The sequence below is a fragment of the Nitrosomonas sp. Is35 genome, from assembly GCF_033063295.1.
GTDB lineage: Bacteria > Pseudomonadota > Gammaproteobacteria > Burkholderiales > Nitrosomonadaceae > Nitrosomonas.
Genome location: NZ_JAWJZH010000001.1, coordinates 57,672 through 173,014, shown reverse-complemented (window position 1 = coordinate 173,014; position 115,343 = coordinate 57,672). Strand labels below are relative to the sequence as shown.

Annotated in this window: 111 protein-coding genes and 1 pseudogene (2 of these 112 cut by a window edge); 43 read left to right on the top strand and 69 right to left on the bottom strand. The window is 49.1% G+C overall.

Going from position 1 to position 115,343, the window contains the following annotated elements:
- The 3 genes in view from R2083_RS00805 to R2083_RS00795 are tightly spaced (each overlapping or abutting the next) and all read right to left on the bottom strand, a layout consistent with a single transcriptional unit that may run on beyond the window.
- Nucleotides 1-741, bottom strand: the 5' portion of a protein-coding gene (locus R2083_RS00805) for a PilW family protein (RefSeq protein WP_317537192.1). The gene continues 336 nt to the left of window position 1, outside the view; 741 of the gene's 1,077 nt are visible here — the first part of the coding sequence; it begins with the start codon at nucleotides 739-741; the stop codon falls past the left edge of the window.
- Nucleotides 738-1,367: a type IV pilus modification protein PilV gene (gene pilV, locus R2083_RS00800; protein WP_317529681.1), complete on the bottom strand. Its 630-nt coding sequence runs from the start codon at nucleotides 1,365-1,367 to the stop codon at nucleotides 738-740. Before pilV ends, R2083_RS00805 begins: the two co-directional genes overlap by 4 nt.
- Nucleotides 1,333-1,737, bottom strand: coding sequence for a type IV pilin protein (locus R2083_RS00795; RefSeq protein ID WP_317529680.1), 405 nt, complete (start codon nucleotides 1,735-1,737; stop codon nucleotides 1,333-1,335). Before R2083_RS00795 ends, pilV begins: the two co-directional genes overlap by 35 nt.
- Nucleotides 1,738-1,963: 226 nt before the next feature.
- On the opposite strand from R2083_RS00795, the gene R2083_RS00790 reads away from it, so the two are divergent.
- Together R2083_RS00790 and thiO are read left to right on the top strand one after the other, a co-directional pair.
- Nucleotides 1,964-2,617, top strand: a complete 654-nt coding sequence (locus tag R2083_RS00790) for an IS1595 family transposase (protein WP_317537191.1) — start codon at nucleotides 1,964-1,966, stop codon at nucleotides 2,615-2,617.
- Between the two features lie 78 nt (nucleotides 2,618-2,695).
- Nucleotides 2,696-3,802 carry a glycine oxidase ThiO gene (gene thiO / locus R2083_RS00785; RefSeq protein ID WP_411172369.1) on the top strand — a complete coding sequence of 369 codons (1,107 nt, stop codon included), beginning with the start codon at nucleotides 2,696-2,698 and terminating at the stop codon, nucleotides 3,800-3,802.
- Nucleotides 3,803-3,807: 5 nt separating this feature from the next.
- Here the strand turns inward: thiO and ispH are convergent, their stop codons facing one another.
- A complete protein-coding gene (gene ispH, locus R2083_RS00780; protein ID WP_107802038.1) occupies nucleotides 3,808-4,752 on the bottom strand; it encodes a 4-hydroxy-3-methylbut-2-enyl diphosphate reductase in 945 nt (314 codons plus the stop codon).
- Between the two features lie 85 nt (nucleotides 4,753-4,837).
- Entirely contained in the window at nucleotides 4,838-5,008 is a 171-nt protein-coding gene (locus tag R2083_RS00775; protein ID WP_317537190.1) for a hypothetical protein, read from the bottom strand.
- Between the two features lie 502 nt (nucleotides 5,009-5,510).
- Between R2083_RS00775 and R2083_RS00770 the strand changes: the two genes are divergently transcribed.
- Together R2083_RS00770 and R2083_RS00765 are read left to right on the top strand one after the other, a co-directional pair.
- The gene (locus R2083_RS00770) at nucleotides 5,511-6,773 is read left to right on the top strand and encodes an ATP-binding protein (RefSeq protein WP_317537189.1); all 1,263 of its coding nucleotides are present in this window, start codon (nucleotides 5,511-5,513) and stop codon (nucleotides 6,771-6,773) included.
- 5 nt (nucleotides 6,774-6,778) lie between these two features.
- Nucleotides 6,779-7,339 carry a response regulator transcription factor gene (locus tag R2083_RS00765; protein ID WP_317537188.1) on the top strand — a complete coding sequence of 187 codons (561 nt, stop codon included), beginning with the start codon at nucleotides 6,779-6,781 and terminating at the stop codon, nucleotides 7,337-7,339.
- 6 nt (nucleotides 7,340-7,345) lie between these two features.
- Here R2083_RS00765 and ribD read toward each other — a convergent pair whose 3' ends face one another.
- From ribD to clpS, 5 genes are all read right to left on the bottom strand, one after another.
- Complete coding sequence (gene ribD, locus R2083_RS00760; protein WP_317537187.1) at nucleotides 7,346-8,437, bottom strand: bifunctional diaminohydroxyphosphoribosylaminopyrimidine deaminase/5-amino-6-(5-phosphoribosylamino)uracil reductase RibD; 1,092 nt, start codon at nucleotides 8,435-8,437, stop codon at nucleotides 7,346-7,348.
- A 68-nt stretch (nucleotides 8,438-8,505) separates the two neighbouring features.
- The gene (gene nrdR / locus R2083_RS00755) at nucleotides 8,506-8,988 is read right to left on the bottom strand and encodes a transcriptional regulator NrdR (RefSeq protein WP_317537186.1); all 483 of its coding nucleotides are present in this window, start codon (nucleotides 8,986-8,988) and stop codon (nucleotides 8,506-8,508) included.
- A gap of 66 nt (nucleotides 8,989-9,054) precedes the next feature.
- On the bottom strand, nucleotides 9,055-10,302 hold the full coding sequence (gene glyA, locus R2083_RS00750; RefSeq protein ID WP_317537185.1) for a serine hydroxymethyltransferase: 1,248 nt from the start codon (nucleotides 10,300-10,302) through the stop codon (nucleotides 9,055-9,057).
- Between the two features lie 439 nt (nucleotides 10,303-10,741).
- Entirely contained in the window at nucleotides 10,742-12,997 is a 2,256-nt protein-coding gene (gene clpA, locus R2083_RS00745) for an ATP-dependent Clp protease ATP-binding subunit ClpA (RefSeq protein ID WP_317537184.1), read from the bottom strand.
- Nucleotide 12,998: 1 nt separating this feature from the next.
- The gene (clpS, locus tag R2083_RS00740) at nucleotides 12,999-13,307 is read right to left on the bottom strand and encodes an ATP-dependent Clp protease adapter ClpS (RefSeq protein ID WP_317537183.1); all 309 of its coding nucleotides are present in this window, start codon (nucleotides 13,305-13,307) and stop codon (nucleotides 12,999-13,001) included.
- Nucleotides 13,308-13,597: 290 nt separating this feature from the next.
- Here clpS and R2083_RS00735 point away from each other — a divergent pair, with 290 nt between their 5' ends.
- Entirely contained in the window at nucleotides 13,598-13,801 is a 204-nt protein-coding gene (locus R2083_RS00735; RefSeq protein WP_013964362.1) for a cold-shock protein, read from the top strand.
- Nucleotides 13,802-13,923: 122 nt separating this feature from the next.
- Here R2083_RS00735 and icd read toward each other — a convergent pair whose 3' ends face one another.
- Nucleotides 13,924-15,174, bottom strand: a complete 1,251-nt coding sequence (gene icd, locus R2083_RS00730) for an NADP-dependent isocitrate dehydrogenase (protein WP_317537182.1) — start codon at nucleotides 15,172-15,174, stop codon at nucleotides 13,924-13,926.
- A gap of 289 nt (nucleotides 15,175-15,463) precedes the next feature.
- Between icd and R2083_RS00725 the strand changes: the two genes are divergently transcribed.
- On the top strand, nucleotides 15,464-16,507 hold the full coding sequence (locus tag R2083_RS00725) for a phosphoglycerate mutase (RefSeq protein ID WP_317537181.1): 1,044 nt from the start codon (nucleotides 15,464-15,466) through the stop codon (nucleotides 16,505-16,507).
- Nucleotides 16,508-16,592: 85 nt separating this feature from the next.
- On the top strand, nucleotides 16,593-18,107 hold the full coding sequence (locus R2083_RS00720; RefSeq protein ID WP_317537180.1) for an EAL domain-containing protein: 1,515 nt from the start codon (nucleotides 16,593-16,595) through the stop codon (nucleotides 18,105-18,107).
- A gap of 92 nt (nucleotides 18,108-18,199) precedes the next feature.
- Here R2083_RS00720 and R2083_RS00715 read toward each other — a convergent pair whose 3' ends face one another.
- The 11 genes from R2083_RS00715 to R2083_RS00665 all read right to left on the bottom strand — a co-directional run bounded on the left by R2083_RS00715 (nucleotide 18,200) and on the right by R2083_RS00665 (nucleotide 30,611).
- Nucleotides 18,200-19,579 carry an NAD(P)(+) transhydrogenase (Re/Si-specific) subunit beta gene (locus R2083_RS00715; RefSeq protein WP_317537179.1) on the bottom strand — a complete coding sequence of 460 codons (1,380 nt, stop codon included), beginning with the start codon at nucleotides 19,577-19,579 and terminating at the stop codon, nucleotides 18,200-18,202.
- Nucleotides 19,580-19,888, bottom strand: a complete 309-nt coding sequence (locus R2083_RS00710; protein ID WP_090314859.1) for an NAD(P) transhydrogenase subunit alpha — start codon at nucleotides 19,886-19,888, stop codon at nucleotides 19,580-19,582.
- A gap of 15 nt (nucleotides 19,889-19,903) precedes the next feature.
- The gene (locus R2083_RS00705; protein WP_317537178.1) at nucleotides 19,904-21,031 is read right to left on the bottom strand and encodes a Re/Si-specific NAD(P)(+) transhydrogenase subunit alpha; all 1,128 of its coding nucleotides are present in this window, start codon (nucleotides 21,029-21,031) and stop codon (nucleotides 19,904-19,906) included.
- Between the two features lie 283 nt (nucleotides 21,032-21,314).
- Nucleotides 21,315-21,710, bottom strand: coding sequence for an Hpt domain-containing protein (locus tag R2083_RS00700; RefSeq protein ID WP_317537177.1), 396 nt, complete (start codon nucleotides 21,708-21,710; stop codon nucleotides 21,315-21,317).
- A complete protein-coding gene (locus R2083_RS00695) occupies nucleotides 21,707-25,246 on the bottom strand; it encodes an FAD-dependent oxidoreductase (RefSeq protein ID WP_411172534.1) in 3,540 nt (1,179 codons plus the stop codon). The genes R2083_RS00700 and R2083_RS00695 overlap by 4 nt, the downstream gene beginning before the upstream one ends.
- A 96-nt stretch (nucleotides 25,247-25,342) precedes the next feature.
- On the bottom strand, nucleotides 25,343-26,557 hold the full coding sequence (locus R2083_RS00690; protein ID WP_317537175.1) for an EAL domain-containing response regulator: 1,215 nt from the start codon (nucleotides 26,555-26,557) through the stop codon (nucleotides 25,343-25,345).
- Between the two features lie 76 nt (nucleotides 26,558-26,633).
- The gene (locus tag R2083_RS00685) at nucleotides 26,634-27,056 is read right to left on the bottom strand and encodes a response regulator (protein WP_317529666.1); all 423 of its coding nucleotides are present in this window, start codon (nucleotides 27,054-27,056) and stop codon (nucleotides 26,634-26,636) included.
- Between the two features lie 308 nt (nucleotides 27,057-27,364).
- A complete protein-coding gene (locus R2083_RS00680; RefSeq protein WP_317529665.1) occupies nucleotides 27,365-28,063 on the bottom strand; it encodes a phosphoadenylyl-sulfate reductase in 699 nt (232 codons plus the stop codon).
- A complete protein-coding gene (locus R2083_RS00675) occupies nucleotides 28,060-28,587 on the bottom strand; it encodes a DUF934 domain-containing protein (RefSeq protein ID WP_317529664.1) in 528 nt (175 codons plus the stop codon). The genes R2083_RS00680 and R2083_RS00675 overlap by 4 nt, the downstream gene beginning before the upstream one ends.
- Nucleotides 28,588-28,592: 5 nt before the next feature.
- Complete coding sequence (locus R2083_RS00670) at nucleotides 28,593-30,335, bottom strand: nitrite/sulfite reductase (RefSeq protein WP_317529663.1); 1,743 nt, start codon at nucleotides 30,333-30,335, stop codon at nucleotides 28,593-28,595.
- A gap of 48 nt (nucleotides 30,336-30,383) precedes the next feature.
- Nucleotides 30,384-30,611 carry a hypothetical protein gene (locus R2083_RS00665; protein WP_090314841.1) on the bottom strand — a complete coding sequence of 76 codons (228 nt, stop codon included), beginning with the start codon at nucleotides 30,609-30,611 and terminating at the stop codon, nucleotides 30,384-30,386.
- 429 nt (nucleotides 30,612-31,040) lie between these two features.
- Here R2083_RS00665 and cysB point away from each other — a divergent pair, with 429 nt between their 5' ends.
- The 8 genes and pseudogenes from cysB to R2083_RS00625 all read left to right on the top strand — a co-directional run bounded on the left by cysB (nucleotide 31,041) and on the right by R2083_RS00625 (nucleotide 36,322).
- Nucleotides 31,041-31,991 carry an HTH-type transcriptional regulator CysB gene (gene cysB / locus R2083_RS00660; RefSeq protein WP_317529662.1) on the top strand — a complete coding sequence of 317 codons (951 nt, stop codon included), beginning with the start codon at nucleotides 31,041-31,043 and terminating at the stop codon, nucleotides 31,989-31,991.
- Between the two features lie 83 nt (nucleotides 31,992-32,074).
- Nucleotides 32,075-32,629: a cytochrome c gene (locus R2083_RS00655; protein ID WP_317529661.1), complete on the top strand. Its 555-nt coding sequence runs from the start codon at nucleotides 32,075-32,077 to the stop codon at nucleotides 32,627-32,629.
- On the top strand, nucleotides 32,601-32,849 hold the full coding sequence (locus R2083_RS00650) for a hypothetical protein (protein WP_317537174.1): 249 nt from the start codon (nucleotides 32,601-32,603) through the stop codon (nucleotides 32,847-32,849). The genes R2083_RS00655 and R2083_RS00650 overlap by 29 nt, the downstream gene beginning before the upstream one ends.
- A gap of 12 nt (nucleotides 32,850-32,861) precedes the next feature.
- Nucleotides 32,862-33,625 (top strand): IS5 family transposase gene (locus tag R2083_RS00645; protein WP_317529838.1). Its coding sequence is split into 2 segments (ribosomal slippage): nucleotides 32,862-33,177 and nucleotides 33,177-33,625, totalling 765 coding nucleotides; the frame shifts between segments, so codons are not numbered across the junction.
- 21 nt (nucleotides 33,626-33,646) lie between these two features.
- A pseudogene (locus R2083_RS00640) lies at nucleotides 33,647-33,874 on the top strand (DUF3293 domain-containing protein); the annotation flags it as partial.
- A gap of 146 nt (nucleotides 33,875-34,020) precedes the next feature.
- Nucleotides 34,021-34,887: a Tim44 domain-containing protein gene (locus R2083_RS00635; RefSeq protein ID WP_317537173.1), complete on the top strand. Its 867-nt coding sequence runs from the start codon at nucleotides 34,021-34,023 to the stop codon at nucleotides 34,885-34,887.
- A gap of 121 nt (nucleotides 34,888-35,008) precedes the next feature.
- Nucleotides 35,009-35,772 (top strand): IS5 family transposase gene (locus R2083_RS00630; protein ID WP_317530936.1). Its coding sequence is split into 2 segments (ribosomal slippage): nucleotides 35,009-35,324 and nucleotides 35,324-35,772, totalling 765 coding nucleotides; the frame shifts between segments, so codons are not numbered across the junction.
- A 55-nt stretch (nucleotides 35,773-35,827) separates the two neighbouring features.
- Complete coding sequence (locus R2083_RS00625) at nucleotides 35,828-36,322, top strand: DUF2165 domain-containing protein (RefSeq protein WP_317537172.1); 495 nt, start codon at nucleotides 35,828-35,830, stop codon at nucleotides 36,320-36,322.
- A gap of 52 nt (nucleotides 36,323-36,374) precedes the next feature.
- Here R2083_RS00625 and R2083_RS00620 read toward each other — a convergent pair whose 3' ends face one another.
- From R2083_RS00620 to R2083_RS00580, 9 genes are all read right to left on the bottom strand, one after another.
- Complete coding sequence (locus R2083_RS00620) at nucleotides 36,375-36,788, bottom strand: heme-binding protein (protein WP_317537171.1); 414 nt, start codon at nucleotides 36,786-36,788, stop codon at nucleotides 36,375-36,377.
- Nucleotides 36,789-36,821: 33 nt separating this feature from the next.
- Nucleotides 36,822-37,772 carry a serine O-acetyltransferase EpsC gene (gene epsC, locus R2083_RS00615; RefSeq protein ID WP_411172368.1) on the bottom strand — a complete coding sequence of 317 codons (951 nt, stop codon included), beginning with the start codon at nucleotides 37,770-37,772 and terminating at the stop codon, nucleotides 36,822-36,824.
- Entirely contained in the window at nucleotides 37,769-38,749 is a 981-nt protein-coding gene (gene cysK / locus R2083_RS00610) for a cysteine synthase A (RefSeq protein ID WP_317537170.1), read from the bottom strand. Before cysK ends, epsC begins: the two co-directional genes overlap by 4 nt.
- 142 nt (nucleotides 38,750-38,891) lie before the next feature.
- Entirely contained in the window at nucleotides 38,892-40,220 is a 1,329-nt protein-coding gene (locus tag R2083_RS00605) for an OprO/OprP family phosphate-selective porin (RefSeq protein WP_317537169.1), read from the bottom strand.
- Between the two features lie 87 nt (nucleotides 40,221-40,307).
- Nucleotides 40,308-41,126 (bottom strand): hypothetical protein, encoded by an 819-nt coding sequence (locus R2083_RS00600; RefSeq protein ID WP_317537168.1) that lies wholly within the window; start codon nucleotides 41,124-41,126, stop codon nucleotides 40,308-40,310.
- 50 nt (nucleotides 41,127-41,176) lie between these two features.
- The gene (locus R2083_RS00595; protein WP_317537167.1) at nucleotides 41,177-42,883 is read right to left on the bottom strand and encodes an ABC transporter ATP-binding protein; all 1,707 of its coding nucleotides are present in this window, start codon (nucleotides 42,881-42,883) and stop codon (nucleotides 41,177-41,179) included.
- A 47-nt stretch (nucleotides 42,884-42,930) separates the two neighbouring features.
- Nucleotides 42,931-44,004, bottom strand: coding sequence for a DUF1611 domain-containing protein (locus R2083_RS00590; RefSeq protein ID WP_317537166.1), 1,074 nt, complete (start codon nucleotides 44,002-44,004; stop codon nucleotides 42,931-42,933).
- A gap of 167 nt (nucleotides 44,005-44,171) precedes the next feature.
- Nucleotides 44,172-44,816: a hypothetical protein gene (locus R2083_RS00585; RefSeq protein ID WP_317529651.1), complete on the bottom strand. Its 645-nt coding sequence runs from the start codon at nucleotides 44,814-44,816 to the stop codon at nucleotides 44,172-44,174.
- A gap of 91 nt (nucleotides 44,817-44,907) precedes the next feature.
- A complete protein-coding gene (locus R2083_RS00580) occupies nucleotides 44,908-46,740 on the bottom strand; it encodes a copper oxidase (RefSeq protein ID WP_317537165.1) in 1,833 nt (610 codons plus the stop codon).
- Nucleotides 46,741-46,949: 209 nt separating this feature from the next.
- Here R2083_RS00580 and R2083_RS00575 point away from each other — a divergent pair, with 209 nt between their 5' ends.
- The 3 genes from R2083_RS00575 to R2083_RS00565 all read left to right on the top strand — a co-directional run bounded on the left by R2083_RS00575 (nucleotide 46,950) and on the right by R2083_RS00565 (nucleotide 51,084).
- Nucleotides 46,950-47,822: a DUF6502 family protein gene (locus tag R2083_RS00575; protein WP_317537164.1), complete on the top strand. Its 873-nt coding sequence runs from the start codon at nucleotides 46,950-46,952 to the stop codon at nucleotides 47,820-47,822.
- A 23-nt stretch (nucleotides 47,823-47,845) separates the two neighbouring features.
- On the top strand, nucleotides 47,846-49,552 hold the full coding sequence (locus R2083_RS00570) for a DUF5666 domain-containing protein (protein WP_317537163.1): 1,707 nt from the start codon (nucleotides 47,846-47,848) through the stop codon (nucleotides 49,550-49,552).
- 164 nt (nucleotides 49,553-49,716) lie between these two features.
- Complete coding sequence (locus R2083_RS00565) at nucleotides 49,717-51,084, top strand: hypothetical protein (RefSeq protein ID WP_317537162.1); 1,368 nt, start codon at nucleotides 49,717-49,719, stop codon at nucleotides 51,082-51,084.
- Between the two features lie 9 nt (nucleotides 51,085-51,093).
- Here the strand turns inward: R2083_RS00565 and speB are convergent, their stop codons facing one another.
- A complete protein-coding gene (speB, locus tag R2083_RS00560) occupies nucleotides 51,094-52,071 on the bottom strand; it encodes an agmatinase (RefSeq protein WP_317537161.1) in 978 nt (325 codons plus the stop codon).
- Between the two features lie 193 nt (nucleotides 52,072-52,264).
- Here speB and R2083_RS00555 point away from each other — a divergent pair, with 193 nt between their 5' ends.
- Nucleotides 52,265-52,780 carry a septal ring lytic transglycosylase RlpA family protein gene (locus R2083_RS00555; protein WP_317537160.1) on the top strand — a complete coding sequence of 172 codons (516 nt, stop codon included), beginning with the start codon at nucleotides 52,265-52,267 and terminating at the stop codon, nucleotides 52,778-52,780.
- Nucleotides 52,781-52,799: 19 nt separating this feature from the next.
- Here R2083_RS00555 and R2083_RS00550 read toward each other — a convergent pair whose 3' ends face one another.
- The 4 genes from R2083_RS00550 to R2083_RS00535 are packed head-to-tail and all read right to left on the bottom strand — an operon-like array spanning nucleotide 52,800 to nucleotide 60,791.
- Nucleotides 52,800-53,894: a DUF6765 family protein gene (locus R2083_RS00550; protein WP_317537159.1), complete on the bottom strand. Its 1,095-nt coding sequence runs from the start codon at nucleotides 53,892-53,894 to the stop codon at nucleotides 52,800-52,802.
- 23 nt (nucleotides 53,895-53,917) lie between these two features.
- Entirely contained in the window at nucleotides 53,918-54,670 is a 753-nt protein-coding gene (locus tag R2083_RS00545; RefSeq protein ID WP_317537158.1) for a radical SAM protein, read from the bottom strand.
- Complete coding sequence (locus tag R2083_RS00540) at nucleotides 54,667-58,305, bottom strand: pyruvate formate lyase family protein (RefSeq protein WP_317537157.1); 3,639 nt, start codon at nucleotides 58,303-58,305, stop codon at nucleotides 54,667-54,669. The genes R2083_RS00545 and R2083_RS00540 overlap by 4 nt, the downstream gene beginning before the upstream one ends.
- A gap of 20 nt (nucleotides 58,306-58,325) precedes the next feature.
- Complete coding sequence (locus tag R2083_RS00535; RefSeq protein ID WP_317537156.1) at nucleotides 58,326-60,791, bottom strand: hypothetical protein; 2,466 nt, start codon at nucleotides 60,789-60,791, stop codon at nucleotides 58,326-58,328.
- Between the two features lie 342 nt (nucleotides 60,792-61,133).
- On the opposite strand from R2083_RS00535, the gene R2083_RS00530 reads away from it, so the two are divergent.
- From R2083_RS00530 to R2083_RS00515, 4 genes are all read left to right on the top strand, one after another.
- On the top strand, nucleotides 61,134-61,847 hold the full coding sequence (locus R2083_RS00530; protein ID WP_317529639.1) for a Crp/Fnr family transcriptional regulator: 714 nt from the start codon (nucleotides 61,134-61,136) through the stop codon (nucleotides 61,845-61,847).
- Nucleotides 61,848-61,955: 108 nt separating this feature from the next.
- Nucleotides 61,956-63,203, top strand: a complete 1,248-nt coding sequence (locus R2083_RS00525; RefSeq protein ID WP_317529638.1) for a lipoprotein-releasing ABC transporter permease subunit — start codon at nucleotides 61,956-61,958, stop codon at nucleotides 63,201-63,203.
- A complete protein-coding gene (lolD, locus tag R2083_RS00520; protein WP_317529637.1) occupies nucleotides 63,196-63,888 on the top strand; it encodes a lipoprotein-releasing ABC transporter ATP-binding protein LolD in 693 nt (230 codons plus the stop codon). The genes R2083_RS00525 and lolD overlap by 8 nt, the downstream gene beginning before the upstream one ends.
- A gap of 47 nt (nucleotides 63,889-63,935) precedes the next feature.
- Nucleotides 63,936-65,639 carry an ABC transporter ATP-binding protein gene (locus tag R2083_RS00515; RefSeq protein WP_317537155.1) on the top strand — a complete coding sequence of 568 codons (1,704 nt, stop codon included), beginning with the start codon at nucleotides 63,936-63,938 and terminating at the stop codon, nucleotides 65,637-65,639.
- Between the two features lie 28 nt (nucleotides 65,640-65,667).
- Here the strand turns inward: R2083_RS00515 and R2083_RS00510 are convergent, their stop codons facing one another.
- From R2083_RS00510 to R2083_RS00500, 3 genes are all read right to left on the bottom strand, one after another.
- Complete coding sequence (locus R2083_RS00510; RefSeq protein ID WP_317537154.1) at nucleotides 65,668-65,922, bottom strand: hypothetical protein; 255 nt, start codon at nucleotides 65,920-65,922, stop codon at nucleotides 65,668-65,670.
- Entirely contained in the window at nucleotides 65,880-68,510 is a 2,631-nt protein-coding gene (locus R2083_RS00505; protein WP_317537153.1) for an SEFIR domain-containing protein, read from the bottom strand. Before R2083_RS00505 ends, R2083_RS00510 begins: the two co-directional genes overlap by 43 nt.
- Nucleotides 68,511-68,731: 221 nt before the next feature.
- On the bottom strand, nucleotides 68,732-68,926 hold the full coding sequence (locus tag R2083_RS00500) for an entry exclusion lipoprotein TrbK (RefSeq protein ID WP_108698101.1): 195 nt from the start codon (nucleotides 68,924-68,926) through the stop codon (nucleotides 68,732-68,734).
- A 263-nt stretch (nucleotides 68,927-69,189) separates the two neighbouring features.
- On the opposite strand from R2083_RS00500, the gene R2083_RS00495 reads away from it, so the two are divergent.
- Entirely contained in the window at nucleotides 69,190-69,954 is a 765-nt protein-coding gene (locus R2083_RS00495) for a zinc-dependent peptidase (RefSeq protein ID WP_317537152.1), read from the top strand.
- Nucleotides 69,955-69,964: 10 nt separating this feature from the next.
- Here R2083_RS00495 and R2083_RS00490 read toward each other — a convergent pair whose 3' ends face one another.
- Both R2083_RS00490 and R2083_RS00485 read right to left on the bottom strand, forming a co-directional pair.
- A complete protein-coding gene (locus R2083_RS00490) occupies nucleotides 69,965-70,633 on the bottom strand; it encodes an HAD family phosphatase (protein ID WP_317537151.1) in 669 nt (222 codons plus the stop codon).
- Nucleotides 70,634-70,686: 53 nt separating this feature from the next.
- A complete protein-coding gene (locus tag R2083_RS00485; RefSeq protein ID WP_317537150.1) occupies nucleotides 70,687-71,961 on the bottom strand; it encodes a prenyltransferase/squalene oxidase repeat-containing protein in 1,275 nt (424 codons plus the stop codon).
- 215 nt (nucleotides 71,962-72,176) lie between these two features.
- On the opposite strand from R2083_RS00485, the gene R2083_RS00480 reads away from it, so the two are divergent.
- Nucleotides 72,177-73,280 (top strand): SMP-30/gluconolactonase/LRE family protein, encoded by a 1,104-nt coding sequence (locus tag R2083_RS00480; RefSeq protein ID WP_317537149.1) that lies wholly within the window; start codon nucleotides 72,177-72,179, stop codon nucleotides 73,278-73,280.
- A gap of 13 nt (nucleotides 73,281-73,293) precedes the next feature.
- Here R2083_RS00480 and R2083_RS00475 read toward each other — a convergent pair whose 3' ends face one another.
- Nucleotides 73,294-73,818, bottom strand: coding sequence for a histidine phosphatase family protein (locus tag R2083_RS00475; RefSeq protein WP_317537148.1), 525 nt, complete (start codon nucleotides 73,816-73,818; stop codon nucleotides 73,294-73,296).
- A 134-nt stretch (nucleotides 73,819-73,952) separates the two neighbouring features.
- Here R2083_RS00475 and R2083_RS00470 point away from each other — a divergent pair, with 134 nt between their 5' ends.
- Nucleotides 73,953-74,636, top strand: a complete 684-nt coding sequence (locus tag R2083_RS00470) for a PEP-CTERM sorting domain-containing protein (RefSeq protein WP_317537147.1) — start codon at nucleotides 73,953-73,955, stop codon at nucleotides 74,634-74,636.
- Between the two features lie 249 nt (nucleotides 74,637-74,885).
- Here R2083_RS00470 and R2083_RS00465 read toward each other — a convergent pair whose 3' ends face one another.
- The 4 genes from R2083_RS00465 to R2083_RS00450 form a co-directional block, all read right to left on the bottom strand.
- On the bottom strand, nucleotides 74,886-75,203 hold the full coding sequence (locus tag R2083_RS00465) for a nucleotidyltransferase domain-containing protein (RefSeq protein ID WP_317537146.1): 318 nt from the start codon (nucleotides 75,201-75,203) through the stop codon (nucleotides 74,886-74,888).
- Nucleotides 75,200-75,613 carry a nucleotidyltransferase substrate binding protein gene (locus tag R2083_RS00460; RefSeq protein ID WP_317537145.1) on the bottom strand — a complete coding sequence of 138 codons (414 nt, stop codon included), beginning with the start codon at nucleotides 75,611-75,613 and terminating at the stop codon, nucleotides 75,200-75,202. Before R2083_RS00460 ends, R2083_RS00465 begins: the two co-directional genes overlap by 4 nt.
- Before the next feature lie 120 nt (nucleotides 75,614-75,733).
- On the bottom strand, nucleotides 75,734-76,696 hold the full coding sequence (locus tag R2083_RS00455) for a DUF2971 domain-containing protein (protein ID WP_317537144.1): 963 nt from the start codon (nucleotides 76,694-76,696) through the stop codon (nucleotides 75,734-75,736).
- A gap of 80 nt (nucleotides 76,697-76,776) precedes the next feature.
- Entirely contained in the window at nucleotides 76,777-77,994 is a 1,218-nt protein-coding gene (locus R2083_RS00450; RefSeq protein WP_317537143.1) for an NnrS family protein, read from the bottom strand.
- A gap of 133 nt (nucleotides 77,995-78,127) precedes the next feature.
- Between R2083_RS00450 and R2083_RS00445 the strand changes: the two genes are divergently transcribed.
- Genes R2083_RS00445 through scpB form a run of 6 tightly spaced genes read left to right on the top strand, consistent with a single transcriptional unit; the run spans nucleotide 78,128 to nucleotide 82,987 of the window.
- A complete protein-coding gene (locus tag R2083_RS00445) occupies nucleotides 78,128-78,988 on the top strand; it encodes a 3',5'-nucleoside bisphosphate phosphatase (RefSeq protein WP_317537142.1) in 861 nt (286 codons plus the stop codon).
- Nucleotides 78,989-79,030: 42 nt separating this feature from the next.
- Entirely contained in the window at nucleotides 79,031-79,663 is a 633-nt protein-coding gene (locus tag R2083_RS00440; protein ID WP_317529625.1) for an L-threonylcarbamoyladenylate synthase, read from the top strand.
- Nucleotides 79,656-80,321, top strand: a complete 666-nt coding sequence (locus R2083_RS00435) for a site-2 protease family protein (RefSeq protein ID WP_317537141.1) — start codon at nucleotides 79,656-79,658, stop codon at nucleotides 80,319-80,321. Before R2083_RS00440 ends, R2083_RS00435 begins: the two co-directional genes overlap by 8 nt.
- 26 nt (nucleotides 80,322-80,347) lie before the next feature.
- Nucleotides 80,348-81,550: a tryptophan--tRNA ligase gene (locus R2083_RS00430; protein ID WP_132425011.1), complete on the top strand. Its 1,203-nt coding sequence runs from the start codon at nucleotides 80,348-80,350 to the stop codon at nucleotides 81,548-81,550.
- Nucleotides 81,551-81,573: 23 nt separating this feature from the next.
- Nucleotides 81,574-82,377 (top strand): segregation and condensation protein A, encoded by an 804-nt coding sequence (locus tag R2083_RS00425; protein WP_317529622.1) that lies wholly within the window; start codon nucleotides 81,574-81,576, stop codon nucleotides 82,375-82,377.
- Nucleotides 82,352-82,987, top strand: a complete 636-nt coding sequence (gene scpB, locus R2083_RS00420; protein ID WP_317537140.1) for an SMC-Scp complex subunit ScpB — start codon at nucleotides 82,352-82,354, stop codon at nucleotides 82,985-82,987. Before R2083_RS00425 ends, scpB begins: the two co-directional genes overlap by 26 nt.
- On the opposite strand, the gene R2083_RS00415 is transcribed toward scpB, so the two are convergent.
- Nucleotides 82,981-83,811: an inositol monophosphatase family protein gene (locus tag R2083_RS00415; RefSeq protein WP_090315146.1), complete on the bottom strand. Its 831-nt coding sequence runs from the start codon at nucleotides 83,809-83,811 to the stop codon at nucleotides 82,981-82,983. The genes scpB and R2083_RS00415 overlap by 7 nt on opposite strands.
- A gap of 185 nt (nucleotides 83,812-83,996) precedes the next feature.
- Nucleotides 83,997-84,872, bottom strand: coding sequence for a PEP-CTERM sorting domain-containing protein (locus tag R2083_RS00410; protein ID WP_317537139.1), 876 nt, complete (start codon nucleotides 84,870-84,872; stop codon nucleotides 83,997-83,999).
- 516 nt (nucleotides 84,873-85,388) lie between these two features.
- Here R2083_RS00410 and R2083_RS00405 point away from each other — a divergent pair.
- The 4 genes from R2083_RS00405 (at nucleotide 85,389) to R2083_RS00390 (ending at nucleotide 91,092) form a co-directional block, all read left to right on the top strand.
- Nucleotides 85,389-86,069, top strand: a complete 681-nt coding sequence (locus R2083_RS00405; RefSeq protein ID WP_317537138.1) for a response regulator transcription factor — start codon at nucleotides 85,389-85,391, stop codon at nucleotides 86,067-86,069.
- A 263-nt stretch (nucleotides 86,070-86,332) separates the two neighbouring features.
- Entirely contained in the window at nucleotides 86,333-87,058 is a 726-nt protein-coding gene (locus tag R2083_RS00400) for a response regulator transcription factor (RefSeq protein ID WP_317537137.1), read from the top strand.
- A gap of 231 nt (nucleotides 87,059-87,289) precedes the next feature.
- Entirely contained in the window at nucleotides 87,290-88,306 is a 1,017-nt protein-coding gene (locus R2083_RS00395; protein ID WP_317529617.1) for a multicopper oxidase domain-containing protein, read from the top strand.
- Between the two features lie 35 nt (nucleotides 88,307-88,341).
- Entirely contained in the window at nucleotides 88,342-91,092 is a 2,751-nt protein-coding gene (locus tag R2083_RS00390; protein WP_317537136.1) for a multicopper oxidase domain-containing protein, read from the top strand.
- Nucleotides 91,093-91,432: 340 nt separating this feature from the next.
- Here R2083_RS00390 and R2083_RS00385 read toward each other — a convergent pair whose 3' ends face one another.
- The 3 genes from R2083_RS00385 to R2083_RS00375 form a co-directional block, all read right to left on the bottom strand.
- Nucleotides 91,433-91,618 carry a hypothetical protein gene (locus R2083_RS00385; RefSeq protein WP_317537135.1) on the bottom strand — a complete coding sequence of 62 codons (186 nt, stop codon included), beginning with the start codon at nucleotides 91,616-91,618 and terminating at the stop codon, nucleotides 91,433-91,435.
- A 79-nt stretch (nucleotides 91,619-91,697) separates the two neighbouring features.
- Nucleotides 91,698-92,375 (bottom strand): IS1595 family transposase, encoded by a 678-nt coding sequence (locus R2083_RS00380; RefSeq protein ID WP_317537134.1) that lies wholly within the window; start codon nucleotides 92,373-92,375, stop codon nucleotides 91,698-91,700.
- A 30-nt stretch (nucleotides 92,376-92,405) separates the two neighbouring features.
- Entirely contained in the window at nucleotides 92,406-93,116 is a 711-nt protein-coding gene (locus R2083_RS00375) for a porin family protein (RefSeq protein ID WP_317537133.1), read from the bottom strand.
- 298 nt (nucleotides 93,117-93,414) lie between these two features.
- Between R2083_RS00375 and aat the strand changes: the two genes are divergently transcribed.
- The 6 genes from aat to R2083_RS00345 are packed head-to-tail and all read left to right on the top strand — an operon-like array spanning nucleotide 93,415 to nucleotide 97,652.
- Entirely contained in the window at nucleotides 93,415-94,113 is a 699-nt protein-coding gene (aat, locus tag R2083_RS00370; protein WP_317532032.1) for a leucyl/phenylalanyl-tRNA--protein transferase, read from the top strand.
- Between the two features lie 12 nt (nucleotides 94,114-94,125).
- Nucleotides 94,126-94,833 carry an arginyltransferase gene (locus R2083_RS00365; protein ID WP_317529614.1) on the top strand — a complete coding sequence of 236 codons (708 nt, stop codon included), beginning with the start codon at nucleotides 94,126-94,128 and terminating at the stop codon, nucleotides 94,831-94,833.
- 40 nt (nucleotides 94,834-94,873) lie between these two features.
- Complete coding sequence (locus tag R2083_RS00360; protein WP_317537132.1) at nucleotides 94,874-95,905, top strand: quinone-dependent dihydroorotate dehydrogenase; 1,032 nt, start codon at nucleotides 94,874-94,876, stop codon at nucleotides 95,903-95,905.
- 1 nt (nucleotide 95,906) lies between these two features.
- Nucleotides 95,907-96,563 carry an RnfABCDGE type electron transport complex subunit B gene (locus R2083_RS00355; protein WP_317529612.1) on the top strand — a complete coding sequence of 219 codons (657 nt, stop codon included), beginning with the start codon at nucleotides 95,907-95,909 and terminating at the stop codon, nucleotides 96,561-96,563.
- Between the two features lies 1 nt (nucleotide 96,564).
- Entirely contained in the window at nucleotides 96,565-97,203 is a 639-nt protein-coding gene (gene nth, locus R2083_RS00350; protein ID WP_317529611.1) for an endonuclease III, read from the top strand.
- Between the two features lie 11 nt (nucleotides 97,204-97,214).
- The gene (locus R2083_RS00345) at nucleotides 97,215-97,652 is read left to right on the top strand and encodes a DUF1841 family protein (protein WP_317529610.1); all 438 of its coding nucleotides are present in this window, start codon (nucleotides 97,215-97,217) and stop codon (nucleotides 97,650-97,652) included.
- Between the two features lie 71 nt (nucleotides 97,653-97,723).
- Here the strand turns inward: R2083_RS00345 and R2083_RS00340 are convergent, their stop codons facing one another.
- The 18 genes from R2083_RS00340 to fnr form a co-directional block, all read right to left on the bottom strand.
- Nucleotides 97,724-98,053, bottom strand: a complete 330-nt coding sequence (locus tag R2083_RS00340; protein ID WP_317529609.1) for a c-type cytochrome — start codon at nucleotides 98,051-98,053, stop codon at nucleotides 97,724-97,726.
- 27 nt (nucleotides 98,054-98,080) lie between these two features.
- Nucleotides 98,081-98,407 carry a c-type cytochrome gene (locus R2083_RS00335; RefSeq protein ID WP_317529608.1) on the bottom strand — a complete coding sequence of 109 codons (327 nt, stop codon included), beginning with the start codon at nucleotides 98,405-98,407 and terminating at the stop codon, nucleotides 98,081-98,083.
- 107 nt (nucleotides 98,408-98,514) lie between these two features.
- Nucleotides 98,515-100,440, bottom strand: a complete 1,926-nt coding sequence (locus R2083_RS00330) for an ATP-binding cassette domain-containing protein (RefSeq protein ID WP_317529607.1) — start codon at nucleotides 100,438-100,440, stop codon at nucleotides 98,515-98,517.
- Nucleotides 100,441-100,619: 179 nt separating this feature from the next.
- Complete coding sequence (locus R2083_RS00325; RefSeq protein ID WP_317537131.1) at nucleotides 100,620-101,048, bottom strand: Hsp20/alpha crystallin family protein; 429 nt, start codon at nucleotides 101,046-101,048, stop codon at nucleotides 100,620-100,622.
- Between the two features lie 217 nt (nucleotides 101,049-101,265).
- Nucleotides 101,266-101,913: a hypothetical protein gene (locus R2083_RS00320; protein WP_317537130.1), complete on the bottom strand. Its 648-nt coding sequence runs from the start codon at nucleotides 101,911-101,913 to the stop codon at nucleotides 101,266-101,268.
- 342 nt (nucleotides 101,914-102,255) lie between these two features.
- Entirely contained in the window at nucleotides 102,256-102,837 is a 582-nt protein-coding gene (rnhB, locus tag R2083_RS00315) for a ribonuclease HII (protein WP_317538957.1), read from the bottom strand.
- 71 nt (nucleotides 102,838-102,908) lie between these two features.
- Nucleotides 102,909-103,352 (bottom strand): 3-hydroxyacyl-ACP dehydratase FabZ, encoded by a 444-nt coding sequence (fabZ, locus tag R2083_RS00310; protein WP_108699460.1) that lies wholly within the window; start codon nucleotides 103,350-103,352, stop codon nucleotides 102,909-102,911.
- 54 nt (nucleotides 103,353-103,406) lie between these two features.
- On the bottom strand, nucleotides 103,407-103,940 hold the full coding sequence (locus R2083_RS00305) for an OmpH family outer membrane protein (protein ID WP_411172367.1): 534 nt from the start codon (nucleotides 103,938-103,940) through the stop codon (nucleotides 103,407-103,409).
- A 25-nt stretch (nucleotides 103,941-103,965) separates the two neighbouring features.
- On the bottom strand, nucleotides 103,966-106,272 hold the full coding sequence (gene bamA, locus R2083_RS00300; protein ID WP_317529603.1) for an outer membrane protein assembly factor BamA: 2,307 nt from the start codon (nucleotides 106,270-106,272) through the stop codon (nucleotides 103,966-103,968).
- Between the two features lie 3 nt (nucleotides 106,273-106,275).
- Nucleotides 106,276-107,643 carry an RIP metalloprotease RseP gene (gene rseP, locus R2083_RS00295; protein ID WP_317537129.1) on the bottom strand — a complete coding sequence of 456 codons (1,368 nt, stop codon included), beginning with the start codon at nucleotides 107,641-107,643 and terminating at the stop codon, nucleotides 106,276-106,278.
- A 152-nt stretch (nucleotides 107,644-107,795) separates the two neighbouring features.
- Nucleotides 107,796-108,983, bottom strand: coding sequence for a 1-deoxy-D-xylulose-5-phosphate reductoisomerase (gene ispC, locus R2083_RS00290; protein ID WP_317537128.1), 1,188 nt, complete (start codon nucleotides 108,981-108,983; stop codon nucleotides 107,796-107,798).
- Nucleotides 108,980-109,804 carry a phosphatidate cytidylyltransferase gene (locus R2083_RS00285; protein WP_317529600.1) on the bottom strand — a complete coding sequence of 275 codons (825 nt, stop codon included), beginning with the start codon at nucleotides 109,802-109,804 and terminating at the stop codon, nucleotides 108,980-108,982. The genes ispC and R2083_RS00285 overlap by 4 nt, the downstream gene beginning before the upstream one ends.
- A gap of 14 nt (nucleotides 109,805-109,818) precedes the next feature.
- The gene (uppS, locus tag R2083_RS00280) at nucleotides 109,819-110,586 is read right to left on the bottom strand and encodes a polyprenyl diphosphate synthase (RefSeq protein WP_317529599.1); all 768 of its coding nucleotides are present in this window, start codon (nucleotides 110,584-110,586) and stop codon (nucleotides 109,819-109,821) included.
- Nucleotide 110,587: 1 nt separating this feature from the next.
- Nucleotides 110,588-111,145 (bottom strand): ribosome recycling factor, encoded by a 558-nt coding sequence (frr, locus tag R2083_RS00275; RefSeq protein ID WP_317537127.1) that lies wholly within the window; start codon nucleotides 111,143-111,145, stop codon nucleotides 110,588-110,590.
- A 50-nt stretch (nucleotides 111,146-111,195) separates the two neighbouring features.
- A complete protein-coding gene (pyrH, locus tag R2083_RS00270; protein WP_292985704.1) occupies nucleotides 111,196-111,912 on the bottom strand; it encodes a UMP kinase in 717 nt (238 codons plus the stop codon).
- A 31-nt stretch (nucleotides 111,913-111,943) separates the two neighbouring features.
- Nucleotides 111,944-112,828 carry a translation elongation factor Ts gene (tsf, locus tag R2083_RS00265; RefSeq protein ID WP_317537126.1) on the bottom strand — a complete coding sequence of 295 codons (885 nt, stop codon included), beginning with the start codon at nucleotides 112,826-112,828 and terminating at the stop codon, nucleotides 111,944-111,946.
- Nucleotides 112,829-113,035: 207 nt separating this feature from the next.
- Entirely contained in the window at nucleotides 113,036-113,761 is a 726-nt protein-coding gene (gene rpsB / locus R2083_RS00260) for a 30S ribosomal protein S2 (RefSeq protein ID WP_317537125.1), read from the bottom strand.
- A gap of 270 nt (nucleotides 113,762-114,031) precedes the next feature.
- Nucleotides 114,032-114,781, bottom strand: coding sequence for a fumarate/nitrate reduction transcriptional regulator Fnr (fnr, locus tag R2083_RS00255; protein ID WP_317529595.1), 750 nt, complete (start codon nucleotides 114,779-114,781; stop codon nucleotides 114,032-114,034).
- Between the two features lie 223 nt (nucleotides 114,782-115,004).
- Between fnr and hemN the strand changes: the two genes are divergently transcribed.
- On the top strand, nucleotides 115,005-115,343 hold the beginning of the coding sequence (hemN, locus tag R2083_RS00250) for an oxygen-independent coproporphyrinogen III oxidase (protein ID WP_317537124.1). Its footprint extends 1,074 nt past the window's final position; 339 of the gene's 1,413 nt are visible here — the first part of the coding sequence; its start codon is at nucleotides 115,005-115,007; its stop codon lies beyond the right edge, outside the window.

The following is a 115,343-nucleotide window of genomic DNA, read 5'->3' as shown; positions in this document are numbered from 1 at the left end:
ATCAAAATCAGCGCGCATTAGTGTCGGTATTCCATCACTCGATGTCACCGAATAATTTCGCACATAAAAAATTGATATCATTAATTTTCTTCTATCAGCTGAGGTTATGCAGTCTCTTTTATAAACCACATCAGTAGAGGTACTCAATAATGGTGTAGTGGCTGCACTCGAAACATAATTAATATGGCTCGTATTCCCACACGATTGGGTTTGCAAATATAATTTACCCACTGAATAGTTTTCACATCCTGCTCCACCTGCAACACAAGTTGCAGCAGATCGGATCACTACTACATCAGAATCAGATTGCCGGTTTGTAATGATTGAGGAGCATTCAGAAGGTAGGGTTCCTCCAGCCACGTAACCTTGCACAGAAATTAAGTACATGTTGTTAATGTAAGCTGCATCCCAATCTGGAAAGGTCAAACACGGATTGGGAATTGCTGTTGGAGGTGTAATAGACGGTAATGGCGGCACATAGGTATCCCAATAACCTGCATGCCATAATTCTTGTTGTAATAACTGCAGAGTAAATCGACCATTCTCAACCTGTCGGTTCATTTTTGCTAATTCAGCATTACCTCTAGCTAGGTCTAAATATAGCGCCAGCACACCCGTCATGATCAATAATCCCAATGTAATTGAGATCATTAATTCAATCAGAGAAAAACCACTTTGCTTGTCGACTATCCCAAACTCAGGCTTATTTAATATTTCGCAATTTAAAGTGTTTACTCTCATGGCGATGCTAAATTAGCTATACGTACAATTGTGCTCACAGTACGTCGGCACAAATCATTTACACATTTTGTACCCGTCGCACTATCATAAAGTCCCATCCCACAGTTAGAAGAAGGTGCGGAAATCGGAGTCATCCCCTGCCACACTACGGTGATCATGAATTGATCGCCCGTTCCAAGGTCCTCTATACACCCACGCGCTCCGAGCATCGCGCCCACATTTGTCGATATCGATGATTGTTCAGCAGCGCCTTTTAACGCATTGCTCCATTGACAAGCATCATAACTCTGTCCATTACCCGAGCAAGATGTAGGTTGACTATCTCCCACTCCGAGTGGATTGGCTGTTGTCGTAACGTACGCTGCTGCATTTGCACGGTTAGTTGATATTCTGTTTGTCATATCTTCTAACAATATCAATGCCTGTGTCCGTTGGTATGATTCGAGCTCGGAAGACTGCAAACGAATTTGCAAACCAGCCAATCCCAACAACCCTACTGCTAGAATCACCACAGTAACAAGGGCTTCAATAAGTGAAACACCACGCATTGAAAAAACTAAAGTTGAATTGCACAAGATTTGCATTTCTTGTTTACCATTTATCTGCGGGAGTTTTGACACCCTCATTTGTAATCACCAGATTTCCATCACTTGCTTGTGAGCCACTCGGTGTAAATGTGAGAGTATATGAAGGCACGGTCCCAGTTCCGATTACAATTGCATAGCTGTACTTACTATTTACACTCGATGGCAGCGCATAACCACTTGCCTCCAAAGCTGTTTTGCTTGCGTAACTCCGGTTAGTCAACAAATACTGTTGTTGTCGATTTGCAATATCCAGCATTTCTGCCTGAGCTGCAGCACGATTCGCTCTTATCAGATATTGCGTGTATGCTGGGTAAGCAACTGTCGCCAAAATACCGACAATAGCAACTGTGATCATTAATTCAATCAATGTGAAGCCATACTGATTTGTTAAAACTTGTTTCTTTTTCATCCAAAAAATTCCCAAGTAATTTTCTTCTCTACCCGACCTTATCTCATGCACCTGAACGCCTTCAGGTTTAACGGTAATGACGTCGATTAACTTTAGCTTAACCTAGTACAATTCGATATCCTCAATGATTTATTGGAAAATTCAGAACTCACCGTAGATCCACCGACAATAGAACAGGAAAAATTAAGGGGCTGTAGTAGATTAGCTTAACTGATAAGCTAATTTAATGAAGATAAGTCATTGTAGATTATTAAAGAAAACGCAATCAAGGTTGTTGGAATATTTTGTGTTGGAAGTTACAGCGCGATCAGCAGCCGATATATTGGGAATTCAACCTAATAGTGCAGCACTGTTTTATCGCAAAATACGGGAAGTGATTGTTTATCATCTAGAGCAAGAATCTCACGAAATTTTTCATGGTGTAGTGGAATTAGATGAAAGCTACTTTGGTGGTATTCGTAAGGGCAAGCGTGGTCGCGGCGCTGCGGGTAAGGTTGCTGTTTTTGGCATATTGAAGCGCGGTGGCAAGGTTTATACGAGGGTTGTTGGAGATACTAAGACAGAAACGTTGATGCCGCTAATTACTAGAAAGATAGCGCCTGACAGCATAGTTTATACAGACTGCTATCGTAGTTATAATGCGCTCGACGTGAATCATTTTTACCATAAGCGTATCAACCATTCCACACTATTTGCACAAGGTAAGAATCACATCAACGGCATTGAAAACTTTTGGAATCAGGCCAAACGCGTCTTAAGAAAATACAATGGTATTCCTAAAGGATCATTTCCATTGTTTCTCAAGGAATGTGAATTCAGATTCAATTATGGAACTCCTAAACAACAGTTAAAAATTTTGAAATCTTGGACTCATATTTAACCTGATCTACTACAGCCCCAAAATTAATCGTCATAACTGATCCCAGTTTCTATCAACATAAAACAAGCAGAATCCATAATGAAACAGGACATCATCGTCATCGGCGCGGGAATCATAGGGCTTGCAACAGCAGAGCACCTTTTAGTTCAAGGTTTCAAAGTTACGATTCTTGAGCGCAACAAAGCCGGGCAAGAATCATCCTGGGCAGGTGGCGGCATTTTGTCGCCGCTTTTTCCTTGGAGCTATTCCGATGCGGTTACAAGTCTTACCAGCTATAGTGCGTTGCAATTTCCGGAATGGGTTTCCGTATTGCGTGAAACTTCTCGAATTGACCCGGAGTACGAAATATCCGGTATGTTGATTTTGCCGCCCTATGATGAAGAAATTGCGCGACGGTGGTGTTCCATGCGAGGAGTTAAACTAGAGCAGCGCACGGCTTGCGATATTCATTCAATCCATACCGTTACTGCCGATCGGATGAAGAAAGCTCAGAATTGTGCTTTATTCCTGCCGGATGTTGCTCAAGTCCGTAACCCAAGACTTTTACGTGCATTGCGAAGCCGAGTTGAACTTTTGGGCGGAAAGATCGTTGAAAACTGTGCGGTCAATCATCTAAAAATAACAGGCCAGCACATACAATCCGTTTCTACATTGTGTGGAGAATTTTCGGCCGGTAACTACATTGTGTGCGCAGGTGCTTGGAGTAAAGAAATCTTGGCAACTCATGCACTCAAATTGGATATCAAACCGATAAAAGGGCAAATGCTACTATTTAAATTTGATACGCCCCCTATACCAGCCATTATAGTGCAGAATGACTTGTATCTTATCCCACGCCGCGATGGTCATTTGCTCATTGGCAGTACCTTGGAAGATTCTGGATTTGACAAGCAAACGACAATAGCCGCGCGCGATTCTCTGCTTGAACAGGCTCAAATCATTCTGCCTGTCCTTGAGAAAATGCCCATCAAGCAGCACTGGTCAGGATTGCGTCCGGCTTCATTAAAGAATATTCCCATCATTGGACGGCATCCGGTCATTCACAATCTTTTGATTAATAGCGGCCACTTCCGCTATGGTGTCACGATGGCGCCTGCCAGTGCGGAAATTCTGGTAAATGAAATGACTGGAGCAGCACAACCGTTCGATACCGCTCCTTACCAGGCGGGATGGGGTGCTAACTAAAAATATCAAGCTTTGGGCAATGGAAACACCACCGATTCCACCACGCCACTCAATTCTTCTATTGTCACATCTTCACCGATTTGTTCGGCTCCAATTTGCTTAAGCCGGGAAATCACCTGTTGCACCAGAATTTCCGGCGCAGAAGCTCCGGCCGTAATACCGATAATTTTCTTCCCGACAAACCACGCTTCTTGTAATTGCTCGGCACGATCAACCATATACGATTCTACATTGGCATTCCGCGCGACTTCACATAGCCGGTTAGAATTTGAACTATTGGGAGAACCGACCACGATGACCAGATCGCATTGATTAACCATTTTCTTAACGGCATCCTGACGGTTCTGCGTGGCATAGCAAATATCGTCTTTTTTAGGACCGGTAATCATTGGGAAACGTTTCTTTAAAGCATCCACAATGCGTGCAGCATCGTCGACCGACAGTGTCGTCTGCGTCACATACGCCAAATTCGTTTCGTCCTTAACTTTTAAGGTATCAACATCCGCTTCGGTTTCTACCAGATACATCCCTTTATCGTCACCTTCAATCTGCCCCATCGTGCCTTCAACTTCCGGGTGCCCTTGGTGGCCGATCATGATAATTTCCTTGCCTTCCTTGCGCATTTTGGCTACTTCCACATGCACTTTGGTAACCAGCGGGCAAGTTGCGTCAAATACCTTCAGTTTCCGATCCGCCGCCTCACGCCGTACCGCGTGCGATACACCGTGCGCACTGAAAATCAGAATGCTGTCTTGCGGCACTTCATCCAGATTCTCAACAAATACGGCGCCTTTCTTCTCAAGGTTTTCGACCACAAAACGATTGTGAACGACTTCATGGCGCACATAAATCGGCGCTCCGTGCATCGTTAATGCGCGTTCCACAATTTCTATCGCACGGTCAACACCGGCACAAAAACCCCTCGGGTTCGAAAGTAGTACTTTGATCATCTATTTATTCTCCAACAATGGATAGCTTGCCTATACTCATTCTCTGATAAAAACATCAGGCATTAAAATTTGGCACTATTATTTTTTACGCTGCTTGATAGCGTCCCGCCAGTGCGTCACGTTTCTCATAAGCATCCCGGGCAATTTGAATATCTTCCAGAAATTCTGGTAGTTCTTTTAACAACAAAGCTTGCCCGCCAACCAGCACCATATTGGCACCCGCTACGATACCTTGTGCTTGTGCCCCCCAGAACACGATATTCTTCGGAAATCCTGACTACCCGGCCAACACAAGGAAGACTGCTGACTTCCTCAGCGGACAACACTTTGGTATTACCAATCAGGTAGATTTCTATCAGCGTTTGTTCGGTGCCTACTTCAGTATGAATACGCGCCGATATTCACGGGAAGTTGGCCAGTGTGCCATCAACTGTTTATATTCCGAGCTATTAGGCCGGGTATTGGGAACAAGGATTAAAATCATAAAATAATTTCAATAAGATAACGCCAGTTCCCAATCCATCATAAAACCGGTCCACGATTCTAACCGAAAAAACCACCGCTTACCACGATTCCGGCAAATGTTGGTAGCGTCGTGTTTTTCACAATGCGGTTTGCTGCACAGCATGAACACATCCGCTGATTTTTCTATTTTAATTTTGTCGAATTATACCTGAGACAATTTGTCGCATAGCCATACCGAATAATTTAAGCTAATGTTATAAGTTTTCCAAGCAATTAAAGCTGCGCCATCCTAAATGTTCAGTGATCTCAGTCAATCGCCCCTCAGTAAAAATTTGCAACGTTTGTTTCTGTTACGGAACATCGCCATTGCCGCACAGTGCCTGACCTTTGCTTTAGTGTACTGGACCATCGACATCGTCATTCCCTGGACGCAAATGATCGCCGTGGTCACGTTGCTCGCTGTGTTAAATCTACTGACATGGATCCGCTTGCATCGCAATTGGCCGGTGTCTCACCTGGAATTTTTTCTACAACTCCAGATCGATGTCCTGGCACTCAGCACACTACTGTATTTCAGCGGCGGCTCAACCAATCCATTTATTTCATTATTTCTGTTACCGATGACGATAGCCGCGGCCACGCTGCCGTGGCGTTACACCTGGACCATGGCGATCATCACAATCGCCTGCTACACCTTGTTGCTGTTCAATTACGTGCCATTGCCGCATGATCATAACAAGCATCTGATTGAATTTGCATTGCATGTATCGGGGATGTGGCTGGCTTTTGTGTTAAGTACCGTCATCATTGCATGGTTCGTCGTGAGAATGAGCTCCTCCATCCGCGAACGGGATCAGGATCTCGCCAAGGCTCGAGAGCATGCCTTGCGCAATGAACAAATCATCGCGTTGGGGACATTGGCTGCCGGCGCCGCGCATGAACTCGGCACGCCACTCTCGACCATGGCCGTCGTAGCGGGAGAATTACAGCAGGAATACACGCAGGACGCTGAATTCCAGAATAACATCCATATTCTTCGCGATCAGATCGCGCACTGCAAGCAAACTTTAACGCAGCTATTGGCGAAAGCAGGCCAAGCCAGAGCCGAGCATGGCAGCGAATTACCCGTTGACGTCTTTCTTAATCAGATTCTCGATAAATGGAAGCTGATACGCCCCTCGGTTAAGTTCACTTATCAAAGCACAGGTGATCTGCCAGCTCCCAAGATTATGGACAATCAATTATTAAGCCAGTCGCTGTTAAATCTGCTGAATAACGCAGCGGATGCATCGTCCGAATGCATTGAAATTAAAAGTCATTGGGACAATAACCTGGAGCTCAAACTGGAAATTAACGATGACGGCAAAGGTTTATCTGCGGAAGTAATGCAGCGTGCCGGCGAAGCTTTCTTTTCCACCAAGGCGCCGGGGCAAGGCTTTGGCATTGGCTTGTTCCTCGCCAATGCCAATATTGAGCGCTTTGGCGGCAGTGTCCGCTTGTTTAATCTCGAAGGCGGCGGTGCCTGCACACAGGTCGTTTTACCGCTAATTGGATGAATAGCATGATTGAACCTTTATTAACGGATAATAGCGAATACCCGAGCTTACTGATCGTCGACGACGATGAAGTTTTTTGTGATGTATTGTCCAAAGCGCTCACAAAGCGAGGCTTTAGTATCACCTGCGCGCACACGATCGATGATGCGCTGAATCTGGCTGAAACATCCACACCGGAATATGCGATTGTCGATCTGAAATTATCCAGCGAATCGGGTTTAGTATTGGTTGAGAAATTGAGAAACCTGGATCCGGGAACCCGAATCGTGATGTTGACGGGGTATGCCAGCATCGCCACTGCGGTAGAAGCGATCAAACTCGGTGCCACGCATTATCTCGCCAAGCCGGTCGACGCGAATGAAATCATGGCAGCTTTTGAACGCACGGTCGGGGAAGCGAATATTCCGATCAGCGCGCATCCTTTATCCGTGGGCCGGTTGGAATGGGAATACATTCAACGTATCCTCACGGAGAACGACAACAATATCTCGGTCACCGCCAGAATATTAAACATGCATCGCCGCACATTGCAGCGCAAACTCGCCAAACGGCCGCTGCGTGAATGACAAGTCTTATAGAAACCCCGCAATTATCCGGATATCCTGGCCGATCATGCGTACATCCTGAATCGTAAGCTTTTTCTTTTGTTCAAGATTAGTCAGTTCAGGTAATGCAATCATACCTTGCGCATCGTCACCGATTAAGTGCGGAGCAAAATAAATAATTAATTCATCCACTAATCCGGCCTGAACCAAAGCGCCATTGAGCCCGCTACCGGCTTCCACCAGGACTTCATTGATTCCGGATTCAGCCAGCACCGTCATCATTTGCTGCAAATCAACCGCGCCTTTGGCGTCCGGTAACGCAATAACCCGGGCATTCATCTGACTCAGCGCAGCTTCTTTTTCCGGATTCTCTGCATAGGCGGTGAAAATGAATGTTTCTTCCCGGTCTTGCAGCAAGCGAGCCTCCAAAGGTATCGCCAAATGGCTATCGACCACGACTTTCCTGGGTTGACGATCTGTTTTGATATACCGGACGGACAGCTGCGGATCATCGGATTTTACAGTGCCGATACCCGTCATGATAGCACACGAACGAGCCCGCCACCGGTGGCCATCGCGCCGTGCCGCTTCACCGGTAATCCACTGGCTGACACCATTATTTAATGCAGTCTTACCATCCAGGCTCGCGGCTGTTTTTAAACGCACCCAAGGCTTCTTTCGCGTCATGCGGGAAACAAAGCCGACATTCAATGCATGCGCCTCGGCTTGCAACAATCCCGTCTGCACGATAACTCCGGCCTGTTGCAATAACGCCTGCCCACGCCCGGATACCAACGGATTGGGGTCTTCCATTGCCATAACGACCCGTGCGATGCCTGCTGCAATCAACGCATTGGCACAAGGCGGCGTCCGGCCGTGATGGCTGCAAGGCTCCAACGTTACATAGGCGGTCGCGCCACGGGCCGCTGCCCCCGCATCAACCAAAGCATTAATTTCCGCATGCGGCTGCCCGGCTTTTTCATGCCAGCCGCTGCCCGCAATCTGCCCGTTGCGCGCAATCACACAACCGACACGCGGATTGGGTGTGGTGCTATACAATCCTCGCTCGGCTAAGCGCAAGGCATGCGACATAAAGGCATAATCTGCGGCAGAAAACATCGGCACTTTTATTGCTGTGGAGTAATGGACTGTGCTGGCAATAGAACGTCCAGGGCCATTCTATTGATTCAGGATACTTCCTTGGATGACAACGGCTGATGCGGTTTTTGCACTTCTTTGATTGCATCGCGAAAGTCATCCACATCCTGGAAACTTTTATAAACCGATGCAAAGCGGATATAGGCAACTTTATCGAGCTTATACAGCTCTTCCATCACGCTTTCACCGATGCTGCGCGAGGAAACTTCGCGTTCCCCCATCGCCAAAAACTTCTGCACAATGCGATCGATCGCGGCATCGACATAGCTGGTGGGAACCGGGCGTTTATGCAGCGCCCGCTTAAAACCCGTCAGTAATTTATTGCGGTCAAATTCCGTCCGGCTGCCATCGTGTTTGACCACCTGCGGCAAACGGAGCTCGACAGTCTCGTATGTGGTAAAACGCTTATCACAGGCAGGGCAGCGGCGGCGGCGGCGAATCTTGTGACCATCCTCGCTGACCCTCGAATCGATGACATTGGTGTCATCGGCATTACAAAAAGGACATTTCATACGCAGTTAAACCCGCAATAACAACCTGAACGGACGATTATTCACTTCCGTCCAGGTTGATGAGGTTTATCCATAAACCGGAAATTTTGCGCACAATTTTTTTGCTTCAGTAGCCACGCGTGACAAAACCGCCGCATCTTCCGGCGCTGCCAACACATCGGCGATCAGATTAGCCAATTGTTCCGCTTCCAGTTCTTTAAAACCTCTCGTGGTTATCGCCGGTGAACCGACACGAATACCGCTGGTCACGAAAGGTTTCTGCGGATCGTTAGGGATTGCGTTTTTATTCACCGTAATATGCGCGTGTTCCAACGATGCTTCCGCCTGCTTTCCGGTCAGATCCATCGCCCGCAGATCAACCAAGAACATATGACAATCGGTCTGTCCGGATACGATGCGCAAGCCACGATTGGTCAGCACTTTCGCCATGACTCGCGCATTCTCGATAACTTGCTCTTGATAATCCTTGAATTCCTTGCTGGCCGCTTCCTTAAACGCCACCGCTTTGGCAGCAATCACATGCATCAAAGGGCCGCCTTGAGTTTGCGGAAATATAGCGGAATTCAGTGCTTTCTCATGTTCCGGCTTGGCCATGATAATACCGCCGCGCGGACCGCGCAGGGTTTTATGCGTGGTACTTGTCACGAAATCCGCGATACCAACGGGATTAGGATAAAAACCGGCAGCAACCAGTCCGGCATAATGCGCCATATCGACGAACAAGTAGGCGCCTACGGCATCAGCAATTTTGCGGAAACGCCCCCAATCAATGACTCGCGCGTATGAAGAAGCACCCGCAACGATCATTTTCGGTTTATGCTCATGAGCCAACCGTTCAACTTCGTCATAATCCAGCAGCTCAGTATCCGGGTGCAGGCCATATGAAATTGAATTAAAAATCTTTCCACTCATGCTCACGCTGGAACCGTGTGTTAAATGCCCTCCATGCGCGAGCGACATGCCCAGCAGGGTATCGCCAGGCTTCAGCACGGATAAATAAACCGCCGCATTGGCTTGCGATCCTGAGTGCGGTTGCACATTGACATACTCAGCGCCGAAAAGCGCTTTTAAGCGATCAATCGCTAATTGCTCCACCTGATCCGCATACATACAGCCGCCATAATAGCGTTTTGCAGGATAACCTTCGGCGTATTTATTGGTTAAAACAGAACCTTGGGCCTGCATAACTGCGGGGCTTGCATAATTTTCCGAAGCAATTAATTCGATATAGTCTTCTTGACGTTGCATCTCCCCTTTAATCGCCTGCCATAATTCCGGGTCGACATTTTCTATTGTGTGTTTCTGCGAAAACATGGTGATACCAATCCTTTGAAATTTTTTGGAACCGAGAAAATTTGTATATTACCACTACCTGCTGAAACGCTGATAGCTGATCTCATGGCAGCAGCACAAAAAAGACAGGAAATTCTTTGCAAAAGGTTTGAATTTATCTTGATGACCGCTAGTCCGCATCTATAATTTTAGACCATTCTTCGGCTTGGCCGGGAAATTGTTTCTGACTCTCAATAACTTCTCTTGCAAGTGGATTTTCTCAGTAATTTCTATCAAAATCTTTGCTTCGATATGGAACATTAGCGCGCCTTCCAGCCAAGACACGCCAATCGTTATTGATAAATCTGCGCAAACGCCGTCTGAATCAGCGGCAATAAAAATAGGACATAAATAAAAGCGCGTAACAGTATTTCACTCCGGAAAATATCTATATCGCACTTTTATTTAGTTGCGGCGGGACTCAAATAATTGCGGCCTCTTCCTCAAATAGCAGTACCACCTTATCGTTACCGTCGATGTCAACAGTCACTTTACCACCGCTGACTAAACGCCCGAACAATAATTCGTCGGCTAACGCGCTGCGAATGGTGTCTTGTATCAACCGCTCCATCGGACGAGCCCCCATGAGCGGATCGAAGCCGTGTTTTGCAAGATGATTCCGCAATTTATCCGTAAATGTCGCCTCCACTTTCTTCTCATGCAGCTGAGTTTCAAGCTGAATCAAGAATTTATCGGTTACCTGCAAAATAATTTCCTGATTTAGCGGCGCAAACGAAATAATGGCATCGAGCCGATTGCGGAATTCAGGGGTGAAAAGCTTCTTAATATCGACCAATTCATCACCCGCAAACTTCGATTGTGTAAATCCGATGGAGGATTTGGTCAAAGACTCGGCGCCTGCATTGGTGGTCATAATGATAATGACGTTGCGAAAATCAGCTTTACGGCCATTATTGTCCGTCAACGTCCCATAATCCATGACTTGCAGCAGAATATTGAAAACATCCGTATGCGCTTTCTCGATCTCATCAAATAATAGAACCGAATAGGGGTGTTTAATCATCGCTTCAGTCAGCAAACCGCCCTGATCATATCCGACATACCCGGGCGGTGCGCCGATCAAGCGCGACACTGCATGACGTTCCATGTATTCAGACATATCAAAGCGATGCAAATGAATGCCTAATGCATAAGCCAGTTGCCTTGCAACTTCGGTTTTTCCCACCCCAGTTGGACCCGAAAAAAGGAAAGAACCCACCGGTTTCCGTGGATTGCCGAGTCCGCTTCTTGCCATTTTGATCGCGGACGTTAATGCATTGATTGCATTATCCTGTCCAAAAACAACCGCCTTCATATCACGGCCCAGTGTTCTCAGCTTATTGCGATCATTGGTCGAGATATTCTGCGGCGGGATTCGTGCAATTTTCGCGACCACGCTTTCAATTTCACTTTTGCCGATAACTTTACGTTTTTTCGATTTCGGCAATAATCGTTGCGCAGCGCCCGCTTCATCGAGCACATCGATGGCTTTGTCCGGCAAATGCCTATCGTTGATATAGCGTTCCGATAGCTCGGCGGCAGAAACTAATGCGCCAGCAGTATATTTAACCTTGTGGTGCTGCTCATAGCGTGATTTCAGCCCGCGCAAAATAGCCACTGTCTCATCAACACTGGGCTCATTTACTTCTATTTGCTGGAAACGTCTTGATAATGCATGATCTTTCTCGAAGATCCCGCGATACTCACTGAAAGTGGTAGCACCAATGCATCGCAATTGCCCCGAACTTAAAACCGGTTTCAGCAGATTCGATGCATCCAGGACTCCACCGGATGCAGCGCCTGCGCCGATGAGCGTATGAATTTCATCGATGAATAAAATCGCAGCAGGATTATCAGTAAGTTGTTTTAGCAGCGTTTTTAAGCGCTGCTCAAAATCACCGCGATATTTGGTACCGGCCAACAATGCGCCCATATCCAGCGAATAAATCTGATGCTTTAGCAGAAGATCAGGCACATCTTCTTCGACAATACGTTTTGCCAAGCCTTCTGCGATTGCTGTTTTTCCGACACCCGCTTCACCAACCAGCAAAGGGTTATTTTTACGGCGCCGGCATAGCGTTTGAATAACGCGCTCGATTTCCTTTTCACGCCCGATTAATGGATCAATTTTATTAATTAGTGCCAGGTGATTGAGATTCACTGTGTAGCTTTCGAGCAATCCACCGCTATTCGACTCATGCTCTGCCTCTCCTTCGCCCCCGGTTTTAGCGTCATTCTCTTGCGGTACTTTCCGGATATTATGCGAAATGTAATTGACCACATCCAAACGTGTCACACCTCTTTGGTGCAAGAAATATACCGCATGGGAATCTTTTTCACCAAAAATTGACACCAGTACATTAGCACCGGTCACTTCTTTTTTTCCCGATGACTGAACATGCAATATGGCGCGTTGTATCACACGCTGAAAACCCAAAGTCGGTTGCGTGTCAACTTCTTCACTGCCTTTAATGACCGGGGTATGCCGTGAAATATGATCCAGCAATACCAACCGCAATTCTTCAATGTCAACTAAGCAAGCATTTAATACTTCAGCGGCGCTTGCATTATCCAGCATTGCCAACAACAAATGCTCCACTGTAATGAATTCATAGCGTTTTTGCCTGGACTCTACAAACGCCATGTGCAAACTGACTTCCAAATCTGGCGCGATCATTTCAGTTTTCCTCCATTACACATCTCAGTGGATGCTGATTCTTCCTGGCAAATTCAATCACTTGCTTAACCTTCGTACTTGCAATATCACTAGGGTAAATGCCACACACTCCAACTCCCTCCGTATGCACCTTTAACATTATTCGCGTCGCTTGCTCTTGATTCATAGAAAAAAATAGTCTCAACACCTCAATCACAAACTCCATCGGTGTAAAATCATCATTCAATAATAGTATCTTATACAGCGGGGGCTGCTCATGCTTTACCTTATCCTCTGCAAGTTTAACGGCTTCCGTGTTACTTTCCGTCATCACGCTTTTCCCTATCTGACTCCAATTATAAATATAATTAGCATAAAAATACTTCCTTCCAGTGATGACATATTTGACGATTACGACAAAATTTTCAAGTCTCTTAAGATAATTACCAAATCCGCAAACATAAATATCCCGTAACCTCTTGACTTTAACCCTGGATTTGCGTAAAACAGCAAATGGCGTTTGACTTCAAGTTTTCAGCGGTACTGGTTTTATCCGTCAATGGTCTTGAAATTCAAATAGTATTAGGGTTTCCGGCCCAGTTTTTTATATAGGAAGTAGAAATGGCAACAGGTACAGTAAAATGGTTCAACGATTCCAAAGGTTTTGGTTTTATTACTCCAGATGATGGCAGTGAAGATTTATTCGCGCACTTCTCAGCAATCAACATGTCCGGATTTAAAACCCTTAAAGAAGGTCAAAAAGTGAGTTTTGATGTCACTCAAGGACCTAAAGGAAAACAAGCCTCTAATATCCAATCCGCTTAACTTTTATAAAATACTGGTTTAGTACTTATTGACAATAATAAGGTTTTAGCCTGATAGTAAAATGCCTCTTCCTGTAACAGGAAGAGGCATTTTTTTACCTTCTTTTTTAAACCTTAACTTTATTAAGCCAGATATTTAATCATCGCATTTCCAAAAGCCGAGCACGAAACCTGCTGAGCGCCCGGCATTAATCGCGCAAAATCATAAGTAACAATCTTATGCTGAATAGTTGCTTCCATCGCTTTGATAATCATATCGGCCGCTTCCATCCAACCCATATGACGCAGCATCATCTCCGCAGATAATATGATCGAACCGGGATTTACCTGATCTTTCCCAGCATATTTAGGCGCAGTGCCATGCGTCGCCTCAAAGATCGCAACGGAATCACTCAAATTAGCTCCCGGTGCGATGCCAATCCCCCCAACCTGCGCAGCCAATGCGTCAGAAATATAATCACCGTTCAGATTTAAAGTAGCTACCACATCATATTCTTCCGGGCGTAATAAGATTTGCTGCAAAAAAGCATCCGCGATCACATCTTTAACGATAATTCCACCCTTTTCCGGCGGCAATTTCATCCATGGACCGCCATCCAGCAACTCTGCACCGAATTCATTGGCTGCCACTGCATAACTCCATTTCTTAAATGCGCCTTCAGTAAACTTCATGATATTGCCTTTATGCACCAGCGTTAACGATTTACGCTGATTGTCTATGGCATACTGAATGGCTTTGCGTACAAAACGCTCAGTACCTTCTCTTGAAACAGGCTTAATACCGATACCGGAGGTTTGAGGAAAACGTATACTCGTTACCCCCATATCTTTAACCAAGAAATCAATTACTTTCTTAGCAGACTCAGATTCCGCCTCCCATTCAATGCCGGCATAAATATCCTCGGAATTTTCCCGGAAAATGACCATATCCGTTTTTTCCGGACTTTTCACAGGACTGGGTACGCCGCTAAAATAGCGCACAGGCCGCAAACAAATATATAAATCGAGCTGCTGACGCAACGCGACATTAATCGAACGAATACCCCCGCCTACCGGAGTTGTAAGCGGACCTTTGATGGAAACCACAAACTCTTTTGCGGCCTGTAAGGTTTCATCCGGTAACCACACATTCGATCCATACACTTTCGTTGCTTTCTCACCTGCATAGATTTCCATCCATGAAATCTTGCGCTTCCCGCCGTAGGCCTTTTCAACTGCCGAATCAACAACCTTTTTCATTACTGGAGTAATATCAATACCAATCCCATCACCTTCAATAAAAGGAATGATTGGATTATCAGGTACTGTCAAAAAACCATCGGTACTGATCCGAATTTTTTCTCCATCACTGGGTATCTTTACATGCTGATACATAGTATCTCCAAGTATTCAAATACAATTTATAATGAGCCAATTATCAGGGATTTTTATGCAAAACTATATGGCCGTCCTATCCCGACCGCATCGCAAGAAAAATTCTCAATCTCGCACTGGAATGGACTTAAACTCGATGAGCATTATACGTTATAAACAGGATGCCTTTCCATGACAGACAACATCAGCAATGGCCATTATTAATGCTGATCATTCGAATCAGTTTTCAAGCTCAATTCAGCAAAATCAATAAATTATCAAAATCACCTCATGTGATTTATTCTCTATAATGAATTTAAATCTTCTCATACCTGATCTATTTTGGTCCGATGCATTGCAGCAAAACATTTATGATGAATTACCGATGCGTCACTTGGTAACACTGTTATCAAAAAGCATCTCCTCGATAAATCCAATCCATGCAACGGAAGCTTGGCTGTGCCAACAGTTTAATATCGCACGACAACAAAATAACTGGCCTATTGCACCGATCATGTTGCACACCGATGCGCCTGACCTGGCAAAAGCCAGTAAAGATTTTTGGATGCGTGCCGATCCTGTTCACCTTCGCATTGAACAAAATCATATCATGCTCGCTGATAGTCAAGCTTTCCGGATCACCGAAGAAGAAGCCAATGAATTGATACAGGATATCAATCATAATTTCAGTCATGATGGTTTCACTTTGTTGTCATTACGACCGGACCGGTGGTACATCCGCTTACCTGCGATAGCAGACATGCAAACGCACATGCTTAGTCAGGTCACTTGTAAAAACATCAATAATTTCTTGCCATCCGGTACTGACAGCGTGCTATGGCATAAAGTTTTCAATGAAATTCAAATGTTATTGCATGAACATCCGGTTAATCAAGCACGTGAATCGCGTGGTGAGCTCACCATTAATAGCATCTGGTTATGGGGTGGCGGAAGCATGCCGCAATTTGTCCGGTCGCCTTATACGCATGTGTGGAGTAACGATGATTTACCTCGCGCATTAGCACTCGCCAATGGTACAAGCCATTCAAGGCTACCGGCCGATGCAAACGAATGGCTCATGACGCAACCAAACGGGGATCATCTTATAGTATTGGATTCATTGCGAGAGAAAGCTCAATACAGAAATGCTTATGGCTGGCGTGAGACACTTAAAGATATGGAGCACAACTGGTTCTCTCCTTTACATACAGCGCTCAAGGAAGGAAAAATCAATCAATTGACCATTACGGCGTTAAATGAGACTTCATCGCGAGACTTTTCGTTGACAAGTTCCGACTTATGGAAATTTTGGCGCATAACCAAACCACTCTCCATCCACAGTAAAATACACTAGCCGGATTATGAACAAGCATTCTTGCGATATCTATACAGCTAATCCCTTTATCAAGAATTTCAGCTAACAGGAATAAGGAATTACCGTGCAAAAAACTTCTTTATTTAATATTGTTAAGCCTTATTTGGCCACCAGCATTACGTTCACGCTGGCAGTTACGCTAGCAGCTGGCCCATACTTGGTCGCCGAAATTGCACCGCACTGGCAAACTGCATTATGGTTTTCATTAATCTTCATGATCTTGATTACAATCATTCAGATAGCACGCGCAGAGAAAAATACCCGGAATCTTTCCGATCAACTTATTGTAAGCAAGGAAAGATTAGGTAATGAGATCAAGCACCGGTTATGGGCAGAAAAAACCGCTTCCGAGAATAAAGTAAAATCGCAATTTATCGATGAAAACATTCCAGTCATGCTGGCTTATTTTAATAACGATCTGCGCTGCCGCTACCATAACCGGATTTTCCGCCGCTGGTTCGGACTAAAACCGGATCAGATTGATGGCCGGCATTTAAAGGAATTTTCGAATGAAGAATTCTTCTCCGATATTCAAAATCGTATTGAAGAAATCTTAGCCGGGAAAACCATACATAACGAACGCGTTCTCAAATCCACCAAAGGTTTTCCTTATATTTTCACCGAACAGTACCTTCCGCATCTTGACAATAAAGGCAAAACAATCGGCTTCTATACATTGCACACACCTCGGGCGCAAGAAAAAACCCGTGTTTCACCAAAAAATATCAAAGAAGAAAACACAGCAAAAGCAGAACCGAAGAAACCCGATCCAGCACCTATTAAGATCGAAGCAAGCCTTCAGCCAAACACACAGACTTCTAAACAACAGGGTGTAACTGCAGCGCGCATCGCTCAAGCCATTGAAGGCGGCGAATTTAATTTATATTGCCAAAAAATAATTCCCATCAAACCCTCAGTTTCTTCGTCCTCCCATTACGAAATTCTGATCCGTATGCACGAGGAAGAAAATAATCTTATGCCCCCGGGCTCGTTCCTACCGCTTGTCGATCAATTCAAGATGATGCCCAAGCTGGATCGGTGGATCATTAATCACATTATCCATTGGCTGTCGGATCACCCTAATGCCAATTCAGTATTTTATTTGAATGTCGCCAAAGACTCTCTGAATGACCAGGCCTTCCCCGGTTTCATTCAAGATTTATTAAAGAGAACAGGCGTTCCTGCTTCCAGCCTTTGTTTTGAAGTTGAAATTTCCGATGCGGAAATCCTTACCAATGACACGCGCACGTTTACCAATAAAATTCGTGAATTAGGGTGCCTGGTGTCATTATGCAGCTTCAATGAAACTCCAGAATCATTCAGTCTGCTCGATAAGATCAAAGTCGATTATCTGAAAATTGATGGAAGCATTGTTTGCAACATACTGCGCGATGAGGAAGACTTAGCCAGAATAATCAGCATTAACGAATTTGCCACTAAAGCTGGTACTCAAACCATCGCTGAGCTCGTTGAAACCGATGACATCACGGCAAAGCTGCGGGAAATTGGTGTGGACTATGCGCAAGGATTTGGTATTGCTAAGCCCCATCCATTCAATGATCTTGAATCGGTTGCTTAGCGCCATAAGTATTGAAAAAATGTATCGATAAAAACAAAAGGCGCAATTAACTATAATTGCGCCTTTTGTTTTAGACTTTAAAATCCATTACATCATAGAGCTTTGACCATGCTCTCCACAACTTTCTTGGCATCGCCAAAAATCATCATGGTCTTATCCATGTAGAACAGATCATTATCTAGCCCAGCATAACCGACGGCCATACTGCGCTTAACCACCATAACGGTGCGTGCTTTATGCACATCCAATATCGGCATGCCATAAATCGGGCTACCAGCAACATAAGCCGCAGGATTCACCACGTCATTCGCGCCCAATACCAAAACCACATCGGTATTCGAGAAATCACTGTTGATTTCTTCCATTTCCTGTACTTGTTCGTAAGGAATCTCAGCTTCCGCCAGCAACACGTTCATATGACCTGGCATACGTCCGGCTACCGGATGTATGGCAAAGCGCACATTGACGCCTTTTTCATGTAATTTTTCAGCCAGTTCTTTCACCGCATGCTGCGCTCTGGCAACGGCCAAACCGTAACCCGGCACGATAATCACGCTATCGGCATTCCCCATCAGGAAAGCTGCGTCGTCGGCACTACCGCTACGGTGGGTTTTTTGCTCACCGCTATCCGCTGCTGCAGTACCGCCATCGCTGCCAAACCCGCCCAGAATAACGGACAAGAATGGACGATTCATCGCTTTACACATGATGTACGAGAGAATCGCACCCGAGCTGCCCACTAACGATCCGGCAATGATCAGCATTGGATTACCCAACGAGAAGCCGATACCTGCCGCAGCCCAGCCTGAGTAGGAGTTCAACATGGAAATCACCACCGGCATATCCGCGCCACCGATTGGAATGATAATCAGGAATCCTAATACAAATGCAATTGCAGTCATGGCAATAAATGCGGTCCAATTGGTCGTTTCACTGAAGAAGAACCATAAACCGCAGCCAACCATCGCGAGTGCCAACAGCAAATTAACCGCATGCTGACCGCTAAATACGATCGGCGTGCCGCTCATGCGCCCTGACAGTTTTAAGAATGCAATGACGGAGCCCGACCATGTCATGGCGCCGATAAACGTGCCCAAAAACAGTTCCAGCTTACTACCCGCAGGCAATACCGCGGGTAATCCGAACGAAACCGGATTATTGACTGCTGCAATCGCGATAAAAACTGCCGCCAAACCAACCAGTGAATGCATGAATGCAACCAGCTCGGGCATTGCGGTCATTTGCACGCGTTGCGCCACGATTGCACCGATCAGACCGCCCACGGCAATACAACCCAAAATCAAAATCCAGTTTTGCGTCAACGTCAGTGTTGTGGCAACAGCAATGGCCATGCCAATCATGCCAAAAAGATTGCCGCGGCGCGCAGACTCGGGCGAACTCAGCCCCTTTAACGCCAGTATGAAGAATACCGAAGCTACTAAATATGCAAGTGCAACTAGATTTGCTGACATTTAGGCGTTTCCTTTTTTATCTTTTTTCTTGAACATTTCCAACATGCGCTGACTTACCAGAAACCCGCCAAATACATTAATCGCAGCCAACGTAACCGCTGCGGCACCCAGCCAGACACCCCAGTCGGTTTCCGCAGGACCGGCCGCCAGCATGGCACCAACCAAGATGATACCGGAAACGGCGTTGGTTACCGACATGAGCGGGGTATGCAGTGCGGGTGTGACGTTCCACACCACATGGTAGCCGACAAAAATGGCCAGCACAAAGACCGTTAAATTAACAATCACCGGATCGACTTCACCAATCATGATTACTCCTTTAAATTATGATGTAGCGGCGATCTCTCCACCGCCGCACAGTAATGTTCCCGCAATGATCTCATCCGTACGATCTATTTTTAATTCACCGCTTGCCGGATCAAGCATCAGATTCAGAAAATTCATCAGGTTGCGCGCATACAGAGTGCTGGCATCCGCTGCCACCAAACCGGGCAGATTCGCAACACCAATCAGATGCACGCCATGTTTAACTACAGTTTGATTTAATTCCGATAGCGGACAGTTACCGCCAGCTTCCACCGCCATATCGACAATCACCGAACCCGGCTTCATCGCCCGAACAGTTTCTTCCTTGATCAGAACAGGCGCTGGTCGTCCTGGAATGAGCGCGGTGGTGATAATGATATCTGCCGCGATCGCACGTTCATGCACTAATTCACCCTGGCGCCGCTTGTAATCATCCGACATCTCAGTCGCATAACCGCCTGCTGTTTCAGCCTTGGCTTTTTCTTCATCGCTGAGCGGCACTTCCACAAACTTGGCGCCTAAACTTTCCACTTGTTCTTTCACCGCCGGACGCACATCAAAAGCTTCAACCACGGCTCCCAGTCTTTTCGCCGTTGCAATCGCTTGCAAACCAGCAACACCCGCACCCAGAATTAATACCCGCGCTGCTTTGACAGTACCCGCCGCGGTCATCAACATGGGAAAGAATTTTTGATACACATTGGCCGCCATGATCACCGCTTTATAGCCTGCGATGTTTGCTTGCGATGACAAAACATCCATATTCTGCGCGCGCGAAATGCGCGGCAATTTTTCCATCGCAAAGGCGGTCAACCCGTGCTGCGTCAGCGCATCGACACCTTCCTTATGATGCGGCGACAATAATCCCAGCAATACCGAATCTTTGCGCATCATGGCCAGCTCGGCGGATTCCGGGCCACGCACTTTGAGTACAATTTGCGCTTGCGCATACAACTCAGCCACGTCAGTGACAATCGTCGCACCAGCCTCCTGATAGGCCGAATCCGGTATACTCGCTCCCGCTCCAGCGCCTGATTGCACTGAAACCTTATGAACACCCTTGGCAGTATATTTTTTCACGGTCTCCGGTGTAGCTGCTACACGCGTTTCTCCGCCGCGAATCTCTGCTGGTATGCCTATATGCATTGATAATCTCCCTTTTCTTGCCAACCTGCTTGCAAATAAAAACTAAAATTGTGCTTAATTTTTTAATGAATTGCGGATTATAAATCAATTTGCGCGCAATGCCATTAATTGGATCAGGAAAAACTTGATATGACTGGATTCTTTGATAACTGACCCAGTTTATTGTAGTGATAATGACAACACATGAAGCGTACAGAGCAGCGGATGAAACCGGCTGCTCCGCCACTCATCTCAATGCATTTTTCTTAAGCTGCCTGGAAAACTGCGGTTTTTGCCACGAAGTTCACTCATCCATTTTGCTGAATTCGTTTTCCAATTGTCGTGTAATCCGCTCCAGCAAGGGCGGAATCTTTGTTAGCAACGATTCCGCGTCGGACCAGTTATTATTGACACCCGCGGTCTCAAGCGCTTCGCATAAATCGGCAAAACCCGCAGCACCGATTGTTCTGGCCGAAGATTTCAATTTATGTCCTAAGCGGCCAAGCGCAAGCAAATCTTTTTCAGCTTGCGCGGCTTTCATTTCCACTAACGTATCATTGGCCACTTCGATAAATTTGAGGCCGAATTTACGTACCAGCGCTGAGTTATTATGAAACATCTGACTCATCACTGAAATATCAACCGGTAACGGCGCTTCCGGATCCGATCCTGCTTCGACTTGTTTTATCACTTCCGTCATACTCCGGTTTTTAAACAACGATCGATCCAGCGGCTGGTCAGTTTCTCTTGTACCGTATTCTGCCGCAAGCGCGTTGCTAGTCCGGGGAAATCGACCTGATCCAAAGGTTGATCCTGATTAAAGCAGGAGAATACATAGGTAATTTTTCCGGTCTCGGGATCTTCATGAGGTTGCAGGCACTGCGCGCAGATTTCCTTCATCATGCACTGCATCGGCGAATTGATCGAACCGATCGCAAAATGGTCCGCTTTCAAGTAAGGCTTCAACTGATGATGACGCGCAACCCCGACTGCCGCCATCATGCGATCCGAACCGATCGCAATAATATGATCGGCATCGGACAAGGCCACCGGCTGCGCACCCAGCTCACCACTGGCGTAAGCCACCATGGCCTGGACGATATTCCCGACATAGCTTTTATCTTGCGGACGCGTCGCCGTAAAACCCGGCGCTTCATCGCAGCACCATACCACGATGTCAGCCGCAGCTTCAATTTCCGCCACTTTGTAGCGATCGACCAGCTTTTTGTAGCCAGCGAAATACAGCACTTTCGATCCCGCTACGCGTGCCGCTGCGCCAATGGAGAACAACACCGCATTGCCTAAACCGCCTCCCACCAGCACCACGGTTTCATTGGATGGAATTTCTGTCGGTGTTCCCGTTGGCCCCATCAGCACAACCGGCTCACCCGGTTTCAACATTGCGCACAGATCGGAAGATCCGCCCATTTCCAGAACAATGAGCGAAACCAATCCGCGTTCAATGTCCACCGAAGCTCCCGTCAATGCAAGACCTTCCATCGCCAGCCGGGTATTTTCGGCCTGTGCCGCCAGCGTGGCAAAATTCTGGAAGCGGTAAAACTGACCCGGTTGAAAATGTTCCGCCGCCATCGGTGCATGCACAACCACTTCGATAATATTCGGAGCAAGCCTTTCCACTTTGTAAACCATTGCCCGCAGCCGGTTGTTCAAGTTTGCGAAAAATTGCCCGGCGGGTTGATCCAACGACGGTTTGATCCGCTCCAATACCCGGCTTACCACCGGATAACCTTGTTTGGCGCTGGACATCGCTTTCACGACGTTACCCGAATAAGAAGGGTGCAAATCGCCAAAGAAACTGATGAAACGCCCATCTTGCCCATCCTTGTAACGGCTCAGCAATACCGACGGATAGTCCGGTTTGGGATTGGCGTACGTCGGCTTGATCGGATGACCATCTTCATCGCATGCATTGAAGTAGCGGCCATCGAGTTGATAAATTTCTCCATCTTCACGCGCCAATACCGTATTGGGCTGCGTTCCCGCAGCAACGAGCAAAGCGCGCGCCGGTAATTCAACCTTGCCGGCATCCTGCCACTGTCCGGTTTCATCGCGTTTCTGTACGGCAAATTGCACCGACTGGGTATGTCCCCAGGCATCAATGTTAACCCGCGTTGGCGTCATTCCCTCGGCAAACCAGATTCCTTCTTCCAGCGCTTTTTCCACTTCTTCATGGTTCAGCGTATAGGAAGGACTGTCGATCAAACGCTTGCGGTAGGCGATGGTTGCGCCACCCCAGGATTGCAGCAGAGGGATGATACGCGGCGTGCGTTTTTCCTGTTCAGCTACCGCCCGTTCGGCGCGAATGGCGCGGGCATGCACGAGAAATTCATCGGCAATTTGCTGTTCTTCCTCATCCCATACTGCACGGATTGCCGCCTCCCCTTGCACCGCCGTTAGAATTTCATAGCGCTGCAGGAATTTCTCCACCTGTACTGGATAATACGCCAGTGCTTCGGTTGCGGTATCGATCGCGGTCAAACCGCCGCCAATCACCACCACCGGCAAGCGTAGCTGCATATTGGCAATGGAATCGCTCTGCGCGGCTCCTGTCAGTTGCAGCCCCATCAGAAAATCCGATGCCGCACGCACACCGCGCGCCAATCCATTCGGCAAATCCAGCACGGTCGGACGCCCGGCACCGGCAGCCAGTGCTACATGGTCGAATCCCATGGCAAAAGCATCATCGGTCGTCAATGTGCCGCCAAAACGCACGCCGCCAAACAATGCGAATTCTTCCCGGCGTTCCAGTAACAAGCGGATCAGTTTCAGAAAGTTTTTATTCCAGCGCACGGTAATGCCATATTCCGCCACCCCTCCGAAACCGCCCGGCATCCGTTGATCCAGATTTTCTTCCAGCGTACTGGCAAGGCGGATCGCTTGAAATGGCACACGTTCACCCTTCTGGTTAACACCCGAGATGTCTCCCGGCAGAGGTTCGATCTTAAGTCCGTCAATGCCGACGACGGTGTGCCCTTCATTCATTAAATGGTGTGCCAGCGTGTAACCGGCCGGTCCCATGCCCACCACCAGAACCTTGCGTCCGGATGCCGGTTTCGGTACTGGACGGTGCAGATTCAAAGGATTCCAGCGCGTCAGCAGACTATAAATCTCAAATCCCCACGGCAGCGCCAATACGTCCTTCAACGTGCGGGTCTCGGCTTGTGGAATATCAACCGGCTCTTGCTTCTGATAGATGCAGGATTTCATGCAATCGTTGCAGATACGGTGACCGGTACCGGCACACATCGGATTATCCAGTGTAATCATGGCCAAACTGCCCACGGCGACACCCTGCGATTTGAGTTTATGAAACTCCGAAATGCGTTCTTCCAGCGGACAACCTGCCAGCAATGCACCCAGTTCGCTACGTTTGAACGCGGGTGGCTCATCCGAAGATTTGGATTTTTGTATCAATCCCTTGGAGCACGAGTCCTTGCCCTGCTCATGGCACCAGATGCAGTAATTGGTTTCATCAAGCGCACCCATCAGATCGGTGCCGTTATCAGTCAGTGCAAAACCGTTGCGCTCACGCAAATGCCCAAGCTGGTGCATCGTATAACCGGCAGAATCATCCGTTTGCAGCGAGAGCAGATGCTGAAAATCGAGCTTTGCAGGGGATTTGAACAAAATACCCTGATGCGTATGCTGCTGGCCTGCCGGTGTGCGTAACGCCCAAGCTGCATATTGCAGTGCTTTGTTCAAACGGGCTTCATTTTCCGCTTCCGCGTCCATCCACTGCGTGACTTTGGTCGCGAAAATCAGTTCTGAGAAAGCCTCGCCGAATTCAGCTGCCAGTTCTTTTTCCAGCGCCAAGCCATCAATGCCTGCCAGCTCTTCATCGCTCACTTTACTTTTGGCGCGACGCTGAACAAATTGCCGCTTACAAAAATACAGCGGCGCCAATTCGTGATGCCGCACCGCCAATTGCTGCACTTCGGTCTCAATGTTGAACAACCGGGCAATGAAATCTTCTAACCAAGGCGCAATCTCGATCAATAAAGCGGATTCATCTTTAGGCAGTAAATCATCCGGATGCGCGCGCGCAATCTCTAATTTTTTATACAGCGCTTCATCGCCGGTGCGAAGAAAATCCAGAAATACTTGATCCAGCCTGACCAAGCCGCTTCGCCGGTAGAAATCGGCTATGGTAAAGCCAAAGCTAAAATTAGACGTATCAGCGATTGTTCCCGTTTGAGTGTGCAACGTTGCATCCATTTTTGTCATATTCTTAATCAATTAGTCACTTGTTACTTAATTTTATACGAATGTACTTACAGCCGGTGTTTGGTTATTGTCCAAAACCCCGATCGTTTAGAATCGCTCATCCCGTGTTTTTTCATGTTTCGATAACCATTCGGTAAACTCACCGCTGGGCATCGGTTTCGCAATAAAAAATCCTTGAATTTCATCACATCCGAGTTCTACCGCCAGCTGGTAATCTGCTCGGGTCTCAATGCCTTCCACCACGACATTCAAGCCAAGCGCCTTACCTAATTTTATACTCGACTCCAGAATGGCACGAGTTGCCGGATCTTTTGCCGCGCCATGCGCGAAAATACGATCGACTTTGAGCTCGGTAAAGGGCATATGTTTGAGCGTTTCCATCGATGAGTAGCCTATGCCGAAATCGTCGATAGCCAATCCAAACCCCTTCAGCCTAAGCCGCGTCAGAATGTCCAAGGATTGCGCGAAATCCTTTCCCAGCTTGCCCTCGGTAATTTCCAGCGTTATCCGGTCAATCGGCACATAACAATCGCGCACGGCCATTGCATAAATTTCCGGCAAATTAAACCGGTCCAGATTTTCCATGGAAACATTGACTGAAATCTTTAAATCAAACCCTTGTTGCAGCCACAAATCCAATTGCAGAGCGGATTTTCTCAATACATCACGAGTAAAGTCATTGATCAATCCACTTTGCTCAATCACCGGTATGAAGTTATCCGGAGAAACATATCCGTATTGCGCATGACACCACCGTGCCAAGCACTCGACACTGGTAACACGGCGGCTGGAGACGGCGATTTTGGGTTGATAAAATAATTCAATCTGATCCGCCGCCAAGGCCTGCTGAATCTCTTCCATCGTAAAAATCTGCCGTATCCGGGCCGGATTAGCACGTCTCGGGACAGGTATCGATAGCTGATCCAAAATGGCTGCCAGCGAACCGACCGTCACCGGTTTTGCCAATGTGCCAATGACATTCAACCCGCGTACAGAAGCCAAGCGTTCTGTTGCTTTGAGCAAATCGGGATTAACACCGGAAAATAACACGATCTTACCGTTGTAATATTGATCCGCAATATTGCGCAGAAACTCAATACCATCCATACCCGGCATTTCAATATCACAAATCAGCAAGTCAATCGCAGAGACTTGCGCGGACATAACAAACAAGCCAGCCTTGCCATCCTCAGCAACCAGCACTTCGCTGACGCCCAGATCCCTGAGCAAATGACTGACAAATTCAAGCATAAATCTGTCATCATCGAGCACCAGCACACGTATCGGCTTTTCGTTATTCATCCAGAAATGTAATTAATACGCAATCAGAAGCAGCCGATTTAGCAAGAAAAAACCATTCATTTTTATCTTTTAGCGCTCATGAGATCTGTGCATCGGGTTTTGGCATCAGCCACTTCAACAGCGTATTGACCAACCGTTCTGGATCAATTGGTTTTGTCAAAAAATCATTCATACCCGCGCTTTGGCATAAATCTTTGTGATGCTGGTCTGCATTGGCTGTTACTGCAATGATCAAAGTATCCGGGCACTGCGGGTTGGCACGGATTAATTGCGTGGCTTCCAAGCCATCCATCACGGGCATTTGAATATCCATCAATACGCAGTCGAAGGGAGATTTACTCAACATCTCCAATGCTTCTTTTCCATGATTGGCTATCGCTACAGTCGCACCGTTATATTCCAGCAAGCCTTTAGCAACTTGCTGGTTCAATTCGTTATCTTCCACCACCAGGATAGTAAATCCCTTCAGTTTTTTATTCTGTTCTTTTATCAAATTCATACTGTTAGCTTGATTTAATATTTTCCTTACACTGCCAGCCCGATGAATTCCAGCCGATATTCTACCCGTATCTGCGAATTTATCGCATACTTGATTTGATATCACTCAGAAATACACACTACGGCCGCAATGAATTTCCCCCTAATTCACAAGGGAAAGGCACGGCAATATTAAACACAAGTTCAGTTCAGTTTTATTTTTGTTCAGATCACAACACCACAGCCATCAAGCAATCATTCCAACAGTTAAGCAGATTCCAACCCAACTCAAATGATTTACAACAATGACGTACAAACAAATCGCAGGTGTTATTTTATGGGTACAACCTTGCTGCTGTGCAATCCACACTCTTTATTCTCCGGTGCTTCCCACCACCAGCGCCCGGAGCGGATATCCTCTCCCGGTGTAATGGCACGAGTGCAAGGCGCGCAGCCGATGCTGGGATAAAACTTATCGTGCAGCTTGTTATAAGGCACTTCATAGTGCTTGAGATATTCCCAGACTTCCGCATTGGACCAATCCAGTAATGGATTGACTTTCTGCATGCGGTTGTCCATGTCGTAAGCCGATACTTTCAAATTCGACCGGGTCGATGCTTGTTCGCTTCGCATTCCGGTGATCCAGGCGCGCTTACCCTGCAAGGCGCGGCGCAGTGGTTCGACTTTACGGATATGGCAGCATGCCTTGCGCAACTCGATACTGTCATAAAACCCATTGACGCCATGCTCGGCGACATAGGCCTCAACCTGTTTTACATTGGGAAAATAGATACGCAACGGTGTTTTGTACCGCTCCCGCACGACTTGCATCAAATCATAGGTCTCTTGCGGCAAACGGCCGGTATCCAGACTGAACATATCGATATCGAGCTGATAGCGGTCAATGATATCGGTCAAAACCATATCTTCCGCGCCCAGACTGTTGGCAAAGGTAACTGGCGCAAAGTCACAGGTTGTTTCGGTCAGAACCGCAACAACCTGCTCGATTTTTTGTTGCAAATCACTCATTGACCGGATGCCGCTTCGTTTGCTTTGCGCTGTACGCGCCGGAACAACGGCAGTTTTTGATCAAACGAAGTTTGATACACTTCAGAAAAATCGCCCAAACCTTTTATCACATCTTCAATTTTCCGGTCCGGGCGCGGCGCAAACGCGTCAAAACCCACGCGCTGTAAATAAAACAACTGATCGCGCAATACATCGCCAATCGCACGCAACTCTCCGCTATACCCTAAGCGCGCGCGCAGATTAAAGGCGATCGAGTAACCACGGCCATCCGAGAATTTCGGAAAATCAACCGCAATTACGGAAAATTTTTCTATATCGCCTTTCAATTCTTCAGGCCGCTCATCGCTGGCCAGCCATACGCCGATTTCCTTGCGTTGTTGCAATGTTTCACGTTGCGCTTGCCATACTTTCAGCGGCACAATGACTTTACCGGGTGCAACACTAACGTTTTCAGGAGTTTCTTGTTCCTGCAACCGCAACACCATCCAATCATCCGCGACAATAGCTTTATTTTTGATAATCATGTCCATTAAAACCTGGGGGAATAATAAGGCACCTCGTAGTGCGCGGGCAGCACGACGTGTTTGCTGGCAGTTTCATCTTCCTGTGCGACGAAATCGGTCGCATACACATGCTCTTTGAAAGGCGCATGGCCGATGCGGCGTACCGTGCCGATAAAACTTTCGTCTTCGAAGCGTTCACGCAAATAGACATGAATCAACCGCTCAATGACTTCCGGCACTTGATGGAAGGTAAAGGAAGGACCGATAATTTTGCTGATCGAGCTGTCGTTACCTTCCGCGCCACCGATTGATACTTGATACCACTCATCGTGATCTTTCTTCTCCACACCGGTGATACCGATATTGCCGATGTGGTGCTGTCCGCAGGCATTGACGCAGCCTGAAATATTCAGCGTAATTTCACCGATATCGTACAAATAATCCAGATTCTCAAAACGCTCGGCAATCAATTTCGCCAGCGGAATCGAGCGTGCGTTGGCCAGCGTGCAGAATTCCGCGCCCGGGCAACTGATAATATCCGTCAGCATACCGATATTGGGCGTCGTCAACTCCTGAGCGGAAGCCTCTTGCCACAGACTGATCAAATCCTTTTGCCGGACATCCGCCAATACCAGATTTTGTTTATGCGTGATGCGCAATTCACCGAAACTGTAGCGATCCGCTAGATCCGCAACAAAATCCATTTGCTCAGCGGTGGCATCACCGGGTGCATTGCCCGGTTTTTTCAATGACAATACCACAATCGCATAACCGGGAACCCGGTGCGGCTTGACGTTGCGCGATAGCCAATTCGAGAACGAGCGGCTGTCCGCTTTGAATTCATTCAGCTTCGAATCATGATCGGGTAATGTTTCATACGCCGGATCGGTAAAGAATGATGCGACCCGGTCGACTTCCTCGCCGGTTAACGTGCCGGGACCGTCTTTCAGATCCGCCCAGTCTGCTTCAACCTGACGTTTGAATTCATCGATCCCCAGCGCCTTGACCAGAATCTTGATACGCGCTTTATACTTATTGTCGCGGCGGCCATACTGGTTATATATCCGCAGAATGGATTCGACATACGTCAAAATATGCTGCCGTGGCACAAATTCACAGATTTCACTGCCAATAATCGGTGTACGTCCCAATCCGCCACCCACCACAACCCGGAAGCCAACTTCACCTTGCGCATTTTTGATAGCCGCCAATCCGATATCGTGCGCATAAATGGCTGCACGGTCTTCTTTACCACCGCTGATGGCGATCTTGAATTTGCGCGGCAAATAGGCAAATTCCGGATGAAACGTGCTCCATTGGCGCAAAATCTCGGCATACGGACGCGGATCCACCACTTCGTCCTGTGCAACACCGGCAAATTCATCCGAAGTGATATTGCGAACACAATTGCCTGAGGTTTGAATACCATGCATTTGCACCGACGCCAAATCGGCTAGGATATCGGGTGTATCCTGCAATTTGAGCCAATTGAATTGAATGTTCTGACGTGTGGTGAAATGACCATAACCACGGTCATACTTACGCGCAATATGCGCAAACATACGCATCTGCTGCGAAGAAATCAGGCCGTAGGGCACCGCAATCCGTAACATGTACCCATGTATTTGCATGTACAAACCGTTTTGCAACCGCAACGGCAAAAACTCTTGCTCGGTCAATTCACCGGAAAGACGGCGGCGCACCTGATCGCGGTACTGCCTGACACGTTCATCCACTATTTGCTGATCATATTCATCATAGCGATACATCGTTAATTTCCCCGCCTATTCATTCAAAGATACCCAATGGATTTGCCTTTAGGATTCTTGCGTATATCGTTTCGATACCGGCAGCAATAAGGCCGCATCCAATGGAAATTTGGCGCCATACTTCATGATATGGTCCACATCATCGTCTTCATCATGCCGCAATGCCATGCCGATATAGGCATGCTCACCGCTTTCGCCCACCACGATACCGATCCGTCCGCCACACCCATTAAACCATGTTACTTGTTTCGGTTTATTCTCAATATTTGTACTCATTAATTAATCCTAGTTTCATTAATGGGAAATTGCCGAGACCTGCCAATAATCAGCAATCCGCCACCCCAGCCGCTCACCTTATCATCCTGATGCACGGCATCAGCTTTTTCACTTTTATTAAAATTCAACACACTGCAATCGTATTGACAACCGTTACCGCTGCTTAGCCGTCTTTGTTCACATTTTTTTACGGAGCTTAGCGTAATTTGTTATTTTATCAAAAAACCAAGCGGAATCGCCTGTAACTTGTCACGGCAATCAATTCTAGTGTGTATGATAAATGAAACTAATCAGAGAACCTGACAGAATGAATCTTGCAACCGCATTTTTCCACTTTTAGCCGCATGGCATGATACCAATACCTATTTATAAATCAAAATAATATTATATTAGATACATATCACCATTTTTTATTAGCAGGCGTAACCTATGAAACTTCAGCAACTGCGCTATTTATGCGAAACCGCCAATCAGGACATGAACTTATCTAGGGCGGCAAAAAATCTGCACACTTCTCAACCGGCTATCAGCAAGCAAATCCAATTGCTCGAAGAAGAACTCGGCGTCGATATTTTTCTGCGCAATGGCAAACGCATTGTAAAAATAACACCGCCAGGACAATTGATCATACAAACAGCCGTCAAAATGCTGCGTGACGCTGACAACCTGAAGAAAATAGCACAAGAATTTACCAACGAAGCCGGCGGCACGTTAACCATCGCGACCACTCACACTCAGGCGCGTTATTCTTTGCCACCTGTAATCAAGCGTTTTACCGCGCGCTACCCGAAGGTCAAACTCATTTTGCGGCAAGGCAGCCCGGTACAGATTGCCGCTTTGGTCACTTCGGGTGAAGCGGATATTGGAATCGCCACCGAAGCGCTTGAACAATATAAAGAGCTTATCATGCTGCCCTGCTATCAGTGGAACCGCTGCATCATCGTGCCGCCCAAACATCCGTTGCTGAAATTAAAAAAACTCACGCTGGAAGCGATCAATCGCTATCCCATCATCACTTATGATTCGACTTTTACCGGCCGTTCAAAAATCAACCAGGCATTCGCAAGCTGCGGATTAGAACCCAATGTGGTACTCACCGCAATTGACTCTGACGTGATTAAAACCTATGTGGAGCTGGGACTGGGTGTTGGCATTCTTGCCAACATGGCTTTCGATGCCAAGCGCGATAAAACCCTCAGATCCATCGATGCCAGTCATCTATTTGAACCCAGCACCACACGCATCGGTATCAGCCGCAATAGCTATATGCGTGGTTATATTCTTGATTTCATCGAAATGTTTGCGCCTCATCTTGATCACGCCAGTATTCAAAGCAAGCTGGAAAGAGGCAAATCCGCCGATCCCGAGAATGCAAGTTGATTCTCACCGGAATTGAAAGTACGATGATCGCAAAGCTATCCGGCCCAAGCAACCAGCGCTCAATCATCTAATAGAGGTGAAACATGAAAAAGATTCTGAGTTTGTTTTTGGCATTACTCGTTCTGGTCATAACCGCTCTTGGTTCCGGTGCTTACAATATGGCAGCCACCGAGAAGCATTGGGCCATCACTGAAAAAATCATCGAATGGGTGCGTGAAAGCTCCATTGAAGCGCGCGCCAAGGATCTCGAAGTACCGCCTTTGGATGATGAGAAGCTGCTGTTGGCAGGTGCGGTTCACTACGATGCCATGTGCCCGGTCTGCCATCTTGCACCCGGCTTGAAGCCAACCGAACTTTCCATCGGTTTGTACCCCCAGCCGCCGGTATTTCATCAGCGCGAACCGGTCATCGATCAAGCCGGAAAACAGGATCGCGCCAAAGAATATTTCTGGGTAATCAAAAACGGTTTGAAAATGACCGCTATGCCGGCTTGGGGGCTCAGTCACGACGATGATTCGATTTGGGCAATGACCGCCTTCATCCTCAAAATGAGCCATATGACACCCGAGCAATACGATGAGCTCGTCCATTCAGCCAAGGATTCCGCGCATGACCATAGCCATGCGCATGAACATTAGCCGGAAAAATCCCGTTTCTTCAACGATCTCCGGTTCACTGATCGCAAACTACACCCACGCGGATTACCGGATCGGCACTGCAACTGAATGCATTACGCTAAAAATCGATCAATACTCAGAACCGCTCGCGCAATTCTTGGCGACGTCAAATCAATCTTGCGCGGCGATCATCAGCGCCTATAACCCGTGCAGCCAATTAGGGCCTGTTAACGCTATTTGATATAATTTGGTGATGGAAATCACCGAAACTCAATATCAACAGATCGAGCACTGCCTGCCGCGTCAGCGTGGCAACGTCAGCCATTCCAATCTGCAAGTTCTCAATGCCATTCTTTACGTTGCCGAGCATGGCTGCAAGTGGCGAGGACTGCCCAAGCGATTCGGCAACTGGCATACCATCTATACCCGCATGAATCGCTGGGCAAAGAGTGGTGTACTGAGCCATGTATTTGGGCAACTTCAGCATCAGCAAATCATCCGTATCCGTATTGAAACTGTTTCGCTGGACAGCACCAGCATCAAAGTCCATCCCGACGGTACGGGTGCGTTAAAAAAAACGGCCCCCAATCCATCGGAAAATCTCGAGGTGGATGGACCACCAAAATTCATCTGGTTGCCGCAGATTCCAGAACAACCATAGGCTTTGCCCTCTCGCCCGGTCACGCCCACGATGCGCCAGAGGGCAGGCAGCTTTTGCTTTCCCTCGGTCCCGTCAATACGCCCACCTACCTGCTGATGGATCGTGCTTATGAGGGCGACCAAACCCGGCAACTGGCACTAGATTTGGGTTACATCCCGGTTGTTCCGCCCAAAGCAAATCGCTTGTCACCCTGGGAATACAACCGTGCCATGTACAAAAAACGCAACGAGATCGAACGATTGTTCAGAAGGCTCAAGGGATTTCGCCGCATCTTCTCCAGGTTCGATAAGCTCGATGTCGTCTTCATCTCCTTTATCCACTTCGCTCTCATCGTCGAAGCAATCAGATTGTGTTAACAGGCCCTAGTCAGCAATGAGAAAAACGTAGCGGCGCATGAATCACTGAGACATTTTCTGGTCTGTCACGCTTATCCAAGCATTGAAAGTGTGCACACGGATCCGGCTGGCGTATGGCCGGCAGAAAAAAGTTTTTTTATCCCCGGGATCGATATACACAGCGCAAAATCATTGGGGCAGCAATTTAACCAAAATGCGATTGTGTGGATTGATCGTAACGCAATTCCCCGTCTGCACTTGCTGCGTTAGTCGCGTAAGACACTTCATCCATTACCTGCAGTAACAAAATAACTTGAAATTTTTCAGGATATCCAAGGTCGAAAAATTCTGTATAGCTGGTAATACAAGCACGATGCTATACTCAATCTTTTAATAACAGTTTGGGAGACAAAACGATGAAGCAGACACTCACCTTTCTGACTTTGGCTTTTCTTAGTTTTGGATTACTCGCTTTCGATGCGGAAGCAAAACGTATGGGCGGCGGTAAAAATATAGGCACGCAACGCCAATCGGTCAATCCGGCACCCAATACGCAAAAAGCAGCGCCTGCTGCAACACCAGCCGCGGCTCCTTCCGCTGGCAGCAAATGGGGCGGCGCATTAGCGGGTCTGGCAGCAGGCGGCTTATTGGCTGCGCTATTCATGGGCGGTGCGTTTGAAAATATCAACATGATGGATTTTGTGATTATGGCGTTACTGATTGGCGTTGTTTTCTTCGTCATCCGTATGCTGCGAAAACCCAGAGCGGAGCAAGCAGCTTCGATGCAGTATTCCGGCATGGGTGCTGCTGCGGGTACGCAAGACCGTTTCAATACGCCCCCCTTCACTGCACCTGCAGAAACTGCTTCCGGTGAAGACAGCGGAGGCACATATCAGCAATCGAATATTCCTGCGGATTTCAAAGTAGAACCTTTTATCCGCAACGCCAAAGCTTCGTTTATCCGCTTACAGGCCGCGCATGATCGTGGCGATATCAATGAAATCCGTGATTTCACAACCGCGGAAATGCTGGCGGAAATAAGCGCACAGATGAAAGAACAGGGCGATACGCAACAAAAATCGGAAGTCATGTTTATCGATGCCAACTTGCTGGAAGTGGAAACTACCGAGGATATGGCGATTGCCAGCGTGCGCTTCACCGGCCAGCTGCGCGAACTTCCAAACGGCGAACCGGAAGCATTTGATGAAATCTGGCACGTGCAAAAAGATTTGAAAGATCCTAACGCCACTTGGTTATTGTCCGGAATTCAACAAGTTCCGTAACTCTTACGGTAGTAGCTTCACCCCGGCCAGACATGCCTCTGACACTATAATCTGGCCGGGTTTCAACCAAAGCAGAATCTCTTTTCTAGGGCCTGTTAACGCTATTTGATATAATTTGGTGATGGAAATCACCGAAACTCAATATCAACAGATCGAGCACTGCCTGCCGCGTCAGCGTGGCAACGTCAGCCATTCCAATCTGCAAGTTCTCAATGCCATTCTTTACGTTGCCGAGCATGGCTGCAAGTGGCGAGGACTGCCCAAGCGATTCGGCAACTGGCATACCATCTATACCCGCATGAATCGCTGGGCAAAGAGTGGTGTACTGAGCCATGTATTTGGGCAACTTCAGCATCAGCAAATCATCCGTATCCGTATTGAAACTGTTTCGCTGGACAGCACCAGCATCAAAGTCCATCCCGACGGTACGGGTGCGTTAAAAAAAACGGCCCCCAATCCATCGGAAAATCTCGAGGTGGATGGACCACCAAAATTCATCTGGTTGCCGCAGATTCCAGAACAACCATAAGCTTTGCCCTCTCGCCCGGTCACGCCCACGATGCGCCAGAGGGCAGGCAGCTTTTGCTTTCCCTCGGTCCCGTCAATACGCCCACCTACCTGCTGATGGATCGTGCTTATGAGGGCGACCAAACCCGGCAACTGGCACTAGATTTGGGTTACATCCCGGTTGTTCCGCCCAAAGCAAATCGCTTGTCACCCTGGGAATACAACCGTGCCATGTACAAAAAACGCAACGAGATCGAACGATTGTTCAGAAGGCTCAAGGGATTTCGCCGCATCTTCTCCAGGTTCGATAAGCTCGATGTCGTCTTCATCTCCTTTATCCACTTCGCTCTCATCGTCGAAGCAATCAGATTGTGTTAACAGACCCTAATTCTTCATCACATCAATTTTCAGCATTCCCGTTTGAGTCAGAAGCATGTATACGAGATTATCAAAACTTGTCATGGTGTTGGCTTTCGCACTGTATGCTTCGCTGGTGGTGTTCAATAACCTCACCGATTACAACTCGAATTTCACGCTGGTAGCACATGTGCTGATGATGGACACCACGTTTCCCGGTAATCAAGGGTTATGGCGCGCCATTCATTCTCCGGTCATTCATCACACCGTTTACGGCCTCATCATAGGCACCGAAATCGTTATTGCCGTGCTGTGCTGGCTTGGCGGATTGCGTTTATACCGGAGCATCCAAAATCCCGCCGCTTTCAATCAAGCAAAAGGTTTGGCAATTCTCGGACTGACACTGGGCTTGTTACTGTGGTTTACCGGATTCATGGCAGTTGGCGGCGAATGGTTTCTGATGTGGCAATCGGAAACAGCCAATGGACAGCAGGCTGCATTCCGTTTAGTGATGATCATTGCCGCCATTCTCATTTACCTGACCCAAGCGGATGAAGCACAGCAGATTTGAATGGCCGCCGGTTTTTCGGGCGATATAAAAAACAGCTCGCGGATACTACGGTTTACTTATTCGATAACAAAGCATCAATCCCGGCCTGAGCAATCTGCGCATCCTGATGCGACCGCACGCCACTGACACCGACTGCGCCGGTAAATTGATTGTCGACCGTAACCGGCAGGCCGCCTTCGATCGGTAATGTTCCAGGCAAATTCAAATAGCGCAAATGCCCCGCGGCAATATTTTCTTCCCATATTTTAGTCGGACGGCGGAATGCAATCGCCGCACGCGCTTTCTCAATCGCAACTTGGGTACTGCCGTACTGCGCCCCGTCAAGACGTTGCAGATGCAATAAATGCCCGCCATCGTCGACAATGGCGATGACAACCGGCCAGCCGTTCCGTTTGGCTTCCGCTTCCGCTCCGGCGACTATTTTCTTTGCGTCATCCAGCGTCAGTATGAGTTTATGAGCCGTCATAATTTACCCTTGTTTACAATAAAATCGCACAGATCAAATTCCAGCGCCATTTTCGTACACTTCCTGGCGCATCTGCGCTTGGGAAATATTGCTGCCCGGCGGCACACTGCGCGTCAACCAGACGTTGCCGCCGATCGTCGATCCTCGCCCGATGGTAATGCGCCCCAATATCGTAGCGCCGGCATAAATCACCACATCGTCCTCGACAATCGGATGGCGCAGATTCCCTTTCACCAAGGCGCCATTCTCGTCCACCGGGAAACGTTTGGCCCCCAGTGTCACCGCTTGATACAGCCGGACATTCTGGCCGATGATCGCGGTCTCGCCAATCACCACGCCGGTACCGTGATCGATAAAGAAACTGCCGCCGATCTGCGCTCCGGGATGGATTTCGATACCGGTTACCGAATGCGCGATTTCCGAAATCATGCGCGCGATCAACGGCACGCCCAAGCCATGCAAAACATGCGCCAGCCGGTAATGCAAAATCGCCATGATGCCGGGATAACAAACCAGCACTTCATCGAGATTGCGCGCTGCCGGATCGCCCTCATACGCCGCCTTGATATCGCTCTCCAGCAGGGTGCGGATTTGCGGTAAACGTTTGGCAAAGGATTGCGTAATGGCAATCGATTGCGCGCGATCTTCATCGCTGAGCATTTCCAATCCCGAGTTGTAGTGCAATTCATTTTGAATCTGCACCATCAGCTCGCGCAACGTCATATTCAAGGTATGCCCGACATAATGATCGATGCCTTCATCCGCCAGCTCCGATGAACCCAGCCGGTTCGGAAACATGGCCGCGCTCAAGCCTTCCGCAACACTGGCCAGAATCCTGCGCGACGGCAACCTGGGCGGCCGGTCATGCCGGTTGCGGCTTTCCAATGACGCCAGCCGCAGCGTGCGCAGCTCCGCTACGATACTATCCACATCCAGCTGCGCGCTGCGCAGCAAAAGATCCCGTGTCTGCTTGCTATTGTTCACTCTGTTGCCAAGCCTTGCGCATCAAACATACCTTCAAAAAGAATACTGCTCAGATAACGTTCGGCGGAATCCGGCAATATCACCACGATGGTTTTTCCTGCATTCTCAGGGCGCTTGGCGTGGCGCACCGCAGCCGCGACCGCAGCACCGCAGGAAATGCCTGCCAAAATACCCTCTTCGCGCGCCAAACGCCGCGCATACAGTATGGCTTCCTCATTACTGACTTGTTCAATTTCGTCCACCAGCGCAAGATCGAGATTATCCGGTACAAAACCGGCGCCGATCCCTTGAATTTTATGCGGCCCGGGTGCCAGCGACACACCTGCGCGCTTTTGCGATAGTACCGGACTGGCGGTAGGCTCAACTGCCACCGAGGTAATGGCTTTGCCTTTGGTTTGCTTGAGATAACGTGAAACACCGGTAATCGTGCCACCCGTTCCCACGCCTGCGACAAAAATATCGACAGCGCCGTCGGTATCGTCCCAGATTTCCGGACCGGTGGTCTTCTCGTGGATGGCCGGATTGGCCGGATTTCTAAATTGCTGCAACAACACATAGCGCCCGGGATTAGAAGCGACGATTTCTTCCGCCTTAGCCAAAGCGCCGTTCATGCCGCGCGCGCCTTCAGTCAATTCCAGTTTGGCGCCCAGCGCAACCAGTAATTTGCGCCGCTCCACACTCATCGTTTCCGGCATCGTCAAGGTCAGCGGAATTCCCCGTGCCGCAGCGACAAACGCCAATGCAATCCCGGTATTGCCGCTGGTTGGTTCGACAATCTCTTTGCCCGGATCCAGCAAACCTCTGCGTTCAGCGTCGTCGATCATCGCCGCGCCAATGCGGCATTTCACCGAGTATGCCGGATTGCGTCCTTCGATTTTCCCCAGCACCAGCGCTGCCGCACCATCCGTCACCCGATTAAGCCGCACCAGCGGGGTACGCCCAATCGATAATGAATTATTTTCAAACCAATTTGCCATGAGTTTTCCTTTTTGTATGCGATACAATTTTGCCCGCGCATCATAACGAAATTGCGATACCGGAACATAACCGTTTCACTATAGCGCATTCATTCCGAAGCTGAAAGTGAAAACCAGGTGATTTGAACCCGTGAGAAACAACTCAAAACGCAATTTGCATGCGCGAGAACAACACCCTCTCTTCCGCCCTGTTCGCTCCACCACCGGCACCGCCCGTGAAATGGGTCTGATTGTAATCCAATTGGAATTTAATATTGCGATTGAGATACCAATTAATACCGATACCGAAATCCTGCGCTTTTCTAACCGCGTGATCCGAGTCAAACAGACCATGCGCAAATGCTTTGTCATCGAGGCTTAATACCGCATATCGCCCGACCAGTTGCACCGCGCCCAACGAACTGATGTTTTCCAGTGTCAGCGGATTGTGCGGCCGGATCCGGCGAAAGGAAGCATCGCCGTTAAACAGCACCCAGGACAATTGCGCTTGAAAAGCATCATGAGTGACTTTATCGGTCACTGCACCGAGTCTCACATTCTGCTGAGAGACAGTATACTCGCCAAGCACGCCCAATGGACCGTAGGAATAATAGAGCTGCGGACCAATCCGCTCCCGGCTGCCATCGGCAAAAGCACCCCGCACATAGGAAGCGATCGATTGCTGGCCGGGAGAAATAAACACCGGCAAGTGAGACTCGCCACGCTGCGCATTGCCCTGCTGCGTGCCATAACTGTAAGCAATTCCGAGCCCTAGACCTTTTACAAACTCAACATCACTATGCTTGAGCGGATGGGAAAACAGCCGCGCTACGAAATCTACCCCACTGTGGTTTGAATAAATCACGCTATCGCGCAACCCGGTGCTATTGTCGACCATTCCGCTGAAAAGTCCGACTTGATATTCCGTGGTACCCCACAAAATATCGCCGAAAATTTGCCCGCCAATCTCGCGATTGGGTGACAAATTGGTGGGAAAAGCACGCTCATTGAAAGCCAGTGCAGTAGCTGACTGCAAACGCTCTAAGCCAAATGGAGCTTTGAATTTACCGGCTCGAATGTTGAATGGCTTAGAAAAATTACCTTCCCAGTACACATCCAGAATTCCCAACGCCGATGAAAAGCTCGGCATGATAAAAACGCTATGCGTTTTATTAAATTTAACTTCGAGTGAAGGTTGAATCCGCCGCAAGAAAAAATTGTCTTTGCCGGAATCCGCCACATCGTCAAAATAAGTACGGGTATCCGCCTGCATAAACCCAGCCAGCCGTACTTCACTTTTGCCTTTATTCCATCGGAATCCGGTTCCCGCATTGCCATAAAAAAAACCCGGTTTTCTTTTTTTCTTTTTCTTATCCGGGGAGGATTTTTTGCTGATGGCTCGCTGCGATCGATCGGAAGTATCTTCCTGCGCAAAAGTGGCGGTGCTGCCCAGAAAACCGCATAGCACCGCACTCAGTATTAGCCTTAGCAAGATAACTTTCATTGGAATGAGTGATGGGATAAGTTCTGACACCCATTCAATGCATTTGCTTTGCCGGATGGAAGTAACTGCACATGCTCAGCTTTCTGGAAATAAGAAATTAAACGTTTTGTCTCCCATGTCGCCACGCTCCATGCTGATCGCAAACGAATGCGGCGAATCCGGCAGCAGATGAAAAGCATAAGTAGTCGGCAAGCCTAGCAACCGGGCCTGGTAGCTCATTTCCTCCACCCAGTGCCGGCCGCGTTCGATCCGGGTTTTACCTTGCAGTCTGTCAATTATTGTTGATTTGTTCAGTTCTGCGTCGCGCCGGTTATCTTTTTCTCCCACCAGCACGCACACCGGGATGTTCAAGAAACGGGCGGAATTAAATTGTACTTGCGGTATGCTCAGAACTGGCTGTATCCCGATCGGAAATTTAAGCGAGGCATCCGGCAGGGTATACCAGCCCGGTGCTCCCAAAACGATTCTGGCGACTCGTTCCGGGTAGGCAAACATGTAACGGTGCACAAACTGCGCTCCGCCTGAATAACCGAACAGATAAAGCTTATCTGAGCTGGCGCCCGTTAGCTGCGCAACTTCGGCCACAATCGCATTGAGCACGATATCCGCGCGGTTGCCTTTACGCCCTAGCCGCTGATAATCGGGAAAACGATCCGAGGGAAAATAGGGCGCGATCATTACAACGCCATATCTCTCAGCATAAGCCACGAATTCTTTAGCATGCTGGCGCACATTGCGCGAAATGCCATGTACCGTAATAAAAATTTTTGCACCGTTTCCGCCCTGCCGCGGAACGTACAGAAAATACTTCTGGCGAGAATCCGTTTGCAGAGTACGTTGCAACACCACGCCACGCTCCATCGGTTTTGAACGCGGCACAATACTCGTAGCCATAGTGCAAGATAGCGGTAATAGCATCAATATCGCTCCCCAAACAATCTGTTTCAAATCGCAACCGGCTTGCTAATACCGAAAAACCGCGCAACCGGCCCATCACCGGACAACAGCGCAGCGGGTGGACCCGCTTCCAGCAAGCGGCCCGCTTCGAGATACCAGATTTCATCAGCCGCCATGATATGGTCTACATGATGCGTCACCATGAGAACAGTCCCTTGATAGCTAGCCAGTATGCGGTCGATGACTTTACTGGCTTGGCTGTCGAGATTGGCATCCGCTTCATCCAGCAGCAGCAGCGGAGGATTTCCCAGCAAAGCGCGGGCCAATGCGATACGCTGACGCTGGCCTACCGATAAATTCAATCCGCCTTCCGCAACCCGGGTTTTGTCTCCTTCCGGAAACGGCACTAGCATTTCATCAATCCCGCACAGTACACGAACTCTGGCCACTTCCTTATCCGGCGCATTGCGCCAGCGATAACGTAAATTTCTTTCGATTGTGCCGCGTAACAAAGGCAGATCAGGTCCGGCCATGCCGACAGCTTGGCGCACTGAATTCAAGCTATGTTCCGCCAGGTTTTGCCCATCGAGAAACACCTTGCCTTCATGCGGATCGATCAGCCGCGCAGCCAATAGCAACAACGTTGATTTGCCCGCGCCATTGGGCCCAACCACTGCAACCACTTTACCCGGCGCTATGGTACCGCTCAGCTTATTCAATCCACCCGTCACGCTGACTGAGTCAAACTTCAAACCACCTGATCTTACGGTCAAATCGGGCGCATTGGTTGTTTGCGCCACCAGGGATGGGCTATCCAAAAATTCCTTGATTCTTTCCCGTGCTATACCTGCGCCATGCCAATATTCCTGAATACGCCCCAAGTCACGTAAAGGCGGCAGAAGAATACCGACGATGGTAATGGCCGCGATAACCGCACCGACACTCGCGGTACCGGTTGTTACCGCAAAAATACCGGCCAGCAATGTGGTTGCCGATGTCATGGCAGCGGAAAATTCAGTAATACCCAGAATCTGACCCGCTATGCGCGCCCGGGCAACCATCGAATCCTGCAAATATTTTCCTTGACGGATAATGTGCTCACGCTCGCGATCAACCTGGCCGAATACCTGCACAACCGCGATGCTGGTTACTTTTTCATTCACATTGGCTGCCAAATTGGATAAGCGCCGCCGCGATTCTTTTGCCGCAGCGCGCATACGCTTACCGAAAAGATAAGTCAACCATGCGCCCATGGCGAGCGATACGGTTACCGTGACGGTGAGCTGCCAATTGATCATTCCCAACAGCAGCAATGCGGATACGGTTGAGACACCCGCTACGGTGACACGCGCCAATCCCATGCTGATCCAGCGCCGCAACGACGTCATATCGCCAACAAAGCGAAGCGATACACCGCCCCGGCTGCGCTTTTGTAATGTCCGGGGAGTCAAAAAACTCAAGCAGTCGTACAACAAGATCCGCACTTCGGCAGCATAGTGCTGCCCCATTTTTTCAGCATCAATGCGTTCCGCCATGCGCAGCCAGCCAATACACGCCGCTGCCATAATCAATCCTGCGACCAGCCATACCGCACGCGTATCCAACACCGGCTGTTGCACGGTCAGAAAGCCGTCGAATATTTCCTTCACCAGCCACGCCGTGCCAATCGCCAATGCCGCTTGCAATAACCCATTGGAAACCAGGCGGATGAACAGAATACGGCGGTAGCCGTGAAGTATCGGAGGAATTTTCATTGTGCGGACTTAATAATGTTGAGAGTAATGTGCGCTTCGCACGCTGGCTAGCCTGCCAATATTTTCCGCAGCGATGAACCTTGCAGCGGAATATGCAGCGCACTGGCGATAGCTGGAGAACTGAGCGCAGCCTTATCAAACACAGGTAATCCGGTGGCCTTTTCTGTTTCAATGATCGCCAGAGGAGAAGCTGTCAACCGGCCGCTGACCGCGCTTACCGGCAGCTTCTTACGCTTTAAGTGCTCAATACCTGCCACCGCGCCCATGGCATCGCCTGCGGCGAAAATTACGCTATCCACGGCTCGTGCAAAGACTTTGGAGTCCAGCAAAGCAGCTGTCTCGCGCTGCAACAAGCCATCGGCCACTTCCAGCACAATCGCATCCACTCTGGCTGCGCTCAGATGCATAACAAGCGTTTCCACGATATGGTCGACTTGCTCCGGCGTAAGCATATACGTCGAAGGAAAACCGGCGTGCGTGAAATCCAACGTTAATTTGGATCCGGCATCGGTCATGAGCCAAGTATCCCTGCCGGAACCGGTGCCGGTCACTTTTGCTGCGCCTACGGTATAGCCTGCATTGACCAGGCCGCGAATCAAAGTGGCCGCAGTGGTTGTTTTGCCGGCATTCATCGCAGTTCCGGTTACCGCTATTGTGTAGGGGCGTGGAAACAAACTGACCAGTTTAGGCAGTGCGGTATCCCGCAAATTGATGCGCTGATTATGGCTATCCAGCAATAAACCGATGGGTTCGATGCTGGTCGGTGCTTTGACACTGGCGTGACGGTAATTAACACGCGAAGCTATGCCGCCGGATGCCACCAGATCGCATGCCTGCAAATCATCCGACACATGCGCTTCAAACTGATCGGGCGCATAACGATCACCATAGCAGACAATGATTTCGTCACCTGCAAATAGCGCGGAACGCCGTCCGTGAGCCAATTCCAGCCCGCTATGGTGGCCAATCTTGGTAACCTTCGCCAGCACCATATCGCCGGCATCGGGAATTACTTCGTCCCCTTGCAACAACGCCGCTACTGTTTCCAATTTTAAGTTGCGCGGCGTATAAGCAATCTTCGCTTGCAGCAAACGCTCTTGGCTGATAAGTAAAGTGTTCATGGTAAATTCCTTTATCTGTGAATTCCAAAAAATGCCGGGTTAGCCAATTTTTTAGAAAATAATCCCCCTGCTTCCCAAAAAGGCGCGATACGGCCTGTTTTGGGAAGTTCCGCGAGAAGCTGAAATTGATAAACGGGAGGAGTTAAAAACCCCTTGATGCGCGGATGTTAGCTCAGCACGCTAACATCATCCCAGCTGATGTGATCCGGTTGAACGCCAACCAGCGTGATTGATACATCGGAACCGAAGTTCACGATGAAATTGGTGCCTTCCTGATGAATATCGGTAACAAAGCTGGCCAAGTGTTCCTTCGACGTTAAGCCAAGGCCGGTATCAAAAACCAGCGTATCATGCTCCAGCGAGCTGAAATCATCGATGCGCAAATGCGATACATCGCGGATTACAAAATCATCGGAACCACGTCCACCAGAGCAGTCTTCACCGGCGCGCACTGCAATCGCATCATCGCTATCGGTAGGTGAGAATCTCAGTATCCCGGAAAACTTTGGAACCGTGCCGTTAGCACCCGGTGAAACTGTCCATTGCTCCGAAACACGCAAGTAAGTGCCGTCGCCATCGACGTCGGCATAGCGGGTTATTTCCGTGCCGAAAGCTTTGACCTCGGTACGAACGACCTCGGTTCCTTCCACTACGTAGGTTTCACTGCCGTCATCGTCGATCGATTTTGATTCCCACACGCCATCATCCAGCTCAAATGCAGCTGTTACCTTACTATCCACAATCGTGAATTTAAAAGCTTTGTGCTCGTGTCCCGATGAATCATCATCACGTCCGTCATGTCCTGAACTCATTTTTTTCTCCTCATTGATAAAAGTAACAAACACAGTACAACATTTAAATTAACAGCAAATTTCTGAAAGTATCTTCTTATCCAACATTCCGTTACTTAATTGGATCTTGTTGTGCCCCAGTCAATTGATTGCGCCATGCTGCAGGCAAATTCTGAACCCAGCCGTTATAAACCAGCGGAATCGGCAGAATACCTTGTCCTCCCATGCCAGGATTAGCCGTAATCGTGTCATCCTTCACGGTAGAGTTTGCGGCGAACAGTCCGACTTTACCTGCTATCTTGGCATCGGATGGATCGCCATCGCTGTTGGGATCAGGATCAATAACGAGCATTCTGTTCGAGAATTTACTGGTGACATAGGCATAGTAGCCACCGCCTTTCTTGGCGCCATATTGCACGCCATGACAGCCCGGATCGCACGGCAGCATGGCCACCACTTCATCGGTTGTCGCCAGATTGGGGCGTGTATCGACGATAGTGATCGTGCCGGTGAGCGTATTCGCCGTAACCATATTTTTCCCATCCGGCGATACCGGCGTTTGCACCGGTAACGCGCCGACAGGACCGGAAATAACGCCGGATAGCGGGTCGTAATGCTCAATCAGGTTAATGTGCTTGATAACGTTATGCAACTTCATGTCAACCACGGTGATAGTGCTATCCAGCAAATTAGCGACGTAATACTTACTGGCATCCGGCATCATGCCGGTAGCCAGCGGATGGCTGAAATGACCACTCACGGGCAGAATGGCTTCGATGGAATTTGTTTTGAAGTTGTACTGCGTGGTATCACCGCTCAGCACATTCGGCGTCACCATGGTTTTGCCGTCATGGCTCATCCAGTGCGCGTGCGCATTGCCTCGTCCAATATCCACCCGGCGCAACACTTGAGCAGCCAGTGGACTCAATTCCATCACCGAATCCGTGCGGGTATCGCCATTGTTGGTAATATGCAATCTATCAGTATCGGTCAGCGTCATCACATGCGCTGGCGCTTCGCCAACGGATACGTTGCGGATCAGCGCGCCGGTTTTGCGGTCATAAACCGTCAGTTTTTTGTCAAACCATTGCGTTACATAGATAACGTTCTGATCTCTATCAGTCCACATATTATGCGGATTGTTCATTTTGATCGAAGGCAGCGCCACCTTGCGCGTTACTTGCCAATTAGTGCCATCAATTGCAGAAACGGTTCCCGGTTTGGATTTTCCCGCAGTCATTTCAAATTGCGTTGCCGCCCAGATTTCTCCAACCGCCGGAATCGCGGGATTTTGCAACGCGGATAAATTGATGTCATTGCCGTAGCGCGCATTCAATACGGCGGGCAAATTGACGACACCGATGTCCACGCGCACATCCACGTTGGGATAAGTAATATGCCACTTAGCATTACTGGCGTAGTTCTGCCAGTTAGCCGGATTGGTCGCAATGAAGAATGTTCGTAACAACCGCGTAGCGAGATCGCTGCTGCTTGGAACGGTAATACCGTTGATCAGGCTGAGTGAAGAACCCAGGTCCAATCCGGTAGTTGCCGGATCGTCCACAATCACCGCACCGAACATGTACGGGTGAATGCTGCAAGTAAAGACATACAATCCCGGTGTCGTCAGTATCAGACTGTCGCCACCCTTTTTGGGATCGGTATTAAATGGCATGCCCGCCGCGCCAGTTGGGTAAATCAAACTGGTTCTGGTATGCACGGTATTGGAGTTTCCCGAAAAATTGACTCTTGCGCCCGGCGAGGCGATGGCAATCGAGCGGCTGCCCGCGACTGACGATCCGGTATCAAACCAGCGGCCCGGGATATCGGTCAGTGCAAAATTGACTTGGTTATCAGCAGCAACGCTATTTGCCGATAAAGCCAGGATCGCCGCACCGCAGGCAATAACCTTTTTACTCTTTCTTTTTATTGATATTTCAAACATAGTGAATCTCTCATTCAACATTAACTAAAACGGCAGCTCTCGATTCATCATTGATGAAAGCTATTTACGTGTAACATTTTCCCGCACAAGAAATACTATACGTGGGAAAATTTTCCATGTCAACAATTTGTGTGATATTTTCCCACAACATGCTAAAATGTTTTGCAATCATTCGTTAATGGCTTTAATTTCCTCGCGGACAATTTGTTATGCATGGTGTTCATTCAACCAATTCAAGCCTTTCACCGGCACTGATCACAGCAGTGCGCCGGGTATTACGGCCATTCATCAAACTGATGCTGGCCAAAGGAATCACCTATCCTTTTCTGACGGAAATGCTGAAAGATTTATATGTTGAAGTAGCCGCAAACGACTTCAAAATCGGCGAAAAACCTTCGACGGATAGTCATCTCAGTTTGCTGACCGGTATTCACCGCAAAGACATCAAGCGATTACGCCATGGCAGTTATTCCGGCGCCGAAACCACGCCGCAAGCGATTTCACTCGGCGCCCGGCTGGTCAGTCTCTGGAGCAGCGACCCCCGTTATCTGGACGAAAACAATCAACCCAAACGATTGCCAAGATTTGCCCGGGAAGGTGGCGATATTTCTTTTGAGGGATTGGTTGCCAGTGTGAGCTGCGATATCCGTTCACGGGTTGTGCTGGATGAGTGGCTAAGACTTGGCGTTGCTCACTTCGACGAAGAAAACCGTGTTTGTCTTAATACAGCAGCGTTCATTCCCGCACATGGCTTTGATGAAAAAGTTTTTTATTTTGGCCATAACTTGCATGATCACGCGGCGGCCGCAACCAGCAACTTGCTCGGTCACAACCAGCCTTTCCTGGAGCGCAGTGTTTACTACGATGGATTGAGCGCCGACTCAGTCAAACTACTCGCTGAGAAATCCGCGCAACTGGGCATGGAATCCTTGCTTGCAATCAACAAGACCGCTTTGGAGCTGGAAAAAACCGATGCGCAAAAATGCGAGCCGGATTACCGCATGACATTTGGCATTTATTATTACAGCGAACCGGTCGAGCCGAAAAAAACCCCCGGGCACACAAGCGATTCGCATTCCTAGCACAAGAACTTGAATCTATCCGAATGAAAAAAATTTCATTAGCGGCGATATGCCAAGCCAGTTTGCATCAATTCGGCATGATCGCTTTGACATTCTTATGCGCTGTCAGCGCATTCGCAAAAAATAACTGCGATGACAACGCTTCTCTCATTAATCCCGTCATGCTTACCCACTCCGGAATCGGCGGTACCGGTGCGGCTCAATCCGGCGTCGGCGGGACTGGACTGCACGATGGCGGAATGGGCGGCACCGGCAACCCGCAAGGCGGAATCGGTGGAACCGGAAGCATCGCAAACGATGGCGGTATCGGCGGCACAGGAATTGTAGGTGTCATCACCGGATTCGCCAGCATTTGTGTCAACGGCATTGAAATTCATTACAGCTCCGGCACAACCATCTCCATGGATGGCCAGCCAGCCAGCGCAGACGAACTGGCCGTGGGCCAGATCGTTGCCGCCCGGGCACTGGGCACAGGCGATAAACTCACAGCGCGCAACATTGCAGTAATCCATGCCGCGGTCGGGCCGGTCAGCCACTTCGATACCACCAAGGGAGAAATGCAAGTATTGGGTCAAACCGTTCGGATCGGACAAGGCGGAGAACACAGCAGCCTCTCCAATCTCAAAACCGGCGATTGGGTACAAGTCAGCGGTCACCGTCTTTCCAGCGGCACCATTGCCGCTTCACGCGTCGAGACCATTGCACCGCGTGCCGAAGCCAGATTAAACGGCCATATCACGCAAATCGACGAACAGGGCATTGAAGTCAATGGCACCCGCATTCATCACGATGCCAAATTAATGCCGCAAGGTCTCGCGAAAGGCATGGAAATATCCATTGCCGGCCGTTGGGATGGTCTTCAAATGAAGGCGCATCAGGTTCAAGCGGAACCAACCCGGCAGAGTATCGGCAATGTCGATCATGTCGTGATCGAAGGTTATATCCATGCGCTGGAGGGCAAGGAATTAAACCTGAGTAACCGGATTGTCACATTGGATCCGGGCAGCCCGGTATCCGGCAACGTAAGGAGCGATCTCAGACTGGATCAACGCATTCAGATCAGCGGCCGGCCCGGTGCGGATCAGCGGATCAATCCCGAACGGATTGAACTCAAGCAAGAAGTGCCGGTGCAACTGCAAATTCTGGAAAGAATCGGCAACGATGGAATCGACACCAGCGATCGCGGCAAAAAAAATAACTCCGGCACTGAGCCCGAAGCCAAATCGATTCACGGTGACAAGAGCGATCAGAACCAGGGCGGCGGGTCCGGCTCAGGTCATAAAGGGGAATTAAAAAAGGACACTGACAGTAATTCGGGCAAGGATCACACATCCGGGGGCGGCTCTCATGGCAAAGACACTACAATCGCACCCGACAGTGATCAGAAAATAGATCGTCCTAGCTCTTCCGGAAAGGATCATGATGAAAAGCCGCAAGATAGTCGCGAGCAAAATCTTTCCGGTCACGGATCCGCGGATAAACCCGAGAAGCCCTCAGAGGGGGCGGATCGCCTGGAGAAATCAAGCGATCACAAAGACAATCTCCGCGACATCGATACCCCGGATAGAGATCATAACCGCGACAGGGATCATACTCTGGATAAAGATCATGCCCTTGATAGAAGTCATACCTTGGATAGAGATCATGTCTTGGATCGAGATCAAATTCGCGATCATAGCGATCATCGAGACAGGGACTTCAGTCATCGCGACCGGGATTTGGATCGCTAAGCAAGCACGCGCGATTAATGGCTTCTCAAGCCCAAATCAGTAAAATACTTATTTACTTTTCAAATTGTTAGTTTTATCCTATGTAGGATAATTACACTCAACAATGTAGGAAATGATCCCATACATGTCGAGCACGAAACTAACCCCAACAATAGCAAGTCTCCATGCACCGATTCATATCACCGCCGTTCCAGTTCATTCTGCTTCTATCGATTGCCTGTAATTCGCCCGCAGTATTTGCGGATGGATTCAGCTTCAGCACTGCAACCGACTTCACAACGGGCAAATACGGCGGACCATCCGCGACCGATATTTGGTATGTCCCTTTCACGGCACGCTACGACAAGGGCCGGGCATCCTTCCGGATAACCCTTCCATACCTCAATATGACCGGACCGGGCAATGTGCTGGGTCCCGGGATCGGCGGTATCGATGGCCGAGGAACCATCATTAATGGAGGCGGTGTCAGTGGAGGCTCCAGTGGCGGTGGTATCGTTATTTGCGATGAACTAAACATCAATTGTCCGGTGATTATCTCCGAAAATGAAAACAACTCGGGCTCGGGTGGAAATTCCGGCTCCGGTGGTGGCGATGATGGCGGCGGAGGCAGCGATGACGGTGGTGGCGACGACAGCGGCAGTGGTGGCGGGGGCAGCGATGACGGCGGTGACGATAGCGGCAGTGGTGGCGGAGGCAGCGATGACGGCGGTGGTGACGACAGCGGCAGTGGTGGCGGAGGCACCGATGACGGCGGTGGTGACGACAGCGGCAGTGGTGGCGGAGGCACCGATGACGGCGGTGGTGACGACAGCGGCAGTGGTGGCGGAGGCACCGATGACGGCGGCGGCGACGATAGCGGCAGTGGTGGCGGTGGCAGTGGCAGCGGAGGTATTGACGACGGCGGTAGTGTTGACGATGGCAGTGGTGGCGGTGGCATTGACGACGGCAGTGGTGTTGACGATAGCAGCGGCAAATTGAGACAGCGTAAAGTCGGCACACTCGGCCTGGCGGGCGGCATTCCTTTGGGCGGTTCTGCGCTTTCAAGCACAAGCCGCTCCGGGTTGGGCGATATGGTTACCGCCTTCAGCTACAACTTAATCGATCATGCGCCGACCGGTATCGCTTTTGATATCACCACCCGGTTAAAAATCCCCACGGCCAGCACCAGCCAGAATCTGGGTACCGGCCGGGTCGATTACGCAATTCAAGGAGATCTATATAAAACCATCTCGAATTTCACACTCAGCGCCACTTTTGGTTACCGGATACTCGGCAATCCGTCCCATGTAACGTTTCACAATGTATTTTATGGCGGGGCCGGAATCGGTTACCGGCTATCCGGAACCGTCACTGTGGGAACGAGTTACAACATGGGACAATCGCCCGTGCGGCTGCAAGACAGCAGAGACCTCACGCTCTATCTTTCCCAAAGAGTCAGCAACAATATCAGACTCAACATTTATGGCTTGAAAGGTTTCTCGGAACGCAGTCCCGATTGGGGTGGCGGTATTAATTTACGCTATGTTTTTTAAGCCACCCAGTCAAATGTGCAGCAGCCCATCCGCTTTGCGCTTTGCCAGCAAGCAAATCAAATCGCAGGCGATATGCGCCGCGGCGAGCGCCGTGATCTGACTGTGGTCGTAGGGTGGCGACACTTCCACGATATCCATGCCGATCAGATTGATGCCGGTAAAACCGCGAATGATCGCCAGCGCCTGCGCGGTAGTCAATCCGCCACACACCGGCGTGCCGGTACCGGGCGCATACGCCGGATCAAGACAATCGATATCGAAGGTAAAATAAGCCGGGCGATCGCCGGCGATACGTTCAACTTCGGCAATCACCGCATCGGTGCCATGCCGGTGCACCCAAGTGGCATCCAACACATGTATGCCCATGAAGTCATCATTCCAGGTGCGGATACCGATTTGTACCGAGTGTTTGGGATCGATCAATCCGTCCTGTACGGCTTTATAAAACATCGAACCGTGATTCAGCGAACTCGGCGTATCGTCTGACCAGGTATCGCTATGCGCATCGAAATGAATCAACGCGAGCGGCGCGCCAAACTTTTCCGCATGCGCTTTCAGCAGCGGATAACTGATATAGTGATCGCCGCCAAACGTCAGCATGCGCGCGCCCGATGCCAGAATATGCCGGGCATGAGCGGCAATCGTTTCATGGATCGTCATCGGATTATGCACATCGAGATAGCAATCGCCAAAATCGATCACGGCGAGGTTCTCGAACGGATCGAACCCCCACGGATAGGGTTTCATCGACGCGACTTCCGCCGACGCCAAGCGAATGCCCTGCGGCCCGAAACGCGTGCCGGAGCGGTAAGTCACCGCCAGATCAAACGGAATACCGCTGATCACCAGATCGGCCCCGGTAATATCCTTGCTGGAATTGCGCCGCATGAAGGAAAGCACGCCCGAAAATGTCGGCTCGCGCAACATACCGTAGTAACCCTCGCGTGCGATCCCGTCATGGATTTTGATGTGGCTGTTATCGGTCATAGTTCAATCCTTCTTCCTTTGTCGTTGAATGCGCTGGCGCAATCTTGTCATTTCAGCACCGGCTTGCGATGATAATATGATTGATCAATGCAAATTCAAGATTTTGTGATGCGAACAAAAGCTCATGCCACCGATCATAGCTAATGGCAGCCGGATACCGCTATAATCCAGCGCGTTTTGGAAACATTTCTGTATGAAAGATACGATGCAACAGTCAACCTATCGCAAGCATTTGAGCGTCATATTGCTGACCGCCGGTTTGATCAGCGGCTGCGCTTCGATGTTTTCCGGCACTTCGCAGCGTTCACCCGATGCGGGCAGTCAACGCTACCCCAATCTCACCGCACCGTACAACAAACCTTACACGATAAAGGGCGTCACCTACTACCCGATGCGCTCGGCCGCTGGCTACCGCGAAGTCGGCCATGCCTCCTGGTATGGTTCGGAATCGGGCAATCGCACCGCGATGGGAACACGCTTCGTCCCGCACGGCTTAACCGCCGCGCATAAAACATTGCCGTTGCCGTCACGCGTCCGGGTGACCAATTTGCAAAACGGCCGTCATGTCGACGTTCTGGTCAATGACCGCGGACCGTTCAAGAAAGGCAGAATCATCGATTTATCGCATGGTGCGGCCAAAAAGATCGGCTTGCACGGCGTGGCCAAAGTCAAGGTCGAGCATCTCGACGATAAGATCAGTCAGAAATAGAGCGTTCAGCGCATTACCGCTACGCCGCGCAAATGCCATAGCGCGGCAACAGCTCATGAATCACATAAAAGCGGTGTAATTGCAACGCATCGTGGAACAATTTCCAATGGCTGGTCAGAAAGTCAGGTTTGAGTTCAAACCTCTCGCTTTTATCATCGGTAACTCTGATCGTGCCCAGCGCCTTGTGTTTCCACGAGCCGGGCCCTTTTGCGATATACATGAGATTAACCGGCGGAAAATTGAAATAACCGGTTGCGATCCGTTCCAGCCATGCTTTATGCCGGGCATTTTCCTCATCCTGCTTGATATTGCGGAACAACGCCTCGATTCTGGCTTTATCCGTAGCCTGTAGCCCGGGAACATCGGCATTGGCGTCGCCAAGGCGGAAACGCTGCATAGCCATGACCATTTTTTCCGCCGCCTGTAGAAAAATCGCCGCGTTATCTCTAACGACTTTGTTCTTATGGTGATCTTTGTAGCTCCACTTCAAATAGGGGCGATCCGGATAAGAAAGCGCAGCGCCGTGACCCAGCGGCAAGGTATCGCCCACTAGCTTACTGGCGGCATCATCAAACGCATCGCCAAAGAAATCCTTCAGCCGGGCCGCGAGGTAATTGCCGGGATTGTCCTCATCGTTCAATTTACTGATATCGTTGTTTTTGTGATTAACTCCGGCGAAACCTTGGTGCGACCAAGTATCGGCATAGACATGCAGGGTAATGCCGAGCCGCTGCAATGCGTGCGGACTGTTTCTGCTGTTAATGCAGGCCGTCACCATTTCTCTGGCGACAGGGCTATCCGGTTTGCAGACGATTTTGTCCATGAAGGTATCCAGCGGATTCTTCCCGGCATTCGCCTCATTATTGCCGGGAAGAAAGTGAAACGGCAGCCATGCCTGGTGGTTGGCCAGCTCGTCAAAATTTTTGTAATCGAATGTTTTATGCGCCGAGCTGACATGCTCGTACATAGAACCATCGGTAAAACGAATCACCCCGGTATTGGTCGCATCATCGACATATTGCGAAGCATAGGCAATGATATCCGCTTCAGGGTGATCAAAACCGGCTAAGCGTGCCAGGACATAAGTTGTCGCATGATGAAAGTCTTTTTGCATGATCTCCCTCTAACTCGATTGGATTAATTGGATTTTGTGAAGTAGCCGATGCAGGTTTTCTGTTCAGCGGGTGTCATGAAGCCTTTGTGCTCGTAAAGAACTGGTAAGCCCAATTGCTTCAGCTTATCGCTCCACAGCGGGTTGTAGGGCATCAAAGCGCACGATTTGATGCCTTGCTGATCGAGAAATGCGGCGATGGCCCGAAGATTGTCTTCGGTTGCGGTTATTCCCGGAATCAGCGGAATTCTCGGAATCACGGGTATCCGCGCATCCTTGAGCAAGCGGGAAAAATTATCCAGCATGCGCTTGCTCGAATGTCCGCAATATTGTTGGCTGGCGGCTTCATCCATCAGTTTGATATCGTAATAGATCAAATCCAGCCACGGCAGCATTTCATTTTTGAAACGCCCGTAATCGAAAAACCCGCTGGTTTCTATCGCCGTGTGGATGCCTTCGCGTTTCAAGGCTTGCAGTAGGTTACTGGCGAACCCCATTTGCAACGTCGCTTCGCCACCCGATAGCGTGACACCGCCGCCGCTTGTAGTAAAAATTGGCTTGTCTTGCAGCAAGCGGTACATCAGCTCATCCACCGTGTACCACGTGCCAATGTGCGTGCCATGAATATCGGTTTCGGGCTTGACCGCTCTGCCTTCGGGATTCTGGCACCAAACGCAGGACAGCGGACAGCCCTTCAAAAACACCGTCGTGCGGATGCCGGGGCCGTCTTCGCTGCAATCGCGTTTGATGTCGAAAACCAGCCCCTTTTCGCCGTTCATAAAAAATCCTTCATGGCCGCCTGCACGTTCATGCCAATCGCACCGAACTTGAACATATGCCCGAAATTGCCGGTAATTTGCACCAGATTTTCAATCAATAATTGTGCGACATCCACATTCGGGCGCTCAGCCAATCCCAGGATCGCCCGGGTATCCTTGAACCGGATCACCAGATCGACCTCATTTGGATCACGCTCAATCCGGTCCGCTTCCGCCTCGCTGAGCGCTTCGGTGGTTACGATTGCCGCCGGATTCAGTTGCCGTCCAAGAAGTGTCTGAATATAGAGCGCCTCCGGATTGGGACAAAACTTGATCAGCACATTCATGTCATCTTGCGGTTTGCGCGTGCGAATCAGGATTTTTCCCTGATAGTAGCGGATGCCGCCCGCAACATTGGGATCTTTGATGACGAAATTGTTTTCAAAAAAATGCTGCGCTTTTTTCGCTTGGGACTCACTTAAACCCGGATTGATCAAGAAACCAAAACCAAGCTTGATCATTACGGCCATGCCCGCAGCCAGCATCGTGCCTTCCATGCGATTCAACAATCCGCTCAGCGCGCCGTCCGCTTCGCCCAGCTGGATGCCGGATTTCAGAATATAGTGAATACCGCCGGGTAACGCGGGAATAGTGGCATGCATCGTTATGCCCCTATAGGTTTCATGCTGCTCAACACCGCTCTTCATATCGAAATTGGCGCGATCGATGATTTCTTGCCGCATCAACGGACTCAAGGTGACATAGTAAGCGGAATAACCGGCCACGCGAATCATTAAATCTTTGTACGGCGCCAGCGCTTTTTGCTCGGCTTCTCCGGCACCGGCGCGGCTTGCCGCCGTTGCGGCGGCGTTGGCGGCGATAAAATCCTCGATCGAGGTCACGCACAGCTGCACCAGCACGCCGTTCTGATCCATGAACGTTTTCATATGCGTGGCAAAAAGCTCGGAGTCTTCGTTGAAATACGCTTTGCCGCGCGGCGTCAGACTGAGATTGTAGGTATAGCCGTTTTGTACCGTATCCGGATCAACACTGGCAACCGACAGCATATGATCGAGCAACATGACCGCATCTCCGTTGGCTTTGACGATACCGGGACACGGCGTGATGCCGCTGGCAAACGACGCGTTATTCATCCGGCCATTCGGCGTGGCCCGGCTCAGCATGCCGAAACCGGCATGATTGGTCATGCTCCAGTAACCGGTCAGGTAGCGCCCGCCGCGATGCGTGCGGTACTTGAAAAACACTTCCTGGATCATTTTAGTCAGCAGGCGTGTGTATTTCACCGCCATTGCATTGTTGTAGATACCGCCGGGCGTCTGATCGACCCCGGCGCCATATTTCGGTGCCAGCCGGATCAGGCGCATGCACTCTTGCAGCCGTTCTGGTGCCATCGCCACCGGATGCGTGCCGGAACCGCCCGCCAATTGCCGGATCCGATCCAGCCAGTTTTTGACAAAATTGTGCGCTTCCGTCGCATTGACAGGCGATGGGTTACGGCCGAAATTCGCATCCAATAACGCGATCAGTTCCTGCGCCGACATTTTGCCGCCAAACACCAGCGCGTCGATGACACAGAACGAATCGATCACATCGGCCAATCCGATAATAGCCACTCCGGAAGAGTTATATTTGGCGCCGCCGGAGGACACATCGCGAAATTTGGCGCCGCTTTCTCCCGGTTTGTTTGTAGGGCCGTCGAATAATCCCGACAGCAGCGGTGAAGGCCGGACTTTTTCCAGCGTGCGCCCGAGATAATTGTTGAATTGCACGCAATGCCGCGCCATTTCGTCCAACTGAAAGCGGAAGCTGTCGATGAAATCCTGCATCGATGTCATTGCCGTCAACGGCGGAGAGGTATAGTCCGGTTTACCGTAAAACAAATTGGGATCGTTCTTGCCGATGCCGTCGCTGCGGTGCTTGCCGCCGAACATCGCCAGCTCCAGCACCGCCGGGAGCACCAGCAAGGTGGAACCGGTATGACCGTAATGCTTATGGTCGGCATTCTGTTCGATACAACCAATCGATGCGTAGTCGTACGCATCCGCCAACGCTTCGTCCGCCGTGACATGATCGTGCTTGGCATAATAATTCGCCATACTGCGAATCATCGGCACATCGCCGTGCAGCGCAGGCGTGGCGCGTGTAACCAGATTCACCTGGCAAATGCGTTTCAGATACGGGGAAATCTCATCCGCCGCCAAGGGCGTGCCATCCGGCGCACGATGATGAATATCGCTATGATAACGGGCATGCACGTTCGGATCGCGGATGGACAACATCTCCGTCGCTTTCAGGATGATGTAGGTCATGTCGTTGACCGCATCGACCGTCTGACCATTCTCCCAGCGCGTGCCGCCCACGGTCAGGGCCTGGTTTGAGCCGCTGCCAGCAAACAATACTTCCGCGCTTTCCGGCGACAGCGGCACATGATCGGAGCAGCGCAAAAAGAAGTGGCACATCAATTCAACCGCCCGCTTTGTATACGCCGTTTTCGCCGCTTCATCCGGCTGCGATCGCCAATCGCGCAAGTAAAATTCGTTCAGCGTCTGATCCAATCGTCCCAGCGAGAGGCCAAAATTGGTATTTTCCTGCAACAGCAAGTGGTAACAAATCCAGACGACGGCAATCGCTTCCGCCAGTGTGCTGGCAGGCTGCGCCGGAACCTTGCGGCAAATGGCGGCCAGCTCGTTATTCCCAGCTTTCTCAGCAGCCTCGGCCAAATGACCGGCATAGATTTTGGCGCCTTCGTATACTGCGATGACGCTGCGCGCAAACTCGATTTTTTCCGGCGTATCCGCAACACCACTCGCGATGTCCTGCTGCAACTGCGCAATCAAACCATCAAAACCGAACTTGAGCACCCGGCTGAAATCCGGCGCGGTATGCGACACAGCCGTGGCTTTATCGGACAAATAAAAAGCCACTCGTTCAAACAGTTCCTGGCATTTGGGCGTTTCACCGGCGCTTTTTTTCAGCGGCGGGTCGATGGACGGTTTGCCTTCGCACATTCCGCCGTCGACCTCATCGCGCTGATCGTTCTTGTAATCCGCGGTATCGTAATCGCTATAACGCGCCGCCTCCTGTACCGTACGCCGCTCCAGCCAAAAAGGGAAAATCTCCTCGTTCAGCCGCTTGGCCACTTCCGGTTTGATCTTGAACGGATTTTGTGGTCGTTTCGCCAGCGTTTCCAGCTCGGGCCAAATGCAATAGCCGCTCATATCCATATACACAACCGGCCCGACAAAACTGGTGGTGGTTTGCCCCGGCAGCAGATCGGTGCCGCGCACCATCGGCGTTTTGCGGCTGAATACATGTTTCAACGCCTGCGCGCGGCGCGTCACCGGCGGCAGCGCCGCATGATCGGGCTGGCGCAGAAAATCAGTTAACAAACGCGGCAATTCATCGCAAACCTCCGGTATCCATTCCGGATCGAACAGCTGATTGCGCCACGCTTGCACCACCGGAAAATCGCTGAGCTTGATATCGCTCAACGCAAGATCACGCAATGTCTTGATCTTATCGGGTGTGGTATTGGGAATAGGAAAAATAGCGATATTGCCGAGTGCGGAAGTATCGGCCGTTCCATGTTCCAGATCGATCCGGATGCCGCCTCGATTGTGCCTGTCATTACTCATGATTCCATCCTCCGCGTTGATTAACTCAATGTATCCAATCCTATCGCCAGCCTGTGATACTGCCATGCGTCATCGAGCAGCAAAAAATAGCCAAACAGCTGATATCGATACTCGGCAGGATCGACGGACGAATGGAATGGCTTATCCAATGCCGTGGAATAAATCAATTGCCCCAGATAAAGGCCATCGGCGATCTCAACAATTTCATCGAGACAAAAACCGATCGGAACCGGCCCGCCGATCATTGGAAAGCGGTAGTGAAACTGAAATACCTTTTTCTTTTTTCCGCCGCCATTATTCATCGGCAAAATCGATTCCCGGTCGTCCACACCGAGAAAAATGTAGCCTTGCCGCGCAAACGGCGACGGCCCAGCCGCCGATGCGGCTTGCAGTACTGCATCCGGAATCCGGTAATTCATATCGATAATCCGCATCAGCGGATCCGCCGCAATGACACGTTTGTCCTGAATGTTGTGGCCATCCACCCAATGCGCAGCCGCCTCATTTTCCCAAAATGCCTTGTCTTCACCGGACATACCGCGATCCCAAGCGCCGCTTTTCAAATGCTGGGCATACACACCTTCCGCACCCCAAAAGTGCGCTTTATTTTTTTCCACCAGCGTGTAATGCGGGGCGCTGGCAAGATGTGTTTTCAACGCATGCACACGCTCGGGATAGCGCTCGGCCAGATCATCGCTTTCGTCGAGCAACATGCTTAGTTTCCGCCCGGATATTTTTTCGTAGGACTTTCCCGCCCACGGAAAAATATACTTGCCGATACTGTGCCAAATCAGGTTGAGCACGTTGGGTGTACTGTGTCCCAGCGCCAGATCGCTTGCAAGACGGCCGGGGAAAAGATATTCATCGTCCGGCTTGGCGTTGGGATCAGGACAGAAGGTTTCAGCAAAGCCGCAATGCAGGTTGAGCGTTGCGCCGTGGTAATAATCGAAACCGGCCGTGCGTGTTGTTTCACCGTACCAATCCGCCGTTTCATCGCTGTCGATGCGGATGTTGTAGCCACGCGCGCCGTGTCCCTGAAATAAGCCATTTTCCACCGTTGGTGCAACGCCCCGGCGGAACAGGCGATTGAGTTTCTCGAAATGTTTCAGATTATCTTGCGGATTGCTCTGCGCGGAAATTTCAGCACTGACGCGTTGCAGCATTTGCAAAATCGACTCGCCTTCACGCAGCAATTGGGTCACATCACCATCTTCCGCGCCTTTGGGCGACTCTTCCAGAATGAAAGTAGTGAATTTATGCTTGAGCGCTTCATTCTGTTTCCAGCCATCAACCCAATCGGTGATTTCCGGCCAGTGCTGCACTCCCGCTGCGGCGGCTTTCTCACCCTCAGACGCACACGCAATGGATGCCGTCTGCGCATATCCCAGCTCGTTAAAGCCGATTTCGCCTGAGCGCGGGCGCAATTGCGGAAATGCATCGTCCGCATAAAATGCCTTGGCATAGGCTGGATCGACCATCAGAAAAAACCCGTTGTTCTGATAACCGTATGGATCCTTTTCTTCCACCCAGCCCATGGGAAAAATTCGTTTGATATTGTCGATCATCGAGCAGTATGGGTAGTGATCGCCGATCGATACGACATGGCCATTTGGCAAGACCAAGGCTCCCAAACTGTAATGCTGCGTGGCGAACACCAATTGACCCAAATAAATACCGTCGTCGATGCGAACGATTTCATCGATCAAGCGCGTCATGGGGTACACCGGACCGAGGTCAGGCCAGCGGTAATTGAGCTGGTACACAGCTTTACCATTCATTTCCGGAACCACGGAAGTGCCCATATTGCAAAGAAAATAGCCGCCGGTTTTACTGTACGGAATGGCTTTCTCCTTAGCCAGATTTTCCGTCAGCAGCTGGCAGTCAAATCCGCGCACATCGGGACGCATCGGCCGGTCTTTCAACTTCCATAATTGCGTCAGCGCGGGCAATCCGATCGCTTGCAGCGCATTGGGATCGGGCGGTTCACGGAAAAAATTGCGTCCGATGCGCACAGTGGCCGGATCATAACCGCTCATTGTTTTTGCATCGTTGCGGGTTTTTGCCGCCACCGTTTCGCGCGATACCGGCTCAAAGGTTTTTCCCATCCACAAACCGGTGTCGGCATACGTTGCATTCCAGGCGGTGGCCATCCATTCGATGGTGGCCATCATGGATCTTTCCTTGCCGATCAACTGGGCCGATTCCTTGAAATAATCGCTGTCGCGAATGGAAACGGGAATACCGATCATCGGTCCGCTGATAACTTCCGCACTGCCGCACTTAAATAAAGTATCGAGCTTTTTATGGATTTCCGGCCAGCGCTGACGCTGATGGTTATCCGCCAGGATGCGCTGGTACTCAGCCAGCAGCACGAAGAAACTGCCGTGATACTCGTTTTTCAGAATATCGCTTAATGCCTGAGCCAGTGATTGCTGTTCATCACTGGAACCCGTTGTGAAATTGCTACTGTTCAGAAAAGCTGTCATGGATCTTCCCCTTACTATTTGCTAGTTAAGTGAGACTGAACGGCATGCATCTACATTGACAACAAACTCATCAAACTACAATTTCATCTTACCAATCTTTGCAAAAACTTTTGTGATTATGCAAATGAACATTGATCATTATCAACAAATCCTAAGTGTTTTGTCGATAGCAATGATCTTTTTCATTGCTTTCCAAGGCTTTTCTGTTTTTTTTCCAGTCAAATAAGAAGTCTTTTTACCTTATTCTATTTTGATATATCATCACCCCTATCAGGGGATAGAAGAGTTGTTTAAAATCTGAAAATGGACAAAGACTTTTTAGAAAACCGGGAAAGGATGAGCATGCGGAATATACCGATCGACCGCGCTACGGCCATGTTGTCAGTTATTAGAGAGTTTCAACATCTGCCGCCCAAGGACATTGAAATGGTCGCAGCAGCTTGCCAATGGCACCGCTATGACGAAGGAAATGAAATCGTGCGCTATCACGATCACACCAATAGCGCATTTTTCATTGTCCAGGGTGAAATCCGCGTGATGTATCACAGCCTGTCCGGGCAGGAAGTGATCCTGTGCGATTTGCCCACCGGCGAAATGTTTGGCGAGCTGACGGCCATCGACGGCCACCCCCGCTCCGCCACGGCCATCGCCAGAACCAGCACATTGCTGGCATCGATGCCGGCGCTGGATTTCAAAGATCTGGTGTATTCCAACCGGCTGATCGCGGAAACCATATTGAAACGTTTGACCGGACAGGTCCGCCGCCTGACCGAACGTGTGTACGATTACAGCACATTGGCGGTACGTAACCGCATTCAATCGGAATTGCTGCGCCTGGCAAGAAATCACATGACTTCAACGAATGTTGCAGTCATCTCACCGTCGCCGACACAAACCGAAATCGCCAATTTGGTCAGCACTCACCGTGAAGCGGTTTCGCGTGAACTGAACAATCTCGTCAGAAGCAACCTCATCCTGCGCCAAGGACATGATTTACATGTGCTCGATATCGCCAAGCTGACTCAAATGGTCAATGAGGCTCGCGGCAGTTTCTAACTGCCTGCACTGTTGTAACATTCCCGGCGTACGATGCCCGATTATTTGTTAAGTTTTGCTTAAATGTGGCAAACTTCGCAGTTGAACTTATTACGGGTAATTTAATTCGTGTCTCCCTACGAGCTTTTCATTGGATTGCGCTATACGCGCGCCAAAAAACGCAACCATTTCATCTCGTTTATTTCACTGATTTCCCTGATGGGCATTACATTGGGAATGACGGCGCTGATCACCGTCATGTCGGTCATGAACGGCTTTCAGAAAGAAGTGCGCACACGCATTCTGGGTGTCGCGTCGCATGTGCAGATCGGCAGTCCGTATGGCAATTTGAGCCACTGGCAGCAAATCGCGCAAGAAGCAGCAAAACATCCTGCCGTCGAAGCCGCCGCGCCGTATGTCAGCGCACAGGGCATGCTGTCGCATAACCAAGTGGTTCAAGGCGTGATCGTGCGCGGCATTTTGCCTTCGATGGAAGATAAGGTGGCTGATTTCTCCGATTCGATGATCAGCGGCGCACTGGACAATCTGGCGCCGGGAGAATTTGGCATCGTCATCGGCATGGAACTGGCACGCATGATGGGGACATTCGTCGGCGACAAAATTGTTTTGATTTCCCCGCAAGGCCAAGTCACCCCCGCAGGCATTTTACCCAGGCTGAAGCAATTCACCGTCGTCGGTATCTTCGATGTGGGGCATTTTGAATACGATTCAGGTCTGGTCTTGATTCATATGTTCGATGCGCAAAAGCTGTATCGCATGGAAAACGACAATGTATCCGGCGTGCGTTTAAAACTGACCGACCTATTTCTAGCGCCCAAAGTCGTGCAAGAACTGCCCGCGCTGCTGAGCGTCGACAGTCATATCAGCGACTGGACCAAACAACACGCCAATTACTTCCGCGCCATCCAGATCGAGAAACGCATGCTGTCGCTGATTCTGGCGTTGATCATCGCGGTTGCGGCGTTCAATATCGTCTCGACCTTGGTGATGGCCGTGACCGATAAAGAATCCGATATCGCGATTCTGCGCACACTCGGCGCCAGCCCGCGCAGCATCATGAAAATTTTCATCGTGCAGGGAACGTTCATCGGCGTTTTCGGCACGATACTCGGCGTGACCGGCGGCATGCTGCTGGCCTACAATGTCGGTGAAGTGGTGTCATTCATTGAGAGCCTATTCAACGTGCAATTCCTGTCGCGCGAAATTTATTACATCAGCAAGATCCCAACCGATCCGCAAATGGCGGATATCACCACCGTTGCTACAACGTCGTTTATCTTGAGTTTGCTGGCCACGATTTACCCCAGCTACCGCGCGTCCAAAGTAAACCCGGCGGAGGCATTGCGCTATGAATGATGTGGTCATCTCCTGCCGCAACCTGGTTAAGCAGTTTTCGCAAGGCGATCTGGCGGTACCGGTACTGAAAGGTGTCAACCTGGATCTGCACAAGGGCGAGATGCTGGCCATCGTCGGCGCGTCCGGCTCGGGTAAAAGCACGCTGTTGCATGTGCTCGGTGGATTGGATGCGCCGAGTAGCGGCGATATCCGGATTCTCGGGCAAGACATCGCCCACATTGGCGAAGAACAACGCTGCCGCCTGCGTAACGGTTCGCTCGGCTTCATTTATCAGTTTCATCATTTGCTGCCGGAATTCAGCGCACTGGAAAATGTCGCCATGCCGCTGCTGATCCGCCGCCTGCCGAACAAAGAAGCGTATGACCGCGCCGCCGATATGCTGAAACTGGTCGGCTTGAGCCATCGTCTGACACACACTCCCGGTGAGTTGTCCGGCGGTGAACGCCAGCGTGCCGCCGTAGCACGCGCGTTGGTGACGCAACCGGCTTGTATTCTGGCGGATGAACCGACCGGCAATTTGGATCGGCAGACGGCTGAACACGTATTTGATCTGATGCTGGAGCTGAATCATAAAATCAACGCCAGTCTGGTCATCGTCACGCACGACACGCGCCTGGCCAATCGCGCTCAGCGCATCCAGCAATTGATCGACGGCGTTTTATGCGACCTGCCCGATGCATCATAATCACGTAAAAAAACCCATGATTTTCGATTTATTTTTATAACCGGCTTATGCGTACATTATTTACGTACATTATGGTTTTCCCCCAGCGTAGTGCCTTTGTGCTCGTTGCGCTGTTGATCGCCGGTATTGCCGAAGGACTGAGCCTGACTGCATTATTGCCTTTAATATCGATCGCCGTCGGCGATAGTGGATCGAACGATTCCGGCATCGGTAAGTTCATGGAAAAAGCGCTGCAAGATATCGGCATCAATCCGACGCTGGATACCATTCTGATCATCATCGTCGGTGGCATGTTTTTCAAGGGATTGGTGCTGCTGCTGGCCAATCGCCAGGTCGGTTATACCGTTGCGCATGTCGCTACCGCATTGCGCCTGGATCTGATCGAAGCCTTACTGGCCAGCCGCTGGCAATATTATCTGCGCCAGCCGGTTGGTTCGCTCGCCAATTCCATCGCTTCGGAAGCTTACCGCGCCGCGAACGGTTTCGAACACAGCGTCAATGTGCTGTCACTCATGGTGCAGGTGCTGGTGTACGCCGTCGTCGCACTGTTCATTTCATGGGAAGCGACGCTTGCCTCGCTGATTATCGGTTCCTTCCTGTTGTTTGTGCTCAACAGCTTGGTCAGCGCCACGCGCCGCGCCGGTACGAAGCAGACCCATTTGTTGCGCGATTTGCTCGCCTACCTGTCGGATGTGCTGAGTTCGGTAAAATCACTTAAAGCGATGGCGCGCGATAACGTGGCCGACGCCATTTTGCGCGAACAAACGCAGCAACTGGAAAAAGCCACTCGCCGCGAGGTAATGAACCGGGAAGCGTTAAACGCGCTGCAAGAGCCTATTCTGGCCGCTTTGACTGCCAGCGGCTTGTATCTTGCCCTGGTGGTATGGGAGTTGTCGCTGCCGGAAGTCATGCTGATGGTATTTTTGCTGACGCGTATTCTGGGCTTGTTGAACAAAACACAGCGTCGGCACCAGCAACTGGCGGCGCAAGAAAGCGCCTACTGGGCATTGCGCAAAGCCGCCGAGGGCGCGCGCGCAGCCGCCGAGAGAGCGACCGGAACACTGCAACCCACGCTGCAAAAAGGTGTAACGCTGCACCACGTGCGCTTCAACTATGATCGCAAAGTAATATTCCGGGATTTGAACATCGAAATACCGGTCAATACGTTCACCGCCGTCATGGGACCTTCCGGCACCGGCAAAAGTACACTGCTGGATTTACTGTGCGGCTTGACCGAACCGCAATCCGGCGAAGTCCAGATCGATGGAATCCCGCTGCATGACATCAACCTGCGCCAATGGCGCCACATGATCGGTTACGTCTCGCAAGACACTATTTTGTTGCACGACACCATCCTGAATAACATTCTGGTCGGCGAACCCACGCTCACCGCCGACGATGCCGAGCGTGCACTACGCCAGGCCGGTGCCTGGGATTTTGTCAGTGTGCTGCCGGATGGCATGTTGACCGTAGTCGGTGAACGCGGCGGATTGCTCTCCGGTGGTCAACGCCAGCGGATTGCAATTGCCCGGGCGCTGGCGCATAGCCCATCATTCCTGATTCTGGACGAACCCACCAGCGCGCTCGATCCGGAAAGCGAACGCACCATCTGCGAAACACTGCAAAATTTAGCCAAGGATTTAACGATCATCGCGGTCTCACACCAACCGGCCGTCATCAACGCCGCCGACCGCGTGTTCATGCTCTCCAACGGTGAAGCGGAAGCGTTGTCGCAGGAAGCGCACGGGTAACCAGACTCCGCGGTCTTCACACGATACGCTAGGAAAGCTCTGAAATGGCCGATAGCTTATGCTGCAATTCCTGTAGCTCGGGTAAGCGCCGCTTGTAGCCGGTTTCTTCGATCAGCCTGGCTGCTTCTGCCACATGCTGTTGCAATGAAATCCCTTCCGGCTCACCTTTTTCCAAGGGAACTCGAGGAGGACTCTCTCGCTCCGCAATCAGCAACCGCGCCATTTCCAGATGATAATCGGTCAAATGCAGCCGCATGCCGCTCGGTTCGGCGATATCGTACACTTCCTGCAAATCCTGACGGGCTCGGGCGAAATCGTGATTGGGGTTGCGGGCATCGCGATATAGGGCGGCGCGAGCGAGTAGGCCAAGGGGTAAACATCCTGCTGCCCTGCTTTACGCAAACCAACCACGGTACAATCCAACCAAAAAGCAGCTTGGGGAAAATTTCCTTGCTGAAAATTCGCACGACCAAGACTAAGCTGATCAAGAGCAATATCAAGCAGCCCCATCCCATCCTTAGCATCTGGATGTTGGGATAACTCCAAAGCATATTGCGCTCGCTCCAATACTTCAACCATCTTATTCTGTGCTAGCAACAAATCGCAGTAATAAAACCCCCAGAGCGAATATAAATGTGGATACTCTGGCTGCAACTCTCGTTGGAGTTGCTCTGCTTTTTTGAATAATTCAAGTGCCAATACCGCCTGCCCGGCTTGATGTAGAATGTATGCACAAGCAGCACGCCTGGATATGCGGTAGAAATAATTCTTAGATTGATCAGCAAAATTTATGCTACGTTGACTGTCAAGAATTGCAGCTGCAATATTTCCAAGAGTGAGATGCAGATTGCTTAAAGAAAATGCACCATTAGCAGCACTGTTCCAGTCTTCTTGCTTTACTGCCATATCCACTGATACTTGTAATGGCTCTAGTGCTTCATGTAGCCTTCCCAAAGCACGCAAATTAAAACCAACCCAATTCAATACAGCTGCTTGCCAGAACACCGCTATGTCAGTAGTTGGCGTATGCCATGGTATGGTGAAATAGTGCGCCATAGCAGCCAGATCATCGCTGAAAGCACCAAGTCTAGTACAAACAAAGTTATCATTTCTACGATTGATGCGAAGCCAATGAATTTCTTCCAATGTATTTTGATGCAATCCTGCCGCATAGCCATGTGCCACCGCACTAAACAATGGTTGCATTTCTTCCAATGTATCGGGGAATTCCTTTTCAGGTAACGCTTTGTAATATTCGTACAGCCGGGTATGCGCCTGCCGCCAGGCATCGGGTTGCTTTTCCCGCAACTGTTTTCCAAAGTACACTCGAATCAACGGATGGCAGTCGAGCAAATCGGCACGATTTTCGTGCATGGATAGCAAGCGGTGCTTTTCTCGCAGGTCACGAATGGCGACTTTCCAGGCTTTTTCGTTGATGTTTGTCGTCAAATCCGGAATTTGTGACTGCCACAGCACTTGCAGCACTTCAATTTCAATCGGATGATCGAACAGTCCAAGCAGCTGTAACAACTTAAGTTCTGGCGTGCCATTTAGCCAATGGCTATAAGCCTGCATCACTTTGAATGCATGCCGCTCCAAATCATCGTTATCACCAATCAACTCAGTCAATGTGTCACGTTTGCGCACATCGTTATCCAGATAGGTATGTAGTGCGTTGCCGAGCAAGTGAAGCGCAAGCGCATGGCAGCCGTACTCCCTCACCGCTTTTTCCAGTTCTTTGCCGTTGCCCTGCACACCCAGTGATTGCAGCAACTTTACGCCATCGGCAACAGCAAGGTTTTGTAAATCGTGAACTTTAACGTGAGTACGATTGTTCAGTTCATGCACAGCAACGCGTGTAGTAATAATGCACAGGCCGTTGTTGTATCCGGCGAGGCTCATTAGCAATCGCCGCATTGCCCGGTCCTTGAGTTCGTTACGCATGCCTTTACCCGCATGCTGCAGCGGTTCGAGTCCATCCAGTACTAACACGCAACGTTGCTGCCGCAGCAAATCGGCGAGGTGTTCGCCCTTATCTTCTTCAGTAGCAAACGAAGACAAAGAGCGGGTTAAACCGAGCTTATCAAACACATGACTGAAAAACGGTGATGCTGAAACCTGCTTGTCTTCGCTCGATCCTTGCGAATAAAACGACCAGGCAATCAACGCCTCGATGTTATCCGTATGATCCAGCCAATGCCGCAGCAGCTTGGTCTTACCCGTCCCGCCGGGTGCAATAAACTGGATAATATTCGTACCGTTGCCTGCCCAGGCTTCGTCGAGCAGTTTCAGCTCGGCTTCGCGCCCGAAAAATTCTCCTATGACATTTGGAAGGCGATCAGAGTAGATTGGAGTTGATGCTGTCTGAATATTACTGGGCGGCAAGTGCAATTTACTTTTGGGATTAGGTTTAACTACTAGCGGTTGCCCAGTCAGGTAACGGCACATCATTTCGTAGTTACCACTATGGCTCAGATCGTAATGCGTAAATGCTCTCAACGGCTTAGGAATAAATGCAGCATCAGTTACTTTGAAAATAACCGGCACAAACTTACGGTTCAGACTATCGTTATCGTAGATATCCTGATATGTCAGCAAAGACTCCCATTTAACACCTTTGCCCGTGCCCGGTTTTTCTTGACGTTTTACACGGTTCAGATAAGTTTCAGTACAAATGACGAGGACATAAGTGGAGTCTTCTAGCATTCTCTCCATCCACAAAGGCCAACCTTCGGGTGGTGAACCGTTGATGTATTGATCAATCTCACAATCAACATCGTTCTCGCTGTTGTTGAGGCGGTCAGCAAGTTCCAACACCTGCTGACGATGATCATCTGAATCGTGGCTGTAGCTGATGAAAACTTTAGGCATAAATATTCTTCGTACCGGCACTCAAAAAAACAATAATACCGCTTATCCGCCGTATTGGCAGTTTCTCAAATCCACGCAATCACGCCATACCATGAAAACAAAAACGGCGAACGAAGCATATGCTTCCAATTCGCCGTTTGCTGGAAGTGACATCGACTTCCAGTTTTTCCAAAGCGCTAGAAACCATCCCCGGAGCCGGGTTTGAATTTCCAGCTGTATGCTTATTTTGCTTTTTTCAGTTCATCGCATTTAGCGATAAAGGCTTCGCGTGCAGCTTCGTCGTTCTTGAATGCTGTCAGCGATGATTCCATTCCTCTTCCTGAACAATTTTCCGAACTTGCTTCGGGAACTCCGCCGCAACCGATCAGGGCGATACTCAGGCCAATAATACAAACGATGCTAAATTTAAAATTCATTTACAGTCTTCCTCTAAAAATCTAAAAATACACTATGGCTTGATGGTTATATCCGATTTCTCAATCGTTTGGCGTTGGCCCTGCCACACGAACCTAACAGTGCAATTCTACCTGAATTCTCATGGTCTTAGTATTTCTCCGTGTCCATTTCAGGCAAAACGGAACAAAAGAAGGTATTATTTTCATCCTCGCTAGACCGCTTTTATACAACCCGTCCGAAGGCATAAGCACAAGTTCAAGGCAGTTTCCCGGAGATTATTCGCATGTCGTGGAGCTTAACGAATTGGCACCGTAACCGGATCCTTCAGCACGAGGGCATTGCCGATACCGTCTGGCAAAAATTGATTCATCTGCGTTGCCTGAAGGGACTCAGTCTTGAAGAGCTCTTGCGCTTGCGCGAGTGCGCCACGTTATTTCTGCACGATAAGAAATTTTACGGTGCGCATGAATTGGAAATCACCGACGAAATGCGCGCCACGATTGCGTTGCAGGCGTGCATTCTGATTCTCAATCTGGACTTGGATTACTACCGCAACTGGAGCCAGATTATCGTGTATCCCGGCGAATTCATGCTGGATTACGATTACGAGGATGAGTTCGGCATCGTGCACCATGTGCAGCACGCGGCGTCAGGCGAGGCTTGGTCTGACGGGCCGGTGATTCTTTCCTGGCAAGATGCCGCGGAACCGGCTTCGCACGTGGGGGAAAACGTGGTGATCCATGAATTCGCGCACAAGATCGATATGCTGTACGAGGGCCCCAACGGTTGCCCGGAATTGCACGCCAACATGAGCGCGTATACCTGGCATGAGGTATTCAGCGCGGCCTACAAGAAATTCTGCCGCCAGGTTGACCGGCAGCAGGAAACCGTCATCGATCCGTACGCGGCGGAAAGTCCGGCGGAGTTTTTCGCGGTGCTGAGCGAAGTGTTTTTTGAACTGCCGCTCGTGACGCAGGAACATTTTCCTTCCGTTTACGAGCAGCTCGCGCTGTTTTACCGCCAGGATCCGGTCAAACGTTGGCGTTGATGCAGCGCGTTCATTTCATCGGTATCGATGCGTATTGATCCACGGCGGCAAGGTCAATTTCCGCGTAGGCATGGACAACGACATCGGCTTTTCGCAATTTTTCCGGATCGTAGGTCGTGGTGATCGCGATGCAGCACATCCCGGCGCTTTTTGCCGCATCAATCCCATGCGGCGCATCTTCGATGACGACACAATTTTCCGGCGCGGAGCCAAGCTGCTGCGCGGCGTACAAAAAAATATCCGGATTCGGTTTGGAGCGGTAGCCGACTTTGTCGAGCGTATAGATTCTGTTTTCAAACAACGCCGAAAGATTGAGGTGCCGATCGACCAGTTTCAGCAGTTCCTGATCCATCGCCGTTGCGACGCAGGTTTTGTAGCGGCTGCGCACGGACTCGTAGAATGGCAGGAAGCCTTCGATAAAAACCGTTTCATGGATAAAAAGATTGCGCACGATATCCGCGCGCTCATGCGCCAAAGCTTCGGTATCACCCTCAAAATGATACGCTTGCTTCATGACTTCCACGCCTTCGGCCAGCGTACGCCCGGTGAGCAAAGGTTTGATCCGTTCCCGGTCATAAACAAAGCCCCGGCGTTGCAAAAAAATTGCCTGTCCCTTGTCCCAGATCGTTTCGGTATCAATGACAATGCCTTCCGCATCGAAAATGATGGTATCAATCATGGCATCGTTCTCACATTACAATCGTTCATGCAGCGCAGCTCATCGTTGGTTTTCTATTTACCCTTTTTTAATAAACCGCCGACGTTGCCAAACAGCTCGCTAAAAGTCTTCTCGCCGATAGCGCCGTATGCCAGCAGCGCCGCCAGCATCATCACGACAAAGAAGCTGAATTCGAGCAAGCCGAATTTATCGTTGAGCATCAGATAAAAGCCCAACCCTGACAGCAGCGTTACAAACCCGATAATGACAGGACCGGTTTTCCAGCCGCCGGATCCGGCACGGGATTCGGGCATCCGCGCGGGGAGATCGGGATATTCAGCACCGGCGTGTTTCTGCATCACCGCCAAAGCCGACAATGCTTTTGCCGTGGCCCAGGAAAATAACCGCGGCCCGTAAAAAGCGCCGGTGCTTTCATCGATCTTGTCTTTGAGGCTATGCATGGCTTCTTGCGCCAATGCGCTCTTTTTGTCGTCGATGCTTTCCGATCCCAGCAACAGCTTCATCAATAAGGTATCGGCCATCACCATGAATCCATAGCCGCCGGTTTGACCATCCGTAACCTGGTTTTGGTCAATCCCCACCCATTCTTCCCGCAAGCGGATGGCTTTATCGGGATTGCGCAGCAACCATTCGACCGCTTGTTTTTCCTGCTCCGGATACCGGCTCAAGTTATTGGCGCGGGCAATTTGCAATACCAGCGCGGCATGGATGGTATGAATGCCTTGCAACGGCCCCGTCGCGCCGAAGGAGCCGCGCACTTCATCCCCGCCGTCGTGGTAGTAAGCCTCCACCAGATGTTGCAGACTCTCCTGAATCTGTGTCTGATACGCTCCGGGGTAAGCATCGTAGGCATCGAGCAGGGCGTTCAGCGCAAAACACGTGGGCATCAGCGCATCGGGTTTACCCCGGGCATAACTCCAGCCTTTGGTGTTTTCATTTCTGCGGCCAAGCAGCCAAACCAATGCCATGCGTACCGGGTGCTCGTCGATTCCCTTGCCCGCCTTGATCAGCGCCTGAATCGCATAGGCCGTGCGCACCAAATCCGGAATATCGATGGTTTTACCGTCATCCGTGGTTAATTCCCGTGGCCATGAACCGGCATCCGGGCCATCCAATGTCTGATGCTTCAGCAAGAAATCGGCCGCGCCGCGGATCGAGCCAGTACCGGCATGGCAGACACCGCTGTCGATCAGCGCGATCATCGCCTCGGCGGTATTCAGCACATTGACATGACCGCCGCGCCGTTCGCCCCATCCTCTGGATTCTTTATCCTGTTGCTGTTCCAGCCACCGGCCCGCATGATTGATAATTTCAGTGATCCGAGTCATGGAATTCCCCTTTCAATTTCTTAACCCCCGGTATATCCGGGCGCACGCATGAAGTTATTGCCGGAATGATGCCAACCCATCAATTTGCAGTATGGCAGGATGTGCGGATGCTGGGAAGTAGATCACGCGAGCGATAATTTTTACAGAAAATGCTATGAAATGACAAAATAACGGTTTGCGCACGCTCACTGAATCTTCTGGACTCACGGTGGAATATGAAAAAAACCGGTTGGACACTCATCATCGCCATGCTGGCGCTGGCTGCATACCTCAGCTTATGGCCAGTACCGGTAGAACCGGTGAGCTGGCAAGCGCCTGTTGCGCCGGGTTATACCGGAGTACATACGGTAAACAACAAGCTTGCTGGTATCCAATTAATCGATCTGGGCAATGAAACCGGGCCGGAGCATGCCGCGCTGTCGCGTGACGGCAAACTCTACGCCGCGATGGCCAGCGGCAACATTCTGCGCATGAATTCCGATGGCACCGCGCAGGAAATATTCGTCAATACCGGCGGACGCGTGCTCGGCTTCGATTTCGATGCCGCCGGTAACCTGATCGCAGCCGATGCGATCAAAGGTTTGCTATCCATCGGGCCGGATCGTGCCATCACAGCTCTGGCTGATCAAGTAAGCGGTGATCCAATCCGCTATGCCAACGCCGTGACGGTCGCGGCTGACGGCAAAATCTACCTCAGCGATGCCTCAACACGCTTTGCACCCAAAGACTGGGGCGGCACCTTCACCGCCAGCATTCTCGACATCATGGAGCAATCGTCCACCGGACGCATTCTGGAATACGATCCCGCCAACAAAACGGCGCGCATCGTCGCAAAAGGATTCAGTTTCGCCAACGGCATCGCGCTGTCCAAGGACGGACGCTCTTTATTCGTCTGCGAGACCGGCAAGTTCCGGGTGTGGAAGATCAGCGTATCCGCCAATGATCTCGACGTTACGCAAAGTTCGCCGCTGGCCAGTGTATTACTCGACAATCTGCCCGGTTACCCCGACAACCTGATGCGCGGCCTTGACGACAAGCTCTGGCTCGGCTTCGCCAAACCGCGCAACCCGGTCATCGACGCCATGAGCGATAAGCCGTTGCTGCGCAAAATCACGCTGCGTTTGCCGCGCGGGCTATGGCCGGTACCCAAGGCTTATGGTCACGTGATCGCATTTACCGAAGAGGGAAAAGTAGTCGCCGATCTGCAAGACCCGGCGGGCGCTTATCCCGAAACCACCGCAGTCACCGAAACGCACGACCGGCTGTACATCCAAAGCCTGCATGCAAAAGGGCTAGGCTGGCTGGCGCGCGAAGAATAGAAGAAACTTAAAATCAGCGCGCTAAAACATAGCGACGGTACTCGCAGTTACCGATGTGGATGTCGCGCAACTGCGCATCCGCAATGCCGCCTTCAAAATAGGCGGCAAATACCCGCAACGTTTCTTCGTGCGCAACGACCAGCAATGACTCATCCGGCTGCACTTTTAACCAATCGATAAAGCGCAGCACGCGCTGCTTGTGATCCAGCAGCGACTCGCCGCCGTTCACGCGCGCGCCGAGCGGATCGTGACTAATCGCGGCAAAATAATCCGGCACCGGTTGGCTCTCGAACCCCGAACGGATATCCGCAAGATCCGCGTGCACTTCAATTAGCACGGCATGATAGCGATTGACGATTTCCGCCGTCTGGCGCGTACGCGGCAAGGGTGAAACGAGGATGCGCTCAAACACCGCATCGCGCAGCTCATGCCCCACCGACTGCGCTTGCGCGATACCGGTTTCCGTTAAATACACATTCCTGCCGGGATCGTCGTTACACAAACCCAAGTCATTGTAATTTGTGCGCCCGTGGCGCATGCAGTAAAAATTCATACAGCGTCTACAAAAAATTTATATCATTGATGACACTCACATAAAACATTTTATCTCTATCCTAATAGAGAGTAGTATGGAATATGCAGTTAAATGATTTTTCACAACAAAGGAGTAAGATGATGGGCTCAATCAATCAAGTTAAGCAATATTTCCATTCTTCTTTAGTTGCACTATCTCTCGGCGCTATCGCGCTATCCCCAGTGTCAGCAGCGGCAGAAACTTTTGGTAGCACCACGGACACATTGCTTCGGGGTAGTGTCGGCGGCAGTTTTCCAGGGGAATTTTATGGCGGCTCTCTGTCAGGCGGCTTTCCAGTTGTTTTGACAGAAGCAGAAGCGCGCAGCTCGGTATTGGGAGCACCCGACGATCGGTTTTTATCGCTGCCGGGCGAGCCTGGTGTTTCGGGTACAGCTTTCACCGGCGCTTATATTGAAGTAGGCTTCGGCGCTAATTTTAGCGCCAACAACATACTTAAAATCTGGGAAACTGGAGATAACGCCGAAAGTGCACAGCTATTTCTCTGGACTGACAATGGCGGCAATATACAACCGACTGTTACCACCAATGCATCCGGCGTAATCACGCTGGATCTATCCGGTTATGCGGGTATCCTGGCCGGACTGGGAGCTACGGCATTTACCAAAGTTGGCATCGGCGGCCTTGACGTATTGGGCGCCAGCCAAGGATTCGACCTCGATGCGATTTCCATTTCACCGATACCGGAACCTTCCACCTACGCGCTCTTGCTGGCTGGTATGGCAGTACTCGGCTGGAATGTTCGTCGTAATAAATTAAGTTAATTTGGCAATAATCCCGCAGCCAAGCTGCGGGATTATTGCCAAAGACTACACTCAGCTCCTGAATTCTCAGATCATCTTTCACAATATTTTTCCGATTTGCTTGAAACAAGCTACCAGCAACTCATTGTTATTAATATTATCAGCCGTCATCTGTATTTTGGCGGTGATGTAGAAACTGCCGGATGCGAATCAAAATATCCATGGACCGGCACTGCACGTATCGCGGTAGCTCGCTGCCATTTCTTGCAATTATCTTTTGTTGTAAATGGCTACCCCCACCCGGTCGATATGCGCGACCAGATCAGTGTTCTCCAGTTGGTAATACTGCGACAAATCGACGGTATACGGCAGCATCAAATCGTCGATCTGGTCTTCGATCTGCATGAACTCGGCGAACGGAATTTCATCGCCTTTGATGGTCAAGTCGATATCGGAACCGGCGCGGAAATTTCCCTTGGCGCGCGAACCGTAGATCAACACCGAATCGATGGCGCCGTGCTGCGCAAACACAGTGTTGAGTTTTTCCAATGTCGCAGGCGATAAGCCGAATGGCCATTCACCAGTCATGGCCGGTATTTTTCCATTTCCGTTTTCAGCGCAACGAACAGCGGATAGTAATCGCGGATGATGACCTGTACCAACTGTTCGGCGGTACGCTCATCGTAAGTATGCGATGAGATATTTCGGCTCTGAATCATCGCCATCCACTGCTCGCCGTCGCCAATCAGCTCAACCTTGAACGCTTCCCGCGTGGCATCCTTTGAACCTTTGATGTTTTGATTACCCTGATCCTGCAAAAAATCCTTCAACATATTCCAGGCCAATTCATGTGTGAACTCGAATGCCTGAATCACTCCCTGCTTTTCCAACGAAGTAAGTGCACGCTGCGAACTGAGTTCGACCGCGCCTTGCAGTTGCAGCAAGGCTTTTTGGTAACTGGCAAAGCGTTGTTGCCAGCGGATATCGGAGGAGGTCATTTTGCTTTTATGCACGAATTAAGAAAAACTACAGCCGTCATTATCATGGTATGACCCTCACTCCATGTTTGATATTGATGAGTCATAATCAAGCTTATCAAATAATCTCAAAATTCAAGCTCAAGGCCTAAAAGGGATAGTAGATGCTCTTATCTTATCCACAAGCAAGTCATGACTAGTTAAGCGAAACATACGACGGAATGAATGTACCGATAATTCAGATGATATAGATGGCCCCAGTAGGATACGATCCGTTAAATCTGCGATATTAAAATCTGGTAGTAAATCAGAAGCTTTACTAAATTCAGAAAGCCTTAACTTTAATTTGGGATGCACACCCTGAGAAGTGATCGAATAACTTAAAAATGGAGAAAAAATAAATTCTGGATCATTTTCTTTTACATATACGAGCCTCCACTCTCGTTCTTCTGAAAAACCCCTATGCTTCGTAAACAACGAGAACGCTAAAAGTCTCTCAAACCAGATTTGAGCCACAGACTCAAAGACCTTTTCGGATTTTGGGAGCTTAATTATTAAATCAGCCAAGGCATTCATTTTCTTTTCTATCCAAGAAATTCTATCGCTTTGAGTAGCATAATGAACTTTGCCAATTGAAAGTGGAATATCTTCAACTACATTAATTTTCGAAGTATCAATCACCAGAGCAGCACCGCTTCCAATTTCTCCGTACCCACGCCACATTGAGAGAAGTCCGTCTGCATCAGTGGAATCATGCTCAGAAAAACACAGGATGTAGGTATCGATAGCATGATCATTGGCAAATCTATGAAATATTTTATCGAAAGCTTGTATAAGAGAACTGAATATCGCAGGTGATCCACAAGCATTCGCAATTAATCGACTTGCTCGAAAGCTATCAGCTCCTGTATTCATACCAAATCGGAGTTCTTCCCAATCATTCATAAACAGAGGATTAGAAAGCCAAAGTTCATTATTGCTAATGATCTTTTCAATCGTCGATATTGAAGTATAGTGAGCAAGAAGTGGTCTTTGATGTGGATAATCCTTGGAATCGTCATAATCATTCCATAGAGTTTCTCTTATTAAATCGTCATACTCCAAAAATCACCTCGCGATATTCACTGAGAACTATTGTAGTCTGCCAATTAAATCACTATCGATACTATGACAATGACTTACCATCACCCCGCCTTCCCATCAACCCTTGCACGCCAATAAATCGGTGCAAACTTAATCGCCCAAAGACCGAAGCAAGTCAGCCAAACAAGCGCCGCCAGCACGTAGAACATCGGTGCAATCGCCGGGATGAGGTCGGCTAGAATGCGGATCACGGCGGTTGCCTGAAAGCCCAGGAACAGCAGCCAGGTAAAGCGGTCGAGTTCCAGTGGCCGTCCGGAGTGGCCGAGGGTGACGCGCGAGGCCATCGCGAGGATCATGCCGGAGAAGAAACCGATGCCGATGGCGTGCAGCGGAGCAAGGCCCAAAATCAGGTTGCCGGAGGCGAAATACACCAGGCTTTGCACAGCGTACAGCAGCATCGCCACACCGAACCAGGCGAACGAGATGTGCAATACCGCCAGCAGGCTCACTTTAAAGCTGCGCTGCAATCCCCAGCGGTACGACAAATACAGCGCGCACCCAGCCAGCGGGAAGTCGGCGAGCCACAGATAAGCTGTTAACTCAAAGCATTGCAGCAAACCGTGCGCGGCAATGCAGCCGAGCATCAGCCACAGCATCCAGAACGGCCGCACCATTTCATAATTATCCAATACGCGGCTGGAGAAAAACGGGATCATGCGATGCGAAACGGTCAGTACGATTGGCAGCAGAAAAAACCAGATCCCGGCAACGCGCGCGCAATCGAGCGCCAGCGCCGCGCCGGTCACCAGCCAGACCAAATACGCCGCCACGCCGAACCAGCCCATCAGCAGCGCAACGCTGGTGACCCGGGCATGGCGCTTGTCTTGCGCCGGTGTCGTGAGCAGGATGCGAAACAGTACGTAAACGGCGATGCTCCATCCGGCCAGCATCAGTTCCACACCGGTAATGCTGACCACTTTGTGCGTCAGCAAGCCAGCATAAAACAGCGCCACGCCCGCCGCCATCAAAGCGCAGGTAGCGACATATTCTTGCGGTTTTACTTTTTCACCGTTCATCCAGTTGGGATACGTGGTGAACAGGAAGCCGAAAATAAAAAACGGGAAAAAACCATAAATCATCAGGAATGCGTGCGCCCAGGTCGGGACGATGCTCCAAGCGGTCATCGATCCGGCGATGCCGTAACGTCCGGTCAGGTCGAATATCCACCATAATACCGTCAGCACGCCTTGCAGCGCGCCTGCCAAAAAGAGGCTGCGATGCGGTGCAGCGGCAAGATGATCGCGAACAGTTTGTAGCATAGTCATTGGGAGTCCTTGCAAAATGGTTTTTCTATCATGGATCTAACTATCTCTTTCATTATCCAATACAATTATTTCTCTTCAATCGGGTTATTTGCTATCATGCGTGTCCTGCATTGCGCAACGAATTTACATGCTCAATATTGATTTGCATTGTCACTCCACCATTTCCGATGGTGTGTTATCACCCGCTCAACTGGTTGAGCGCGCCGCCTTGCGTGGCGTCGAAACGCTGGCGTTGACCGATCACGACGATATCGCCGGACTCGCGGAAGCGCGTCAGACCGCCGAAACGAAAAGTATCACATTTATAAACGGCGTGGAAATATCCGTCAGCTGGCGCGGCCGCACTTTGCATATCGTCGGGCTGGATATTGATCCGGGTTATGCACCACTGGTTGAAGGTTTGACCGCTGTTCGCGCCGGACGCACCCAACGCGCCGAGAATATTGCCGCGGAGCTGGCAAAAACCGGTATCCACGGCAGCCTGGAAGGCGCTTATGCCTATGTCGGCGTGCGCCGTTTGATTGGACGCACGCACTTTGCGCGTTTTCTGGTTGAGCAAGGCTATGCCAAGGATGTTAAATCGGTATTCAAGAAATATCTGGTTAAAGGCAAACCTGGGTATGCACCGCACGAATGGGCCACGCTCAGCGATGCGGTCAGCTGGATTTGCGGCAGCGGCGGCCACGCCGTGATTGCACATCCGGGCCGCTACGATCTGGGCAAAAATGTGCTCAGCGATTTGCTCGACGAATTTTGCGCGCTCGGCGGATCAGGCCTCGAAGTCGTCACATCCAGTCACACCTTGGAGCAAGCACAGCGGTTTGCCCAGCACGCCAAGGACAGAAATCTGCTGGCATCGTGCGGTTCGGACTTTCACGGGCCGGGGGAAAGCCATTTCGATCTCGGGCAGTTACCTGAATTCCCATCCGGTTGCACTCCGGTCTGGCAGCATTGGAAAAATACGGCCGCAGCCGAGCTTGCGTATTGATGTTTTGATGTGAAATTCAAATAATCCCGATACCGTTTCACTGTGGCCCAATTTTTCTCCATTCACACCGATACCCCGCATTTGCGCTTGATCAAGCAAGCGGTTGCCATCGTGCGCAGCGGCGGAATCATCGTGTATCCGACTGATTCTTGCTACGCCTTGGGTTGCCACCTCGGCGATAAAGAAGCGATGACGCGCATTCGCGCCATCCGGGAAGTGGATGAGCGGCATCATTTCACATTGGTATGCCGCAACCTGGCGGAAATCGCCACCTACGCCAAAGTCGACAACAGCCAATACCGCCTGCTCAAAGCCACAACGCCTGGCAGCTACACGTTTATTTTGCAAGCAACGCGCGAAGTACCTCGCCGCATGCAACACCCGAAACGCAACACCATCGGCCTGCGTATTCCCGATCATCCGGTGGTGCTGGCGCTGCTGGAAGAACTCGGCGAGCCGTTGCTCAGTTCCACCTTGATATTGCCGGGAGACGAGTTGCCGCTGAACGATGCGGAAGAAATCCGCGAACGCCTGGAGCATCAGGTTGAACTGGTGATGGACGCCGGTTCCTGCGGCATCGACATGACCACCGTGATTGATCTGACGACCGCGGTGCCGGAATTGATCCGGCCCGGTAAAGGCAGCCTCGAGCCGTTTGGAATCGAGCATGGATGAGATTATTCAAGGCATTGCCATTTATGCCTTGCCGGTCATTCTGGCCATCACCATGCATGAAGCGGCACACGGCTATATCGCCAAAAAATTCGGCGATCTCACGGCTTTTAACGCCGGTCGCATCAGCCTTAACCCAGCGCGGCACATCGATCCTATCGGCACGATCATAGTACCGCTGTCGTTATTTGTTCTCAGCAAGCTGACTGTCGGCGCGGGATTTTTATTTGGCTGGGCCAAGCCGGTACCGGTTAATTTCGCCAATTTGCGCCACCCGAAGCACGATATGCTGTGGGTCGCCGCCGCCGGGCCCGGCGCCAATCTGTTGATGGCGTTTTTCTGGGCGCTGATGATCAAACTGGCGCTTGCCATGCCCGAGAGCAGCTTTGCCAAACCGTTGGCTTTGATGGGTATCGCGGGAATCGAAATCAACATCGTCCTGATGGTGCTTAATCTGCTGCCGTTGCCACCTTTGGATGGCGGCCGCATGGCCATGAGTCTGCTGCCGTACCGACTGGCTTACCAATTTTCCCGGATTGAGCCTTACGGCTTTATGATATTGCTGGTATTGTTATTCAGCGGTATTTTGAGTACCGTGATCGGACCGGTTATTCTCTGGGTTAAAATCATCATCGTATCCATTTTTGGGTTATATATTTAACAACGTTTTACATTTAGGATTTCAACATGTTTGCTGATCGCGTTTTATCAGGTATGCGCCCTACCGGCAGCCTGCATTTAGGACATTATCACGGCGTATTAAAAAATTGGGTGAAGTTGCAGCAGCAATACGAGTGCCTGTTTTTTGTCGCCGATTGGCATGCCTTGACAACGCATTACGACACGCCGGAAATCATTGAGCAGAATGTCTGGGACATGGTAATCGACTGGCTGGCTGCCGGTGTGGATCCGTCGCAGGCGATTTTATTCATTCAATCCAAAGTCCCTGCACATGCCGAGCTGTATTTGTTGCTGTCGATGATGACACCGCTTGGCTGGCTGGAACGCGTGCCTACCTACAAAGATCAGCAAGAGAAATTATCCGAGAAGGATCTCAGCACCTACGGTTTTCTCGGTTATCCGCTGCTGCAAAGCGCCGATATTCTGATTTACCGCGCCAACCGGGTTCCGGTCGGCGAAGACCAAGCGCCGCACTTGGAATTTACGCGCGAAATCTCCCGCCGCTTCAACCATATTTATGGCAAGGAGCCGGGGTTCGAAGAAAAAGCGGAAGCTGCGATCAAAAAACTGGGCTCCAAAAAATCCAAACTGTATACCGAGCTGCGCAATTTGTATCAAGAGCAAGGCGATGAGCATGCACTGGAAGAAGCCCGTTCGTTGCTGAATGAACAACAGAATTTAAGCCTGGGCGACCGCGAACGCTTATTCGGTTACCTGGAAGGCGGCGGCAAAATGATTTTGACCGAGCCGGAAACATTGCTGACCGAAGCCTCCAGAATGCCGGGGTTGGACGGTCAAAAAATGTCCAAGTCGTATAACAACACCATTAGTCTGCGCGAAGACCCGGAAAGCATTCGCAAAAAAGTCCGCACCATGCCGACCGATCCGGCGCGCGTGCGGCGCAGCGATCCGGGCGATCCCGCCAAATGCCCGGTATGGCAATTCCACCTGGTGTATTCCGATGACAAAACCCGCGAATGGGTGCAGCGAGGATGCAAGAACGCCGAAATCGGCTGCCTGGATTGTAAAACCCCGGTGATTGACAAAATTCTCGCGGAACAAGCTCCGATGTACGAGCGCATCAAAAAATACGAAGAAGATCCGACACTGGTGCGTAACATCATCGCGGACGGCTGCGAAAAAGCCAACAAGCTGGCGGAAGAGACCATGCGCGACATCCGCGAAGCGATGGGGCTCAGTTATTCCTGATATGTTTTCCACTGATTGAAACGGTGAATCTGGTTATTGATGTTGCAGAACCCCAGCCGGTCGCTAGAATCTGCGGCGAACCGCTGCTGGAAATCCCGCAGGATTTGTATATTCCGCCGGATGCACTGGAAGTTTTTCTGGATACCTTCCAAGGCCCGCTGGACTTACTGCTGTATCTGATCCGCAAGCACAATCTGAATATTCTCGATATTCCGATGGCCGAACTCACGCAGCAATACATGACTTACGTCGAAATGATGCGCGTGGATCAACTGGAGCTGGCGGCCGAATATCTGCTGATGACCGCGCTGCTGATCGAAATTAAATCGCGCATGCTGCTGCCCAATCCCAAGACGGCTGTGGAAGAAGAACACGATCCGCGCGCCGAGCTGGTACGGCGTTTGCTGGAGTACGAGCAAATGAAAACAGCCGCGCTGCGCTTGAATCAATTACCGCAAGCCGAGCGCGATTTCAGCATCATTCAAGTGTGGATAGAACAAAAACGGACCGAGCAATTACCCCATATCAATATGGACGATTTACGTAACGCCTGGGCGGCTATTTTGACGCGCGCCAAAGTCAACCGCCACCATCACATCAAACGCGAAACCCTATCCGTGCGTGCTTATATGAGCCAGGTGCTACGCGATCTGCGCGGGTTTGAGCAGCAAGTTGAATTTTATGACTTGTTCAGCCCCCTGGCCACCGTCGCTGAAGTCGTCGTCACTTTCCTGGCCATTCTGGAACTGGCCAAGGAGTTGCTGTTGGAAATTTCTCAATCTCCCGATAGCGGAATGATTTATGTCCGTTCGATCAATGCCGCCTGAGTATAGTCAGCCTGAAGTACAGGATTCGCTCAGCCCTGCAAAAACCAGGCAAATTCTGGAAGTAGCCTTGCTTACAACGCAAGAGCCTTTACCGGTCAGCGAATTACGGAAATTATTCAATAACGAGTTAAGTGCTGCGGTCTTGGCGAATTTATTGGAGGAAATCCGCGAACAATGGCGCGATAGCGGCATAGAACTGGTCACTGTGGCCAGCGGCTGGCGCTTTCAGACCAAAGCGGAGATGCAGCCGTATTTGGAACGCTTGACGCCGCAAAAAGCACCGCGTTATTCCCGTGCGATTCTGGAAACACTCGCGATCATCGCTTACCGCCAGCCGGTGACGCGTGGCGATATCGAAGAAATACGGGGTGTCGGTGTTTCCAGCGCGATACTCAAAACACTCGTGGCACGCGGCTGGATTGAAGCGGTTGGACACCGCAATGTGCCGGGAAAACCGGAACTATTTGCCACTACAGCGCATTTTCTCGACGACTTGAATCTGCGCTCGATTGAAGAACTGCCTCCGCTGGAAGAAATGAAATCCTTGCTTGAATCCGGCAGCGAAAATGAGCATCTACCGTTGGAACAACCGGAAGCATCCGGTCATTGAGATTTTGCCGCGCGCTGCACTTCGATCAGCGCCGGTGTGAGATGCGGCGCGATCACTTGCAGCAAGTGCCCGAATATCTTGGGATTTCCGGCAATTATCTGACCGCTTTCCAATTGTGTTTCATTGCCTTCCAGATCACCGACCAACCCGCCCGCTTCAGTAATCAACAAACATCCGGCCGCCATGTCCCATGGCGCCAAACCGATTTCCCAGAAACCATCGTAGCGGCCGCACGCGACATACGCCAAATCCAATGCGGCAGAACCGGGACGGCGGATTCCCGCAATGCGCGGCACAAGATCTTTCAACATGGCAAAATACGCATCGATATGCGTCAAATCACGAAACGGCAAGCCCGTGCCGATCAGGCAATCATCCAGCTTGGTGCGTTTAGCGACGCGAATGCGGCGATCGTTCAGAAAGGCGCCGCATCCCCGGCTAGCGGTAAATAATTCATTATTCGTCGGATCGTAAACCACGGCATGACTCAATGCACCTTTATGCTTGAGTGCGATGGAAACCGAGTACTTCGGAAAACCGTGCAAGAAATTGGTCGTGCCATCCAGAGGATCGATAATCCACTGATATTCTGAATTCTTCTGATCGCCCCGGTGCCCGCTTTCTTCCGCCAGAATCGCATGATCGGGATAAGCGGTTTGCAGCACCTTGATAATAGCTTCCTCAGCCGCGCCATCGACCTCGCTGACATAATCGCTGTGCGATTTTTTCGATACATTGAGTAGATCCAGATTTTGAGATGCCTGATTGATAATACTACCGGCACGGCGCGCGGCTTTCACCGCGATGGTCAGCATGGGATGCATAGTGTTGATTCAGCTTTTACAAAAAGCGCGATTTTATTATGAATCGAACTTACTTGCTTGATTTTATAGTGCCGCGGATTGCCTAATAAAACAAATTGAATTCATTTCAGAATGACAAACCAGGATGTAAAAAACCCGCACTTCAATGCGAAGCGCGGGCTTCTTGAGAACTAAAACTTTATGCCTTAAGCACTGATACGGCGGCGTGCTGAGAAGCCAATCAAACCTAAGCCAGCCAGCAACATTGCATAGGTTTCTGGTTCTGGAACAGCCATGATGTATTCGTAGCCGATTACCTGAGATTTACCCCCGTTAGCAATATCACCTAATGCAAAAGCCAAGTTGATTGAGCTATCCGAAAAACCGTAATTTCCAACCGTTTGTCCAGCAGAGAAAATGGTAGCAGCATCAATAGGAGCGCAGCAGCTAAACGGATCAACATACCCAGCAATGTCAAATGCACCTGCACTGGTGGTGTTAGCCAGGGTTAAAGACCATCCATCCAGACTGGTCGCTTTTACAGCAGAAGCGTTGCCTGTTCCCAGGATCTCATTTGTTGTGCCAAATCCGACGCCGCCTGGAATGCCTTGGTCAGGATCAACACCAACGCTCCATTGCACATTGGTAGCATCAGCACCAGTGTTGTTGGTCAATTGAATTGTAACAGCTACGTGACCGCTCGTTGGAATACTGACTGTCTCAAGCAGATTCCAGCCACTGCTACCAAGATTGGTACTAACGGAAATGCTGCCGCCTACGGGAAAAGAAACCGTTCCTAACGGATTGCTACCGGTCACCGAATCAGCAACGGCAACAGATGAGCTATTGGCATTGAGCGACCAATTAGATGCAAATGTGCCATGATTAACAAATTCTCTGCCCATGAAACTTAAGCCGAGTGCGCCAGCAGGTGAGAAATAACCTGCGTCGGCAATTGTAGCGGAAGTTGTGCCAAAACCGCTAATCACGGTTGGTAGAGCTTGTGCGGAAGCAGCGAATGTACCGCATAAAGCCAGCACTACAGCTTTTGCAACGTGGCTTTTTTTCATTTCGAATTTCATAATTATTACTCCTTATTTTTAAATTCTAAGACCACTAAATTTAATTAATTTTTCATATATATACATATATCCCCCCTTTTTTAGGGGTATGCATATTTTGTCGATAAAATATCCTTATTGCAATAAGGATTTTGCTTATATTTTAATATTTTTTTATTACTCAATAATCCGACATCGGGAATGATAAAAAAATCATTATTATTCATTAAATTACAAATAATTCAAAAAAGATATCGCGAACAAAAATATTTCAAAATATCTGACAAGAACTCTTATTGAAATTTTTTTATTTTCACTGTTTTAGCAGTTTATTTTTTAAATTTATCCGGCAATTTTTATAGGTCATAACAGCAAATAACGCACGCTATCCGCTTCTTTTTGCTGCTTGGCTTGCTGCAATTCGTTCATAGAATAACCATCATAAATTCACGCCTACTCGGCAGCGGGTCCCAACCGGCCGCAGAATCTCTTCAATCTCACGAATGCCTATCACAAAATATTATAAGAATCAGTATTATGGATAGATTACATCATAAAGTTCGCGTGCTTGTTGCAGAAAATTTTGATCTTATTCGCATTGGCTTACGCGCCTTATTCAAGGATCACACTTCCATGCATCTGGTCGCCGAGACCAGCGATATCGCAAATCTTTTTGCGCTGGTGGCAGAGCATCGTCCCGATGTGGCGCTCATTGATTGGCAGCTAAGTGAATGCGCCGATGCTGAGCACATTTGCAAATTAACGCGCTTGCACCCCCAGACCAAGGTGCTGGCATTTTCCGATTGCATCAGCGAACCGATCAATTTACTCGCATTCCATGCCGGCGCATCGGGGATTATCAGCAAGCACCAATCCACTCAAGCGCTGCTGAATGCCATCAATGCAGTTCACGCGGGAGAAACCTGGTTTAACCGTGACACCATGGAGCCGCAGCAACAACAGGTGCGATCCGGCTCCGATCCACTGGCAGAAGTACGCTGCAATGACAACATTTGGGCTCACCCTAAATTCAGCAACTGCGAACGCCGCATTGCCTTTCTGGCGAGTCAAGGTTTATCCGCCAAAGAAATCAGTGCGCGGCTGGATATCACGGAAAAAACTGTTCGTAACCAATTATCAGCAATCTATAGAAAAACCGGCGTCAAAAAACAAATTGAATTATGTTTAATAGCTTTTCAATTTGATCACTTCAAATAATCCTACGCAATAGGGACATTTTTTCTGATAAATTTCCGAAAATGGCATTTTCATAGGGACAAATGCCATCTATTTATCAACAGGCAGATTTGATAAAATTCATCGCCAAATTAGACAGATAGAATAATTTATCTTTATAATCTGTATAGTACATAATATATCTCGAATGAATGCGAGATTTAGTGTAATTTGTGTACGGCTCCTGCAAATAAATCAGCCCTTCCTCTTCAGGGGCTATATAAAATTTTAAAATACTAAAAAGCATGGTCGAGGAGTCTCAGACAAAAATACGTCTCTTGGTGGCTGAAAGTTTTGAGCTCGTGCGCATTGGCTTGCGTTCACTGTTTGAAAGCCACCATTCCATCCGCCTCGTTGCAGAGGCCAGCTCAATCGAAGACTTATTCAAGCTGGCGGCGCAGCACAAGCCGGATATCGTTCTCATGGATTTACAGCTGAGCGGTGGTAACTATGCCGAACATATCACCAAATTGCTGCATGCCTGTCCGCAAAGCAAGGTACTGGCTTTTTCTCATCAGAATAGCGAACAAACGCATCTAAAAACCTTTCGTTCCGGAGCGATGGGTATTATCAGCAAGCATCACTCTTCCGATTTGCTGTTGAAAGCGATTCATGCCATTCATGCGGGACAAATCTGGTTCGATCGCAACGTCACCAAACTGCTCTGGCAAGCGCAGTTTGATTCCAATCCACCAATAGAAATACAAACCGACAAGCGCTCGTCGGAGCAACCCAAATTAAGCGATAGTGAACGCCATATTGCCTATCTGGCATGTAAAGGCTTATCGGCGAAAGAAATCAGCGCGCAATTACTGGTCACGGAAAAAACGGTCAGGAACCAACTTTCTGTTATTTATAGAAAAATTGGTGTAAAGAAACAAATCGAGCTGTGCCTCAAAGCACCGCTGTATAACTACTTCAAAGAATCCTACCTTCTTGGGACATTCTTCCCACAAGATCACGAAAAATAGCATCATTTTAAGGACAAATGACTTCTATTTTGCAGAAGTTATGTTTGTTAAAATCCCTCTCTGATTAAATAGATAGCAAATTTCCATCTCTGCTATCCATTTCTCAAATCGTAGGCTTCACGCGAATCGTAGACCTCATTCAAAGAAAGTACTCGCACGCACTAACCGCGATGTATTTTCCCCTCACGGTTCGCTGATTACGAATTTTTTCACCTAAGGAGGGAACCTTAAATGTCGTTTCAAATTAATCAATCGAGTTGTGACATGCCGCTTTCACAGAGCGCCATCGAAACAGCAAAGATTCCATACCGCTCGTTATGCGCACGAGCTGCCGCCGGCTTTGTCCTGGCAATGTCGATATCCTTTATCGGCGCGGATAAGAGTTATGCCGCCGAACATGTGATCGAAATGACTGCCAAAGATATTTCAGACGATGGTTTCGGCAATAAATTGCTGGCATATCAAATGCTCAGCCATAAGATCGATGGCCTGGATGTTACGGACAGATACAGTAATGCCCCTACCATCCCTGGACCGATTATCGAGCTAACCGAAGGCGACAAGGTTAAGTTAACCCTTTTAAACGCGATTGACCCTGCCTATCCCGTAGCAGGAGTGAGTAAGCAAGTAAGCGTGCATGTTCATGGCGTTCATTACAAAATCTTGAGCGATGGCACGCTTAGAGTGATCAATAGAAAACTGGACGAGGGAGCCGGAGAAGGCCCTGAAGATACCTTCGCATCGTATGAATACGAATGGGATGTTGCACCTGGAACCGCTGGAACATGGCCATACCACGATCACAATTACGAAAATCATAACGGATCGGAACACAAAGGCTTGTTTGGCGCAATCATTGTCAATCCGGCAGCAACACCCAGACCGCAGAATAGTTATAAGTTTTCAAAAGAATATGTCCTCTATCTCGGAGACGATGCGTTCTGGGGTGTTGAAATCGATAGCACAACCAAAAAGCAAACCAAGCATGGCGTCAATCCAACGCTCAACGCACCTAAAAACACCGATGTGCGGTTTCATCTCATCGCTTTAGGCACGGATCTCCACAATTTCAGCCTGAATAACTACAAATGGTTTGATCCGGGTACACATAATCTTATCAATCAAGTTGCAATCGGCCCCCTGGAAAAACATGTATTCGTTATCCGGTCTAAAAACAGCACGCAATACGTGGATAACAATTTTTCAAACAAATTACTGGGCATGAAAGGCAGCTTCATTGTTGATTAATAAGCAATATGCATCCCAATATTAAGGATCACGTCATGAAAGAACAGATTATAAAATTCAATAAACACATTGCGGCAATGGCGGTTGTTATGCTATTTGCCGTCGCATTCTTATCATCATCGATGGCAATGGCCGCAGTTCATAGCTTTAATTTCACAGCCAAAACTCTGCCTAACGGTCAATTAGGCTATGCCACGGGCGGCGGCGATGCGGAAGCCGTCATTCCAGGCCCGGCCTTATTTGTCAAACAAGGCGATACCATCCAAATCACGTTGACTAATAACACCGCAGCCGATGTCGGTTTCACTGTCCCAGGTTTGGTGAATAGCAATAGCGCAAAGACCACACCGGGTCAAACGCAAAACTACACATTGCACGCCAATAAAACCGGTACCTATGTTTATCATGGCGATAACAACGGTAAAGAGTTACTAGGGCTGTTCGGCGCCATCATCGTCGACAAAAAGAACGGTCCGATCGATAGTTTCGTCAACGGCGATGGCAGCATCGTTCCAGTTACACAGGCCGATCTCGACAAACAATTTGTGTTATTCATGGTCGGCTCGACATTCTGGGGTACCGAAATATCCGCGGATGGCGTGCAGAAACCGCTTTGGGCAGCCCCTGATTTAGGCGCGGTTGAAAACGATCTGGTACGTTTCCATGTGCTGGCGATAGGACCTGGCCACACGTTCCACTTGCATGCGCACCGCTGGCTCAAGACCGATACCGCAACGGTCATCGACACCAAATTGCTGAATGACGGTACCGATACTCACAGCTTCACCATTAAAGCCGGTAGCGGGGTTGGTCCGGGCGACTGGCAATTCCATTGCCACTTGATCGCGCATATGGAAGCAGGTATGCATGGCAGTTTCCGCGTTGATCCGGCGGGTGGAGACGGACACAGTGTTGTCGGTGCATCGCCTTATGGCAATATCTTGCTAGGCGCGCGTCCATCCGAGCCGGGTGTCGTAACGTTGGAAGTCAGCGACGAACCGGCCAGCTGGTTTAGAAGCCCTCGTGGAGACGCCATCGTCGGATTGCCTTTCGACATTAAAACCAAATCGCTGGAAGTCATGTATCCCGGCAGCAGCGTAAACTTCGTCATGTCCGATACCAATGGCGTACATACCATCAGCTCGCTGTTATGGCCTAGCGGCGCGCATCACATGCCATTTGACCAAAGTGCCGCCTACCGTGGCGGTGGTATCGTTAAACTGACGACACCAGGACTGTATGTGTTTACTTGTAAAGTACATCCGTACATGTTCGGTGCGGTGATTGTCGATGATCCGGAAACCGAAGGACTCGATTTAGGTAACCCGGCAATGGATTATAAGATCGACTTGGTTACCGGCATTGCTGGATTACCTACCAGCAGCGATCTGGCCGTTCGTTTATTAAGAACGTTCTTCGTGGCTACCTCACCCAGCAATTGGCAGGATTATTCCACCGGTATCTGGAACTTAAAATTTCCAACTTTACCGGTTAGAATTTCCGGCGCACCGTTTGGAAACATTGAAGATGGCGGTTTAGCCTTAGCGTTATCCGCACTGAATGTAATCGATGCGCCTTTAGCCGTTGGCGCAGCACCCGAAAAACCCGGTGTTGGGGAAGTGTGGGTTAACACGCAATTTGAAAAAACTGCTGGAAAATACAAACCCGGCACCACGACAGTAGTAGACACCACCAACTGGACGGTTAAACGGAAGGTTGCATTGCCGGAAATCAACAACAACAATCCGCATAACATGTGGACCAATCGCGATCAATCGGTGATTTATCAAACCCAGTGGTTCGATACCAAGTTATCGATGATTAACCGTGAAACGGGCGCCTTGATCAAAAATATCACCGTTGGCAATACGCCATCGCATGTGGTGACACTGCCTTCCAACGATGATCTTACCATTGCGATCAACGGCGAGAACGGTGTTGCGATAATTCCCGCCGGCACCACCAGTGTCAGCAAAATGCTGCCGACTCAGGCGCATGGCCACACTTCAGCCAATCCGCATGGTCATTGGGTAAGCGCTGATGGCACCAAGATTGTGACACCGAACATTAACACCAATGATATCGGTATTTATGGTGCTACTGGCGGAATCCATGCACGTACCCCAACGGGAAATAATGCCCCGGGCGCTCATCCGATCGCCATCGGTATGATGCCGGATTCCAGCAAAATCTACGCAGCGAACCTGTTGCATCATTCGCTATCGGTTGTTGATGGCGCAAACGGCGCATTGTTGAAAACCATCAATTTGATTGCGGATTACAATCCTATCGATGGCAGTTTTGCCGACAATGATGGCAACGGAGCGATAGCAGTGGGTGTTCTGCCGATTCAATCACCGGTATCTCCGGATGGTAAGGCCGTCGTGATCGCTGCTACTGGCGGACAAATTGTCATCGTCGATACCAAGACTGACAAAATCGTCAAAATGTTGCCTTGCGATCCGGGCTGCCATGGCGCCAACTTTGGCGCGAAAGAAGGTGGCGGTTACTACGCTTACGTTACCACCAAATTCGGTAACCGGCTGACGGTGGTTGATATCGATCCGGACAATAACGGTGATATCAGCGATGCGCATATTGCTGGCTATGTTTCTCTGGTGGATACCCCAAGCACCGCTAAGGATGACACGGTGAGCAGCTTGCCTGGATTCGGCGGACAGGGCGTTCTGGCTGTACCGAATGTCTACAACGGCTGGGTGCAAAACCTGCCGGATGTATGGAAAAGCGGTTTAACAGCTGCACAACGCAATCCTGTAGGACATTAATCTAGTCTAACCATAAAAGCGCAACTGCCAGCTTAAGCTGGCAGTTGCGCTTTATCAGCCTGATAAAAAAGAAATGTATCCAAAGGCTATGTGTCATGCGTCAGCATACTGCTTGCCAACCGGATCGCATTGGAATCAACTGGCAACAAGCCTCCTGATCATATTTCCGTCAATACATCAGTGTGTTGAAGCATAACAGTATGCAAGCTCTCCAGCTCTCTGGAAATGCGCATAAAAAAACACCCCGCTAAACGAATAGCGAGGTGCCAAGGCTTCGTTACGCGCTGATAATCTTCTGGCTGCTGCGCACGGAGCAATAAAGAGAACGATGAATTATGCTTTAAAAGCCGATTCCAACATAACCGCCCGCGGTCATACCGCTCAAATTAACACCGTCTGTCTTATTGACCAATTGATAGCGGCCATCGATACCGATAAAGAAATCTTTCCAAATATTGTAATCAACGCCTGCGCCAAACTGGATGCCTGGCGCTAAATACGTAATGGCTTCAGACGTTGGACTCATTACATGAATTGCTAAACCTGCAGGAATAATCCAAGGTCTTATTTTAGAACCTTCAAAAAATTTGATGGGTCTTAGGAAGTTAAAGCGGGTTTAAACGTAATAATTTGAGAATCTGATGATAGAGATTATCACGGCGATGATTAAAACGAAATTCGGTTTCTTTCAAATGCAAATAAAAGGTATGTTCAGGAACACCATTGAACTTTGCCAAACGCCTTTTTGCAAAGCTCCAGAAAGATTCAATGCCGTTGATATGCCGCTCGCCACTGGCGAATTCATTGTTGCCATGACAAACCCTGAAGTGCTTATCAAAACCAATATCGACCAGCCCGTCATATCCGCGCCAGCCATCAGAATGGATGATGGTATCGGGTGCTACATGCCCACGGATAATAGCTTGTAACGTGGCTTTGGAGCAATCAGGAACAATCTCCGTATATACCTTCCCTTGGCGTTTCAGAACGCCAAAGACAATGGTTTTACCATAAGCGCCTCGACCTTTTTTGCCTCTGACACGCTGCGCGCCAAAATAAGATTCATCAACTTCCACAGCACCTTGAAGCGGCGATTCAAGTTCGCAGCAGTAGGCAATTTTTTGCCGCACTTTGAGGTAAATCGTATTGACGGATCGGATAGAAATACCGGTCAATTGCGCGGTACTTGTAGCGGTAAAATCCAAAACAAAATAGCGAATAAGTTGTCTGAATTTAGCTTCTCCAATCCGAGAACGGAAATAGTATCTATTTTTAACATTCATCTCAGTAAGTTAACACACTTCCGTAAGTGCTTAACTTCCTAAGACCCATTTGATTTTAGGGGATGCCGTTAAAGTAAACTGACTGACTGTTACATTAATCGGATTGAGTGAACCGCCCGCTAACATCGTAGGCGCATTAGCCAGCGCATTGCCCTGAACATGGTTGCCAAATTGTTTATATTCAAACATCAATTCTGCAAAGACTGTTGTTCTTGGCATAAACCCCCACATATCTCTGGTCAGTCCCCAATCAATACCTGCACCCACATACCATCCATCTTGACCAGCCTGATCTTGAGCTCCAACCGGCGCGACAATACTTTGTATGCTTGAGCCGTTACGCTGATTCATTTGGTGTGTAAAACCGCCGCGGAAGTGCAGCATGCGAGTTTTTTCTGTGATATCTGTACCGATCCGTTGTGTTAGAGGATCTACTTTTTCTGCTAATGCATCCTTTCTCTCTTCAAGACTATTTATTTTCTTTTCTGTCTGATTTATTTTCTGTTCTGTCTGAGTAGCGGTTTGTTCTATACTTTTAACCTTTTGTGCAGCCTGAGCGGATTCAGATTTCATTCTTTGTAATTCAACTTGAATAGCTTGCAAGCTTTGTTCTAATTGCCTAATACGCTCAGCAGCTGCTTCACCTGCCACGACTTGAGGCGCAGCCATCGCACTAGCGGCTAAAAGCGAACCGGCAAGAAAATTGACGGTTAATTTTTTATTACGTGATAAATACTTCATAAGATTCTCCTTCAGAGGGTTGGTTTTTTTATTAGCAACTGACTTCAACCGCGACAGCATAAAAAAAAAGATATACAGATACATTGATCTGCATCAACCTGAATGAAGAACGCCGTTAATACTTTGCTGCTTGCAGCAGAAGTGCTTGATTTAAAACAGCCCCAGAATCGGGACATTTATCCATATTCAATGGGATATTTGACTAAATGGCATGCACTGTATTGCTTCGGGATATATGTCACATATTTTCCCAAACAACGATTTGATAAAATCACTGCTGAATTAAATAGATAGAGAAATTATTCCCAAAATGAACTCTTTTACACCGTTTCCACCCGTGGAAAATGCGCTTACCGAGCCCAACGGATTATTGGCTGTGGGAGGAGATCTGTCACCGCAACGCTTGCTTGCGGCTTATCGCAAGGGCATTTTTCCCTGGTTCAATGAAGACGATCCAATCCTTTGGTGGAGTCCGGATCCCCGAATGGTGCTGTTTCCCGCCGAATTAAAAATCTCCCGGTCACTACGCAAAACGCTGAAAAAAGACCATTACCACATTTGCACGGACCGCAGTTTTACCCAGGTCATGCAAGCCTGTGCCGCGCCGCGCAAAGATCAAGCAGGTACTTGGATACACCCGCAAATGGTGACCGCTTATAGCGCGCTTCACAAAATGGGACTGGCGCACTCCGTGGAAACCTGGGTCAATGGTGAACTCATCGGCGGGCTTTATGGTGTTGCGCTAGGAAAAGTGTTTTTTGGCGAATCGATGTTCTCGCGCCAGCCAGATGCATCAAAAATCGCCTTCGTGCACCTGGTAAAGCAGCTACAATATTGGCAATTTGGCTTGATTGATTGCCAGGTCAGAACCAGCCACCTGGCGTCTTTGGGTGCGCGGGAAATTTCACGAACGGAATTCAGTCAAACATTGGATGACTTAATAACCGGAATCGAGCCCGGCAACACATGGAATTTTGATCGCATTCCAATCGAATAATGACAGATACCTGTGCTTAAATTTCACACCACCAATCCTTATTCATGCAGTTACTTGCCCGGCAAGCTCGCTTGCTCCGAGGTGGTCACGCCGGAGCATCATATCGATGCGCAAGCTTATGGAAAATTGGTACAAGCCGGTTTCCGCCGCAGCGGCCATTATACCTACCGGCCATGCTGCGAACATTGTCGTGCTTGTCTTTCCGTAAGGGTCAAGGTGACCGACTTTGTGTCTAAGCGCGCGCAGCGCCGTGCCTGGAAACAACATCAGCATTTATCCGCCACCGTGCATCCGTTGCATTATAAACCGGCGCATTACGCGCTTTATCAACGCTATCAGAACAATCGCCATTTTGGCGGCGGCATGGATAATGATTGCCGCGAGCAGTATCACAATTTTCTATTGCAGAGTCATGTGAATTCCAAATTGATCGAGTTCCATGACAAAGAGCAATTGCGCATGGTCAGTATTATCGATGTGCTGCCGGATGGCCTGTCGTCGGTCTATACTTTCTACGATGCCGAGGTCGCTCAGGCGAGTTTTGGGACTTACAACATCCTATGGCAGATTGAACAGTGCCGGGAGCATCATTTGGAGTATCTTTACCTGGGCTACTGGATCAAAGAAAACCGGAAAATGCGCTATAAAGCCAATTTTCAACCGCTTGAAATCTTGATTAACAATCAGTGGGTTTTGCTGGATAGCAGCATTCTTTCGTGAAATCGGCTCAAATCGGCAACCCTTCAAAATAAAACCCGGCATGTTCTACACACTTCTTCGCCCGCTCCTTTTTAAGCTTGATCCCGAATCTGCACATCGCGTCACGTTCGATGGCATTGAGCTGGCCAGAAAATTGGGCTTATTAACGCCTGCTGTCATCGCTTGTCCGTCCCGCACTGTCATGGGATTAAATTTTCCCAATCCGGTCGGACTTGCCGCCGGGTTGGACAAAAATGGCGAATACCTAGATGCGCTCGCCATGCTGGGATTCGGCTTTATCGAAATTGGCACTGTCACGCCACGGCCGCAACCGGGAAATCCGGCGCCGCGGATATTTCGCATTCCCGAAGCCAGTGCAATCATCAACCGGCTGGGTTTCAATAATCATGGCGTCGATCAATTGGTTGAAAACGTTAGACACTCGGCTTATCGCGGCATACTCGGTATCAATATCGGTAAGAATTTCGATACCCCGCTGGAAAATGCGGTCGACGATTATCGAATCGGTTTACAGAAGGTTTACCCGTATGCCAGTTACGTGACGGTCAATGTCTCATCGCCCAACACACAGAATTTGCGGCAGTTGCAAAGCGCCGATGCACTCGACCGGTTACTCGATCAATTAAAGTCGGAACAAGCCAAGCTGGCGCAAATTCATGGAAAATATGTGCCGATGGCGGTCAAAATCGCCCCCGATCTGGATGAAACACAGATCCAGTCGATTGCCGCACTGCTGATAAAACATCGCATCGACGGGGTGATCGCCACCAATACTACGATTGCACGGACAGGCATCGAGCACTTGCCAGCCGCACAGGAAAGCGGCGGATTGAGCGGTGCCCCATTGACGCAACGCGCTACAGCGGTTATCCGGCAACTGCACAGTGAACTGCATGGTGCCATACCGGTTATCGGCGTCGGCGGCATCTTGTCGGCGCATGACGCGCAAGACAAGCTGGCGGCGGGCGCAAGCTTGGTACAGCTGTATACCGGCTTGATTTACCGCGGCCCGGATTTGGTTAAGGAAATTGCACGGGTGATCTGTGCTGATCACGCAAAAGAATCGAATTAGCATGAATCAATTGTTGATAGAAGAAATCGACGCGCTATTGCCGCAAACACAATGTGGAAAATGCGGCTTTCCCGGCTGCAGGCCTTACGCGGAAGCAATAGCCGAAGGTCGCGCGGATATTAATCAATGTCCACCCGGCGATCAGGAAGGTATCGAGAAATTGGCGCAATTATTGGGTGTTCCGCCCAAACCGTTGAACACGTCGCATGGCTTTCCCCGGTCCGGTAAAGTCGTTGCCAGAATTGACGAGCAGTTATGTATCGGCTGCACGTTCTGCACTCGGGTTTGTCCTGTCGATGCCATTGTTGGAGCTGGCAAACAAATGCACACGGTCATCGCCGCAGAATGCACCGGATGCGAGTTATGCATCGCGCCTTGCCCCATGGATTGTATTAGCCTGGTGTCCGTCGCCGAGAAGACCGACGGCATACGGCAGAAACAAGCCGCCGATAACGCACGCTCACGGTATCACTTCAGATTGCAGCGGTTAGCGAGAGCAAAACAAGCCAGTCCCAAAGCACCCACTAAAGCCATTGCACAACCGGAAATAACCCCAACTGCAGCGGAAGAACGTAAGCATGCCATCGTGCAGGCAGCCTTAAAACGTGCCATGGCCATCCGTGCCCGGACTGATAATAACCGGCCGCCGGTGGAATGACATGAATTCAGCCAAGCGGCACGAAATTTTTACTTGTTTGCAATCAACCAATCCGCATCCAACCACCGAGCTGGAATATCGTTCCCCTTTTGAACTGCTGATCGCGGTTATTTTATCGGCGCAAGCTACCGACAAAAGCGTGAATCTGGCAACACGGAAATTATTTCCTCACGCCAATACGCCGGAAAAAATTCTTGCTTTGGGTGAAACGGGTTTGCTTGAATGTATCAAAAGCATCGGGCTATATAAAACCAAGGCGAAAAATATTCTGGCAACCTGCCAATTGCTGATCCAGCATCATCGCAGCGAAGTACCCCGTACGCGCGCGCAACTGGAAGCATTACCCGGGGTCGGACGTAAAACTGCCAATGTCATTCTAAATACCGCGTTTGGCGAACCTACGATTGCAGTGGATACGCATATTTTCCGGGTTTCGAATCGTACTGGACTAGCCCCCGGCAAAAATGTTCTGGAAGTCGAATTAAAGCTGCTCAAAGCAGTACCGAAGGAATTTCGCCATGATGCACACCATTGGCTGATCCTTCATGGCCGGTATGTTTGCAAAGCCAGAAAACCGGCCTGTGCAATTTGCACGATCAATCATTTATGTGAATTCAAAGACAAAAATTTTGCACTCTAATCACACTATTTATGTTTAAACCATCGAGAGAACAAGCGCGGCAATTATTTTTCGACACATGGCGTAAGTACCGTCAGCGGGAAATATTATCCGGTATCGAAACGATCGCGCTCGAGGTCATACTGCTTCACCCGGAATACCATGACATTCTCAGCGACCCCGAGCGCTATTTGGATAAGGATTACTCACCGGAAATGGGTGATACAAATCCATTCCTGCACATGAGCATGCACGTAGCGATCAAAGAACAGTTGTCCATTAATCAACCGGTTGGAATTTGCGAGCGATTTGCGCGTCTACAGAAGCATTGCGGAAGTGAACACGTTGCGGCACATCAGACGATGGAATGCCTGGCAGAAATGATATGGCAAGCGCAGCGTACGCAATCCGCGCCGGATGCCGGCATCTATTTCGATTGTTTGGATAAACAGCTGGGTTCGGTCAATTAAAATGAAAACGGGATAAAACCATCGACTGGTATTTATCCCGCTTTTGAATTCGTTGTCAGTTCAAATAAATATTATTTGTTTGAATTCAGACTACCTGCCTGGCTGGAATAATAGAAAGCCAGGTTTTCAATATCGGCAGGTGACAAATTGGCAGTCATTCCCGCCATAATTGGATCATTCCGGGTGCCGGATTTATAGTCTTTCAATGCTTTTGCGATGTAAGTTCTGTATTGTCCGCCAATTTTGGGGAAATTAGGTGCCGGGCTATTACCGTCAACGCCATGACAGGAAGCACAAACTTCAGCTGCTTTACTTTTACCTGCTTCAATATCAGCAGCCATTACTTGACTTGATAATATCAACGCTGCTCCGCTTAATGCGGCAATTAAATAATTCTTCATAATTCGTTCCTTGCGTGAATGACTCAGTTAATTTTTAGAATAATATGCAGCAAGATCTTCGATATCTTGTTGAGACAATGTCTTAGCTAAGGCCGTCATGGTAGGATGGCTACGTGAACCACTTTTGTAACCTTCCAACGCTTTAATGATATATTCTGCATGTTGTCCGCCCAGTTTGGGAACATGATAAGCGCTAGGAAAAGCTGTTTTATAACCTGGAATTCCGTGACAACCTTCACACATTGATAACTTGTCTTTTGCTGCCGCTGCGTCTCCAGCTGCTTGAGTTGCTCCCGAAAATGCCAAGAACATGCCCAAGGCAAGTAATAAATTCATAATCGATTTTTGTTTCATGTAAGCCTCCTTCTCTCAAAAGTTGAACTTTAAACGATGCGCCCGATTTGGTCAATGAATAAGTGTAAGCATGTCCATGTTGTTTATGGGGAAATTTGTTGCCCGAGCTACATTTTTGCAGTAGATTTCGACTCCAATTCTTCCCATTTTGCAAGGCAGTCTGTCAATTCTTTTTCAATCGCCGCTAAGCGTGTTTGTAATGCTTTTACTTCGTCTGGGTGATCACGATAAATTGTTGGTTCGTTCAGGCGTAAAGTAATATTGGCCTGCTCCCGTTCCAACTTATCAATTTTACCAGGTAATGCTTCAAGCTCACGTGCTTCCTGATAACTCAATTTTTTAGTTCGAGCAGGCTTTGCCGCTGTAGAACTACTGGTTGGTGAGGTTTCCGGCTGCTTCGATACTGTTTTTTGCTGATTGCTATTATCTTCAAACTGTTTTGCACGTATCCAATCTTCATAACCGCCAATATATTCACATAATTTTCCATTTCCTTCAAATGCAATTACTTGTGTAACGACATTATCCAAAAATTCCCGGTCATGACTGACCAAAAACAACGTGCCGGAATAGTCTTGCAACAGGGCTTCCAACAATTCCAATGTTTCTATATCCAAATCGTTAGTGGGTTCATCCAGTACCAGCACATTGGCAGGGCGGGTAAATAATCGCGCCAGCAACAAACGATTACGTTCACCGCCTGAAAGTGATTTGACGGGCGAACGGGCGCGTTCCGGAGGAAACAAGAAATCCTCCAGATAACTGATGACATGCTTGCGTTTACCGTTAATCTCAACAAAATCGGAACCCGGGCTGATGGTATCCGTCAGAACCATTTCTTCATTGAGCTGCTCGCGCATCTGATCGAAGTAAGCAACCGACAGCTTGGTTCCTTGCTGAAGGTTGCCGGAATCAGGTTGCAATTCACCCAGAATCAATTTTAACAACGTCGATTTTCCAGCACCATTCGGGCCCAGCAATCCCACCCGGTCACCGCGCATAATGCGGCAGGAGAAATCCTTGATAATCGCTTTATCACCATAGCTTTTATTGACGTGCTCCAGCTCAGCAACCAGCTTACCCGAACGCTCACCCGCATCAACATTGATATTGGCCTTTCCAACCTTGTCCCGGCGCGCTGCGCGCTCCAGCCGCAATGCCTCCAGTCTTCGCACTCTGCCTTCATTACGCGTACGCCGCGCTTCGATTCCTTTGCGTATCCAGACTTCTTCCTGCGCCAGGAATTTATCGAATTTCCGGTTATGTATCGCTTCGACTTCGAGCATTTCCGCTTTCTGGCGCTGGTAATCGGAGAAATTGCCGGAGAAAGTTTGCAAATTTCCGCGATCCAGCTCAATAATTCTGGTCGCTACGTTATCGAGAAAACGGCGGTCATGTGTGATAAACAGAACGCTACCGGAAAAATCCCGCAGCAATCCTTCCAGCCATTCAATAGAAGAAAAATCCAGATGATTGGTCGGTTCATCCAGTAGCAGCACATCCGGCGATATCACTAGCGCACGGGCCAATGCCACGCGCTTTTTTAAGCCGCCGGAGAGATGATCAATCAAGGTATCCGCAGGCAAATTCAGTTTATCGATCACGGTTTCTATTTTTGCTTGCAGGTTCCATCCGCCGTCGGTTTCCAAAGCGCCTTGCAAATCTTGCAGACGAATCAGCAAAGCTTCAGTATTTTCCGGTGTTTCGCTTAATGCATGCGAAACGGCATGATAATCCAGCAGAATCTGACTGATATTGCCCAAACCCGTGGAAACTTCTTGATATACCGTATTGGCGGGATTCAACAGCGGTTCTTGCGGCACATACGCCAGCTTTAAATTAGGCGCGCGCCAGAGCCGGCCGTCATCGAGTTTAATCTCACCAGCTAATGATCGCAGTAAGCTTGACTTACCGCCGCCGTTTCTGCCGATCAAACCGGCACGCTCGCCTGGGTCGAGCTGCAAGTTGGCATGATCAAGCAAAGCATGGTGGCCAAAAGCCAGGCAGGCATTTTCCAGTGTAATGAGCGGCATCAGTGAAGTTTAATGTGGATAAAAACGATTGCGGGATTAATCAAGTTATTGATTTTGCATTTCTCAATAAACCAAGGGAGGCAATTTTGTCATGCTTTGGCCCGCTTGGCAAAAACAGGTGTAATAAAAATGGAGCCCGAAGGCTCCATTTCGCATCCCTGCGCGTCAAAAAGACTGCATTACTCAGCCGCAGCGGTGACGTTAATTTTCTTCGGTTGCACGGCTTCACGCTTCGGTATAACCACCTCCAGCACACCGTGTTTTGACGATGCGGAAATCGCTTCAGCGTTAGCGGTATCCGGCAGACTGAAGCGGCGGTAGAAGGAACCGTACGTTCGCTCAACGCGTTTGTAGCCTTCTTTTTCGGTTTTACTTTCCGATTTTTTCTCACCTCTGATGGTAAGTACGCCATCTTCCATACTGATATCGATTTCTTCCGGTTTTACCCCGGGAATATCCGCATGAATAACAAATTTATCCGCTTCTTCCTTAATATCCACCGCAGGAGACCATTCCGCCGTTGCGGTAGAACCCTCAGCGACGCTGCGTTCCAATTCTCTTTGCAGTTGACTTAACAATCCCCAAGGTTCATAACGTGTAATAGCCATACTCAATTTCTCCTTATCAATTAAAAAAGCACATTGTGTAAGTTCAACATCAACGCCTCATTCAATCTCAAATTGCTCTACGTTTAATGCAGCGTTTTCACAGTTACAAAAAATACACTTTCAAACCTGATATAAGGATCAATTATTTTTTTTCAAGCACTCTGGATAAATCATTCAACACGATTACTATAATTCTCAATACAAATCAGATAGGTAACTAACGCGCGTAACGCCGCCGTAAACCATAAAAGGCAGCTGCAAGTACCGCTAGCAGCAAAGCAACCCAGATTCCGTTCCGTTTCATCCACTCCGACATATTCGCTTGGACGGAAAAATTCGCTTCGGCGAGACCCAGCACTTTAGTGTCTGTTTGCGCATTATCTTGCGTCACTATATGCAGCTGAAACTTCAGAACCTGCTCTCCGGATGATTCCGGCGTCACGCGCCAGCGCCATTTGGCCGTACCGCCATAATCCGAAACCGGATCCTGCGCACCCAATCTGTCAATTTCAAAATCATCGCCAGCGATCTCAGCCTTCATATTGGGTGACACGACACCGCGAATTCCATGTATCGAAGTCCCTTCGGACGCCGTCGCTACAATTTCATTTAAAAACTTGGCAAGATGTTTTGTTTCCAGATTGACCGCCACCTCGAACGGCTCATATTGTTTCACCTCGGATGGAATCGTAATTACCGTGCTATCCAGCGGCAATTTCATGATCACCGGGTTATGTATCCTTTTAGCCGACAACTTATGCAACACCGCGTTGATCGAAAAAGGCACCAGCAATAAAACAGCCAACATGGCAATTGGCACGATGAAATTAAAATTCAAACCGGATTGAGGTTCTGAGTCACGCATGATTTCTCCAGCGATGGGTTCATATTCAGGAGCAAATCATAACATTGTTGAAGAACAAACTGAGCGAATCTCGGCTATAGCGAACGCTACTTGCGATGCTCCACCTATCGGAACGACTCGCGGGCATTAATCAGCTCAATCGCTAAAAGTGGCCCAATAGCGGGCGCAAATGAACACGTGATATGGGTCTCTGTCCGGTAATTTCCTGCAAAACGCCAAGCTTGCGCAATGGTATTTTGATTTACCTTACGGCGCGGTAGAGAGGGGCATCCATTACGAGTGATGCGCTTCACTGCGCTCAGCACATCCTACGTCGTTTTAAAAGATGGTGCGGTATGAAAATCATCGTGGCGATTCAATGATCATCGCAAGTTTAAGGCATTTTACCGGCACAAAACTTTGCCGGTGTATTTTACAAGCGCCATATTCTTGCAGCGCGGCCAAATGCGCTTTGGTTCCATAGCCTTTGTGCTTATCAAAGCCGTAACACGGATAAAGCTGATGCAATCGCTTCATTTCTGCATCACGTGCAGTTTTGGCTAGAATGGAAGCGGCTGAAATGGCGGGTATCAGACTGTCACCCCGGATGATGGTGCGCACCGGACATGGCAAGCGCGGACTTTGATTGCCATCGACGAGCGCGCCATCAGGCAAAAACGGCAGGCTTTTAACGGCACGTTGCATGGCCAATAAGCTTGCTTGCAGGATATTGAGTTGATCGATCTCTTCGACTGTGGCCCATGCCACGGCCCATGCGGCAGCATGTTGTTTGATCATGATTGCAAGCGCATCGCGCTTATTTTCACTGAGCTTTTTAGAATCGGCCAGTCCAGTGATCGGGTGGTCGGCTTTCAGTATCACACAAGCTGCATAAACGGGTCCGGCGAGGGGTCCCCGGCCAGCTTCGTCGACACCGCAAATCAGCTCATTGGCGCATGGTGTTACGATTCTTCAGTCTCCGCTGCAGTCACTATTTCAATCGATAGGATCGGATCCTAGACGCTTCTGGAGGTGCACATCAGTTGAGCTTCAGTCACGAGCTGTCCATCGACTTCCGCGCGCGCCGAATACTTCCACAGTCCTTTGATTTGCCGTTCGATGGCCACTTTGAGGATTAGCTGATCACCGGCGATGACCGGTTTCTTGAAACGGACACCGTCGATACCGACAAAATAGTAAACCGTGTCTTCTTTGTTAACCGTATCTTCGGTTCTCAGCGTCAGAATCGCGGCAGCTTGCGCTAATGCTTCGACAATCAAAACACCCGGCATGACGGGATGATGCGGAAAATGTCCGGAAAAGAACGGTTCGTTAATGGAAACGTTTTTCAATGCGACGATATCCTTGCCCGCTTCATATGAAATGACCCGGTCTACCAGTAAAATCGGGTAGCGGTGTGGTAAGTATTTCAAGATTTCGTGAATATTCATGGTGCTCATTTTATTTTCCTTTTTAGCCCTTGGGACGCGATCAACATTGACTGAATTGACTGGTTATTCCTTGTCGAGCGTTTTAATCACTTTATCCGTGATATCGATGCGCTGGCTTCTATAAACCGAGTCTTGCAATTGTAATATCAGATCATAGTTTTCCGCTTCGGCGATTTTGCTGATCGCACGATTGGTGCGCTCCAGGATGACGCTGTATTCTTCGTTCTGGCGTACGCTCAGATCTTCGCGCATTTGGCGCTGCGCGCGTTGATATTCCCGGCTCAGATTAGCGAGGTTTCTTTCCAGATTACGCCGCTCGGTTTCCTCCATCTTGATGCTGTTTTTTTCCAGCTTATCTTGCAGGTTTTTGGCTTCTAGTGCCATTTTCTTGATTTCTTCGTCACGCGGCACGAATTCCTGCTCGATTTTTTTCTGCGCCAGGAGCGCCGGTTGCGATTCGCGCAGAATCTTTTCGGTATTCACTACGCCGATCTTGATATCGCCAGCAAAAGCAACCGTGAACCCGCAGGCAATGGCAGCGACAGTTACCACCATAACCAGATTGCGCCGCTGTTGGTTGATTTGTTGTTTCAACATATACGCTACCGGAGTCTCAACTAAATCAGAATTGTTGCCCGAACATGAACTGGAATCTTTGCAAATTATCGCCAGGCTGGTCATTCAAAGGCTGCGCGATACTAACCTTCAACGGCCCCATCGGCGAAACCCAGGTAAGCGCCAATCCGGCCGAGTAACGCATAAAATTATTCAGATCGCCGAATTTATTGAATGTGGTACCACCGTCCAGGAATGTGCTCAGGCGCAATGATCGATCGTCTTTCATAAAGGGAACCGGGAACATCAGTTCGATATTACCTACAACACGCTTGCTGGCGCCAACGGCAAACAAGATTGAATTGCTGTTTGAAGTATTTGTAAACTGATCGCGAGGACCCAAAGAGTTCAAATTATATCCCCTGACGGAGTTATTACCACCCGCAAAAAAGTTTTTGAAGAATGGCAATGAATTTCCGGTATATCCGTCACCGTAACCGGCTTCGCCATTTAACATCAAAGTGAAGAAATCGGTAATGGGAAAATACCATTTTTGATTGTAACTGACTTTGTAGTAATTCAAATCTCCACCGGGTACGCTGACTTCACCGAACAATCGATGCGTCGTGCCGGAAGTAGGCCAGATGGCGCTGTCACGGCGGTCTCGCGCCCAACTGACGGTCAATGGGAAATTATTGGTCGATGTGCCGAATTCTTTGACAAAGTCCAGATAACGCCTTGGGCTATCGTCAAAAGTTCCAATATGGGTATTTTCCGCAGCCAATCCGAAAGAAACGATATCGCCTTCGGCAATCGGTATACCCAGGCGGACGCCGGCCCCGATAGTTTCCGTTTTAAATGCACCCACTTGCGTTAAAGGGCGGGTATTCAAATCCCGCTTATAAACATCGAAGCCAAGGCTGACTCCGTCCACGGTAAAATAGGGATTGGTAAATGAAGCGGCATAGGTTTTATTGATAAGACCGGTATTGACATCCAGACTGAAAAAATTACCGGTGCCAAAAATATTATTCTGAGAAACCGAGCCATTCAGAATAATACCTTGTTGTTGCGAATAACCCGCACCGAACATGATGGACCCGGTTGGCCTCTCTTCGACCTTGACATTAATGTCCACCTGGTCTGTTTTATTGGGCACGGCGGGCGTTTCGACATTGACGCTATTGAAGAAAAATAAGCGATCTACACGCACTTTGGAGAGATTGATATTTTTCGTGGAATACCAAGCGCCCTCCATTTGCCGGAACTCGCGCCGGATCACTTCGTCGCGTGTGCGGTCGTTACCTGTGATGTTGATTTTCCGGATATAAACCCGACGGCCCGGGTCAACAAAGAATGTAAATCCAGCTTGGCGTTTTTCATGATCGATTTCCGGCGATGCATTGATATTGGCAAAGGCATAACCATCGTCACCAAGTCGGTCAGTCATGGATTTGATCGACTCGGTCAGCTTTTGCCGGGCAAATACCGCGCCGCTTTTGAGTAAAATCAGTTTACGCAATTCTTCTTCCGGCACGATGGTATCGCCAGCCACTTTGATATCGGAGACAGTATATTGCGCGCCTTCTGTCACGTTGACGGTAATATAGATGTCGCGTAAGTCCGGCGTAATCGATACTTGCGTAGATTCAATATTGAATTCAAGATAACCGCGATCCAAATAATAAGAACGCAGCGTTTCCAAGTCGGCGGCTAGTTTCTGCTTTGAATATTGGTCATTCTTGGTGAACCAGCTCAGTAAATCAGGTTTTCTGAGAACCAATATGCCACGCAACTCTTTGTCGGGAAATTTTTCATTACCGACAAAACTTATTTTTTTAATCCGGGCTGTGCGGCCTTCCTTGATGTCAAAATTAATCGCCACACGGTTACGTTCAAGAGGGGTTGTGGTTGTGGTAATTTTGACGGCGTATTTGCCACGGCTGATGTACTGACGCTTCAATTCCAGCTCCGCTCTTTCCAGCAATGAGCGGCTGAAAATCCGCGATTCCGATATGCCCGCCTGTTTTAATCCTTCGAGCAGTTTGTCTTTCTCGAATTCCTTCGCACCATTGATACTGATTTGCGCAATCGCCGGCCGCTCCACAACTTCCACGATCAAGATATTGTTTTCAGACTTTAATTTTACATCTTTGAAAAAACCGGTTGCATACAGCGCCTTGATCGCCTCGGTAGCTTTGTCCTCATTCATGGCATCGCCGACTTTAATCGGCAGATAGCTGAATACCGTGCCGGCTTCGGTACGTTGTATGCCTTCAACACGGATATCCTTGACGATGAAAGAATCGCTGGCCCAACAGGAGAACGCATAAAAAAAGCTGACAACTGCAACGGCAAAATGCTGGAATTTCATTATCTAGCCAGTAATAAGCCGGTTAATATCGTTATAGATGGCAAATGTCATCAGGGTAAACAGCATGGCCATGCCAATTTTCTGCCCAATAATGATGGCTTTGTCAGGAAGCGGATTGCCTCTGATGATTTCAATCAGATAATACATAAGGTGCCCACCATCCAGAATCGGTATCGGCAATAGATTTAAAACACCGATGCTGACACTGATCAATGCTAGAAAAGCGAGATACGACACCAGCCCCATCTGTGCGGATTGACCGGCATAATCGGCGATGGAGATCGGCCCGCTGACATTCTTCAGTGAAACGTCACCCGTGATCATTTTGGACAGCATTTGCAATGTCAGTATGGTCGTTTCCCAAGTTTTCTCGATGGCTTTTTGGAATGCTTTGCCGGGAGAATAACTGACGGTGACGAGCAATTCGTCAAACTCAGCCTGATTGATAACGGGCGCTACACCGATTTTGCCGATTTGCTTGCCATTTTCAGCCGCTGTTTCCGGCGTAACGGTCAGCGCGATCATTTCGCCATTGCGCAAAATTTCCAGCTCCAGTGTCCGTCCGGGGCTTGAGCGTATTTCTTTGACAAAGTCCATCCAAGTATGGATTTCCGAATCATACACAGCGATGATTTCATCGCCAGCTTGCAGTCCGGCTTTGTCGCCAACACCACCGGCTATGACTTGTCCAATGACAGGTTTGATAATGGGTTGATAACTGGTAAGCCCAATCATACCTGGAAAATTTTCATTGAGCTTATCCGGATCGACACGGCTCAGATCCAATTTGCGCAAATTGATTTCGCCATTTTTATTAACGGTTTGTATCGTTACATTCGCGGATTGATCGATGGCGTAGCGTAATAAAGCCCAACGCGCATCCTGCCAGCTGGCGACCGGCTCGTTTTCGATGCTGACAATGGTCTCGCCTTCTACGAATTGCGCCTGAGCAGCAGCCGTAGCGGGTTCAACCGGACCCACCACGGGCTTCATGCCGTTAACACCGAGAATGAAAAGCAGCCAATATAAAACAATCGCCAACAAAAAATTAGCTATAGGGCCGGCAGCTACGATAGCGAAACGCCGGGCGACCGGCTGACGGTTGAATGCGCGCGGCAAATCCTCCGCCGCAACGCTGCCTTCATTTTCATCCAGCATCTTGACATAGCCACCCAATGGAATAGCGGCAATCACCCATTCTGTCCGGTCTTTTCCCCAGCGCTTGCGGAAAATAGGTTGGCCGAATCCTATGCAAAACCGCAGCACTTTCACACCATTCCAGCGCGCCACCAGATAATGGCCAAACTCATGAAATGTAATCAATATACCCAGGGCCAGTATGAATGAAATGATAGTATAGGTTATTGACATATGGGTTTATTACGTAAGGGATGCAGGTAGAAAGGGGAGTTGGACCGCACGATACTTATCATTTCACTGCCGATGCTGATTGAATAATACGCGATACTATCATTAATTTAGGAAAATAGAATCTAGTCGCTGTAACAATTTTCTTACGCGGATTATTGCAGGTTTGCAAGCCAATTCCGCGCTGCATCACGGGCCAGTGTATCTGTTTTCAATACATCATCCAATGTCGACATTTCTTCTTGCCGCACGGTTTTCATAGCATGCGCAATCATGACCGGGATGGCGGTAAATGGCATACGTCTTTTAAGAAACGATTCCACTGCGATCTCATTGGCCGCATTGAGCACTGCGGGCATATTTCCGCCTGCGGCGAGTGCTTGGTAAGCTAATTCCAAACACGGAAATTTCTTAAAATCAGGTTCTTCAAAATCCAGGTGAGCAACCTTGAACATGTCCAAAGCCGATACTCCACTTTCTATCCGCTCGGGAAAGCCCATCGCATGGGCAATGGGTGTGCGCATATCCGGATTCCCCAATTGCGCAATGACCGAGCCATCGACATAAGCAACCATGGAATGAATGACACTTTGCGGATGAATCACCACTTGAATTTTCTCCGGTGGCGCCTCAAACAACCAATGCGCCTCGATCACTTCCAATCCTTTATTCATCATGGTGGCGGAATCCACCGAGATTTTTTGCCCCATATCCCAATTCGGATGTGCACAGGCTTGCTCCGGTGTCACGCTCACGAGCGATTCCAGCGGTGCTCGCCGGAATGGTCCGCCCGAAGCGGTCAGTAAAATGCGGCTGATACCCGCTGCCGCCAAGTTGCCATTGAAATGATGCGGCAATGATTGATAGATGGCGTTATGTTCGCTGTCGATCGGCAATAGCGTGGCGTTGTGCTGTTTTACCAGGTCCATGAATATACGCCCGGCCATGACCAGCGTTTCTTTATTAGCCAGCAATACCAGTTTCCCGGTTCGGGCTGCCGCAAACGTTGGGCGGATGCCGGCAGCGCCCACAATAGCAGCCATCACGGCATCCACTTCAGGATGTGAAGCGACTTTTTCCAGCGATTCGATACCAGCCAGAACTTCCGTCCGGATACCGGCTGCTTTGATTGCATCGGCCAGCTGCCCGGCGCTGGCTGTATCCAGCATGACCGCGTATCGCGGCTGAAAGCGCTGGCATTGTGCGAGCATTTTTTCGACACTGTGATTGGCCGTTAATGCGAACGCTTGAAAGCGATCCGGATGCCGCGCGATAACATCGAGTGTGCTCTCTCCGATGCTGCCGGTGGAGCCGAGTATGGTGATTTGACGGGTAGTTTTCATGACGCGGGTGAATAAAAAATAAGTAAGGCCAAAATGGCAAATGGCAGTGAAGAAGTCAAAGCATCGATTCGATCCAAAATTCCACCGTGACCTGGCAAAATATTTCCACTATCCTTAACACCGGCCTGACGTTTCATCAGCGATTCGTATAAATCCCCGATAATACCTAATATCGCCATAAACAGTAGCAATGGTATCAATTTCGCCGCTAAAGATTCTTCAAGAAACCAGAAATCCCAGATCAGACCATAAAGTAATACCGCAACTAGAGCACCAGCTACACCTTCCCAAGTTTTATTCGGGCTAATCCGGGGAGCAAGTTTGTGTTTACCGAATGATCTTCCAGTGAAATAAGCTGCACTATCGGAAATCCAGATAGTTGCCATAAAACCCAGTAACAGCTCCGGACTGATAGCACGCAATTGATAGAGCGCAAGACAAGTGGGCAGCAAGAGTATCCAGCCGGTCAGCATCAAAATAAGCGGATTTTTTATTGCGTAAAGCTGTTTCAGATAGGGCGGTACACTGATGATCCAAAAAGCTGCGGACAAAATATAAACCCAGATTAAATCCGGAGAGTAAATATTCGCTTTTAACGATTCACTCATTTGAAACAACAACTCTCCCCCGATGAATGTGGTCAGGAGCATAAAAATGATGGTATTCCGTACTGAAAATCCCGCTAACCGGCTCCATTCGCGCGATCCGATTATCGTCAATGAAAGTATTACGATGACCCAAAAGATATCTTGTAATAAAAACAGCGCCGATAAAAACAAGGGAAGAATAACGACTGCAGTGAGGATGCGGGTTTTAAGCATGAAAGGTAATCTTTTTATCCTTCGGCGGATAGTGTCATTTGCAGCTGCTCACTCGTGCGGCCAAAGCGGCGCTCGCGCTGCTGATAAGATTGAATGGCCAGTTCAAGCTCATGCTCGTCAAAATCCGGCCATAGTGTATCGGTGAAATATAATTCAGTATAGGCCAGCTGCCATAGTAAAAAATTACTGATGCGGTACTCACCGCCGGTGCGGATAAACAAATCCGGTTCAGGTGCATAACTCATGGACAGATATTGTGCCAAGCTTTCTTCTTCAAAATTCAGCGGCAGATCTTTTGACTGCGCCATCATTTTGCGCATGGCTTGCATGATATCCCAGCGGCCGCCATAATTGGCCGCAATCGTAAATGTGAGACGCGTATTGTTGGCGGTGAGCTGCTCGCCAAGGTGAATGAATTCTACGATTTTAGGATCGAATCTTGATATGTCGCCGATGACTTTAAAACGGATGCCATTTTCATGCAATTTGGTGATTTCTTGCTCCAATGCGCCAAGAAACAGTTGCATCAGAGACATAACTTCATCGGTAGGCCGCCGCCAGTTTTCGCTGCTGAAGGCAAATAATGTGAGGAAAGCAACACCGCGTTCCATACAGGCTTTAATAACACCGCGAACTGTTTCGACACCCTGCTTATGTCCGGCAATCCGAGGCATATAACGGCTTTGTGCCCAACGGCCGTTACCATCCATAATAATAGCAATGTGTTTGGGTATTGAACCTGTTTCGGGTATTTCTCGGGTTGAACTCGGACCTTGAGGCATATCAAACCGCCATCAGTTCGGCTTCCTTAACCTGTAAAACCTTATCAATTTCTAAGATATATCGATCGGTTAACTTTTGAATCTCGTCTTGCCCGCGGCGCTCTTCGTCTTCCGATATTTCTTTAGACTTTAATAAGTCTTTCAGGTGCGCATTCGCGTCCCGGCGGATATTGCGCATGGCAACACGCACGGCTTCCGCTTCATGTTTTACCACTTTGAACAGATCGCGGCGGCGCTCTTCGGTAAGCGCCGGCATCGGTACGCGGATAGTTTCGCCTACCGGCATCGGATTTAAACCCAGATCGGATTCACGGATAGCTTTTTCAATGGCATTAGCCATTTTCTTTTCCCAAGGGATAACACCGATCGTGCGCGCATCAATCAAGTTGATATTGGCAACTTGGTTGATCGGCGTTTGCGTGCCATAGTAATCGACTGTGACATGATCCAGTATGCCAGTGTGTGCTCGCCCGCTTCTAACTTTACTCAAATCCACTTTCAATGCTTCCAGGCTTTTTTGCATCTTTTGTTCAGCGGATTTTTTTACATCGGCAATCATAATATCCTATCCCTCTTGAATCTATTTCAGAAGACCCGACTATCGTAGCATCAGACCGTCACCAACGTTCCTTCATCTTCTCCTGTTATTATACGTTTAAGAGCGCCAGTCTTGAAAATACTGAATACATTGAGCGGTAATTTCTGATCCCGGCATAACGTCAGCGCTGTTGCATCCATTACCTGTAAATTCTTCGCGATCGCTTCATCAAAAGATAATTGATGAAAGCGCGTCGCATCCGGATTAATTTTCGGATCACTGGTATAAATACCATCCACCTTGGTTGCCTTAAGCATGATATCCGCATTCATTTCCATGCCTCGCAAAGCGGCTGCAGTATCAGTGGTAAAAAAAGGATTGCCGGTTCCTGCCGCAAAAATTACCACCCTGCCATCTTTCAGATAACGAATGGCACGTCCGCGAATATAAGGTTCCACGACTTGTTCGATGCGTAAAGCGGACTGTATTCGCGGCACCAAGCCGACCAGCTTCATGGCGTCTTGCAGTGCAAGGGCATTCATCACAGTGGCTAACATACCCATATAATCCGCGGTAACGCGCTCAAGCCCGTCATTGGCGGACTTCATGCCACGAAAAATGTTTCCGCCGCCAACCACAATGGCAATTTCAACACCTAATTTACTGATCTCTTGGATCTCAGCAACAATTCTGCCCATCACTGCATGATTGATCCCATACTTATCTTCACCCATCAGGGCTTCGCCGGATAGCTTCAGTAAAATACGTTTATAAGCAACAGCGGTCATTGATCGTTAATTGGAAAGATGATAACTCGTGTTACTTTGCCTGTTCCATCTGGGCTTTCACTTCTTCCGCAAAATTCTCGGATTTCTTTTCTATCCCTTCTCCAACCACAAACATCGTAAACGCGTTTACTTTGGCAGATTTTTTGGCCAGCAATTTTTCTACGGTTTGTTCCGGATCCTTGACAAAAGGCTGACCTAACAAAGTGATTTCAGCCAGATACTTTGCAATGCGGCCATCGACCATTTTTTCAATGATATTCGCCGGTTTACCGCTATCAGCCGCTTGTGCAGTGAAGATCTGCCGCTCATGCGCCAAAACATCAGCGGATACTTGCTCTTTGGAAACGCACATGGGTTTACTTGCGGCGATATGCATAGCCAGATCCTTGCCTAGCACTTCATCACCACCGGTATAATCGATCATTACACCAATTTTAGTACCATGAAGGTAATAAGCCAGCTGACCTTGTGTTTCATGACGTCCGCAGCGGCGGATGCTGATATTTTCACCCAGTTTCATGATCAACGCTTTACGAACCGTTTCAACAGTTTCACCGCCCGGCAGCGCCGCTTCGCTTAATACTGCAACATCCGTGATATTTTTTGTGGCTATCAACCCGGCCAAGCTTTTGGCAAAATTGATAATATCTTCATTTCTGGCCACAAAATCCGTTTCACAGTTAACTTCAACCAGTGCGCCGCATTTGCTGTCAGTCGAAACATACGCGCCAATGACACCTTCAGCAGCGATTCGTCCTGCCGCCTTACTTGCTTTGGCACCGCTTTTAATTCTTAACAGATCTTCTGCCGCTTTCATATCACCGTCAGTCTCTGCCAGCGCTTTTTTGCATTCCATCATGCCAAGACCGGTCATTTCACGCAATTCTTTGACCATGCTCGCGGTAATTTCCGCCATATTTACTCCAGTTACAAAATTAATTTATGAATGAATATAGATTTTAATCAAGATAAGATTAAAATTTACTTAACATTCAATGGCAAATTAAACAATCTTCACAAATCCGCCACAGGTTGATAAGCCTTACCTTGAAACAGTTCAATGGTATTTAATACCGATAGCCGCCGCGCATGCGGCAGCTATCAAATAATAAATGCAGATTTCTTAACTTTGCTCAGCCTCTGCACTCATTTCAATGATTTCTTGAATCGATTGATTACGTCCTTCCAGAATCGCATCAGCTACACCGCGCGCATATAGGCGTATTGCCCGGCTCGAATCGTCATTTCCAGGGATAATGTACTGTAAATTATCGGGATTATGATTAGTATCAACGACACCAATAACCGGAATACCAAGCTTTCTGGCTTCCGTAATAGCGCCTTTTTGATAGCCCACATCGATGACAAATAGCGCATCCGGCAATCCTTTCATATCCTTAATGCCACCCAGACTGCTATTGAGCTTATCCAATTCGCGCTGAAGATCAAGCGCTTCTTTTTTCACAAGCTTATCCAGCGTTCCATCTTGTGTCATTACTTCCATTTCTTGTAAACGCTTAATAGATTGCTTGATGGTCTTGAAATTAGTCAGCATTCCGCCTAACCAGCGTTGATCTACATAAGGCGATCCGCAACGCTGAGCTTCCTCGCGCACAATATCGCGCGCCTGGCGTTTAGTGCCGACAAATAAGATAACACCCTTGTTTGCTGATAATTGACGCACATATTTCATGGCTTCTTCATACATCACCAGAGTTTTTTCAAGATTGATGATGTGAATTTTATTGCGATGGCCGAAGATATAAGGGGCCATTTTGGGATTCCAGAAGCGGGTTTGATGACCAAAATGAACACCTGCTTCCAGCATTTGACGCATAGTTACTGACATAAATTTCTCCTTATGGATTGAGCCTCCATTCGCTTTAATGATTCAAAATTAAGAGCGAATGTGTGTATTTAATTCAACTTGTGTTTCATGCGCTACCGCATGGACCGTTAAATTATGGCGGCATTATATAGCATTTTCCTTGGCTTACTCAAGTTGACAGAAGAACAGATAACGCAGGAAATTAATTCGGATGTGCGACAAGCGCTTTTCTAGCGCGGCACTAAGATAATAATCGTTAAAGATTTAAGGCTTTTTAGCGGCCATTCACTTTTAAGTGATACAGGACGAGTTCCCCATTTTCAATCTTAAGCGGGCAATATCGTTTATTTGAATGTGTTTATTATCTACAGTGATGATATTTTCGTCTTGCAGTTTCGAAAACGCACGGCTGACAGTCTCTAATTTGAGACCAAGATAGCTGCCAATTTCCTCGCGCGTCATGCGGAGATTGAATTCGGACTCGGAATAACCGCGCATTAAAAAGCGGCGCGACAAATTGAGCAGAAAAGATGCCAAACGTTCTTCAGCCTTCATACTGCCAAGTAGCAGCATTACGCCATGATCCCGGACAATCTCACGGCTCATGATTTTATGGAAATGACGCATGAGAGAAGGGATAGTGCGGCTAATCTCTTCCAGCTTGGCGAAAGGAATTTCACACACTTCGCTATCCTCAAGCGCTATTGCATCGCACGTATGAGTGTCCGTACTGATGGCATCCAAACCCAGCAGCTCTCCTGTCATGTGAAAACCGGTCACTTGCTGACGTCCATCCTCCTCAAGCACGCAAGTCTTTAAAAATCCGCTGCGAATGGCAAACAAGGATTGAAACTGCGAGCCGGTACGATGCAAGTAGCCGCCTCGCTGAATTTTCCGTTTATAACTGACGACATCCCCCAGAACCTGAATTTCCTGATCATTAAGACCGACAGGCAAACAAAGCTCGCGCAAACTGCAAGTAGCGCAGCTGGATCGGATGTGCGAGATATCGAGATGATGTAGCGATGTATCGTTAAGCAAAGTGTTTTCCAAATAGGGAATTACATTTCAACGCTTTAATTGATCTGAATCAAAATTAACACTTCAAACCCGCAGCATAATTCTACGATATTGAGGGGAAGAGTGGATATTCTTTTTTAAATCGGTCGCGTTCAACACGACATGTTGGCCATGAAAACCAGTCAATGATGGCATATCAATGCAGATTTCTTTGGGTAAAGTTCTTTATAAAATGAGATTCCCAGTGCATCCACTACGATTTTCCGATTCATCTACTGATTTGCTTCAAATCAGCTCCAATCTCATTCGCCGGTTCGGTGTTTACAATGCTGATTATCGTTTGTACCCGGACACGGAATATTTTGTCGAAACGTTTGATGCGCGCACCTATTCCACTTGGTTGAACAATTGCAAATCGGGGCACTTCCGCCGGCCAATCTCATTATATGTGCATATCCCTTTTTGCCGTTCTTTATGTTTTTACTGTCAATTTAATCAGATCATCGCCGACAAAAATGACAGCATATCAACCTATCTCGATTACTTATCACGTGAAATAAGACTACAAGCGCAGTTTTTCAGA

Bases quoted from the DNA above. Each gene is read 5' to 3' on its own strand.
- pilV (WP_317529681.1), bottom strand. From the start codon at position 1,367: ATGAGGGTGTCAAAACTCCCGCAGATAAATGGTAAACAAGAAATGCAA.
- R2083_RS00795 (WP_317529680.1), bottom strand. From the start codon at position 1,737: ATGAAAAAGAAACAAGTTTTAACAAATCAGTATGGCTTCACATTGATT.
- R2083_RS00790 (WP_317537191.1), top strand. From the start codon at position 1,964: ATGAAGATAAGTCATTGTAGATTATTAAAGAAAACGCAATCAAGGTTG.
- thiO (WP_411172369.1), top strand. From the start codon at position 2,696: ATGAAACAGGACATCATCGTCATCGGCGCGGGAATCATAGGGCTTGCA.
- ispH (WP_107802038.1), bottom strand. From the start codon at position 4,752: ATGATCAAAGTACTACTTTCGAACCCGAGGGGTTTTTGTGCCGGTGTT.
- R2083_RS00770 (WP_317537189.1), top strand. From the start codon at position 5,511: ATGTTCAGTGATCTCAGTCAATCGCCCCTCAGTAAAAATTTGCAACGT.
- R2083_RS00765 (WP_317537188.1), top strand. From the start codon at position 6,779: ATGATTGAACCTTTATTAACGGATAATAGCGAATACCCGAGCTTACTG.
- ribD (WP_317537187.1), bottom strand. From the start codon at position 8,437: ATGTTTTCTGCCGCAGATTATGCCTTTATGTCGCATGCCTTGCGCTTA.
- nrdR (WP_317537186.1), bottom strand. From the start codon at position 8,988: ATGAAATGTCCTTTTTGTAATGCCGATGACACCAATGTCATCGATTCG.
- glyA (WP_317537185.1), bottom strand. From the start codon at position 10,302: ATGTTTTCGCAGAAACACACAATAGAAAATGTCGACCCGGAATTATGG.
- clpA (WP_317537184.1), bottom strand. From the start codon at position 12,997: ATGATCGCGCCAGATTTGGAAGTCAGTTTGCACATGGCGTTTGTAGAG.
- clpS (WP_317537183.1), bottom strand. From the start codon at position 13,307: ATGACGGAAAGTAACACGGAAGCCGTTAAACTTGCAGAGGATAAGGTA.
- R2083_RS00735 (WP_013964362.1), top strand. From the start codon at position 13,598: ATGGCAACAGGTACAGTAAAATGGTTCAACGATTCCAAAGGTTTTGGT.
- icd (WP_317537182.1), bottom strand. From the start codon at position 15,174: ATGTATCAGCATGTAAAGATACCCAGTGATGGAGAAAAAATTCGGATC.
- R2083_RS00725 (WP_317537181.1), top strand. From the start codon at position 15,464: ATGAATTTAAATCTTCTCATACCTGATCTATTTTGGTCCGATGCATTG.
- R2083_RS00715 (WP_317537179.1), bottom strand. From the start codon at position 19,579: ATGTCAGCAAATCTAGTTGCACTTGCATATTTAGTAGCTTCGGTATTC.
- R2083_RS00710 (WP_090314859.1), bottom strand. From the start codon at position 19,888: ATGATTGGTGAAGTCGATCCGGTGATTGTTAATTTAACGGTCTTTGTG.
- R2083_RS00705 (WP_317537178.1), bottom strand. From the start codon at position 21,031: ATGCATATAGGCATACCAGCAGAGATTCGCGGCGGAGAAACGCGTGTA.
- R2083_RS00700 (WP_317537177.1), bottom strand. From the start codon at position 21,710: ATGACGGAAGTGATAAAACAAGTCGAAGCAGGATCGGATCCGGAAGCG.
- R2083_RS00695 (WP_411172534.1), bottom strand. From the start codon at position 25,246: ATGGATGCAACGTTGCACACTCAAACGGGAACAATCGCTGATACGTCT.
- R2083_RS00690 (WP_317537175.1), bottom strand. From the start codon at position 26,557: ATGAATAACGAAAAGCCGATACGTGTGCTGGTGCTCGATGATGACAGA.
- R2083_RS00685 (WP_317529666.1), bottom strand. From the start codon at position 27,056: ATGAATTTGATAAAAGAACAGAATAAAAAACTGAAGGGATTTACTATC.
- R2083_RS00680 (WP_317529665.1), bottom strand. From the start codon at position 28,063: ATGAGTGATTTGCAACAAAAAATCGAGCAGGTTGTTGCGGTTCTGACC.
- R2083_RS00675 (WP_317529664.1), bottom strand. From the start codon at position 28,587: ATGATTATCAAAAATAAAGCTATTGTCGCGGATGATTGGATGGTGTTG.
- R2083_RS00670 (WP_317529663.1), bottom strand. From the start codon at position 30,335: ATGTATCGCTATGATGAATATGATCAGCAAATAGTGGATGAACGTGTC.
- R2083_RS00665 (WP_090314841.1), bottom strand. From the start codon at position 30,611: ATGAGTACAAATATTGAGAATAAACCGAAACAAGTAACATGGTTTAAT.
- cysB (WP_317529662.1), top strand. From the start codon at position 31,041: ATGAAACTTCAGCAACTGCGCTATTTATGCGAAACCGCCAATCAGGAC.
- R2083_RS00655 (WP_317529661.1), top strand. From the start codon at position 32,075: ATGAAAAAGATTCTGAGTTTGTTTTTGGCATTACTCGTTCTGGTCATA.
- R2083_RS00650 (WP_317537174.1), top strand. From the start codon at position 32,601: ATGACCATAGCCATGCGCATGAACATTAGCCGGAAAAATCCCGTTTCT.
- R2083_RS00635 (WP_317537173.1), top strand. From the start codon at position 34,021: ATGAAGCAGACACTCACCTTTCTGACTTTGGCTTTTCTTAGTTTTGGA.
- R2083_RS00625 (WP_317537172.1), top strand. From the start codon at position 35,828: ATGTATACGAGATTATCAAAACTTGTCATGGTGTTGGCTTTCGCACTG.
- R2083_RS00620 (WP_317537171.1), bottom strand. From the start codon at position 36,788: ATGACGGCTCATAAACTCATACTGACGCTGGATGACGCAAAGAAAATA.
- cysK (WP_317537170.1), bottom strand. From the start codon at position 38,749: ATGGCAAATTGGTTTGAAAATAATTCATTATCGATTGGGCGTACCCCG.
- R2083_RS00600 (WP_317537168.1), bottom strand. From the start codon at position 41,126: ATGGCTACGAGTATTGTGCCGCGTTCAAAACCGATGGAGCGTGGCGTG.
- R2083_RS00595 (WP_317537167.1), bottom strand. From the start codon at position 42,883: ATGAAAATTCCTCCGATACTTCACGGCTACCGCCGTATTCTGTTCATC.
- R2083_RS00590 (WP_317537166.1), bottom strand. From the start codon at position 44,004: ATGAACACTTTACTTATCAGCCAAGAGCGTTTGCTGCAAGCGAAGATT.
- R2083_RS00585 (WP_317529651.1), bottom strand. From the start codon at position 44,816: ATGAGTTCAGGACATGACGGACGTGATGATGATTCATCGGGACACGAG.
- R2083_RS00580 (WP_317537165.1), bottom strand. From the start codon at position 46,740: ATGTTTGAAATATCAATAAAAAGAAAGAGTAAAAAGGTTATTGCCTGC.
- R2083_RS00575 (WP_317537164.1), top strand. From the start codon at position 46,950: ATGCATGGTGTTCATTCAACCAATTCAAGCCTTTCACCGGCACTGATC.
- R2083_RS00570 (WP_317537163.1), top strand. From the start codon at position 47,846: ATGAAAAAAATTTCATTAGCGGCGATATGCCAAGCCAGTTTGCATCAA.
- R2083_RS00565 (WP_317537162.1), top strand. From the start codon at position 49,717: ATGCACCGATTCATATCACCGCCGTTCCAGTTCATTCTGCTTCTATCG.
- speB (WP_317537161.1), bottom strand. From the start codon at position 52,071: ATGACCGATAACAGCCACATCAAAATCCATGACGGGATCGCACGCGAG.
- R2083_RS00555 (WP_317537160.1), top strand. From the start codon at position 52,265: ATGAAAGATACGATGCAACAGTCAACCTATCGCAAGCATTTGAGCGTC.
- R2083_RS00550 (WP_317537159.1), bottom strand. From the start codon at position 53,894: ATGCAAAAAGACTTTCATCATGCGACAACTTATGTCCTGGCACGCTTA.
- R2083_RS00545 (WP_317537158.1), bottom strand. From the start codon at position 54,670: ATGAACGGCGAAAAGGGGCTGGTTTTCGACATCAAACGCGATTGCAGC.
- R2083_RS00540 (WP_317537157.1), bottom strand. From the start codon at position 58,305: ATGAGTAATGACAGGCACAATCGAGGCGGCATCCGGATCGATCTGGAA.
- R2083_RS00535 (WP_317537156.1), bottom strand. From the start codon at position 60,791: ATGACAGCTTTTCTGAACAGTAGCAATTTCACAACGGGTTCCAGTGAT.
- R2083_RS00530 (WP_317529639.1), top strand. From the start codon at position 61,134: ATGCGGAATATACCGATCGACCGCGCTACGGCCATGTTGTCAGTTATT.
- lolD (WP_317529637.1), top strand. From the start codon at position 63,196: ATGAATGATGTGGTCATCTCCTGCCGCAACCTGGTTAAGCAGTTTTCG.
- R2083_RS00515 (WP_317537155.1), top strand. From the start codon at position 63,936: ATGCGTACATTATTTACGTACATTATGGTTTTCCCCCAGCGTAGTGCC.
- R2083_RS00505 (WP_317537153.1), bottom strand. From the start codon at position 68,510: ATGCCTAAAGTTTTCATCAGCTACAGCCACGATTCAGATGATCATCGT.
- R2083_RS00500 (WP_108698101.1), bottom strand. From the start codon at position 68,926: ATGAATTTTAAATTTAGCATCGTTTGTATTATTGGCCTGAGTATCGCC.
- R2083_RS00495 (WP_317537152.1), top strand. From the start codon at position 69,190: ATGTCGTGGAGCTTAACGAATTGGCACCGTAACCGGATCCTTCAGCAC.
- R2083_RS00490 (WP_317537151.1), bottom strand. From the start codon at position 70,633: ATGATTGATACCATCATTTTCGATGCGGAAGGCATTGTCATTGATACC.
- R2083_RS00485 (WP_317537150.1), bottom strand. From the start codon at position 71,961: ATGACTCGGATCACTGAAATTATCAATCATGCGGGCCGGTGGCTGGAA.
- R2083_RS00480 (WP_317537149.1), top strand. From the start codon at position 72,177: ATGAAAAAAACCGGTTGGACACTCATCATCGCCATGCTGGCGCTGGCT.
- R2083_RS00475 (WP_317537148.1), bottom strand. From the start codon at position 73,818: ATGCGCCACGGGCGCACAAATTACAATGACTTGGGTTTGTGTAACGAC.
- R2083_RS00470 (WP_317537147.1), top strand. From the start codon at position 73,953: ATGATGGGCTCAATCAATCAAGTTAAGCAATATTTCCATTCTTCTTTA.
- R2083_RS00465 (WP_317537146.1), bottom strand. From the start codon at position 75,203: ATGACTGGTGAATGGCCATTCGGCTTATCGCCTGCGACATTGGAAAAA.
- R2083_RS00460 (WP_317537145.1), bottom strand. From the start codon at position 75,613: ATGACCTCCTCCGATATCCGCTGGCAACAACGCTTTGCCAGTTACCAA.
- R2083_RS00450 (WP_317537143.1), bottom strand. From the start codon at position 77,994: ATGCTACAAACTGTTCGCGATCATCTTGCCGCTGCACCGCATCGCAGC.
- R2083_RS00445 (WP_317537142.1), top strand. From the start codon at position 78,128: ATGCTCAATATTGATTTGCATTGTCACTCCACCATTTCCGATGGTGTG.
- R2083_RS00435 (WP_317537141.1), top strand. From the start codon at position 79,656: ATGGATGAGATTATTCAAGGCATTGCCATTTATGCCTTGCCGGTCATT.
- R2083_RS00430 (WP_132425011.1), top strand. From the start codon at position 80,348: ATGTTTGCTGATCGCGTTTTATCAGGTATGCGCCCTACCGGCAGCCTG.
- scpB (WP_317537140.1), top strand. From the start codon at position 82,352: ATGTCCGTTCGATCAATGCCGCCTGAGTATAGTCAGCCTGAAGTACAG.
- R2083_RS00415 (WP_090315146.1), bottom strand. From the start codon at position 83,811: ATGCATCCCATGCTGACCATCGCGGTGAAAGCCGCGCGCCGTGCCGGT.
- R2083_RS00410 (WP_317537139.1), bottom strand. From the start codon at position 84,872: ATGAAATTCGAAATGAAAAAAAGCCACGTTGCAAAAGCTGTAGTGCTG.
- R2083_RS00405 (WP_317537138.1), top strand. From the start codon at position 85,389: ATGGATAGATTACATCATAAAGTTCGCGTGCTTGTTGCAGAAAATTTT.
- R2083_RS00400 (WP_317537137.1), top strand. From the start codon at position 86,333: ATGGTCGAGGAGTCTCAGACAAAAATACGTCTCTTGGTGGCTGAAAGT.
- R2083_RS00395 (WP_317529617.1), top strand. From the start codon at position 87,290: ATGTCGTTTCAAATTAATCAATCGAGTTGTGACATGCCGCTTTCACAG.
- R2083_RS00390 (WP_317537136.1), top strand. From the start codon at position 88,342: ATGAAAGAACAGATTATAAAATTCAATAAACACATTGCGGCAATGGCG.
- R2083_RS00385 (WP_317537135.1), bottom strand. From the start codon at position 91,618: ATGAGTCCAACGTCTGAAGCCATTACGTATTTAGCGCCAGGCATCCAG.
- R2083_RS00380 (WP_317537134.1), bottom strand. From the start codon at position 92,375: ATGAATGTTAAAAATAGATACTATTTCCGTTCTCGGATTGGAGAAGCT.
- R2083_RS00375 (WP_317537133.1), bottom strand. From the start codon at position 93,116: ATGAAGTATTTATCACGTAATAAAAAATTAACCGTCAATTTTCTTGCC.
- R2083_RS00360 (WP_317537132.1), top strand. From the start codon at position 94,874: ATGTTCTACACACTTCTTCGCCCGCTCCTTTTTAAGCTTGATCCCGAA.
- R2083_RS00355 (WP_317529612.1), top strand. From the start codon at position 95,907: ATGAATCAATTGTTGATAGAAGAAATCGACGCGCTATTGCCGCAAACA.
- nth (WP_317529611.1), top strand. From the start codon at position 96,565: ATGAATTCAGCCAAGCGGCACGAAATTTTTACTTGTTTGCAATCAACC.
- R2083_RS00345 (WP_317529610.1), top strand. From the start codon at position 97,215: ATGTTTAAACCATCGAGAGAACAAGCGCGGCAATTATTTTTCGACACA.
- R2083_RS00340 (WP_317529609.1), bottom strand. From the start codon at position 98,053: ATGAAGAATTATTTAATTGCCGCATTAAGCGGAGCAGCGTTGATATTA.
- R2083_RS00335 (WP_317529608.1), bottom strand. From the start codon at position 98,407: ATGAAACAAAAATCGATTATGAATTTATTACTTGCCTTGGGCATGTTC.
- R2083_RS00330 (WP_317529607.1), bottom strand. From the start codon at position 100,440: ATGCCGCTCATTACACTGGAAAATGCCTGCCTGGCTTTTGGCCACCAT.
- R2083_RS00325 (WP_317537131.1), bottom strand. From the start codon at position 101,048: ATGGCTATTACACGTTATGAACCTTGGGGATTGTTAAGTCAACTGCAA.
- R2083_RS00320 (WP_317537130.1), bottom strand. From the start codon at position 101,913: ATGCGTGACTCAGAACCTCAATCCGGTTTGAATTTTAATTTCATCGTG.
- fabZ (WP_108699460.1), bottom strand. From the start codon at position 103,352: ATGAGCACCATGAATATTCACGAAATCTTGAAATACTTACCACACCGC.
- R2083_RS00305 (WP_411172367.1), bottom strand. From the start codon at position 103,940: ATGTTGAAACAACAAATCAACCAACAGCGGCGCAATCTGGTTATGGTG.
- bamA (WP_317529603.1), bottom strand. From the start codon at position 106,272: ATGAAATTCCAGCATTTTGCCGTTGCAGTTGTCAGCTTTTTTTATGCG.
- rseP (WP_317537129.1), bottom strand. From the start codon at position 107,643: ATGTCAATAACCTATACTATCATTTCATTCATACTGGCCCTGGGTATA.
- ispC (WP_317537128.1), bottom strand. From the start codon at position 108,983: ATGAAAACTACCCGTCAAATCACCATACTCGGCTCCACCGGCAGCATC.
- R2083_RS00285 (WP_317529600.1), bottom strand. From the start codon at position 109,804: ATGCTTAAAACCCGCATCCTCACTGCAGTCGTTATTCTTCCCTTGTTT.
- uppS (WP_317529599.1), bottom strand. From the start codon at position 110,586: ATGCCTCAAGGTCCGAGTTCAACCCGAGAAATACCCGAAACAGGTTCA.
- frr (WP_317537127.1), bottom strand. From the start codon at position 111,145: ATGATTGCCGATGTAAAAAAATCCGCTGAACAAAAGATGCAAAAAAGC.
- pyrH (WP_292985704.1), bottom strand. From the start codon at position 111,912: ATGACCGCTGTTGCTTATAAACGTATTTTACTGAAGCTATCCGGCGAA.
- tsf (WP_317537126.1), bottom strand. From the start codon at position 112,828: ATGGCGGAAATTACCGCGAGCATGGTCAAAGAATTGCGTGAAATGACC.
- rpsB (WP_317537125.1), bottom strand. From the start codon at position 113,761: ATGTCAGTAACTATGCGTCAAATGCTGGAAGCAGGTGTTCATTTTGGT.